General features: G+C 57.8%; 119 protein-coding genes, 1 tRNA gene and 9 pseudogenes (2 of these 129 cut by a window edge). 76 read left to right on the top strand and 53 right to left on the bottom strand.

From position 1 onward, the window contains the following. The 6 genes from PSH76_RS09280 to PSH76_RS09255 all read right to left on the bottom strand — a co-directional run. Positions 1-1,881: the 5' portion of a DEAD/DEAH box helicase gene (locus PSH76_RS09280; protein ID WP_305493940.1), read on the bottom strand. Its footprint begins 1,527 nt before the window's first position; 1,881 of the gene's 3,408 nt are visible here — the first part of the coding sequence; its start codon is at positions 1,879-1,881; its stop codon lies beyond the left edge, outside the window. Between the two features lie 6 nt (positions 1,882-1,887). After that, positions 1,888-3,282 carry a protein kinase gene (locus tag PSH76_RS09275; protein ID WP_038848920.1) on the bottom strand — a complete coding sequence of 465 codons (1,395 nt, stop codon included), beginning with the start codon at positions 3,280-3,282 and terminating at the stop codon, positions 1,888-1,890. Beyond that, positions 3,279-3,980 carry a PP2C family serine/threonine-protein phosphatase gene (locus tag PSH76_RS09270; RefSeq protein WP_305493939.1) on the bottom strand — a complete coding sequence of 234 codons (702 nt, stop codon included), beginning with the start codon at positions 3,978-3,980 and terminating at the stop codon, positions 3,279-3,281. Before PSH76_RS09270 ends, PSH76_RS09275 begins: the two co-directional genes overlap by 4 nt. Then, the gene (locus tag PSH76_RS09265; RefSeq protein ID WP_108574128.1) at positions 3,980-4,651 is read right to left on the bottom strand and encodes a VWA domain-containing protein; all 672 of its coding nucleotides are present in this window, start codon (positions 4,649-4,651) and stop codon (positions 3,980-3,982) included. Before PSH76_RS09265 ends, PSH76_RS09270 begins: the two co-directional genes overlap by 1 nt. 165 nt (positions 4,652-4,816) lie before the next feature. After that, positions 4,817-6,301 (bottom strand): sigma-54-dependent Fis family transcriptional regulator, encoded by a 1,485-nt coding sequence (locus tag PSH76_RS09260; RefSeq protein ID WP_305493938.1) that lies wholly within the window; start codon positions 6,299-6,301, stop codon positions 4,817-4,819. A gap of 287 nt (positions 6,302-6,588) precedes the next feature. Beyond that, the gene (locus PSH76_RS09255) at positions 6,589-6,753 is read right to left on the bottom strand and encodes a hypothetical protein (RefSeq protein ID WP_305493937.1); all 165 of its coding nucleotides are present in this window, start codon (positions 6,751-6,753) and stop codon (positions 6,589-6,591) included. A 534-nt stretch (positions 6,754-7,287) separates the two neighbouring features. On the opposite strand from PSH76_RS09255, the gene PSH76_RS09250 reads away from it, so the two are divergent. Next, complete coding sequence (locus PSH76_RS09250) at positions 7,288-8,742, top strand: site-specific integrase (protein WP_032902046.1); 1,455 nt, start codon at positions 7,288-7,290, stop codon at positions 8,740-8,742. Between the two features lie 8 nt (positions 8,743-8,750). Here PSH76_RS09250 and PSH76_RS09245 read toward each other — a convergent pair whose 3' ends face one another. Continuing rightward, entirely contained in the window at positions 8,751-9,146 is a 396-nt protein-coding gene (locus PSH76_RS09245) for a cupin domain-containing protein (RefSeq protein WP_050587208.1), read from the bottom strand. A 129-nt stretch (positions 9,147-9,275) separates the two neighbouring features. On the opposite strand from PSH76_RS09245, the gene PSH76_RS09240 reads away from it, so the two are divergent. After that, positions 9,276-9,863 (top strand): TetR/AcrR family transcriptional regulator, encoded by a 588-nt coding sequence (locus tag PSH76_RS09240; RefSeq protein ID WP_077748055.1) that lies wholly within the window; start codon positions 9,276-9,278, stop codon positions 9,861-9,863. Here PSH76_RS09240 and PSH76_RS09235 read toward each other — a convergent pair. Further along, positions 9,860-10,435 (bottom strand): TetR/AcrR family transcriptional regulator, encoded by a 576-nt coding sequence (locus PSH76_RS09235; RefSeq protein ID WP_032902049.1) that lies wholly within the window; start codon positions 10,433-10,435, stop codon positions 9,860-9,862. The genes PSH76_RS09240 and PSH76_RS09235 overlap by 4 nt on opposite strands. Positions 10,436-10,603: 168 nt before the next feature. On the opposite strand from PSH76_RS09235, the gene PSH76_RS09230 reads away from it, so the two are divergent. Genes PSH76_RS09230 through PSH76_RS09200 form a run of 7 tightly spaced genes read left to right on the top strand, consistent with a single transcriptional unit; the run spans position 10,604 to position 17,872 of the window. Further along, positions 10,604-11,401, top strand: coding sequence for a crotonase/enoyl-CoA hydratase family protein (locus tag PSH76_RS09230; protein WP_032902051.1), 798 nt, complete (start codon positions 10,604-10,606; stop codon positions 11,399-11,401). Between the two features lie 21 nt (positions 11,402-11,422). Further along, entirely contained in the window at positions 11,423-13,198 is a 1,776-nt protein-coding gene (locus PSH76_RS09225) for an acyl-CoA dehydrogenase family protein (RefSeq protein ID WP_050587209.1), read from the top strand. 12 nt (positions 13,199-13,210) lie between these two features. After that, positions 13,211-14,902, top strand: coding sequence for an AMP-binding protein (locus PSH76_RS09220; protein WP_032902052.1), 1,692 nt, complete (start codon positions 13,211-13,213; stop codon positions 14,900-14,902). Further along, positions 14,899-15,819 (top strand): alpha/beta fold hydrolase, encoded by a 921-nt coding sequence (locus tag PSH76_RS09215; protein WP_032902053.1) that lies wholly within the window; start codon positions 14,899-14,901, stop codon positions 15,817-15,819. Before PSH76_RS09220 ends, PSH76_RS09215 begins: the two co-directional genes overlap by 4 nt. Next, positions 15,819-16,553, top strand: a complete 735-nt coding sequence (locus PSH76_RS09210; protein ID WP_032902085.1) for a nitroreductase family protein — start codon at positions 15,819-15,821, stop codon at positions 16,551-16,553. Before PSH76_RS09215 ends, PSH76_RS09210 begins: the two co-directional genes overlap by 1 nt. A gap of 37 nt (positions 16,554-16,590) precedes the next feature. Then, a complete protein-coding gene (locus PSH76_RS09205; protein ID WP_032902055.1) occupies positions 16,591-17,424 on the top strand; it encodes an enoyl-CoA hydratase/isomerase family protein in 834 nt (277 codons plus the stop codon). A 10-nt stretch (positions 17,425-17,434) separates the two neighbouring features. Beyond that, positions 17,435-17,872 (top strand): hypothetical protein, encoded by a 438-nt coding sequence (locus tag PSH76_RS09200; protein WP_032902057.1) that lies wholly within the window; start codon positions 17,435-17,437, stop codon positions 17,870-17,872. 347 nt (positions 17,873-18,219) lie between these two features. Here the strand turns inward: PSH76_RS09200 and PSH76_RS09195 are convergent. From PSH76_RS09195 to PSH76_RS09170, 6 genes and pseudogenes are all read right to left on the bottom strand, one after another. Then, positions 18,220-18,384, bottom strand: a pseudogene (locus tag PSH76_RS09195) (PfkB family carbohydrate kinase); the annotation flags it as partial. Positions 18,385-18,492: 108 nt separating this feature from the next. Further along, positions 18,493-19,461 (bottom strand): LLM class oxidoreductase, encoded by a 969-nt coding sequence (locus PSH76_RS09190; RefSeq protein ID WP_044275553.1) that lies wholly within the window; start codon positions 19,459-19,461, stop codon positions 18,493-18,495. Between the two features lie 64 nt (positions 19,462-19,525). After that, the gene (locus PSH76_RS09185) at positions 19,526-19,831 is read right to left on the bottom strand and encodes a helix-turn-helix transcriptional regulator (protein WP_017735055.1); all 306 of its coding nucleotides are present in this window, start codon (positions 19,829-19,831) and stop codon (positions 19,526-19,528) included. A 106-nt stretch (positions 19,832-19,937) separates the two neighbouring features. After that, entirely contained in the window at positions 19,938-21,062 is a 1,125-nt protein-coding gene (locus PSH76_RS09180; protein ID WP_032902060.1) for an alkene reductase, read from the bottom strand. A gap of 166 nt (positions 21,063-21,228) precedes the next feature. Further along, on the bottom strand, positions 21,229-21,531 hold the full coding sequence (locus PSH76_RS09175) for a putative quinol monooxygenase (protein WP_032902063.1): 303 nt from the start codon (positions 21,529-21,531) through the stop codon (positions 21,229-21,231). Positions 21,532-21,712: 181 nt separating this feature from the next. Further along, a complete protein-coding gene (locus tag PSH76_RS09170; RefSeq protein ID WP_032902064.1) occupies positions 21,713-22,708 on the bottom strand; it encodes a zinc-dependent alcohol dehydrogenase family protein in 996 nt (331 codons plus the stop codon). A 289-nt stretch (positions 22,709-22,997) separates the two neighbouring features. On the opposite strand from PSH76_RS09170, the pseudogene PSH76_RS09165 reads away from it, so the two are divergent. From PSH76_RS09165 to PSH76_RS09155, 3 pseudogenes are all read left to right on the top strand, one after another. Further along, positions 22,998-23,126 (top strand): annotated as a pseudogene (locus PSH76_RS09165) (Na+/H+ antiporter NhaA); the annotation flags it as partial. A gap of 97 nt (positions 23,127-23,223) precedes the next feature. Beyond that, positions 23,224-23,439: pseudogene (locus tag PSH76_RS09160) on the top strand (chromate transporter); the annotation flags it as partial. Then, a pseudogene (locus tag PSH76_RS09155) lies at positions 23,433-23,651 on the top strand (site-specific integrase); the annotation flags it as partial. The pseudogenes PSH76_RS09160 and PSH76_RS09155, both read left to right, overlap by 7 nt. Positions 23,652-23,697: 46 nt before the next feature. Here the strand turns inward: PSH76_RS09155 and PSH76_RS09150 are convergent. The 5 genes and pseudogenes from PSH76_RS09150 to PSH76_RS09130 all read right to left on the bottom strand — a co-directional run. Further along, a pseudogene (locus PSH76_RS09150) lies at positions 23,698-23,935 on the bottom strand (transposase); the annotation flags it as partial. A 355-nt stretch (positions 23,936-24,290) separates the two neighbouring features. Further along, positions 24,291-24,782: pseudogene (locus PSH76_RS09145) on the bottom strand (OprD family outer membrane porin); the annotation flags it as partial. A gap of 158 nt (positions 24,783-24,940) precedes the next feature. Beyond that, positions 24,941-25,411, bottom strand: a pseudogene (locus PSH76_RS09140) (IS5 family transposase); the annotation flags it as partial. Positions 25,412-25,470: 59 nt separating this feature from the next. Beyond that, positions 25,471-26,739 (bottom strand): group II intron reverse transcriptase/maturase, encoded by a 1,269-nt coding sequence (gene ltrA / locus PSH76_RS09135; RefSeq protein ID WP_010466266.1) that lies wholly within the window; start codon positions 26,737-26,739, stop codon positions 25,471-25,473. A gap of 519 nt (positions 26,740-27,258) precedes the next feature. Next, positions 27,259-27,771, bottom strand: a pseudogene (locus tag PSH76_RS09130) (IS5-like element ISPre1 family transposase); the annotation flags it as partial. Positions 27,772-28,232: 461 nt separating this feature from the next. Here PSH76_RS09130 and phnC point away from each other — a divergent pair. The 28 genes and pseudogenes from phnC to PSH76_RS08990 all read left to right on the top strand — a co-directional run bounded on the left by phnC (position 28,233) and on the right by PSH76_RS08990 (position 53,033). After that, positions 28,233-29,060: a phosphonate ABC transporter ATP-binding protein gene (phnC, locus tag PSH76_RS09125; protein ID WP_003118432.1), complete on the top strand. Its 828-nt coding sequence runs from the start codon at positions 28,233-28,235 to the stop codon at positions 29,058-29,060. Beyond that, the gene (phnD, locus tag PSH76_RS09120) at positions 29,057-29,920 is read left to right on the top strand and encodes a phosphate/phosphite/phosphonate ABC transporter substrate-binding protein (RefSeq protein WP_010466255.1); all 864 of its coding nucleotides are present in this window, start codon (positions 29,057-29,059) and stop codon (positions 29,918-29,920) included. The genes phnC and phnD overlap by 4 nt, the downstream gene beginning before the upstream one ends. Positions 29,921-29,928: 8 nt before the next feature. Further along, complete coding sequence (gene phnE / locus PSH76_RS09115) at positions 29,929-30,756, top strand: phosphonate ABC transporter, permease protein PhnE (RefSeq protein WP_010466252.1); 828 nt, start codon at positions 29,929-29,931, stop codon at positions 30,754-30,756. Positions 30,757-30,764: 8 nt separating this feature from the next. Next, a complete protein-coding gene (gene ptxD, locus PSH76_RS09110) occupies positions 30,765-31,775 on the top strand; it encodes a phosphonate dehydrogenase PtxD (protein WP_003118429.1) in 1,011 nt (336 codons plus the stop codon). Next, positions 31,769-32,638 carry a LysR family transcriptional regulator gene (locus tag PSH76_RS09105; protein WP_010466239.1) on the top strand — a complete coding sequence of 290 codons (870 nt, stop codon included), beginning with the start codon at positions 31,769-31,771 and terminating at the stop codon, positions 32,636-32,638. The genes ptxD and PSH76_RS09105 overlap by 7 nt, the downstream gene beginning before the upstream one ends. A 107-nt stretch (positions 32,639-32,745) precedes the next feature. After that, positions 32,746-33,726: an IS5-like element IS1384 family transposase gene (locus tag PSH76_RS09100; RefSeq protein ID WP_010466230.1), complete on the top strand. Its 981-nt coding sequence runs from the start codon at positions 32,746-32,748 to the stop codon at positions 33,724-33,726. Positions 33,727-34,029: 303 nt separating this feature from the next. Next, positions 34,030-34,782, top strand: coding sequence for a hypothetical protein (locus tag PSH76_RS09095; protein WP_032903637.1), 753 nt, complete (start codon positions 34,030-34,032; stop codon positions 34,780-34,782). Positions 34,783-34,897: 115 nt separating this feature from the next. Continuing rightward, positions 34,898-35,128: an AlpA family transcriptional regulator gene (locus PSH76_RS09090; RefSeq protein WP_020300882.1), complete on the top strand. Its 231-nt coding sequence runs from the start codon at positions 34,898-34,900 to the stop codon at positions 35,126-35,128. A 4-nt stretch (positions 35,129-35,132) separates the two neighbouring features. Next, complete coding sequence (locus tag PSH76_RS09085; protein WP_020300883.1) at positions 35,133-35,975, top strand: ParA family protein; 843 nt, start codon at positions 35,133-35,135, stop codon at positions 35,973-35,975. 85 nt (positions 35,976-36,060) lie between these two features. Further along, complete coding sequence (locus PSH76_RS09080) at positions 36,061-36,270, top strand: hypothetical protein (protein WP_076964377.1); 210 nt, start codon at positions 36,061-36,063, stop codon at positions 36,268-36,270. Between the two features lie 14 nt (positions 36,271-36,284). After that, positions 36,285-37,871, top strand: a complete 1,587-nt coding sequence (locus PSH76_RS09075) for a ParB family protein (RefSeq protein WP_020300884.1) — start codon at positions 36,285-36,287, stop codon at positions 37,869-37,871. After that, on the top strand, positions 37,868-38,416 hold the full coding sequence (locus tag PSH76_RS09070; RefSeq protein ID WP_032903632.1) for a DUF2857 domain-containing protein: 549 nt from the start codon (positions 37,868-37,870) through the stop codon (positions 38,414-38,416). The genes PSH76_RS09075 and PSH76_RS09070 overlap by 4 nt, the downstream gene beginning before the upstream one ends. Further along, complete coding sequence (locus PSH76_RS09065) at positions 38,413-39,603, top strand: STY4528 family pathogenicity island replication protein (protein WP_305493936.1); 1,191 nt, start codon at positions 38,413-38,415, stop codon at positions 39,601-39,603. Before PSH76_RS09070 ends, PSH76_RS09065 begins: the two co-directional genes overlap by 4 nt. Positions 39,604-39,867: 264 nt before the next feature. Next, complete coding sequence (locus PSH76_RS09060) at positions 39,868-40,623, top strand: PFL_4669 family integrating conjugative element protein (protein ID WP_020300887.1); 756 nt, start codon at positions 39,868-39,870, stop codon at positions 40,621-40,623. Then, positions 40,620-41,138 carry a DUF3158 family protein gene (locus tag PSH76_RS09055; RefSeq protein WP_032903630.1) on the top strand — a complete coding sequence of 173 codons (519 nt, stop codon included), beginning with the start codon at positions 40,620-40,622 and terminating at the stop codon, positions 41,136-41,138. Before PSH76_RS09060 ends, PSH76_RS09055 begins: the two co-directional genes overlap by 4 nt. After that, complete coding sequence (locus tag PSH76_RS09050; RefSeq protein ID WP_020300889.1) at positions 41,135-41,605, top strand: single-stranded DNA-binding protein; 471 nt, start codon at positions 41,135-41,137, stop codon at positions 41,603-41,605. The genes PSH76_RS09055 and PSH76_RS09050 overlap by 4 nt, the downstream gene beginning before the upstream one ends. Positions 41,606-41,830: 225 nt before the next feature. Next, on the top strand, positions 41,831-43,798 hold the full coding sequence (locus PSH76_RS09045) for a DNA topoisomerase III (RefSeq protein ID WP_020300890.1): 1,968 nt from the start codon (positions 41,831-41,833) through the stop codon (positions 43,796-43,798). A gap of 897 nt (positions 43,799-44,695) precedes the next feature. After that, positions 44,696-45,277 (top strand): STY4534 family ICE replication protein, encoded by a 582-nt coding sequence (locus PSH76_RS09040; RefSeq protein WP_020300891.1) that lies wholly within the window; start codon positions 44,696-44,698, stop codon positions 45,275-45,277. Positions 45,278-45,347: 70 nt separating this feature from the next. Further along, positions 45,348-45,605 carry a hypothetical protein gene (locus PSH76_RS09035; protein WP_032903653.1) on the top strand — a complete coding sequence of 86 codons (258 nt, stop codon included), beginning with the start codon at positions 45,348-45,350 and terminating at the stop codon, positions 45,603-45,605. Positions 45,606-45,820: 215 nt separating this feature from the next. Continuing rightward, positions 45,821-46,201 (top strand): annotated as a pseudogene (gene radC / locus PSH76_RS09030) (DNA repair protein RadC); the annotation flags it as partial. Positions 46,202-46,253: 52 nt separating this feature from the next. After that, entirely contained in the window at positions 46,254-47,009 is a 756-nt protein-coding gene (locus tag PSH76_RS09025; protein ID WP_020300893.1) for a hypothetical protein, read from the top strand. Between the two features lie 106 nt (positions 47,010-47,115). Next, the gene (locus PSH76_RS09020; RefSeq protein WP_020300894.1) at positions 47,116-47,658 is read left to right on the top strand and encodes a PilL N-terminal domain-containing protein; all 543 of its coding nucleotides are present in this window, start codon (positions 47,116-47,118) and stop codon (positions 47,656-47,658) included. Then, a complete protein-coding gene (locus tag PSH76_RS09015; RefSeq protein WP_020300895.1) occupies positions 47,655-48,326 on the top strand; it encodes a hypothetical protein in 672 nt (223 codons plus the stop codon). The genes PSH76_RS09020 and PSH76_RS09015 overlap by 4 nt, the downstream gene beginning before the upstream one ends. 9 nt (positions 48,327-48,335) lie before the next feature. Next, positions 48,336-49,055 carry a TIGR03759 family integrating conjugative element protein gene (locus PSH76_RS09010; RefSeq protein ID WP_032903628.1) on the top strand — a complete coding sequence of 240 codons (720 nt, stop codon included), beginning with the start codon at positions 48,336-48,338 and terminating at the stop codon, positions 49,053-49,055. Further along, positions 49,037-49,585 (top strand): hypothetical protein, encoded by a 549-nt coding sequence (locus PSH76_RS09005; protein WP_020300897.1) that lies wholly within the window; start codon positions 49,037-49,039, stop codon positions 49,583-49,585. The genes PSH76_RS09010 and PSH76_RS09005 overlap by 19 nt, the downstream gene beginning before the upstream one ends. Beyond that, positions 49,582-50,097: an integrating conjugative element protein gene (locus tag PSH76_RS09000; protein WP_020300898.1), complete on the top strand. Its 516-nt coding sequence runs from the start codon at positions 49,582-49,584 to the stop codon at positions 50,095-50,097. The genes PSH76_RS09005 and PSH76_RS09000 overlap by 4 nt, the downstream gene beginning before the upstream one ends. A gap of 8 nt (positions 50,098-50,105) precedes the next feature. Next, positions 50,106-52,211: a type IV conjugative transfer system coupling protein TraD gene (gene traD, locus PSH76_RS08995; RefSeq protein ID WP_020300899.1), complete on the top strand. Its 2,106-nt coding sequence runs from the start codon at positions 50,106-50,108 to the stop codon at positions 52,209-52,211. A gap of 90 nt (positions 52,212-52,301) precedes the next feature. After that, positions 52,302-53,033 (top strand): TIGR03747 family integrating conjugative element membrane protein, encoded by a 732-nt coding sequence (locus tag PSH76_RS08990; protein ID WP_032903626.1) that lies wholly within the window; start codon positions 52,302-52,304, stop codon positions 53,031-53,033. A gap of 20 nt (positions 53,034-53,053) precedes the next feature. Here PSH76_RS08990 and PSH76_RS08985 read toward each other — a convergent pair whose 3' ends face one another. Further along, positions 53,054-53,635: a hypothetical protein gene (locus tag PSH76_RS08985; RefSeq protein WP_020300901.1), complete on the bottom strand. Its 582-nt coding sequence runs from the start codon at positions 53,633-53,635 to the stop codon at positions 53,054-53,056. 299 nt (positions 53,636-53,934) lie between these two features. Between PSH76_RS08985 and PSH76_RS08980 the strand changes: the two genes are divergently transcribed. Genes PSH76_RS08980 through PSH76_RS08940 form a run of 9 tightly spaced genes read left to right on the top strand, consistent with a single transcriptional unit; the run spans position 53,935 to position 61,405 of the window. Continuing rightward, positions 53,935-54,270: an RAQPRD family integrative conjugative element protein gene (locus PSH76_RS08980; RefSeq protein ID WP_020300902.1), complete on the top strand. Its 336-nt coding sequence runs from the start codon at positions 53,935-53,937 to the stop codon at positions 54,268-54,270. Then, on the top strand, positions 54,267-54,506 hold the full coding sequence (locus tag PSH76_RS08975) for a TIGR03758 family integrating conjugative element protein (RefSeq protein ID WP_020300903.1): 240 nt from the start codon (positions 54,267-54,269) through the stop codon (positions 54,504-54,506). Before PSH76_RS08980 ends, PSH76_RS08975 begins: the two co-directional genes overlap by 4 nt. A 17-nt stretch (positions 54,507-54,523) precedes the next feature. Beyond that, positions 54,524-54,895 carry a TIGR03745 family integrating conjugative element membrane protein gene (locus PSH76_RS08970; protein WP_020300904.1) on the top strand — a complete coding sequence of 124 codons (372 nt, stop codon included), beginning with the start codon at positions 54,524-54,526 and terminating at the stop codon, positions 54,893-54,895. 7 nt (positions 54,896-54,902) lie between these two features. After that, entirely contained in the window at positions 54,903-55,316 is a 414-nt protein-coding gene (locus PSH76_RS08965) for a TIGR03750 family conjugal transfer protein (RefSeq protein WP_020300905.1), read from the top strand. Then, complete coding sequence (locus PSH76_RS08960) at positions 55,313-55,954, top strand: PFL_4703 family integrating conjugative element protein (RefSeq protein WP_020300906.1); 642 nt, start codon at positions 55,313-55,315, stop codon at positions 55,952-55,954. The genes PSH76_RS08965 and PSH76_RS08960 overlap by 4 nt, the downstream gene beginning before the upstream one ends. After that, complete coding sequence (locus PSH76_RS08955; RefSeq protein ID WP_020300907.1) at positions 55,951-56,763, top strand: TIGR03749 family integrating conjugative element protein; 813 nt, start codon at positions 55,951-55,953, stop codon at positions 56,761-56,763. The genes PSH76_RS08960 and PSH76_RS08955 overlap by 4 nt, the downstream gene beginning before the upstream one ends. Beyond that, the gene (locus tag PSH76_RS08950) at positions 56,753-58,273 is read left to right on the top strand and encodes a TIGR03752 family integrating conjugative element protein (RefSeq protein WP_020300908.1); all 1,521 of its coding nucleotides are present in this window, start codon (positions 56,753-56,755) and stop codon (positions 58,271-58,273) included. The genes PSH76_RS08955 and PSH76_RS08950 overlap by 11 nt, the downstream gene beginning before the upstream one ends. Continuing rightward, entirely contained in the window at positions 58,236-58,652 is a 417-nt protein-coding gene (locus PSH76_RS08945) for a TIGR03751 family conjugal transfer lipoprotein (protein WP_032903625.1), read from the top strand. Before PSH76_RS08950 ends, PSH76_RS08945 begins: the two co-directional genes overlap by 38 nt. Then, positions 58,652-61,405 (top strand): conjugative transfer ATPase, encoded by a 2,754-nt coding sequence (locus tag PSH76_RS08940; RefSeq protein ID WP_032903624.1) that lies wholly within the window; start codon positions 58,652-58,654, stop codon positions 61,403-61,405. Before PSH76_RS08945 ends, PSH76_RS08940 begins: the two co-directional genes overlap by 1 nt. A 37-nt stretch (positions 61,406-61,442) precedes the next feature. Here the strand turns inward: PSH76_RS08940 and PSH76_RS08935 are convergent, their stop codons facing one another. From PSH76_RS08935 to PSH76_RS08925, 3 genes are all read right to left on the bottom strand, one after another. Continuing rightward, positions 61,443-62,177 (bottom strand): zeta toxin family protein, encoded by a 735-nt coding sequence (locus PSH76_RS08935; RefSeq protein ID WP_020300911.1) that lies wholly within the window; start codon positions 62,175-62,177, stop codon positions 61,443-61,445. Further along, a complete protein-coding gene (locus PSH76_RS08930; RefSeq protein WP_020300912.1) occupies positions 62,174-62,422 on the bottom strand; it encodes a hypothetical protein in 249 nt (82 codons plus the stop codon). Before PSH76_RS08930 ends, PSH76_RS08935 begins: the two co-directional genes overlap by 4 nt. A gap of 365 nt (positions 62,423-62,787) precedes the next feature. After that, on the bottom strand, positions 62,788-63,045 hold the full coding sequence (locus PSH76_RS08925) for a LasR-specific antiactivator QslA (RefSeq protein ID WP_076964374.1): 258 nt from the start codon (positions 63,043-63,045) through the stop codon (positions 62,788-62,790). 169 nt (positions 63,046-63,214) lie between these two features. Between PSH76_RS08925 and PSH76_RS08920 the strand changes: the two genes are divergently transcribed. From PSH76_RS08920 to PSH76_RS08900, 5 genes are all read left to right on the top strand, one after another. Then, on the top strand, positions 63,215-63,469 hold the full coding sequence (locus PSH76_RS08920) for a helix-turn-helix domain-containing protein (RefSeq protein WP_020300913.1): 255 nt from the start codon (positions 63,215-63,217) through the stop codon (positions 63,467-63,469). Between the two features lie 105 nt (positions 63,470-63,574). After that, a complete protein-coding gene (locus PSH76_RS08915; RefSeq protein WP_032903622.1) occupies positions 63,575-64,531 on the top strand; it encodes a TIGR03756 family integrating conjugative element protein in 957 nt (318 codons plus the stop codon). After that, the gene (locus PSH76_RS08910) at positions 64,528-65,910 is read left to right on the top strand and encodes an integrating conjugative element protein (RefSeq protein WP_032903621.1); all 1,383 of its coding nucleotides are present in this window, start codon (positions 64,528-64,530) and stop codon (positions 65,908-65,910) included. The genes PSH76_RS08915 and PSH76_RS08910 overlap by 4 nt, the downstream gene beginning before the upstream one ends. Positions 65,911-65,913: 3 nt before the next feature. Further along, the gene (locus PSH76_RS08905) at positions 65,914-66,222 is read left to right on the top strand and encodes a hypothetical protein (RefSeq protein ID WP_020300917.1); all 309 of its coding nucleotides are present in this window, start codon (positions 65,914-65,916) and stop codon (positions 66,220-66,222) included. Between the two features lie 10 nt (positions 66,223-66,232). Further along, complete coding sequence (locus tag PSH76_RS08900; RefSeq protein WP_020300918.1) at positions 66,233-67,774, top strand: conjugal transfer protein TraG N-terminal domain-containing protein; 1,542 nt, start codon at positions 66,233-66,235, stop codon at positions 67,772-67,774. On the opposite strand, the gene PSH76_RS08895 is transcribed toward PSH76_RS08900, so the two are convergent. After that, positions 67,763-68,161 carry a DUF3742 family protein gene (locus PSH76_RS08895; protein WP_020300919.1) on the bottom strand — a complete coding sequence of 133 codons (399 nt, stop codon included), beginning with the start codon at positions 68,159-68,161 and terminating at the stop codon, positions 67,763-67,765. The genes PSH76_RS08900 and PSH76_RS08895 overlap by 12 nt on opposite strands. 456 nt (positions 68,162-68,617) lie before the next feature. On the opposite strand from PSH76_RS08895, the gene PSH76_RS08890 reads away from it, so the two are divergent. Next, a complete protein-coding gene (locus tag PSH76_RS08890) occupies positions 68,618-68,947 on the top strand; it encodes a hypothetical protein (protein WP_016978896.1) in 330 nt (109 codons plus the stop codon). Positions 68,948-69,078: 131 nt separating this feature from the next. Further along, entirely contained in the window at positions 69,079-70,038 is a 960-nt protein-coding gene (locus tag PSH76_RS08885; protein ID WP_032903620.1) for an ArdC family protein, read from the top strand. 130 nt (positions 70,039-70,168) lie between these two features. Here PSH76_RS08885 and PSH76_RS08880 read toward each other — a convergent pair whose 3' ends face one another. Continuing rightward, positions 70,169-70,363: a hypothetical protein gene (locus tag PSH76_RS08880; RefSeq protein ID WP_020300924.1), complete on the bottom strand. Its 195-nt coding sequence runs from the start codon at positions 70,361-70,363 to the stop codon at positions 70,169-70,171. Positions 70,364-70,585: 222 nt separating this feature from the next. Between PSH76_RS08880 and mobH the strand changes: the two genes are divergently transcribed. The 6 genes from mobH (at position 70,586) to PSH76_RS08850 (ending at position 77,076) form a co-directional block, all read left to right on the top strand. Further along, on the top strand, positions 70,586-72,316 hold the full coding sequence (mobH, locus tag PSH76_RS08875; RefSeq protein ID WP_020300925.1) for a MobH family relaxase: 1,731 nt from the start codon (positions 70,586-70,588) through the stop codon (positions 72,314-72,316). 398 nt (positions 72,317-72,714) lie between these two features. Beyond that, the gene (locus PSH76_RS08870) at positions 72,715-73,869 is read left to right on the top strand and encodes a carbohydrate kinase family protein (protein WP_020300926.1); all 1,155 of its coding nucleotides are present in this window, start codon (positions 72,715-72,717) and stop codon (positions 73,867-73,869) included. 73 nt (positions 73,870-73,942) lie between these two features. Beyond that, positions 73,943-75,325: a toll/interleukin-1 receptor domain-containing protein gene (locus PSH76_RS08865; protein WP_020300927.1), complete on the top strand. Its 1,383-nt coding sequence runs from the start codon at positions 73,943-73,945 to the stop codon at positions 75,323-75,325. After that, complete coding sequence (locus tag PSH76_RS08860) at positions 75,322-76,020, top strand: DNA lyase (RefSeq protein WP_032903619.1); 699 nt, start codon at positions 75,322-75,324, stop codon at positions 76,018-76,020. Before PSH76_RS08865 ends, PSH76_RS08860 begins: the two co-directional genes overlap by 4 nt. Then, entirely contained in the window at positions 76,017-76,619 is a 603-nt protein-coding gene (locus PSH76_RS08855) for a 7-cyano-7-deazaguanine synthase (protein ID WP_020300929.1), read from the top strand. The genes PSH76_RS08860 and PSH76_RS08855 overlap by 4 nt, the downstream gene beginning before the upstream one ends. Continuing rightward, entirely contained in the window at positions 76,609-77,076 is a 468-nt protein-coding gene (locus PSH76_RS08850; protein ID WP_032903651.1) for a TIR domain-containing protein, read from the top strand. The genes PSH76_RS08855 and PSH76_RS08850 overlap by 11 nt, the downstream gene beginning before the upstream one ends. Positions 77,077-77,153: 77 nt before the next feature. Here PSH76_RS08850 and PSH76_RS08845 read toward each other — a convergent pair whose 3' ends face one another. The 13 genes from PSH76_RS08845 to thrS all read right to left on the bottom strand — a co-directional run bounded on the left by PSH76_RS08845 (position 77,154) and on the right by thrS (position 90,366). Then, positions 77,154-78,017 carry a DUF4231 domain-containing protein gene (locus tag PSH76_RS08845; protein ID WP_020300931.1) on the bottom strand — a complete coding sequence of 288 codons (864 nt, stop codon included), beginning with the start codon at positions 78,015-78,017 and terminating at the stop codon, positions 77,154-77,156. Next, a complete protein-coding gene (locus tag PSH76_RS08840) occupies positions 78,017-78,448 on the bottom strand; it encodes a TIR domain-containing protein (RefSeq protein WP_229752427.1) in 432 nt (143 codons plus the stop codon). The genes PSH76_RS08845 and PSH76_RS08840 overlap by 1 nt, the downstream gene beginning before the upstream one ends. Before the next feature lie 103 nt (positions 78,449-78,551). Then, entirely contained in the window at positions 78,552-79,805 is a 1,254-nt protein-coding gene (locus tag PSH76_RS08835; RefSeq protein WP_020300933.1) for a tetratricopeptide repeat-containing protein, read from the bottom strand. A 259-nt stretch (positions 79,806-80,064) separates the two neighbouring features. Then, the gene (locus PSH76_RS08830) at positions 80,065-82,395 is read right to left on the bottom strand and encodes a P-loop ATPase, Sll1717 family (protein WP_020300934.1); all 2,331 of its coding nucleotides are present in this window, start codon (positions 82,393-82,395) and stop codon (positions 80,065-80,067) included. 516 nt (positions 82,396-82,911) lie between these two features. Further along, positions 82,912-82,988: transfer RNA gene (locus PSH76_RS08825), tRNA-Pro, on the bottom strand. A 90-nt stretch (positions 82,989-83,078) separates the two neighbouring features. Beyond that, entirely contained in the window at positions 83,079-83,435 is a 357-nt protein-coding gene (locus PSH76_RS08820; protein WP_003174972.1) for a MerR family transcriptional regulator, read from the bottom strand. Continuing rightward, positions 83,416-83,718, bottom strand: coding sequence for an integration host factor subunit alpha (ihfA, locus tag PSH76_RS08815; RefSeq protein ID WP_002553164.1), 303 nt, complete (start codon positions 83,716-83,718; stop codon positions 83,416-83,418). Before ihfA ends, PSH76_RS08820 begins: the two co-directional genes overlap by 20 nt. 3 nt (positions 83,719-83,721) lie before the next feature. Further along, complete coding sequence (pheT, locus tag PSH76_RS08810; RefSeq protein WP_305493935.1) at positions 83,722-86,100, bottom strand: phenylalanine--tRNA ligase subunit beta; 2,379 nt, start codon at positions 86,098-86,100, stop codon at positions 83,722-83,724. A gap of 26 nt (positions 86,101-86,126) precedes the next feature. Next, entirely contained in the window at positions 86,127-87,143 is a 1,017-nt protein-coding gene (gene pheS / locus PSH76_RS08805) for a phenylalanine--tRNA ligase subunit alpha (RefSeq protein ID WP_003192486.1), read from the bottom strand. A 109-nt stretch (positions 87,144-87,252) separates the two neighbouring features. Next, positions 87,253-87,609, bottom strand: a complete 357-nt coding sequence (gene rplT / locus PSH76_RS08800; protein ID WP_003192488.1) for a 50S ribosomal protein L20 — start codon at positions 87,607-87,609, stop codon at positions 87,253-87,255. A 29-nt stretch (positions 87,610-87,638) separates the two neighbouring features. Next, entirely contained in the window at positions 87,639-87,833 is a 195-nt protein-coding gene (rpmI, locus tag PSH76_RS08795) for a 50S ribosomal protein L35 (protein ID WP_002553160.1), read from the bottom strand. A gap of 59 nt (positions 87,834-87,892) precedes the next feature. Continuing rightward, the gene (infC, locus tag PSH76_RS08790) at positions 87,893-88,444 is read right to left on the bottom strand and encodes a translation initiation factor IF-3 (protein WP_015884933.1); all 552 of its coding nucleotides are present in this window, start codon (positions 88,442-88,444) and stop codon (positions 87,893-87,895) included. Then, positions 88,444-90,366, bottom strand: a complete 1,923-nt coding sequence (gene thrS, locus PSH76_RS08785) for a threonine--tRNA ligase (protein ID WP_020300935.1) — start codon at positions 90,364-90,366, stop codon at positions 88,444-88,446. Before thrS ends, infC begins: the two co-directional genes overlap by 1 nt. Before the next feature lie 364 nt (positions 90,367-90,730). Here thrS and PSH76_RS08780 point away from each other — a divergent pair, with 364 nt between their 5' ends. Then, entirely contained in the window at positions 90,731-91,045 is a 315-nt protein-coding gene (locus tag PSH76_RS08780) for a hypothetical protein (RefSeq protein ID WP_019820908.1), read from the top strand. A 289-nt stretch (positions 91,046-91,334) separates the two neighbouring features. Further along, positions 91,335-91,547 (top strand): cold-shock protein, encoded by a 213-nt coding sequence (locus PSH76_RS08775; RefSeq protein WP_003234260.1) that lies wholly within the window; start codon positions 91,335-91,337, stop codon positions 91,545-91,547. Positions 91,548-91,614: 67 nt separating this feature from the next. Here the strand turns inward: PSH76_RS08775 and PSH76_RS08770 are convergent, their stop codons facing one another. Both PSH76_RS08770 and PSH76_RS08765 read right to left on the bottom strand, forming a co-directional pair. After that, positions 91,615-91,935: an I78 family peptidase inhibitor gene (locus PSH76_RS08770; protein WP_003192494.1), complete on the bottom strand. Its 321-nt coding sequence runs from the start codon at positions 91,933-91,935 to the stop codon at positions 91,615-91,617. A 144-nt stretch (positions 91,936-92,079) separates the two neighbouring features. After that, a complete protein-coding gene (locus PSH76_RS08765; RefSeq protein WP_305493934.1) occupies positions 92,080-92,385 on the bottom strand; it encodes a hypothetical protein in 306 nt (101 codons plus the stop codon). Between the two features lie 156 nt (positions 92,386-92,541). Between PSH76_RS08765 and PSH76_RS08760 the strand changes: the two genes are divergently transcribed. Then, complete coding sequence (locus PSH76_RS08760; protein WP_032896210.1) at positions 92,542-92,748, top strand: hypothetical protein; 207 nt, start codon at positions 92,542-92,544, stop codon at positions 92,746-92,748. 34 nt (positions 92,749-92,782) lie between these two features. Here the strand turns inward: PSH76_RS08760 and PSH76_RS08755 are convergent, their stop codons facing one another. The 7 genes from PSH76_RS08755 to PSH76_RS08725 are packed head-to-tail and all read right to left on the bottom strand — an operon-like array spanning position 92,783 to position 99,751. Next, on the bottom strand, positions 92,783-93,811 hold the full coding sequence (locus PSH76_RS08755; RefSeq protein ID WP_044275163.1) for a nucleoside hydrolase: 1,029 nt from the start codon (positions 93,809-93,811) through the stop codon (positions 92,783-92,785). Between the two features lie 27 nt (positions 93,812-93,838). Then, complete coding sequence (rbsD, locus tag PSH76_RS08750; RefSeq protein ID WP_019820905.1) at positions 93,839-94,243, bottom strand: D-ribose pyranase; 405 nt, start codon at positions 94,241-94,243, stop codon at positions 93,839-93,841. Further along, on the bottom strand, positions 94,240-95,157 hold the full coding sequence (gene rbsK, locus PSH76_RS08745) for a ribokinase (protein ID WP_305493933.1): 918 nt from the start codon (positions 95,155-95,157) through the stop codon (positions 94,240-94,242). The genes rbsD and rbsK overlap by 4 nt, the downstream gene beginning before the upstream one ends. A gap of 23 nt (positions 95,158-95,180) precedes the next feature. Next, positions 95,181-96,203: a LacI family DNA-binding transcriptional regulator gene (locus PSH76_RS08740; protein WP_003192500.1), complete on the bottom strand. Its 1,023-nt coding sequence runs from the start codon at positions 96,201-96,203 to the stop codon at positions 95,181-95,183. 3 nt (positions 96,204-96,206) lie between these two features. Further along, positions 96,207-97,184: an ABC transporter permease gene (locus tag PSH76_RS08735; RefSeq protein WP_003192502.1), complete on the bottom strand. Its 978-nt coding sequence runs from the start codon at positions 97,182-97,184 to the stop codon at positions 96,207-96,209. Continuing rightward, complete coding sequence (locus PSH76_RS08730; RefSeq protein ID WP_032896204.1) at positions 97,181-98,734, bottom strand: sugar ABC transporter ATP-binding protein; 1,554 nt, start codon at positions 98,732-98,734, stop codon at positions 97,181-97,183. The genes PSH76_RS08735 and PSH76_RS08730 overlap by 4 nt, the downstream gene beginning before the upstream one ends. 57 nt (positions 98,735-98,791) lie before the next feature. Continuing rightward, the gene (locus PSH76_RS08725; RefSeq protein WP_032896202.1) at positions 98,792-99,751 is read right to left on the bottom strand and encodes a sugar ABC transporter substrate-binding protein; all 960 of its coding nucleotides are present in this window, start codon (positions 99,749-99,751) and stop codon (positions 98,792-98,794) included. 565 nt (positions 99,752-100,316) lie between these two features. On the opposite strand from PSH76_RS08725, the gene PSH76_RS08720 reads away from it, so the two are divergent. The 3 genes from PSH76_RS08720 to PSH76_RS08710 all read left to right on the top strand — a co-directional run bounded on the left by PSH76_RS08720 (position 100,317) and on the right by PSH76_RS08710 (position 102,594). Next, complete coding sequence (locus PSH76_RS08720) at positions 100,317-101,405, top strand: asparaginase (protein WP_032896200.1); 1,089 nt, start codon at positions 100,317-100,319, stop codon at positions 101,403-101,405. 243 nt (positions 101,406-101,648) lie between these two features. Continuing rightward, the gene (locus tag PSH76_RS08715; protein WP_032896197.1) at positions 101,649-101,900 is read left to right on the top strand and encodes a DUF1654 domain-containing protein; all 252 of its coding nucleotides are present in this window, start codon (positions 101,649-101,651) and stop codon (positions 101,898-101,900) included. Positions 101,901-101,904: 4 nt separating this feature from the next. Beyond that, the gene (locus PSH76_RS08710; RefSeq protein ID WP_138762903.1) at positions 101,905-102,594 is read left to right on the top strand and encodes an endonuclease; all 690 of its coding nucleotides are present in this window, start codon (positions 101,905-101,907) and stop codon (positions 102,592-102,594) included. Positions 102,595-102,626: 32 nt separating this feature from the next. Here the strand turns inward: PSH76_RS08710 and PSH76_RS08705 are convergent, their stop codons facing one another. Then, positions 102,627-102,992, bottom strand: a complete 366-nt coding sequence (locus PSH76_RS08705; RefSeq protein WP_305494446.1) for an SPOR domain-containing protein — start codon at positions 102,990-102,992, stop codon at positions 102,627-102,629. A gap of 263 nt (positions 102,993-103,255) precedes the next feature. Here PSH76_RS08705 and csrA point away from each other — a divergent pair, with 263 nt between their 5' ends. The 3 genes from csrA (at position 103,256) to PSH76_RS08690 (ending at position 104,311) form a co-directional block, all read left to right on the top strand. Continuing rightward, positions 103,256-103,450: a carbon storage regulator CsrA gene (gene csrA, locus PSH76_RS08700; RefSeq protein WP_003192511.1), complete on the top strand. Its 195-nt coding sequence runs from the start codon at positions 103,256-103,258 to the stop codon at positions 103,448-103,450. Between the two features lie 210 nt (positions 103,451-103,660). Further along, positions 103,661-103,921, top strand: a complete 261-nt coding sequence (locus PSH76_RS08695; RefSeq protein ID WP_032896192.1) for a hypothetical protein — start codon at positions 103,661-103,663, stop codon at positions 103,919-103,921. Between the two features lie 93 nt (positions 103,922-104,014). Then, a complete protein-coding gene (locus PSH76_RS08690) occupies positions 104,015-104,311 on the top strand; it encodes a hypothetical protein (RefSeq protein WP_032896190.1) in 297 nt (98 codons plus the stop codon). A 20-nt stretch (positions 104,312-104,331) separates the two neighbouring features. Here PSH76_RS08690 and PSH76_RS08685 read toward each other — a convergent pair whose 3' ends face one another. After that, positions 104,332-104,952, bottom strand: coding sequence for an HAD-IA family hydrolase (locus PSH76_RS08685; protein WP_178110432.1), 621 nt, complete (start codon positions 104,950-104,952; stop codon positions 104,332-104,334). Between the two features lie 241 nt (positions 104,953-105,193). Here PSH76_RS08685 and PSH76_RS08680 point away from each other — a divergent pair, with 241 nt between their 5' ends. From PSH76_RS08680 to PSH76_RS08670, 3 genes are read left to right on the top strand one after another with little or no spacing between them, the layout of a single operon-like run. Further along, positions 105,194-105,454 (top strand): DUF2790 domain-containing protein, encoded by a 261-nt coding sequence (locus tag PSH76_RS08680; protein WP_098950852.1) that lies wholly within the window; start codon positions 105,194-105,196, stop codon positions 105,452-105,454. A 42-nt stretch (positions 105,455-105,496) separates the two neighbouring features. Then, positions 105,497-106,168, top strand: a complete 672-nt coding sequence (locus PSH76_RS08675; protein ID WP_032896183.1) for a heavy metal response regulator transcription factor — start codon at positions 105,497-105,499, stop codon at positions 106,166-106,168. Then, the gene (locus PSH76_RS08670; protein ID WP_305493932.1) at positions 106,165-107,565 is read left to right on the top strand and encodes a heavy metal sensor histidine kinase; all 1,401 of its coding nucleotides are present in this window, start codon (positions 106,165-106,167) and stop codon (positions 107,563-107,565) included. Before PSH76_RS08675 ends, PSH76_RS08670 begins: the two co-directional genes overlap by 4 nt. A gap of 12 nt (positions 107,566-107,577) precedes the next feature. Here PSH76_RS08670 and PSH76_RS08665 read toward each other — a convergent pair whose 3' ends face one another. The 4 genes from PSH76_RS08665 to PSH76_RS08650 all read right to left on the bottom strand — a co-directional run bounded on the left by PSH76_RS08665 (position 107,578) and on the right by PSH76_RS08650 (position 110,478). Then, a complete protein-coding gene (locus tag PSH76_RS08665; RefSeq protein WP_305493931.1) occupies positions 107,578-108,114 on the bottom strand; it encodes an anti-virulence regulator CigR family protein in 537 nt (178 codons plus the stop codon). A gap of 63 nt (positions 108,115-108,177) precedes the next feature. Beyond that, the gene (gene pcp / locus PSH76_RS08660; protein ID WP_305493930.1) at positions 108,178-108,807 is read right to left on the bottom strand and encodes a pyroglutamyl-peptidase I; all 630 of its coding nucleotides are present in this window, start codon (positions 108,805-108,807) and stop codon (positions 108,178-108,180) included. A 7-nt stretch (positions 108,808-108,814) separates the two neighbouring features. Then, positions 108,815-109,765 carry a DUF979 domain-containing protein gene (locus PSH76_RS08655; protein WP_032896174.1) on the bottom strand — a complete coding sequence of 317 codons (951 nt, stop codon included), beginning with the start codon at positions 109,763-109,765 and terminating at the stop codon, positions 108,815-108,817. Next, the gene (locus PSH76_RS08650; protein WP_305493929.1) at positions 109,762-110,478 is read right to left on the bottom strand and encodes a DUF969 domain-containing protein; all 717 of its coding nucleotides are present in this window, start codon (positions 110,476-110,478) and stop codon (positions 109,762-109,764) included. The genes PSH76_RS08655 and PSH76_RS08650 overlap by 4 nt, the downstream gene beginning before the upstream one ends. 883 nt (positions 110,479-111,361) lie before the next feature. On the opposite strand from PSH76_RS08650, the gene PSH76_RS08645 reads away from it, so the two are divergent. Both PSH76_RS08645 and PSH76_RS08640 read left to right on the top strand, forming a co-directional pair. Further along, the gene (locus PSH76_RS08645) at positions 111,362-111,571 is read left to right on the top strand and encodes a hypothetical protein (protein ID WP_305493928.1); all 210 of its coding nucleotides are present in this window, start codon (positions 111,362-111,364) and stop codon (positions 111,569-111,571) included. Positions 111,572-111,663: 92 nt separating this feature from the next. Beyond that, positions 111,664-111,726, top strand: the 5' portion of a protein-coding gene (locus tag PSH76_RS08640) for a hypothetical protein (RefSeq protein WP_305493927.1). Its footprint extends 297 nt past the window's final position; the window shows 63 of its 360 coding nt (coding positions 1-63); it begins with the start codon at positions 111,664-111,666; its stop codon lies off the right edge, out of view.

Raw genomic sequence — 111,726 nt, 5'->3', positions numbered from 1 at the left:
GGCACCGTCATCACTGAAGGCGCCAGGCTTAACCCGCAGGGCGCGAATGCGGCGCAGGGTTGCGCTGTCGACTGCGTCGGCGCCGCGTCCGCGAGGCAGAGGGTTGATCTGATCGATATAGTCCTGCAACGCCTGTTCCAAGCGCGCCGGCAGGAGCAGGCCGTGTTGCACCAGTGAACGGGCCGTCGCCAACATGTCCTTGAATGCATCGGCCCGTTCTGCTGGTGAAAGGTTTGAGACACGGGTCATCAACAAGGCCTGTGACAGGCGGCTGACGGGCTCCAATTCCGGATAGCGTTCGTACTCCTGGGCAATTTTGCCCTGGACATGCTCGACTTGGCGTTCAAGCCAGGGATCGATGCGATTGTCTTCTTCAACATCTCGACGCTTGCCGCCGATGCGTGTGGCCGGCAACTTGAACACGTCGCTGCGCTCCAGGGCGTTATCCACGGCATCATGCTGAAAGCTGCTGATCAGAACCTGCCCGGCAATGTTCTGCTCGCGCGTTTCTTCCGCCAGCCTGCGCTGCAAGGCTGCGATCACCTGGGTCTTGCCGGTACCGGGAGGGCCGATGATGATCGCCAGTTCCGGCGTATTGAGTGCCTTGTCCAACGCATCGATCTGTTTGTCTGTGGGTTGGCCACCTTTAAACGACTCGTTAGCGTAGGCTGTCAGGCCCTTGAGCGTGCGGCGCCGCTCCGCCGGTATGGCCAAACCTTCGAGCAACCACCTGAGTGACGGCAAGCGCCTGCCGGAATCAATGGACTGCTTGGCGATAAGGCGTCGCTTGCCAACGGTGCGGTTACCGGCAACGGACAGGTACAGCCAGCCCTCGGGGCTCTTGGGTTTAACGTCGTTATGGGTCGACACCGGCGTGAACACCAGACACTGTGCTTCAAAGCGGATCCGCCCACGGGGTGTCGGGGCAAACGAGGCGGACGGCGCTTCATTGCTCAATTCTTCCGACCAGTCCGGCGGCGCGTCCCCCAGGTCGAACTGGGTATCGCGGGACAAGTCCAGGCCCTTGTGACGCTCGCAGAATAGTTGGTAAGCCTCTGGGGACTTGGGCCACAAGCGCCAGGCGTTTTCTCGCCCGTTCTGGAAACTTTCATAGCGCACAAACCGCAACGCCTTGAGGGTCTGGGCCTGTTGCAGCGCGCGTTGCCACTCCTTGTCGTTGTACAGGTTCCACAATTCCAGGTAGCCCGCATTGTCGCGCAGCATAGCGTTGAGCAACACTTGCTGGGCAGGGCTATTGAGCTGCGCCGCGACCGACGCGTCCCGAAAGGCAAAGTCACCCACCAGTAACGAAAACGAATCGCTGCGCCGCACATGGCGAGCCACGCGTTTTACCAGCAGCGCACCGTCGGCGGTGCGCTCGATATCGGCGCGCCACCCCATGCCCAACACCTGGAAGCTGCCCTTGGCTGCGGTGTTGTTGAAGCGCGAAAGGGCCAGCCAATCACCTTCGAGCGCACCTTTGACCACAAACTGCTCCTGCATCCACTGGCAGGCCTGTTCGACATCGTTCTGGCCGATTTCCTGATGGGTATACAGGCTGTCGGCAATCAGCCCGTCGACCCTGAACTCCAGGTTCATGGCCGATACATCGGCAGGTGCGCAGTACTGCACCTGCAATTGGTTTTTTTTGCACGCTGCCAGCATCCAGCGCACCTGGTCCCGTGACGCCAAAGGGCCGAACAGGGTGCTTTGCGACGGATTGCAGGTCACCACGATACGTTCGTCGCCCTGCACCACCAGCCAATCATCCTGGTAGCGCTGAACGGTGATCGCTTCGTTCACGCGCAAGGACTGGGTTTCCTCAGTCGTCGAGAGGCTCAACACATCCGCGCAAAACAATGGGAATTCTTGAAGGTTCATCGTTCATCACCACCGGAATTGCCAGACGACATGGGTTTCCCCGGGAGGGCCGATATGCAACTGGTACGGCTGGTCATACTGGCCACGACGTGCCGCCTTGAGCCCCTGGAATTCCCCGAGTTGCTTGGGATCGCCCTCGCCTTGCAGGTACAGCTCGCCGTCTGGCAACTGGTGGATCCCCAGGCCCTTGCCGGTGTATTCGAGGCGTACATGGTCGGTGGGCCAACGGTCATAACTGAACGAGGGTAACAACCGCTTGAGCTCTTGGTTTGCCCCCGGTTGCAGGTACACACGGCGACCGGTGGCGATGCGGTGGTCAGGCAGTTCGGCGTCCCTTTCTTCCGGCGCCAGGCAGATGAACTCCTCGAACACCACCAGGTTGGCGTCGACCGGTGCATCGCAAAAAAAGCAGGCCATGTGCGCAGGGTCAACGCCAGTGCCCGGCATCAACGAGGTGGAGGTGCATTCGGCGCACTCAACCATGCGTTCGTCGATCTCCACCAGGGCTTCCAACCATTCGGCGATACCCGGGCGGGCGATTGCATCTTGCTTGCCCTGCTCGAAGCAGCGACTGAACAGCGCGGGCAAGCGGCTGTGTTCGGCCAATTGCAACGGCAGGTTGGCAAAGCAGGCATTGTCGGGGTCATCCGAATCATTGATCCATGGATGCTCCCCTCGCAGTGCCGCGTCCTCTTCCTCCGGCTCACCCAGTTCGACCAGTTCGCCCTTAAAGGGATGGTTGTGGGTCAACACGCGATAGGCGATGACGGCAAAGCTCCAGCAGTCCGTCAGGCTCGACAGCATGGCCTCGCCGCGCACCACTTCCGGCGCGCCATAGTCGGGGGTGTGAAGGGTCAGGCCGCTGTGGGCCTGCAGGCTGATGTTGTCGCAGTCGATCAGCCAGGTTTCGGCAAACCCGGGATCATCCGACACAAAAATATTGGCCGGGGACAGGTCGCCGTAGAGCATGCCGCGCCCATGCAGCTGGTTCAAGGTCCTGGCCAACTGGCACAGAATACGCACCCGCCGACGCAGGCCGCCCTGGGCCAGGTAATCACTGGCGGCATCGTCCTCGGCGGCGACAAAACTGTCCAACAGGCTTTGCAATGGAACCAGCCCGTCCATCAGCTCCATGACATAGCCAAAGCGCGGCGGCTTGAGCAGTGCCAGCGGTCGCGCCAGTTTCAGGTCGCTGAGGTCCTGGCGGATCAACCATGCCATATGACGATGCCAGCGTTGCTTGGCATCGAGGTCAGTATGGATAAAGCCCTTGACCAGGACAGTGGGCAATTGTGTGCGATACACCACACCTTGCCCGCCACGGCTCATCTCGCTCAACAAGTCGTAGCGAGTGCCCTTTTCATCCAGGACATGCTTGGTACTGCGCTGGGTAGCGGTCATTGTTTGTGATCCGTTCGAAAGATACCGGCGATGCTCTTGTCATCACCGTGAAGTGGCGTGGACCAGGCGTGCATTTCTCGCTCCAGCCAGGTGCGCATGCGGCGTCTGTTGCTGCGGGCAAGGCGGCGGTAAATCACATCGAAAAAGGGTTCCAACTGCTCGGGGATCAGATCGTCACTGATGCCGTCCGTCATCAGCAGCACGCCATCGCCGGGCAGTACCAATTCGAATTCGCAGGTCTGCCACAGCCCCTCGCCTGCCTGGGCCAGGGTGTCGGTCTGGTTGCCGAACCCCTGGCGCGCCGCGCTGATCACCCGGAAGGCACCTCGGCTCTTGAGCAGCAGCAGCCCATCCCCTATCTGCCCGGCCTGCCCACGGCCGCGGGCATCGACCCGGGCCCACAGGCAGGTGGTTTCGTAATCGCGATAGCGGGTGCCGAAATGCTCAAGCCAGGACAAGCGAATGGCCTGGCCCAGTGTTTGTGCAGAAACGGCGAAGGCCTGCCTGGCATGTTGCTTGACCAGGTGTACCGCCTTGCTGGAGCCGATGTGGCTCAGGCGCCGGCTGCCCAGGCCGTCGCAGACCGCGATGCACCACCCCTGACGCACGCCATAGACCCCCATGGCATCCTGGTTGACCACGCCGTCCTGCAGGTGCCCCGGCCCGATGACCTTGGCACCAGACGCTGCCAGGCGCATCAGAATTCCCAGTCTTGATCATCGGCAGACGGCAGCTCCAACGGGAGCGTTTGATTGGGGGTCGACGACTGGCTACGGGCGCTGACGCTCATGGTCACGGCACGGAAGAAGCGATGAATATCCCGTGCCTCAGAGGCTTGAAACAGCGGCGCTTCCTGATCATTGGCGAAGTCGGCCAGCATGCTCACATCTGCATCGGCACCGATGCCCATGGCGAAGCGCGTGGCCTTGGAGGAGCGCTCACCATTTTGCAATTGCGCAAAAGGCGTCTCCCACTCGTCATTGGGGTAACCATCGGAGACCAACACAATCACCGGTTTGTAGGCGCGGGACGGCACGATGTCTTTGTCTTCGATCAGTTGGCTGGCCAGGCGCAATGCGCCGCCCAAGGGCGTGGCGCCATCCGCCGTGAGTTGGCTGAAACTTTGGATTTGATGGGCCGGGGTCAAGGGCAGGTTCAACTCTGCGCTGCTGCCGCCAAAGGTGATCACGCTCACCTGGATTTCAGCGCGCAGGCGGCTTTCATGGGCAAAGGTGGCGATCATGTCCTGGAGCGCGCTGTTCAACGCCTCGATCTTGCCGCCCTCCGACATGCTGCCACTGGTGTCCGCCAGCACAATCACAGGCAAAGGACGGGCAGCTTGGATCTGGAATTTCTTTAGCTCTGACATTTCAACGGTTCCTTGGTAATCAGTAAGTGACGTCCTGGTTATAGCGAGCTTCGTGCCAGAATAATTTATTTGTTTAAGAACAATAATTTACGAAATACAAGGATCAATAACGCCCGAAAAAAATAACATTTATTACTTCAAAGTAATTTTTCTTACGCTCGCTTGTTATTCGACACAGTGCTTTTCGATCCACTTGCTCAGGGTCTGCTGGCTCTTGAGCCCCAGGAGCAAGGCGGCTCGGGTTTTGTTCTGGCCCGTGGCGGCCAATGCGCCACGCACGTAGTGGCTCACGACTTTGGAAATGATGTGGTTGATGTCCACCCCTTGGGACACATCCATCGCCATCAGGTCGTTGTCCTGCGCCGGCAGTTTGAACAACGCCTGGTCAATATCGCCCCGGGTAATCAGCGAGTCCTGACACCAGAGCGCAGCGCGCAGCAAGGTGGCATGTAACTCCCTAACGTTGCCGCGCCACGGGTGCCGTTGGATGAGTTCCCTGGCCTCCAGCGAAACCTTTTTGTCCTTCAGGCTGGAATCTTGGCTGCCGATACCGTCCAGAAGCGCATCGGTCAAGAGCTGCAGGTCACCCTCGCGCTCGCGCAGCGCCGGCAGATGCAGGACACCTACAGCGATGCGATAAAACAGGTCCTCACGGAAACTGCCCTGTGCGACGTCTGCCATCAGATTGCGGTGAGTGGCGGTGATCAGGCGCACATTCACCTGCACTTCACGACTGGCACCGACCGGCGTGAAGGTGCCCTCTTGCAGTACACGCAATAGCCGCACCTGCACGGCCAAGGTCAGCTCACCGAACTCATCAAGAAATAGCGTCCCGCCATGAGCCTGTTCGAACACCCCAAGCCGATCTTCAATCGCGCCGGTAAACGCACCTTTTTTGTGGCCGAAGAGCACGGAATCAACAAGTTCAGAGGGAATTGCACCGCAGTTGACAGTGACGAACGGCCGGCTAGCGCGCGTTCCTGCGTTGTGGATGGCTCGGGCAAACAACTCTTTGCCGGTACCCGTCTCTCCATAGATAAGGACCGGCACGCCTTTCTCAGCAAGAACGTGGGCCTGTGCCTTGATGGCCAGCATGCGACCACTTTCCGCGACAATGCTGTCAAACGCGGCATCCACCGGCACTTGCTGCTCAGCCAGTTTGGTCAACTGGCTGCCGCTGATTGCGCTGGCCGCTGGAACATACTCGGCAGCGATTTCGAAGGGGATATCAACCTGCTGGACACCTTGTTCCAACGAAGATTGATAGAACACTGCGGGGTAACGGGTCTTGCCCAACAGGATCCACACCGCCTGCATCGCAGGTGTTCCGGGGCTCAGCAAGATGGAAAGATGTACCCCTTCTCCCACCAACCGCTGCAGATGCCGATTGGCCGCGTGATAAATCTCGCCGAAATGCACTGGGGAGGATAACGGCTCGACATAGGCAGTGACGGGAATATCGACTTGCTCGCGGAGCCAGCGAAGATAACGCTCAACCTGCTCCGCAGGGTACGCACACAAGAGTTCGACGCTATCGAAATCGACAGCAGCGAGGGCCGACCGGACAGGCCCCGCCTCCTCGCCGGTCACCGCTTTTAAATCGTTAGCGCCGATCCAACTGACCAAAACCTTATGCTTTACCGCAACCATCCCAGGGCTCCAACAAATCCTTTTGCTAACGAAGGCCCTCATCACGATCAAGGACTATCGCTACCAGATATCAAATCAAATGCCTTTATACTTAAAAAGTGGCCATTTAACATCTATCCGTTAGTAGGCACCCACGTGATCCTATTTACTTCGATTTAGCATCAGGCTGATGCGGTAGGCTACACGCACTCTCCACCACGATGGAGGCGGCTCCAATCAGTGCTTATGCAATCCGCCAGATTTTGAATCTTGAATGCCTTGGAAGCAGAGCTACGTGCAAGAGTCGATTAACGAAATGACCAATCTTCTCGTTCGAGATGCGAAATTCGCCTATCACAGGTATGACACTCTGGAAATTTACCAGCTGCAATTCGCCACCAAGGTGGCAAGGTTTTTACCTCTTTGGGCTGGGCTTCTTCTTGGAGCGTGAGGGATTGAGCGATGTCGTCCATGCGCGCCCATCCTTTGTCGTTATGCCCAATGGAGTGCCGGAATTGGTCAGCCAAGAGGACACTCTTGAGCTGATAGCAGGATGAAAGCTCTTCTAGTGAGAGCCGCAATGTCCCTTTATCGTTACTGATTTCTCGTCCCATCATCGAATGGCCGCTACCTAGACCGAAGCGAGCCGCCTGATAAAAGCTCCTAGAGCAAAATTCGATATTGGTAACACATGCGAAAAATCCACTCAGAGCTGACCGTTTTGTGGGGGTAAAAACGCGGAAAAATAAAAAGGGTCGCGAGATAAAATCTCGCAACCCTTTGAATTATATGGTCGGGACGGAGTGATTCGAACACTCGACCCCTAGCACCCCATTCAGTTATGCATTATGCATCCCTGGTTCGCGCTGCGCCCCTATAGAATCCTCAAACCCAGTAAAACAAGGCCTTTGAGCGCTTCACTCTTCCAACGACCTCTATCCTGATCTACCCTTAGCTGACGAATTAGTGGGAGTAAATGTGGGAGTAAACTTATCAGGAGGTTGATTATGGCCAAGCTCACTGCCAAGGAATTGGAAGCACTGACCGAGCAGGATGTCGGCATCATCATACGCGACGAAGGCAGCCTCGCGGGCAGGGTTTCACTCCGCAAAAAAGGTATCGCCATCCCCTTTTACTTCCAGTTTCGCTGGGAAAGGATTTACACCCGCTTCTCGTGTGGTACCTGGCCAAACAAGTCGTTGACCGAAATCCGCAAGGAGCGCAACGAAGCACGAGACCTTGTAGCAAAAGGGATCAATCCTAATGAGAACAAGCGCGCAGGGAAGGTCAGACTGAAAGCGGAGCTGGCTGCACAACTCGCAGAAGCCGATCAGCAAAAATCTATGGAGCTAACGCTGCTAGACCTAGCGGGAGAATGGCTTCGCGATGGTGTGGCACGAAAGGATGGTAATGCCGAGCTACGGAGAAAATTCGCGAAAGATCTTTACCCCGCCGTTGGCTCAAAAGTCATCAGTACAGTCAGTGAGCATGACCTGCGGGGTCTGGTGCGTTCCGTCATGGCTCGCGGCGCTACTCGCCAAGCCATTAGTCTTTTTTCGGATATCGTTCAGATGTTTGGATGGGCCCAGAAACGACAGCCATGGCGAACACTGCTGATCGACGGAAATCCAGCAGACTTGGTCGAAATCGATAAGCTTGTACCCAGTGACTACCAAGAGGAACGTACTCGGACCCTCTCCTCCACCGAACTTCAAGAATTACACCAACGCTTTCAGAAAATGACTACCGACTATGCAGCGCTACCTGCCGGCGAGAAGTACGGTGGAATTCGCCCCCTGAAACCAGAGTCCCAACTTGCGCTTTGGATCTGTTTGGGAACGTTATGCCGGATCGGTGAACTGCTTCAGGCCGAATGGAAGAATGTCGATCTGGAGAACCATACCTGGTTCATCCCGAGCGGGAACGTCAAAGGCAGCCGGCGCAAAAAACAAGACCATTATGTTTTCCTCTCACCCTTTGCCCTGCACTTCTTTCAGGAACTCAAGACCATGACGGGCGATACTCAATGGTGCTTTCCGAACAAGCAGGATGATGGGCATGTGGACGTGAAAGTGGTGAGTAAGCAGGTGGGTGACCGCCAGGCCCGATTCAAAAACCGCAAAGCCCTCTCCAGACGTCGCCATGACGATACACTGGTGCTTGCCGACGGCCAGAATGGCGACTGGACACCGCATGACCTACGCCGCACAGGCGCGACCATGATGCAGGCCTTGGGGGTCAGCCTGGACGTCATTGATCGATGTCAGAACCATGTGCTTGCCGGCTCCCGGGTGAGGCGACACTATCTGCATCACGATTATGCCGAAGAGAAGAAACGCGCCTGGAATCTGTTGGGTGATCGACTCGGTGCCGTGTTGTCCTCAACCTACGAACACCCACCGACCGAGTCGATGATGTCTTTTCCAGCGTACGCGGCTACAGAGACATGGTCACCTTCATAGGTCTACCGTTAATCAGCGATTCCACTGGTAACCACGGTGAATTTCCGGCTGAACTCGAAGACCTCGCAGACCCCCGTGTGCCCAGCCGGAATCGATACGGCATCCCCCGCAACCATTTCGAACCTCTCACCAGTGTCCATAGTGATTGCGATACGACCTTCGATCAGCACAAAAGCCTCATCGTTTTCGAAGCGCCAATGAAACTTCGCAGGACGAGAGGTGAAGAACGCCACGGACTTGTGCGGGGTTTTCACGCCAACGGTTCGCAAGAGCTTCATCCGAGTGTCCGGATTGCCCTCGATCACATCATTGCCCAGCGGGTACTCAAGCCATCCATCGGGAGTGTCCAACGATGCCAGAACTACAGAATCGATCGGATTGGGGAGCTTAGGACGAGCAGTCATCTTTTCGGTGCCTCGTAGCGGAATAGGTGGATGTACGACTATGACAAGTGGCATAGTCGAGCCTGAGGCTACACCATAATATGACAGATGGCATAATTTATTAAGATGACTACTTCCACTCGTGACCGAATGATCGTCGGCGCTGCGGATCTACTGCGCCGCAAGGGGATGACTGCAACCAGCATGCGCGAGGTCGTGCGCCACTCGAACACGCCACGCGGCTCCATCACCCACCACTTCCCTGGCGGTAAGCGCCAACTGCTCGAAGCAGCCGTGGAGCACGCCGGCCGGGAAGTCAGCGAGCCGCTGGCACAGCTGCTGAGCAAACATGGCCCTGTGAAAGGCATGGAGCTCTTCGTTGCCTTGTGGCGAAAAACGCTTGAAGAGACAGCCTTCCAAGCCGGCTGTGCAGTGCTGGCCGTGGCGGTTGAGCAGTACTCTTCCGACCAGCGCGGCGAGCCTGAACCGGAGCTCGAAGCTCAGATCCAGCTGCAGTTACTGGATCAAGCCAACGCTATCTTTGGTGAGTGGCAGGAGATTGTCGGCCGGTCGCTGCAGGAGGCCGGAGTGACCGACGTTCGCTCACGCAGCCTGGCGCTGCTGGCCATTGCCTCTATCGAGGGCTCTGTTGCCCTGTGCCGAGCCGCGCGCAGCGCGGCACCGCTCGACCTTATCTGGCAGGAAGTGAAACGGAGTTTTGCACGGGAACTGGCCTAGCCACCAGCACCCGCGGGCTCCAGCTGCCGCAGTCCACGCTCAGTGACCGCATCTATGTATCTCGGATCGCCATAGATACGAGCCAGCAGAATAGCCCCTTCGAAATCAGCCACCAGCTGTCGCGCCAGATTCTGCGCGTCCTCCTGGCTGTGCCCGACGCTGTAGAGCTTGAAGAATGCGGCGGCCCAGTCATCCATGAAGTGCCGAATCGGCTTCATGAGATCGACCTTCCCATAAGCGGCATCGACTGCCACAACACCCATCAAGCATCCAATCGAGTCGTCCTGGAAGAGTTTCTTTGCCTTGCGCCCCATGCTTGTGAGTCGCTCCTGAGGAGTCAGGCTTTCATCGAAAGCGATGGAGAACAGCGATTGCTTCAAGCGCCCATGGGTCCACTCCAGCACATCCCTCAGAAGCGACTCCTTGTTGGGATAGTGATGGTAGAAGGACGCCTTGGTCAGCCCGCAAGCAACCGACAAGGCATCCATGGTGGTGCCGTGGTAGCCGAGACGCTTAAAAGTGTTGGCGCAGCGCTGCAGCAGTTCATCGCGGGATACTTTCAATGGGCGCACGGGGTAAACCTGCTCTCGATAATCCTCGCTGATTCTACGTCATAAGCCTTGCTGCAACAATTTGACGGTTACCGAATGTTTGTTTAGTTTCAGCTAACCGAACATTCGGTAAGTATCTTCAGCTTGGAAAAAACCAGGCAGCCCCTCATAAAGTCAGGAGAAGCTCTCATGAGCGAAGCAAACAGCGGTCCGGGTCGCGTCACTCGAGAGCAGCGTGGTCATCTGTTCCTTATCGGCCTCGACCGGGCCGGCAAACGCAATGCTTTCGACAGCGCCATGCTCAATGACTTGGCCCTGGCCATGGGTGAATTCGAGCGCAACGATGAAATGCGCTGCGCCGTCGTGTTCGCCCACGGCGACCATTTCACGGCAGGCCTTGATCTAATGGAGCTGACGCCGAAGCTGGCTTCGGGCGGCTTCAAGTACCCGGACGAGGGTATCGACCCGTGGGGTGTCTCGAAGCCGCGCCGCACCAAACCAGTGGTCCTCGCCGTGCAAGGCACCTGCTGGACCGCGGGCATCGAGCTGGTGCTCAACGCCGACATCGCAATCGCCGCCAGCAACACCCGCTTCGCTCACCTGGAAGTACTGCGCGGCATTCCGCCATCTGGCGGTTCCACCGTGCGCTTTACCCAAGCTGCCGGCTGGACCGATGCCATGCGCTACATGCTGACCGGTGAAGAGTTCGGTGCTGACGATGCTCTGCGTATGCGTCTGCTGACAGAGGTCGTTGAGTCCGGCCAAGAGCTGGTGCGCGCCATCGAGTACGCCGAGCGCATCGCCAAAGCCGCACCGCTGGCCATCAAGGCCACCCTGCAGTCTGCCTTCCAGGCGCGCGACGAGGGTGACGATGCTGCGCTCTCCAAGCTCAACGAACTGCTGTTCACGCTGATCAAGAGCGAAGACGTGCGTGAAGGCGTCATGGCGATGATGCAGAAGCGCGAACCGGTGTTCAAAGGTCGTTAACCAATAAGGCAGGGGCAAGAGATGCTGCAGTACCAAGCACCACTGGAGGAGTTCAACTTCCTCGCTCACAAGGTTCTTCGACTTTCAGAGCTGTTGCCTCTGCTGCCAGAGCACCACCATATCGACGCCGACCTGTTCAGGGCCACTCTGGAGGTCGGTGCCGAGCTCACCCAAGAGCAACTGCTGCCCTTGAACGGCAGCGGCGATGCCGAGGGTTGCAGGCTTGAACAGGGTGGGGTCAAAACCCCACAGGGCTTCAAGTCAGCTTACCGCCTGTTTCAGGAGAACGGCTGGCCTGCTCTGACGGTCCCACTGTCCATTGGGGGGCAAGGTTTCCCAGGAACGGCAGGTGTCTTTTTTGACGAGATGCTCGCCTCCACCAACCTGTCTTTCAGCATTTTCGCCAACGTGCGCGAAGGTGTTCTCCGTTGTGTCGACCGATTCGGCGATGAGCGGGTTCGATCCCTGTTTTCCGACAAGCTAGCCAGTGGCGAATGGCTTGGCACCATGTGCCTTACCGAGCCTCAGGCTGGCAGCGATCTTGGTTTGATTCGCACGACTGCAGTCACACAGTCGGACGGCTCCTACCTCCTGAGTGGAACCAAGATATTCATCTCGAACGGCGATCACGACCTGACCGAGAACATCGTTCACCTGGTGCTCGCCAGAACGGAAGGGGCCCCGGCAGGTACTGGCGGCCTCAGCCTATTCGTCGTGCCGAAATACCAATTGGAGGTTCCTGCCTCAGCCAACGGGGTGTCGGTCATCGCGCTTGAGCACAAGCATGGCATTCGTGCCAACGCCACATGCGCCCTGGCATTCGAGAATGCCAGGGGCTACCGCGTCGGCGAATTGAACCGTGGCCTTGCCTGCATGTTCCTGCTGATGAACAGCGCACGGCTCGCCGTCGGTGTCCAAACCGTAGGTTTGACCGAGGTCGCTTACCAGAACGCGCTGCGCTACACCCAGGAGCGCTTGCAAGGCCGCGCGCTGAATGGTGCCACGCACCCCGATCAACCCGCTGACCCTCTGTTAAGTCATATTGGCGTCAAGTCGAGCCTTGTTCAGCAGCGGCTGTTTATTGAGCCAGCACGCTTGCTCTGCGCCTGGGTCGGCACCCTGCTTGATGAAGCGCGTTGCCACCCGGATGACGCGCGACGTAAGCAGGCCTCACAGCTGGCAGAGTTGTTGACCCCCATCGTCAAGGGCTACCTGTCTCAGCACGCGGGTACACATATCTCGTCCGCTCTCCAGCTGTTCGGTGGGCACGGTTACATCGTCGAAACCGGCATGGAGCAGCTGCTGCGCGATGCGGCCATCTGTCCGATCTATGAAGGCACAAACTACATCCAGTCTCTGGACTTGCTGGGGCGCAAGACCCTGAGCGATCAGGGACAGCGCTTGGGGATCTTCCTCAGCCACATCCCCGCGCTAGCCGAGCGTCTGCGCCAGCGTCCAGGACTGGAAGGGGTCGTCACGACCTTGGCGTCATGGGGGGCCGAGTTCGAACCATTGGTTCAGCAACTATCGGTCGATACGGTTTTCAACCGGGACGTTGTGGGTTTGGTTGCGCCGGACTTCCTTGAACTGCTGGGTACCGTTGTTTTTGGCTATTTGTGGGCATGGATCGCGGATGCCGCCGCGCCGTCAACTTCTGATGAAAAATTCCTCAGAAGCAAACCTGCCCTGGCCCGTCTGTATTTTTCCGAAGCCGAAGTACGTGTTCCTTCACTTATCGAAAAGCTGAAGCGCAATGCATCGCGTCTTGGGCTGCTCGAACAGATCCAACTCTGCTAGGGCGGACCACAGATGAATCGTTCAAATAAAAAAGATAATGAGAAACTGAAGTTAGTCAGTACCCGGCAGAGTGGCAGCGAGCTTGCTGACCTTGGGGTTTGCACCATAGAAGAGCTGCTGCAGCGTAGCGCTATGAAAACGCCTAAAGCCCCGGCCGTGTCGGCAATGGGTGCCAACATAAGCTACGAGCGATTACAGAATCTGAGTGCTGCGGTAGCGACCTGGTTGATCAACCAGGGGCTGCAACCGGGAGCTCGGGTTGCAGTCGCTTTGCCGAACATGCTCGCCCATCCGGTGGCGTGCCTGGGAATAATCCGGGCGGGTTTGATCGCCGTCTGTGTGAACCCTTTGTATACGCCGCAGGAGCTGGCGCAGGTTTTCAAGGACAGTGAAGTCAAAGCTGTATTTCTCTTCGAACCCATGGGCCAGGGTGTCCAGCAGGCCATGCTCAAGGCCGGTGTAAGTATTGCTGTGCAAGTCGCCCCAGGTGATCAACTAGGCTGGCGACGGACATTGGTTAATTGGGTAGCTCATCGACGCTTGGGTAGTAAGTTCACCCGCATAGAAGGAGCCGTCGACTGGCGCAAGGTCGTAGCGACTCGTGCGACCAAACTAAGTCAACGCGCGCCCATTACAGCCGAGCAGACGGCCTTCATAATCTATAGCGGTGGCACTACAGGGCAGCCCAAAGGAGTGCCCATCAGTCATCGGGCTTTGCTGTTCAACGTTGGCCAACAGCATTCGGCTCTGCGTCCGCATCTTTTAGGCAGGGCCGAGCCGGATTACGTGTTGCTGCTCGCGGTGCCGCTCTACCACATTCTCGGCCTGGGCAATCTGCTCTTCACCCTGACCAAAGGCGGTAAAGCGGTATTGGTGATGAATCCACGCGATACCACGGCGTTTGTCAAAGAGTGGTCCCGGCACCGCATAAGCAGTTTCCCCGGCGTCAACACCCTCTACAACTCGCTCCTGGAGAACGAAGAATTTCACTCGCAGGACTTCACGGACCTCGCTCTCTGCCTCGGTGCGGGCATGCCGGTCAGCGAGTCCACGGCCAAGTTCTGGCACCGGATCACTGGCTGCCATATCACCGAAGCCTACGGTATGACTGAAACCGGACTGATTTCCTGCAACCCGGCCGGACGCTCCCGCCCCGGCTCGGTAGGTTTGCCAGTAGCGGGAATTGAAATTTCCCTACGAAGCGAGAATGACGACGAGGTCACCGTCGGTGCCGGCGAGATATGTGTGCGCAGCCCCGCCATCATGGCCGGTTACTGGCGACGGCCCGAAGAAAACGCGTCTGCATTCACCAGCGATGGCTTCTTCCGCACGGGGGACATCGGTCTCTTCGACCCGGACGGCTATCTGCGCCTGGTCGACCGCAAAAAGGAAATGATCATTTCCTCGGGATTCAAAGTCTTCCCTTCGGAGATCGAGCGAGTTCTGAATGCTCACCCCGGGGTGATGGAGTCGGCGGTCGTGCCGGCTCCTGACGAGAAGGCCGGAGAAATACCCATCGCCTACGTCGTTCGTCGCCAACCCTATCTGGATGAGGCCCACGTGATCGCACACTGCGAAAAGTATCTAGTCAGCTACAAGCGTCCCCGCCGCATCATCTTCCGAGACGACTTGCCCAAGAGCAATGTGGGCAAGATTCTCCGAAAAGAACTGGTTGGCGCAGAACAGCAGGAGTGCTCTGAATGACTCTGCCTAATTCAGCCGCCACCTTCTCGGTGATTGATCAACTGACGCTAGTGGCCGACGACGGCTACCGCCTCGCCGCCACCCGCTATTCAGCACAGGGCAATCTGAAGGGCAACCTGATCATGGCCGGTGCGACCGGTGTGCAACAGCGTTTCTACCGCCGCTTCGCCGAGCATGCCAGTAAACAAGGCTTCAACGTCCTGACTGTCGATTACCGAGGTATCGGAGAGTCCAGGCCCACATCCCTGAAAGGTTTCGAGATGTCCTACCTGGACTGGGGCTTTCGCGATCTGGCAGCAGCCGTTGAGCACATGGACGATGGCAGGACTCCGCTGTTCTGGGTCGGCCACTCCTTTGGTGGGCATGCTCTGGGCTTGCTGCCCAATCATCACAAGATCACTTCTGCCTATTGCTTCGGTACTGGCGCCGGATGGGCCGGGTGGATGCCCAGGCTTGAAGCCTTCAAGGTTCGCCTGCTGTGGTCTTGTGTTCTGCCGCTGATCGTCGCGTACAAGGGCTACATGGCCTGGAGCATGCTGGGGATGGGCGATGACCTGCCGCTGGGTGTCTACAAAGACTGGCGGCGCTGGTGTGCCCACCCCCATTACTTCTTCGACGATCCCTCAATGGCTCCGGTCGCCAGCCTTTATGCAGAAGTCCGCATGCCCTGCGTCTTCGCCAATGCGGTGGATGACCCATGGGCGCCTCCTGCCTCGCGAGACGCCTTCCTCAAGGGTTATCGCAATGCTCCGTTGCTGACGCGTGATCTCCATCCCGAGACGAAAAAGCACCCCATCGGTCACATGGGGTATTTCCGGGCTTCAGCTACGGATGCCTGGGACGAGGTGCTCAACTGGTTTGCGGCGCAGAGCAACAGTACAACGACGCAAAGTCGCGCTGGCACGGGATGCCGCTGATGAGCACCACCGCGCCACGCACAGAGTTTTCTGCATCCGCCAAGGTATTCCGCTCACTGGTCGAAAGTCGGCGCGCAGTGCGACGTTTCACGGCCGAAGCGGTGCCCAAGGCGGTTATCCAGGAGTGCCTGGAGCTGGCAATGCTGGCACCTAGCTCATGCAATCTGCAGCCTTGGTCTTTTCATGTCGTACGCAATCCCGATCTCCTGCAACAACTGCAGCCTGTGTGTTTGGGCCAGAGCGCTGCGAAAGCACCGCTGATCATTGCCGTGTTCGCACATTCGAACACCTGGGAACAGGCATGTGCCGATGTACTCAGGCTTTGGCCAGAACCCGCTGTGCCCAAGGCGATTGAGCATTTCTACAAGAACAGCGCCCCATTCCAGTACAACCAGGGCTGGTTGGGTTGGCGCGGTTTGCTCAAACGACAGATGGTCAGGCTGATGGGCTTCAGGCGCCCCGTCATGCGCACGCCCAATAGCCTGGAACAGATGCGACTCTGGGCCGTGAAGTCGACAGCGCTGGCGGCGCAGAACCTGATGCTGGCGTTCCAGAGCCACGGCTACAGCACCTGCCCCATGGAGGGCTTCGATGAGAAGCGTCTGAAGCAGGTGCTGCCCGTTCCGAAAGGCGCAATCCCAGTCATGCTGCTGGCGGTCGGGATGCCGGGAGAACGCGCGGTCTACAACCCACGGTTGCGCTTCCCGCTCAATCAGCGCGTGGCGTGGCATTGATCATCCGCACAGAACAATAACAAGAGGGCTAGCTGCTATGGCTTTTACCCAAATCGACTATGAGACACACGGCCCTATCAGGGTCATCCGTTTCAATCGCCCAGACAAGCGCAACTGCATTGGGCCAACCACCCACTTGGAGCTGGTGGAGGCCTGGACACGTTTCCGGGATGACCAGAGTGCTCTGGTTGCGATCATCACTGGTGCCGGCGACAAAGCTTTCTGTACCGGTGGAGACCTTGAGGCAGGATTTGACCTGGTGCCTTCCACCGCGGACGAGATTGCTGCGCACGACCGCGGCGAGCGCCCGGGTATTCTCGGACCCAGCCGTTGGACGGACATCTACAAGCCCGTGATCGCTGCTGTGAATGGCGCTGCCTACGCCGGCGGCCTGGAATGGGCCTGCTTCGCAGACATGCGCATCGCCGAGGAGCACGCCTCCTTCGGTGTGACCTGTCGCCGCTGGAACATTGGCCTGGCCGATGGCGGCAGCCAACGCCTGCCGCGCATCGTGGGGTTGGGCAGGGCAATGGAGCTGATCCTGACAGGCAAGGTCATCTCGGCCTCTGAAGCCCTCTCCATTGGCTTGGCCAATGAAGTGGTCCCCAAAGGGCGCTCACTGGAGCGTGCGATGGAGCTGGCCAAATTCCTCTGTGCCCTCCCTCAACCCGCCATGTGCGCGGACAAGGAGGCCGCGATCCGCGGCTATGGTCAACCCCTGGCTGAGGGCTTGCGCATCGAGGCGGAGTGCTTCAACCGTTCCATCCATCAACCCGAGACCCGCGAGGGGCTGCGTCGCTTTCTTGAGCGCGATCATCCCGACAGACGCTCCGATGCACCAACTAAGACGCCAGGTTTGATCAGGGACTGAGGAGAACACCATGCGATTTAACCTTTTGCTTCAACTACATCTTTTCGCCGTGGCCTTCTGGCTGGGCGTCGTAGCGGTCGAGTACCTGCTTGAACGCACCCGAGCACAGAGTCGGAGTCAGGGCTTCACAGTCGCCAGGCTGCACAGCCAGATCGATCTGTTCTTCGAGATGCCCGCCTTCAGCGTGGTGCTGGTGACCGGATTGCTGCTCATCGAGCCTGCGCGCTTCGACGGCATTTATGCCCTAAAAGTTGTGGCAGGAGGCATCGCTGTTCTCGGCAATGCACTGTGCCTTGTGCCCGTACTGAAGCGACGTGCATCCGCAGAGACAGACGACCTCGCCGATGTCATTTATCAGTCCAAGCTGATCGACCGGATCTCCTTGCTGGCCATCCCGGCTGGGCTAATGGCACTCGCCTGCGGTGTCTATTTGATGGTACTTCGCTGACCCTTTGATAGGTCACGTGGGCTGCGGAGGGTTGGTCACCGACCTCTGATAGACGAGTGACATCTGCACCAGCAGAGCCATGATGGGCTATTCGCGCGTCGGTTCCCAATTGCTATTACGTACTTTACGCACCTGGTCATTCGAGGGTTTTGCCGACGCCGGTTCGACCGGTTTACTATTGTTCGGGTTGCTTCGCAATCGCGGTATGAGGGTGCTTCTTTCGGGATGAATGGGTCAGGCAGTTGCCCGATCCGGTTGATTATCAGTGCCGTTGCGTAGCATCGCCTACCAGCTTCACCGCGACGTTACCTGAGCCATTCCGGCCGGAGTCAAACGGCTACATGTTGTCAATCCGGCATCACCTCCCTTGCAATCAATGCCCCCGGATACTGAATCACCCGCCCGGCCAGCCTATGGCCTTCGGCAGCTGCATGTTGTGGAGTGCCGCCGTCCAGCCTGCTGGCGAGATAACCCGCGTTGAACGAATCGCCAGCGGCCGTGGTATCAACCAAGCTCAGTCACACGAGCAGAGAACCCCTGCTGGTCCTTGTTAAGCAATACTGCCTTGAAACTCATGAGCAATCCCCACGGATAATGATTTGATGCCTCACCACGCCGGCTTATGCTGACATGACGAAGTCAGGTAGAACGAACTGACCGAGTTCCTCAATGACCTCACCTGCGGGGCGTTGGCCGTATTTCAAATTGATGATCACATGGTTAACGCCGATCTCCTGCAAGCTGTGCAGCAGCGGGATCAGGTGATGTCGCCCCAGTTGATAGCCCAGGTGGATCGGCCGAGGTGGTGTCTGCGGGTTATCTGTCAGGTCGATGTATAGCGACTGGGTGAAGGGTTTGAACAGTTCACCACATTCGGCACGAACCGCCTTGCGCCAGTCCTCGACAATCAGCTGCTGAGTCTTCGGTGCACGCGGATAGCTGATCCAGCCATGACTGCAGCGGGCGATCCACTCCAGCGTCTGGCGGCTATGGCCGGTGACGAAGAAAGGAATTTCCGCCGTCGTCGGCTTGGGAATCAGATCGGCCCCCTCAAGCGTGCCGCCGGACCAGGTCAAAGGCACGAAACTGCTGCGCTGAACCTCGCGAAATACCTTGAGGTATTCGCGGAACAGGCTGTCGCGTTGCTCCGGGTCGACACCGAATGCCGGAAACTCTACTGGACGGTCACCGGAAGCCACGCCGAGTAACAGGCGGCCACCGCTGAGCTGATCGACACTAGTTGCGGCCTTGGCGGTGTGTAGGGGATTGCGGATTGGCAGGATGACCGACGCGGTGCCCAGCGCAATCGAGCGAGTGTGTGCCGCCATAAAACCCAGGTAGACCCAGGGATCGAAGACCTGGCCCGAATCACCGAAGCTGGGGTCGCGTAACGGCACGTCGCGAAACCAGAGGGCAGAGAAACCCAGCTTCTCGGCGCGTTGGGCCAGGTTCACTTGGTCGAGCATACTCGGCGTATCGCCGGTAAAGGCTTCGAGGGGGAAGAAAAGACCTAGGCTCAGGCGGCCTTGGCGGTAGGTGTGCTGAAAGCCAGGTTGTTGCTGATAGGGAATGGAATTCGGAGTTAACATCTTCTCTCCTACATATTTCAAAATATAGATTTTGAAGGGCTGAAAAAACGCCTGCGAGCAGGCATCAAATCAGCGCTTTCAAGGCCACCTGGAACGCCGCGATGTTCTGCTCATGGCGTTTGTAATAAGTCCAGGGACCGATGCGTTGTGAGGTCACCAGTTGCGCCCGCTGCAAGGCAGCGAGATACAGCGAGACGGTCGACTGCGACAGGCCTACCCGATCCTGGATGATGCTCACGCAGACACCGACCTGCTCAGGATCCACCTCCTGCTCGGGGAAATGATGACGCGGATCCTTCAGCCAACTGAGGATGTTCAGGCGTGTTGGGTTGTCTAGCGCCTTCAGCGCTTCGCTTACGTCGATACTCATAGGTCACGCACGATAACTATTTTTTGCTATATTACGATATGCCCGCTCAACCGACAATGCGCCGGCCCCCGAACCGTATCGCTCGGGGGCCGGCACCTCGAGCGGACTATCCGCCATAGGTCGGATAGTCGGTGTAGCCGACAGCGGTTCCGCCGTACATGCTGGCCGGATCGACCGGGTTCAGCGGCCAGCCATTGGCAATCCGCTTGGGCAGGTCCGGGTTGGCGATGAACGGACGGCCGAAGGCGACCAGATCGCCCCAGCCCGCCTCGAGCACACGCTTGCCTCGCTCGGCGGTGTATTTGCCGGCATAGAGGATGCGCCCGCTGAAGACCTCGCGCACCGCGCTGCGGAAGCTTTCCGGCAGCTCCGGTGCGTTTTCCCAATCCGCCTCGGCCAGCGACAGGTAAGCGATGCCGACTTCTTCCAGCACCTTGACCGCTTCGACATAGGTCTCGTGTGGGTTTTCTTCGACCAGGCCGAGATATACGCGGGCCTCGTCGGTGCTGGCGAACAACGGGGCGAAACGCACGCCGAGCCGGTCTTTACCGACCACCGCGGCCACCGCCTGGGTCACCTCACGGAGGAAGCGCAGGCGATTTTGCAACGAGCTGCCGTACTCGTCGTCGCGCTGATTGCTGTGCGCGGAAATGAACTGGTTGATCAGATAACCGTTGGCGGAGTGGATTTCCACGCCGTCGAAACCGGCGTCGAGGGCGTTGCGAGCGGCCTGTGCATAGAGCTGTACCAGCTCCTTGACCTCGGCGGTGGTCAGTGCACGTGGCATCGAAGGCGGCGCCAGGGCGCCGGTGCCGGGACCTGTCTCGATGAATACGCTGACGCCCTCGGCCGGGATCGCCGATGGCGCCACCGGGGCTTCGCCATTGGGTTGCAACGAGGTGTGCGAGACCCGGCCGACATGCCAGAGCTGAGCGAAGATGGTGCCGCCCTCGGCGTGTACCGCATCGGTCACTTTGCGCCAGCCGAGGATCTGTTCGGCACTGTGGATGCCCGGGGTCCAGGCGTAGCCCTGGCCGCGCGGCTCGATCTGGGTGCCCTCGGTGACCATGAAGCCGGCACCGGTACGCTGGCGGTAGTAGGTCGCCATCAGGTCATTGGGAATGTTGCCTGGCTGCGAGCTACGCGAACGGGTCAGCGGCGGCAGGACGATGCGGTTTTTCAGGCTGTAGGGGCCCAGCGTGGTGCTTTCGAAAAGAATGGAATCTTTCATGTGTAACTACCTATATATTTGCGTTTGTAGATAAATAGATGCTAGTGCCTGGACAGGCACCTCTCGAGCGCTCCGTTTAGAACAGGCCGGTGGACGTCCAAGCCCAGTCGCGTCCCTGCCGCCGCAAAGCGGCAGGGACGCGACTGGAGCGCCTTGTTGGGTTTGCTTAGCCGGGTAGCTTGGCCGCCAGGACGTCAACCTTCTCGATTGACGGCGGTTTGGCAAACAGCTCGGCAGCCTTTGCCATAAGCGCCGCTGCGACCTTGCCCGAAAGATGAGCCTGCCGACCTGCTTCATCCGGGAAGGCGTCAAAGATGCCAAAGGTGGACGGCCCCAAGCGGATTCCGAACCACGCCGTAGTGGCTGGCTCTTCCTCCACTATTGGAAGGCCATCCAAGAGAAAGTTCTCTACCTCTTTCTCTTTCCCAGGCTTTGCTTCCAGACGAACGAACAACGCTACTTTGACCATGACGTACCTCCTGTTGTTACGACGACATCACCATGCGTGACGTATTCCAGTAAGCCCAACGCGATATTCGCCGATTTGCCGCCCAGCTCCAGCGTGGCGGGGATGAAGGGGCAGCGTCGAGTCATTTCCGCAGTCGCGGGAAAGGCGACTCTGCCCTCTCCTGGTCTTTCACGAACTGCCTCTACCGAGATACCGTGACGACGATCTTGCCGAACTGCTGGTTCGATTCCATGTAACGGTGCGCTTCGACGATCTGCTCGAAGGGGAAGGTCTTGGCAATGATCGGCTTCAGCTGTCCGGCCTCGAGGCCGCGCGTGATAAAGGCTTGCGCAGGCGCCAAGCGTTGCGGATCACCGGTCAGTTCGAACAGCGTGTAGCCGCGCACGCTCAGGGCCTTGTTCATCGCTACCAAGGCCGGGAACGGCGTCTCCTGACCGCTGAGATTGCCATAGATGAAAAGCAGGCCCTGCTGACTCATCGCTTGCGCCAGTGTTTCGACTTGCGGCCCCGCGACCGGGTCGAAGGCGATGCGCGCGCCGCGGCCGTCGGTGATCCGCATTACCTCCGCGACCAGGTCCTGCTCCTCGGTGGCGATCACATGCGCCGCCCCCGCCTCGCGTAGCGCCGCCTCCTTCGCGCGCGTCCGGGTCGTCGCGATCGGAATGGCGCCGACGCTGTTGGCGATCTGGATCGCGGCCAAGCCGACGCTGCTCGAAGCCGCCGTGATGATCACCGCATCACCGCGCTTGAGTTGGGCAATCTCGATCAGTGCGCCATAGGCGGTCAGATACTGCATCCAGATCGCCGCCCCCTTCACCGCGCCGACGCCCGCCGGCCGCTTCAGAACCCCCGTGGCCGGCACGATCGCCTGCTCGGCATAGACGCCAAACTTGTTCATGGAAAAAGCCGGAATCACGCTGACCGCTTCGCCAACCTCGAAGCCGTGAACGCCGCTGCCCAGCGCCTCGACGATGCCGGAAGCTTCGTAGCCGAGCCGGGCCGGCAGATGCGTCGGCTCCAGGTACACACCCGAGCGGAACATGGCTTCCGCGCGATTCAGGCCGATCGCCTCGACGCGGATGCGCAGCTCGCCGGAGCCCGGAGCGCCAACTTCGAGCTCTTCGATCTGCAAGACTTCGGGGCCGCCGATCTGATGAAAACGGACAACACGGGTCATTTTGGGTCTCCTTCTATTGAGGGATGGGAGCAGCGAGCCAGCCCTTGGCTGGCGCAGGTTAGCCGCCCCGCGCGTTACAACGTCGCTTCGGTCTGTGTGTCCGGTGCGTGGCTACTTCACGGACATGCAAATGCTATTCGCCATATATAGATTTGTAAATATGTAATTTTAATAATTTTATGCCCGTCCCTGCTCCCCCTATCTACGCTGCCTATGAACTCTCCCTGTCGAAAAAAATGCTGCCATCCGCTAAGTGCGCCACGGCGTGGTTCGCTCTTCGCCGGTCATCTGGGTCGCCTATGTAATCATGCCGTTATTTGCGCTCGCCAATGCCGGCGTAAGCCTTGATGGCGTCAATCTGGCCAATGAAGGCTCTTTGACGGTCATGCTCGGTGTGTCGTTGGCACTGCTCCTGGGCGCAAGAGCGCCAGCTATTCAGCCCAGCAGGTTTGCCTCACTCGGACGGCCGGGTACCTGGCAAACCTTCGGCTACTTTCATGCACGAAGGCAAACGCATGACAAACACCCACACTGACCACCACAGCCCGTGGTCTGTCTTTCTCATCTTTCTGCGCCTTGGACTGAGCTCCTTCGGCGGCCCCATCGTGCACTTAGGCTATTTCCGTGACGAGTTCGTCACACGACGGCGCTGGTTGTCCGAACGCAGTTATGCAGACTTGTTGGCACTGTGCCAATTCCTGCCAGGGCCTGCAAGCAGTCAGATCTGGATGTTATCGATCGGTGCCAAAACCATGTACTGGCCGGATCTCGGGTGAGACGTCACTACCTGTATCATGATTACGCCGAAGAAAAGAAGCGCGCTTGGAACCTGCTGGGTGATCGACCCAGTGCAGTTTTGTCCTCCACTTACGATCATCAACCGACCGAATCAATGATGTCTTTTCCAGCGTACGCCGCCACTGGATCACTACCACTTTCATAAGCCGGCATCATTAGTGCTGAGTTCTCATAGATTCGTAGATTACGTCCATGCAGCGACCCAGCACTTCATTAAACAACCAGCGAAAGAGATCGCTGTCGCGAAAACGGCCGTGTGGATTTTTAAAACGTCGAATGATTGGGTATTTCATCTTCAAGGCTCAACCGGCAGAACCAGCGATACGCCATATTCAATGGGCCTTCGCACAATCGCGGCTCTGAGCGAATGCCGTAGCAATAGCCCACGTCCAGCATGCAGATCATCAGTTCAAGATCAATCGACGGACGGACGGCCTATCTAGCTATAGAAATCCGCGAGAAGCGGACATCTAGCGTGAAATCCACGACTGCCATTCTTGGGTCGTGTTTCCCCCGGAACTCGTACCAGAGCCAGTCAAAACTTTGTGGGATAACACATCCAGACAGTGCTCACAGTTTCCTTGGGTGTCCCAGGATCGCGCGTGGATATCGACTGTACTGACCGTGCTAACAAGCAAGGTCAAGCTCCTGCAAAACCTTCCCCCCACTAAGTAGTGGGGTGCAGCCGCGAGGGGGGGGGGCTGAGCAGAAGACCCACAGTGACCGCGCACGGGTCCTGGGGTTAAGCCTGATGTTGGCACGCAGGGCTGGGGCGAACGCAACGCTATAGGAGCTTCCAGGTATAACTGAGGACGACGCGATACTCGTCAATATCAGTTCTGTAATTAGACCGCGCTACCGCGTCGCGAAGCCTGATGCCGAATCCCTTGACAGGCCCGCTCTGGAAAACATAAGACATATCGATATCGCGTTCGCTGTCTTTACCTTCATAGCCGCGCCCTGTCTCAACGTTGTTCCCCACGACGTATCTAGTCGAAAACAGCAGGCCCGGTACCCCCACCGCCGCAAAGTCATAGTCGTAACGCACCTGATAAGACACCTCGTCTTGTGATGAAAAGTCATAAGTGGGCAGTTCATTGGCCAAGGGCGCAATATTGGCGAACACCCGGGGGAACGCGGTGTCACCGTACATTCTTTGGTACCCTACGGTCACAGCATGCCCGGACCTTGCCACCCCGAGTGTGCCATACAGAGCGCGGTTATCGACCTTCCCGATTAGGTGATCACCATCTTCAACAGCATCATACTGTGCCAACGTACCGCTTAGGGATGGTCTGAAGTAGTTGTGTATTTCTGGCTGACTTCAGCCCCTGCCGATTTTAAAAGCGGCAAATCGATCAAAAACGCTCAGATCACCCGCTTATTTCTGTGTTTTTAGCCGCCGCGAGCACCTCGCGGCAGCCATTTTCCACATTACAGGCGCACCTCTCCTGCATTCGCCAGTAAATGTCGGCGCGCCATCCACAGGTTCGACAGCGCGAACAGCGTCATCAGTTGCGCCGTGTTCTTCGCCAGACCACGGAAGCGCACCTTCACATAACCGAACTGGCGCTTGATCACCCGGAACGGATGCTCGACCTTGGCTCGTACCTGAGCCTTGGCCTTCTCAATCTTGCGCTTGGCTTTGTACAAAGCACTGCGCTTATCAAGCTTCTTGTAAGTACTACGGCGGGCGGCGATCTGCCAGATGACCCCCCGGCCTTCATGTTCAGGGCGTTTCTCGACGCCGGTGTAACCCGCGTCGGCACCGACCATGTTCTCATCGCCGTGCAGCAGCTTATCGACCTGGGTGACATCGGCCACGTTGGCCGCCGTGCCCACCACGCTGTGCACCAAGCCCGACTCATCATCGACACCGATGTGCGCCTTCATGCCGAAGTGGTGAGTCGGCCGCGGGAACTGCCCCCGCAGCCGCTCGCAGAACCGTACGTGACACTCTCGCGTCATACGGCTCCCGTTATCCAACCTTGCTGCCCGGTCACTCGCCAGTGATGAAACAGCCGGGGTACCACAGTCCGCATCTTGTCCAGCCATTGGCTAATGCGCCGCTTGCGCCTATGAAGAGCCTTGTATTTTCGTCGGGCCCAGCGTTCAAGCGCGCGGTCAATGTGCTGGAAGATGCCAAGCATGGCTGTCCGATAGAACGAGCCATAGTATTGCGACCACCCCTGTATCACTGGATTGTAGAGCCGAGCCACGTCGACCAGCGTCACGTGGGTTTGGCGATTGAGTCGCCACCTGCGTACCGCTTGCCGCATCCGCTTTAAGGCATCCGCACTCGCTCCCGGAAGGAAGCTCGTGAAGAGCTGGTCTTGTTTGCTGAGCGCCTTCCTCGGCCTAAAGGTGAAGCCGAGGAAGGTAAAGCTCACATGCGGATAACCTGCGCGACGGTTACTGTCCTTGCAGTACACGACCTTCGATTTCTCGGGGTGCATCGTCAAGCCACAGGCAGCCAGCCGTGAAGCAATGGAGCGCATCACGTACTCCGCTTGCTTTCGACTGCGGCAGTGCACCACCGCATCATCGGCGTAGCGGGCAAACGGGCAGTTGGGGCTGGTACGTTGCATCCAGGTGTCGAAGGCATAGTGCATGAACAGATTCATCAGGAGGGGACTGATCACTCCACCTTGCGGGGTGCCGCGTTCGCGTCGGACGCGCATACCGTGATCCGTTTCGAACGGCGCAACCAGCCACCGCTCGATGTACAGAAGTATCCAGTCCTCCTTGATGTGCAGGCGCACCGCCTTCATCAGCAACCCATGATTGATCTGATCGAAGGCTGCCTTGATATCAAACTCCACCACCCAGTCGTATCGCCAGCAGCGCTCACGCGTGATCGCCACCGCCTGCTTCGCTGATCGTCCCGGCCGGTACCCATAGGAGTCCGAGTGGAAGATCGAGTCCAGCTCCGGCTCGATGAGAAGCTTGACCACGGTTTGCGCGACACGATCACCAACCGTGGGCACTCCCAGCTTGCGCGTGCCTCCCGATGCCTTGGGAATTTCTACTTGCTTGACCGGAGGCGGGAAGTACGACCCCGACGACATCCGATTCCACAGCTTGTAGAGATTCTTAGACAGATCCCGCTCGAAATCGGCGATGGTTTCATCGTCGATGCCGGCAGCACCGCGGTTGGCCCTGACCTGCTGGTAGGCGTCCCATACCGTGCGTTTCGCTATGTCATAAGGTTTCGCCGAGCTCACGCCACTCATCCCCGGAGGTTGGCAACGCTCGTCGGCCGGATAACGCCGCCCCTTCGCTCCACCTCCATTACAGAGGCTTCATCGCTACTACGGGAGGCTCCGCCCCTCGTTCCAGCATCGGTATTCTTCCTCATGGTGTTGGCCATTTGTCATTTTCCTTCGCATCTGGAACAAGGTTCTCACGTTCCGTACCAAAGCCTGTATGAAGATCATGCCGCCTATACACCGGCTGCCATCGGGTCCGTAAGCAGGTAACGCCCCGACTTGTCCTGAAGCCAGTACTCCACCTCAGTTTCGGCAGCACCTTGGGCATAACGATGCGTCATCGGACGGTTTGCTTTCGCTCATCTTCTCCATACTCACCTGCCATCCTCAGGGATGACTTTTCCTCGGTCGCTCACCACCACACCTTTTGGATGCCGCAGCACCGGGTGGTTTGAAGTCCGCTCCTGCAAGCCGACTTCGGAAGGCCTACTTCCATCTTCGGCACAGCAGCACAGGTCATCTGACCTGTGTTCGTGACACACAGTACTGGTTACCCTTCTTGGTCTGATGCATTTCCGGGTCGCGCTTACCGTCCTTGTTCTTGGTCGAACTCGGCGCATTGATCAGCGTGGCATCGACGATCGTGCCTTGGCGCAGCGACAGCCCTCGGTCGCCCAGATAGCCATTGATGACAGCCAAGATGCCGGCGGCTAGTTCGTGCTTCTCCAGCAAACGACGGAAGTTGAGGATGGTGGTTTCATCGGGGATACGCTCCAAGCTCAGCCCCGCGAACTGGCGCAGGATGGTGGTCTCGTACAGCGCCTCTTCCATCGCTGGATCGCTGTAACCGAACCAGTTTTGCATCAGGTGCACGCGCAGCATCGCCATCAGCGGATAGGCCGGACGACCGCCTTCACCCTTGGGATAATGCGGCTCGATCAAGGCAATCAAACCCTTCCACGGCACCACCCGATCCATCTCGATCAGGAACAACTCTTTGCGGGTTTGTTTGCGCTTACCGGCGTACTCGGCGTCGGCGAAGGTCATCTGCTTCATCGGGAAACTCGGTGGGTGGAATCCGGGTATTTTGCCAAAATCTGGAAGTCTTCTTCAGAGTTTCCCTAGCATTAAGCTGGGCGCGACAACAGACGTCTAGTTGGGCGGCACCTGAAGGTTTCGACCAGCCACATAACGGCCTAGGTCAATCGACGGGCAAGAATAGAATGTCTCCTATAGTCCGCTAGTGTGCGCTCTCTTGCTTGGATGGCATTACGTTCTGGCCCAACGTTACTGTAGCGAATCCGCAGCAGTATCAATCAAAGCCTCCTGTATCCCGCGTGAAGAAAGACGCTACGTTGCGCCCGTTCTTCCACGGCTTCGCTTGCCGCCCCGCTACGGCAGATTCGAAGTATTCATCGAAATGTCATCCTTTAGAAGCAGTGCGGTAACAAGGAATTTCTACCCTTTGCATCGCGAACCGCAATTGTGCGGCCAGCAATATTGCGAAAGGTGATCAAATGACGCCCCATCCGATACAGGACGCCGTGCTGCGGGTCGACCGGTTGAGCGTCGTCTATCCAGGCGGCGTGACAGCCCTACGCGATACCTCGATTGCATTTCGGCGTGGTGAGTTCACCGTGCTGCTTGGTCTCTCGGGCGCAGGCAAGTCGACCTTGCTCCGTAGTCTCAATCGACTCGTCACGCCCACTGGCGGCAGTGTCACCAGCGAACTCGGTGAACTCGGCAGCGGCTCGGCCTTGCGTCAGCATCGTCGGCGTACCGCCATGATCTTTCAGCACCACCAGCTAATCGAACGTCAAAGCGCACTGGCTAATGTGCTTACCGGTCGGCTGGCCTTTCACAACACGCTCCGCTCGCTGTTTCCTCTGCCGCGTGCCGATCAGGAGATTGCGCTCAGTTGCCTCGCTCGGGTCGGTCTGGCAGACAAGGCGCTAAGCCGGGTGGACAAACTGTCCGGTGGCCAGCAGCAGCGGGTAGGCATCGCGCGTGCGCTAGCGCAACAGCCGGCGATCATTCTGGCCGATGAGCCGGTAGCCAGTCTCGACCCGGCCACTTCGGTCCGTGTTCTCGGATTGCTGCGCGACATCTGCAAGGAAGACGGCATCACCGCCATCGTTTCGCTGCATCAACTCGAATATGCCCGCCGCTTCGCCGATCGCGTCGTCGGGCTGGCCGATTCTCAGATTGTTTTCGATGCCGCGCCCTCGGAACTCACCGATGCGCAGCTTGAGCGCATCTATGCAGGCCGCTCTACGACTCAGCCAGCGAATGCTCCGGCTGAACCACCTGTCATGCTCGAACCTTCACTGGAGATGTCCCGATGAAACGCTTATCCGCGCTCTTATTGACTTGCTTGCTGTCCGCTGTTTCAAGTTTGTCCGCCCTAGCGGCCGATGCCGATCCGGATGTGCTAAAGGTTGCCCTGCTGCCGGACGAAAACGCCTCCGAGCTGATCAAGCGTAACCAGCCGCTGAAGGATTATCTGGAAGAGCATCTGGACAAGAAGGTGCAGCTGATCGTAACCACCGACTATTCCTCGATGATTGAGGCGATGCGCTTTGGCCGTATCGACCTGGCGTATTTCGGTCCGCTGTCCTACGTCATGGCCAAAAGCAAAAGCGACATCGAGCCCTTCGCTGCCATGGTCATCGACGGCAAGCCGACCTATCGCTCGGTGATTATCGCCAATGTGGCGTCAGGCGTGAATGAGTATGCCGACCTTAAGGGCAAGAAGATGGCCTATGGTGACCGGGCATCGACGTCCAGCCATTTGATTCCCAAAACCGTGCTTCTTGAGACGGCCGATTTGACGGGTGGGCAGGACTACGAACAACATTTTGTGGGCACGCATGACGCCGTTGCCGTCAACGTGGCGAACGGCAACGCCGATGCGGGTGGGCTGTCGGAGGTAATTTTCAATCACGTAGCCGAACGTGGCCTAATCGATCCGAGCAAGGTGAAAGTACTTGGTTACAGCGGCGAATACCCCCAGTACCCCTGGGCGATGCGCTCGAACCTGAGCCCCGAGCTGAAAACCAAGGTGCGGGATGTATTCGTCGGTATCGACGATCCCGAAGTGCTGCGCAACTTCAAGGCCGAGGCCTTCGCGCCAATCACCGACGCCGACTACGATGTGATCCGCAACATGGGATCGCTGCTCGGCCTCGACTTCGCCACGATGTGAGCACCGATATGTCTACTCATTACGACGTGCAGGCGCTGCCTGCAGAGCAACGCGAGCACATCCTTCGAGGCTTCGGCCTCGGTTGGTGGCGCCAGCTGGGGCAGGTGGCGATTGTATTCGGAGTGGTGCTGTTGGCCTGCTGGTACGTGGGGCTGCTCGATGCCACCACGCTGCTGAACGGGCTGCCCTCCATCGCGACCCTGGCAGGCGAGGCCATGCCGCCAGACTTTTCGGGCTATCGAAGCTGGATTCGCCCCTTGATCGACACCTTGGCGATGAGCATCGCCGGTACGGCCATCGCAGTGGTGTTCTCGCTGGTGGTGGCCTTCGTTGCAGCGCGCAATACGGCGCCGCACCCCCTTGTGTTCGGTGTTGCCCGGGTGCTGCTCAATGCCCTGCGGTCGGTGCCGGAGCTGATCATGGGCATCATCTTCGTTGCAGCCGTAGGGTTCGGCGCCTTGCCGGGCGTGCTTGCCCTGGGTCTGCATTCGGTCGGCATGGTCGGCAAGTTCTTCGCCGAGGCCATCGAGCACGTCGACGAAGCGCCGGTGGAAGCCGCTCGGGCGGCGGGGGCTACGCCGATGCAAGTGCTGCTGCACGCGGTTTTGCCACAGGTGACGCCGCAGTTCGCCGACGTGGCGATCTACCGCTGGGAATACAACTTTCGCGCCTCCACCGTGATGGGCATGGTTGGCGCCGGCGGTATCGGCTTCGAACTCATGGGCTCGCTGCGCATCATGCAGTACCAGGAGGTTGCAGCAATCCTGCTGGTCATCCTGGCCATGGTCACGCTAGTAGACGCCTTCAGTGGCGTGCTGCGCAAACGTTTCAAATAGGACAAACCATGCTGCCGAAACTCGTTATAACTCACCGAGTACACGATGAGATCCTGCAACTGCTGGCGCCACATTGCGAGCTGATGACCAACCAGACCGACAGCACGCTGACGCGCGAGGAAATTCTGCGCCGCTGCCGCGATGCTCAGGCGATGATGGCGTTCATGCCCGATCGGGTCGATGCAGACTTTCTTCAAGCCTGCCCTGAGCTGCGTGTAGTCGGCTGCGCGCTCAAGGGCTTCGACAATTTCGATGTGGACGCCTGTACTGCCCGCGGGGTCTGGCTGACCTTCGTGCCTGATCTGTTGACGGTCCCGACTGCCGAGCTGGCGATCGGACTGGCGGTGGGGCTGGGGCGGCATCTGCGGGCAGCAGATGCGTTCGTCCGCTCTGGCGAGTTCCAGGGCTGGCAACCACAGTTCTACGGCACGGGGCTGGATAACGCTACGGTCGGCATCCTTGGCATGGGCGCCATCGGACTGGCCATGGCTGATCGCTTGCAGGGATGGGGCGCGACCCTGCAGTACCACGAGGCGAAGGCTCTGGATACACAAACCGAGCAACGGCTCGGCCTGCGCCAGGTGGCGTGCAGCGAACTCTTCGCCAGCTCGGACTTCATCCTGCTGGCGCTTCCCTTGAATGCCGATACCCAGCATCTGGTCAACGCCGAGCTGCTTGCCCTCGTACGGCCGGGCGCTCTGCTTGTAAACCCCTGTCGTGGTTCGGTAGTGGATGAAGCCGCCGTGCTCGCGGCGCTTGAGCGAGGCCAGCTCGGCGGGTATGCGGCGGATGTATTCGAAATGGAAGACTGGGCTCGCGCGGACCGGCCGCGGCTGATCGATCCTGCGCTGCTCGCGCATCCGAATACGCTGTTCACTCCGCACATAGGGTCGGCAGTGCGCGCGGTGCGCCTGGAGATTGAACGTTGTGCAGCGCAGAACATCATCCAGGTATTGGCAGGTGCGCGCCCAATCAACGCTGCGAACCGTCTGCCCAAGGCCGAGCCTGCCGCATGTTGAATCCGGTCTGGCTGAAGAGCCTGGTAGCGATCGTTCAAACAGGCAGTTTTCAGAGCGCGGCGAGGGCGTTGGGGCTGGCCCAGCCGACGGTGTCGCAGCACTTGCAGAAGCTTGAAGAGCAGGTCGGCGTAACGCTGGTGCAGCGCAGTCGTAGCGGCTGCCAGCCTACCACACGGGCGCTGGCCTTCATGCCGCATGCGACCGCCTTGCTCGACATGCACGCCCGGGCGCTAGAAGCCCTGCATGGCAATCGTGAGCGCGTCGGGGCCAGCTCCAACATCGGCACCTACCTTCTCCAGCCATTCGTGCGCAACTATCTGACGACCGCAAATGAGAGGGGCGAGGTGGATCTGCGCATCGCCGCCAACCCGGATGTGGCCGACCAGCTACTGGCGGGCCAGCTCGACGCCGCGATCATGGAATGGTGGCTACCTCACCCCGACTTCGAACACCGCCTCTGGCGGGTCGAGCCGCTGGTGCTTATCGTCAGCCCCGACCATGCGCTGGCTGAAGCAGGGTGCATAGAACGTGATCGTCTGGTGGACCTGCCGATGCTGGGAGGTGAACCGGGTAGCGGTACCGGACGGCTTCTGACCGAATACTTTGGCGAACTGGGCGTGCCTCGCAGCGGTATGCAGCTAGGCAGCACCGAGGCAGTCAAACAAGCAGTGAGGGCGGGACTCGGCGTGTCGTTGGTGATGGCTTCCGCAGTACAAGACGAAGTTCGCAGTGGCGCGCTGGTAGCTCTTCCCATCCCGGGGCTTGAAAAGCGTCTCCAACTGATCTGGCGCAAACCTCCCGGAAATCTGCACCCGCCGGGATTTGTGCGGCACTTATTGGAGGAGGCAGATCTAGCTGGATAAGGTGATGGATGGTTGCGATCCAGCGCTTGGCTTGTCAGCCTAGGGAAACTCTGAAAAAGACTTTCTGATTTGGCAAAATACCGCGACCCCACCCACCGAGTTTCCCGATGAAGCAGATGACCTTCGCCGACGCCGAGTACGCTGGCAAGCGCAAGCAAACCCGCAAGGAGTTGTTCCTGATCGAGATGGATCGGGTGGTGCCGTGGAAGGGCTTGATTGCTTTGATCGAGCCACATTATCCGAAAGGTGAAGGTGGCCGTCCGGCCTACCCGTTGATGGCGATGCTGCGTGTGCATCTGCTGCAGAACTGGTTCGGCTACAGCGATCCAGCGATGGAGGAAGCGCTGTACGAAACCACGATCCTGCGCCAGTTTGCCGGGCTGAACCTGGAGCGCATCCCCGACGAAACCACCATTCTCAACTTCCGCCGCTTGCTGGAGAAACACGAGCTGGCGGCCGGCATCCTCGCTGTCATCAATGGCTATCTGGGCGACCGCGGCCTGTCGCTGCGCCAGGGCACCATCGTCGATGCAACGCTGATCAATGCGCCCAGTTCGACCAAGAACAAGGACGGCAAGCGCGACCCGGAAATGCACCAGACCAAGAAGGGAAACCAGTATTATTTTGGCATGAAGGCCCACATCGGCGCCGATGACGAATCGGGTCTGGTGCACAGCGTAGTGGGCACGGCGGCCAATGTGGCGGATGTCACCCAGGTGGACAAATTGCTGCATGGCGACGAAAACGTGGTCTGCGCCGATGCAGGCTACACCGGTGTCGAAAAGCGGCCCGAGCATGAAGGACGTGAAGTTATCTGGCAGGTGGCGGCACGCCGCAGCACCTACAAAAAACTCGATAAGCGCAGCGTGCTGTACAAAGCCAAGCGCAAGATTGAAAAGGCCAAGGCTCAGGTGCGCGCCAAGGTCGAGCATCCGTTCCGGGTAATCAAGCGCCAGTTCGGTTACACCAAGGTGCGCTTTCGCGGCTTGGCCAAAAACACGGCGCAACTGGTGACACTGTTCGCTCTGTCGAACCTGTGGATGGCGCGCCGACATTTACTGACGAATGCAGGAGAGGTGCGCCTGTAATGCGGGAAATGGCCACCGGAGTGGGGTCCGGGTGGCGAAAACGTAAGAAATACTCGTCGAATTGATTGTTTTTTGATCATTTGGCGAGTTTAAAAGTTGCGCTAGGTGGTATGCCGGGGAAATACATGGCTACTTCAGACCATCCCTAGGTGCTTAATGCTCGGATCTCTCACGAAAAAAAGGATATCGATTTACCAACAAATAAAACCGAATCAAGGGACAGTTGCCGCACGGAAGCCCAGCTAGTAAAGGCCATAAAAACGTAGTTAGCGGATCTGCTCCCTCGAATATGAGGCTGCTCCTATGTATGAACCCGACAGCTACAACGTTTTTGCAAAAATTTTTTATCGGCCCATTGACGCAGCTATACGCTGGTGCAATCTCATGGCTCATGAAACCCAAATACTAGAATCGGCTTGGGACTGTCCTGCGCTCCTGTCAAAATACTTCCCCCAATGGCCGTGCCTACAGGCAAATACCGAAAAAATTATAGATGCCATTCGCCATGGCGACCTGGCCTATGGCTGCTTCGGCGTGTCGGTCACGATTGGCACGCCCATCGATTGCAGTCAGATAACTATCCGCCATACTGACCTCAGAGTTTGGATGGCGCGCTACTACCCTGACCAAAGACCAAGCTTTCTTTTCGAACAGTCCTTCAACCAACAAGGAGCTATCAGCCCTGGCACCTATCTGGCCTTACAAGCCGACCGAGATGCAATGCAATTGCGGATAAAAAATATAGAAGCGTCTTATCAACAACTACTCGATGAGCTTGAGGCAATGGGGTTGGAAAGAGAAAATATCCATCAGTTACTAAAGTCCAACAGTAAACTCAGTGACCGCAGTGAAATCGGCTACCTGAAAGTCATAGGGGCGTTGCTTGAACTAATCTTAGGACACTCGCCATCAGGTAAACCGCACTCAGTATTTGATAGTCAATCCTCCATCGTCAATTCCATCTCAGCTCATCGCAAAGACGATCCTGGCCTGAGCAAACGCACGCTGGATGCAAAGTTCGCCGCAGCCAATCGCATACTCAAAAAAGGTATCTGAGTGGAGCAATTGCACTGCAATACCTCTGATTGCAGTGCAATGACTCTCCCCCACTTCTGCTATTCAATTCAGGTCACTTCCCACCACGCGCCAATCGGCGCCAGGAGTGACCAGCATGTCCAGCCAATCCTTACCCATCGTTGAAGCACCTCAACTGCAGGTAGAACGCCACATCATGCGACGTGACGAGGTGGAGCGAAAAACCGGCTTCAAACGCGCGCACATCTACAACCTGATGAAGGAAGGTAAATTCCCTCAGGCTAAACGCATTGGATTGCGGGCAGTCGGTTGGGACTCGCTAGAAATCGAGCAGTGGGTCGTTGAACGCTTAGGCAAACAGGCCTGATGCCATGCGTGTGGTATCGGTGGTTTCCACCAAAGGCGGGGTGGGCAAAACCACAGTAGCCGCCAATCTCGGCGGCCTACTGGCTGACGCAGGCCTACGCGTCCTGCTACTGGATCTGGATAGCCAACCCACCCTCTCCAGCTATTACGCCTTGAGCCAGAAGGCTGATGTCGGTGCGTACGAGTTCATCGCACTCAACCTAGCTATGCCTGCCCAGATTATTTCCAGGACAGTGATTGCAGGGCTCGATCTGATCGTCTCCAACGACGATCAAGGTCGACTGAGTACCTTGCTGCTGCACGCCCCTGACGGGCGATTACGCCTACGCAATCTGCTCGACAACTTCCGCGCCCGTTACGACCTGCTTTTGATCGACACCCAAGGTGCGCGTAGCGTGCTGCTGGAGATGGCCATCCTGGCCTCCGACCTTGCCCTCTCTCCCATCACCCCGGAAATGCTCGCCGCCCGCGAACTGCAGCGTGGCACCTTGAAGCTACTCAGCGAACTCGAACCTTTCCGCCACCTGGGCATTCCACCCCCACCCTTACGACTGCTCCTGAACCAGGTGAATGCCATTCGAGTGGACACCCGGATGATCATCCGTGGCCTGCGCGAGACCTTCGCAGGGGCTAACAACATCTCGGTTCTAGACACCGCAATTCCGGAGCGAGTGGCGTACCTCAACGCCGCCTCCCTTGGCCTACCGGTCCACCGAGTCGAGACACGCCAGTCACGGGAACGACGCTCGCCATCCGCGATGGAAACCATGCAAGCGCTGGCCATCGAGTTGTTTCCGGAATGGCGCGAAGCGATTTCTAGGGTGGGCAGGTGCACGGAGGTTAAATGACACCATTCACCATGCCGGCACTTCTCGCCCAATCATTGTGTTTGCTCGACCTTATAGCCAACAGCGTTTGGCAAGGAGTCTTCTGATGTTGGATCAACTTCCCATCATCGCTCCACCATTCACTCGACCACACCACCCATCTGGCGATGAATACTGCACTGTCGTCTTTCGCCTGCAGGGTGGACGCTCGGCCATGGGTTGGCTCCTCGCAGAGCTTTCCAGACATTTCGAAGGTTCGGGGACTGCCAAGATCGTCAAGTTCGAGGTCGGTGACCATTTGCGTAACCGGCGTTAACTGAGGTTGTTCCGATGAAGAAGCTCAGTCAGGCGCAGATCACCGACAAGCTGCACCAGGACCACTTCCCTCGAGGTCCAGAACTGGAGCGGCTATCCGATCCACTTACTGACACGCCTATGCTGGTCACTCTGGAGCAGTTGCGGCCCTACGAACACAACCCTCGATTCATTCGTAATCCGCTGTATGACGATATCAAGGCTTCGATCCGTGAACGCGGGCTGGATCAACCACCGCCGATTACCCGTCGCCCGGGAGAAACCTATTTCATCATCCGCAACGGCGGTAATACGCGCTTGGCGATTCTCGGCGAGCTGTGGCAGGAAACTCGCGACGAGCGTTTCTTTCGGATTCACTGCCTGTTCCGACCTTGGAGCAATGAAACCAACGCCCTACTCGGCCATTTGGCGGAAAGCGATCTGCACGGCCAACTCACGTTCATCGAACGGGCTCTGGCGGTAGCCAAACTCAAAACCATGCTTGAATCGGATGGCCCACAGCTCTCACAACGGGAGCTGGCTCGACGTCTTGCCGCTGGGGGCTATCCGATTTCACAGTCGCACATCAGCCGGATGCTGGACACCCTCGAACACTTATTACCCGCCATTCCACAAACTCTGTATGCCGGGTTGGGTAAGCCTCAGATAGAGCGTCTGATCGGTCTACGTAGTCAGGCTGAGCGAATCTGGAACCGTTATCCAACTGCCACAGTTGCATTTGCAGAGTTCTGGCTGGAATCCATGGGTTACTTCGATTGCGATCCTGAATCCTTTGATCTTGAGAAGATCCAGGATGAATTACTCGAACGCATGAGCCGCTTGCTCGGACAGTCCTACCGTATGCTGGCCCTGGAGCTGAGCGATACCCAACGGGTCGTATCCACGCCTGGGGCTGTCACTACCAGGCCCTCAGAGAACATCTATTCGCCAAGCGAACATGAAGCCGCGGCAGAACCGCCCTCCTCCGACACTGAATCACAATCAACCCAGGTCGAGAGCAGGATAGAGTCAGTTTCAGAAGAACTGCTCGCAGAACCCGAAACAAATGTTTCACCAGCGGTCAATCCTCGATCACGCGTTCAACAGATTCGTGAGCAAATCGATCGCGAGATAGCCACCAAAGCGACGTCTCCAGTCGAAACCTGCCCAATCGACGACCTCTGGACGATCACACCAACGCTGGATACACCCGAACAACTGCGTTTAGCCATTGCCGGACTGGCGCGAGAAATGGCGGCCTATGCCGGATACCCCGAGAGCATCATCGGTCAGCCGCTTGGCTTGGGCTTCGCCCTGAACATCGAGCGAGTTGATCTTGCAGCGCCTCACGCAACCGGCGTTCACCTACTGCTCATGGCCCTGCTGCGCGCTCAAGACGACGTCAACTGGGAAGATCGTAAGCAACTGCCGTCAGCGCTGTTCGGCCAATTGTTGCTGGGGATCTATCAACTCCCGCTCACAAATCGTCCCGCCGTGGACGTGGGACTGGAGCGGCTGCCCGACAGGCTGTTAATCAAACTGTATCGCCTGATCCGCCTGGCCCGGCGTCTGATCGACTTAACGATTCCCCCTGAAGATAGCTCACCGAAGGAGCTGCCATGAACCTGTCCTTCAATGTGCTCAACCAGGCCATGCTGACCCAGATACTGCATGAGCTGCGCCAGGGTAACCTGCAGCGCTGCAAGGCACTCGGACTGGGTGAGGACGACATCTACCTGTTGCAATCCTTACCGCCCACTACGTTGTCGCGCCTGGCCCATGCAACCATCCCCTGGGTTGAGATCAAGATTGACTCGCCGGTGCTGCATCGGTTGATCGAGCAAGCCGAACGTGACGAGCAGAACGAGCGCTTGATCAACCGCGCGCTCAAGCTCGGCGCCAGCAGCACCATCATGTACCAATGCTTTGGCTTGGCGCATTCGGAAACCGCCCTGCGTCGACGTCTGCTCAAGATAGAAACCCGAAAAGGTCGCCCTCAGAATTTGAGCGAGGCGCAGGAGCATGCGCTCTGGCAGCGTTGGTGCCAACTACGCGCTCAGGACAGTACCGAGGACCAGCTCGACGCCATGATGATGCTGGCGGAGGAGCAACAAGTCAGCTTGACCATCGTCTGGCAACAAATCGACCAGTACAGCAACGGCACATGAACACAGCCCCTTCCAGTCGTTGGCAGCGTGTCCTGCAGCAATGCACCCAGCATCTGAGTGAACGCTGGCCCGTACGCCCTACCACTGAACAACCCTCCAACCAGGCCCTGCAAGCTGGCTTTCTATTCAGTGGCCAATCTCACGAAGTCGTGCCACGTCGGCTGCTGTTGGATAGTCGGTTGACGCCGTTGGAACGCAATGCCTGGCAGGTGTTTCGACTCATGCTGCAAGGCCAGGGCGTGGTCACGCCGCGCTATGAGGATTTGCAGCCTTACCTGTCGAGCGTGCCCTACGGTGCGTCAGCCTCCCGTGAAACCATTGCTCGGGTGTTGACGATGCTCAGGTTGACGCGCTGGCTCAGTTTGGTGAGTCGCGGACGCGATCAGCTCAGCGGACGTCTTCAAGGTTTTCTGTATGTTCTGCACGATGAGCCGTTAACCCCCGCCGAAACCATGGAACTGGATCAGGATTACCTGGCGCTGGTCGGGCATGCCCTCGGTCATGCGACGAAGGCGGTGCGTATTGTCGCTCAGCACGTTGTGGAGGAAGTCCGCCAGGACACGAATATCGATCGTGATCGGTTACCGACGCGGCTCGACAGCTGGGGCGAACACTGGACGCAGCAAGGATTGGATCAGCCAGCCGTTGATGCCTTCCACGATTCCGAACGGGAGGAAGATCACCGCGTTCGGAATCGTGCAGGCCCTCGTTCGGATTCCGAACCGGGCCTGAACGTCAATGTTTCAGACACCGTTCGGAATCCGAACGCCGCCTGTACTGTATTAAAAGAAAGTATTTGTACAGTACCGCGCGCGACCGCAGCGGTGGATAACCTGCACTGGCCCGCTGCGCTGCACCTGAGCCCAAGCGAGCGTCAGGCCGTCGCCGTGGCGCTGAACAAACTCAAACCAGCGGATCGGCAGGCGGTGCTCAACGAAGCGGGAGCACGTTGTGCGGCCGGTGGAATCCGCAAGCCAGCGGCGTATCTGATGGGCCTGATCCAGCGCGCACTGAAAGGTGACTTTCGTCCTTGGGCAGGTCAGGCCGAACCTTCACCCATTGCAGAATCACCTCCACCCGCTCCCTCGCGGCCATCTCGACAACAGGGCGAACCCGCGTCTGCCCTCGCACAAGCGTGCCTGAATGAGCTGCGCCAACTGCGTGGCAAACGCGGTGGACCTCAGTAGATTTGATGCCAGTGGCATCAAATCCATGGTGTTCCACTCTACGAACACATCGGATCAAACTATGAAACTCTTAGGGAAAAGCCGGGACATCTCTTTCGATGAACGTAGACGTCAGTAGATTTGATGCCGGTGGCATCAAATCTACTGACGTCTCCATAATTAGCCCTCTTAAACCAAACCGAACAGACCGCATTCAGTTTTTTGGCTGTCCTTGACCCTCATCTGCCGCAACGTTTCCGTCCAAGCGAATGCGAGGACAACGCCGTGGCCGATCATTACCAACTCAACCTGGGTTCATTGCGCAGCAGCATCACCCTGACCCTGCACACTCACCACGCCGCCCGTATCTGGCAAGGGCGGACCGCACGCGAAGGCGTTCACTCGATCATGGGCATGGCCGGCTACATCAGTGTCACCAACCTGATCAAACAAACCGCGGCTCAGGACGATCCCTATGCCGACTGGGCCATCGTACAACTCGAAGAAAAACTGATGCAGGCCAAGGCTGGGATGCTGGAACTGACCCAACAGCTGGATCGGATCAGACAGGACCTGCCGACACAGATCGACATGGGCGACAACCTCAACATCCACCCCGTCACCTTGCCGTTGTACATCGGCAGCCAGCTGGGTTTTCTGGCGGTCTACCTGCTGACCGACTACGACACCCTGGTGCGTCGTACCCTATTGGCCCATCACACAGCCTTGATCGGCCGCGTCGACATGGAAGCCTGGATCGATGACGGCGCCCATCTGCTGCGCAGCCTGTTCGGCCAGGCGCAGCGCTATCGGCATTCTGGCGTCACCCGTGATGACATGGCAGCGAACAATGCCCGTGCTCTGGCGGCCATCGAGAAGATGGGTTTGCCCCCCATGGACATTCTTGAGGGTCATCGCCGCTCCCAGTTCGCGCCACCGATCATTCGTCGTGGTGCTGTGGCAGTGGATGACGCGGACGCATTGGCAGAGGAAGCGAGAGAGCCATCTGCGACGGTGGATGAGCCGGAGGACGAAGCATGAATCTCATGATCCCGGCTCAACCAATGCCCTTCGAAGCGTTAACACCGGATGCCTATCGACAGCTCGAACACGCTGCCTCCCTAAAAGGCCTTTTAAAACCTTTTAAGGGTAAGGGGGAGTTGGACCACCTGGCGCAGGTGGCGAGGGAAATCGAGGCGCAGTTATGTCACCTGATGGAAGCTGTTGTGCAGCAAGCCGGACAGCCCCCGTACTCACTGCTGGATATTCGATTGGTGCTGCAGAACACCAGCGCGGGCAGCACCTTTTTGCGTTGGCGAACCCGTGACTTCGCCCGCATGGGGGTTGCGGTCTGGGAACGCCAGGTCCGCAACAAGACCCAACCGCAGGCCGTACGCGAGGGGTTGCACCGTTTCGAATGCAACCGTATTGCACTGAACCTGCAGATGAGCGTGGTGCATTCGCTTTACCGCCAGGCCTCGACCTGCGCGATCAAAATGGCCAGTGCCGAACGGCTGCTGCGCCAGTTCACAACCGCAGCGGAGATATCACGATGAGTACTTTTTTCGTCGGCGAAGGCAACATCGGCAGTGCGCCAGAGTTCCAGGAATTCGCCTCAGGCAATGACGAGCCACGGCGTTTGCTACGGCTGAATGTGTACTTCGACAACCCCGTGCCACGCGAGGGCGGCTACGAAGATCGAGGCGGCTATTGGGCGCCGGTTGAGCTCTGGCACCGCGAGGCTGAACACTGGAGCACGCTGTACCAGAAAGGTATGCGTGTGCTGGTCGAGGGCCGCACGATACGAGATGAGTGGGAGGACAGCGAAGACAACGCGCGGGTGACCTTCAAGATCGAGGCCCGTCGAGTCGGCATCCTGCCTCATCGAGTGCACAGCGTGGTCATGCGGGAGCGATCCAATGAACCGGCAGCATCTGCGAAACACGTCGGGCAAAATACAGAGCAAGCCAGCTCACCTGCGTCGAAGCCAAAAAAGCGCACAGGGCCGCCACCTCCGGAATGACGAGCATTAGGCATAAAAATTGCGCCTTTGCGCGAAGTTGCTGGCGTATTACTACTCGCTGCTCGTGAAGACCCACACTGTCGTCCACGCTAAAACGGGGTAACAGCATCGGATCGTCAAGGCAGTCCTCACCGACTAATATGAGGTACCTGCGAGTCAGGTTTCTCATATCTCGTAGCTGCTGTTTCCAACAACTCTGCTCCGGACCCCATCCGGAGCAGTCTTATGCGCCTCTTCCTCTGCGAGAAACCTTCCCAAGGTCGTGACATCGCCAAAGTTCTCGGAGCCAGCCGGCGCAGCGATGGCTGCCTAATCGCACCCGAGACAACCGTCACCTGGTGTATCGGTCACCTGCTGGAGACAGCACCGCCTGAAGCTTATGGTGAACACTTCAAGAGTTGGTCGTTAGATCATCTACCGATCATTCCCGCGCAGTGGCAGGTCGAGGTCAAACCCAAGACTGCGGCACAGTTCAAAGTCATCAAGCGCCTGCTCAGTAAAGCCACCACCGTCGTCATCGCGACCGACGCCGACCGCGAAGGTGAAATGATTGCCCGCGAGTTACTGGAACTCTGCAAGTATCGAGGCCCCGTTCAGCGCCTCTGGTTGTCGGCACTCAACGAGGCGTCGATTCGCAAAGCATTGTCCTCGCTGAAGTCTGGTCAGGAGACCTTCCCGCTCTATCACTCAGCCCTCGCCCGCAGCCGTGCTGACTGGCTGATCGGCATGAACCTCAGTCGTTTGTTTACCCTCCTCGGTCGGCGGGCAGGCTACGACGGCGTGCTGTCGGTTGGACGCGTACAGACACCCACTTTACGCCTAGTGGTCGATCGGGATCGTGCGATTGCCAGTTTCGTTCCGGTGCCCTACTGGAACGTTGAAGTGCACTTATCGTCGAGGGGTCAGCGATTCATCGCATCGTGGTTACCGCCAAGCTCAGGACAGGACGAAGCGGGTCGTTGCCTGCAACAGGCGCTTGCCAGTCAAACGGTCCAAGCGATCTCTTGCAGCAAGACCGCCACAGTACTCTCGCTGCAGACTGAGCATTTCCGCGAAGCGGCGCCCCTGCCCTTCGACTTGAGCACGCTGCAAGAAGTCTGCTCGCGCAAGTTGGGACTCGGCGTTCAGGAAGTCCTGAATATCGCCCAGGCTCTGTATGAAACCTACAAAGCCACCACCTACCCGCGCAGTGATTGCCGCTATTTGCCAGAGAGTATGTTCGACGAGGTATCTGGGGTATTCGATGCCCTGCTCAAAACCGATCCCACCCTGCGGCCCGCATTCGGAAGACTCGATCGATCACTGCACTCCCGCGTGTGGAACGATGCCAAGGTCACCGCGCACCACGGCATCATTCCCACCACCGAGCCGGCGAACCTTGCGCGGATGTCCGAACAAGAACGCCAAGTCTACGAACTGATTCGTAGCCACTACCTCGCGCAATTTCTTCCGTCTCATGAGTTTGATCGAACCCAGGTCGAACTGGAATGTGGCGAAAAACGATTGACCGCTGTTGGCAAACAGATCCTGGTCCAGGGCTGGAAAGGCTTGCTCTCCGAAAACACCGAGGAGGACGAACCCAGTCACAAGTCCCAAGTCTTACCCGTCTTGCAACAGGGCACGCAGTGCGCAGTGGACGACGTCGAACTCAAGTCCATGCGCACCGCCGCCCCCAAACCACTCACCGAGGGCGATCTGATCAAGGCGATGAAAAACGTCGCCAAGCTGGTCAACGACCCACGCCTGAAACAGAAACTTCGGGACACTACCGGTATCGGTACCGAAGCCACGCGAGCCGGCATCATCAAGGGGTTGATTGATCGCGGTTACTTGCTGAAGAAAAAACGCGCCTTAATGGCCTCCGCAGCGGCCCATACCCTGATTGAGGCGGTACCCGCCGCAATCGCAGATCCGGGCATGACCGCGATATGGGAACAGGCCCTGGACGAAATCGAAACGGGACGCCTGACCCTTGATGCGTTCGTCGCCAAGCAGGCGAACTGGATTGCACAATTGGTCGAACACTGTGGCGCACTCACCTTGGCGGTACCTGTCGAAGCCGGCCCGGCCTGCCCCATTTGCAATGCCTCGATGCGTAGACGTAAAGGAAAATCAGGGCAGTTCTGGTCATGCTCCCACTACCCAGATTGCAAGGGCACTGTGTCGATCAGTAAAGATACGCGTCGCTCATGATGTTCCATGGGACGATCATTATGAGAACGGTGCGTTCTCTGCCTTGACGTCGTCCCACCCTCTCTGCTGTAGTGCCTCAGGATCATCGCCAATGGCGACCCAAGACCGATTTGCTCCGGGTAGCTCGGTCGAACTCGTCGAGTTCGGAGCCTTCTCTTCTGCGGGATTTCATTCCCGTTTTGTGCTTGACCTGATCGTGGTGGCGGATGACCACTGTTGCCTCTACCCGGCAACAGCGGTCATCCGCTTCGGCGATCGTATTCAGTCCCGGAGCCCGCCGGGGAAACACTGGGCACCTTTTGTGCGCGGATGCGTGCCAGCATGTTCCGACCCAGGCCACGACAAGGGTCGGTTGGCGAATCATGGCGCAGTTCAACCAAGTGTTGCGAGGCGCTGGTCGACTGCGTAAGACCGTCAAAGGTGGTTTTTTTCTTCCTCGCCTGGCATCCCGTCAGGCCCACTCTTCACTTTCTTCAGTCCAGTGACTGCCACTGTATTCCGGCTATAAAAAATCGGGTTGCAGCGTCTTGACGCTCCCCTGTGACAGGCTTATACAAAGGGCGTGGTTTGCTGTCGTTGACAGCCCAGCCCAGGTAGCTTGAACCTTCAAGGCTACGCCACGTTCGTGGTGGTTTACCCAAGTGCGATCAGCGTTCGGAAGCTCGCACGGTTACCGCCTCAGCGGTGATGAATGCCCACTACCCCATGTCTGCTAACCACTACCGCAGACGTTCCTCAGCTGCACCGTTATTCCGCCAGACGCATCGTTCTGATCGTCATCGGCTTGCCGGTGGTGAGTCGTTCATCGCTCTTCTTCACCTTACCCACCCTGACGGGGGCTCACTTCCCCATCAGGGACTGTGCGTCGCCGTTTCCCCTTGAAACAGGAGAACCACCATGGCCCACGCCAACCAATCCAAAGAAGCGACCACTTACTTCAACCTGCACACCGTCGGTATCGGCTACCTCAACCGTGTTCGTGAAGTCCAAGTCCGCCGCGGCCAACCATTCATTGCCTGCGATATCGCAGCCCTGCACGGTGCCACCGATGCGGTGGAGTACACCCGCTTCGACTGCAAAGTCGCTGGGGGTGAAGCTGAACGCTTGATTCGTCTCTATATGGACGCCGTCAACGCCGAGAAAAAGGTCTTGCTGTCGTTCCGTATCGGCGACCTGTGGATCGATCCGTTTCTCTATGAGAAAGGCGAGAAACAAGGCCAACCGGGCGCCAGCCTGAAAGGTCGTTTGCTGTTCATCGACTGGATCAAGATCAACGGCACGTTCGAATACAAAGCACCCGCCAGGCAGGAAGCAACAGCACCTGCTGAGCAAGCGCCAAACAGTGAACCATCCCCACCGTCGGCTGATGCCGAAGTTGAGGATACCGAAAACCCAATAGAGGCTCGGGTGGAACCTGAATCTCCACCCGCTCCGCGCACGGCCCGCCGTGATGCCACCCGTACCGTTCAGTCCGCCTGAACAGTCCACGATGTTCCTCATCAAGGCGCTCCGTCGAGCGCCTTTTCTTCAATCAGCACAGGGGACCATTATGGAATCCTTCTGGCTTTGCGACGACTGCCTGTTCGCTACAGCTTACGAGGACTACAGCACCTTATCGCTGTATTACTCGCAGGATGAGGTCGAACAACGCATCGCCGCGATACATCGTGAGCTAGTTCGGTTGATGCCCATCAGTGCCGACTTCGATCCCGAAGCCGGCTGGGGAATAAGAACCTTTTCTCCATCGCCTTGCGACGGCTGTGGTTCACATCTACACGGTCAACGCCACCGATTCACTCGGCTGTAAACAGCGCGCCATCTGCTAACGCCCAAGACTCCACACCCACCTTGGGGGATACCACTCCCCTCGGGCGTGTACCCCTGATTGTTCCCTTCGGAGGTACCGCCATGAGCACCCAACTTACACTGATTGAGACCTCGGATTTCGAGGCTGATCGCATTGTCCAAGAAAACCAGCTGATCGACGAAGCGCAGCATATTCTGGATCGTCGGCTGTTCGCCCGCGGCCCTATCCTGACGTCGCCTGACACTGTTGCCTCCTACCTAAAACTGCAGCTTGCGCAACAAGAGCATGAAGTCTTCGGTGTGATCTTTCTCGATGCCAGGCACCGGGTGCTGGCATTCGAAGTCCTCTTTCACGGCAGCATTGATGGCGCCAGCGTTTACCCCCGCCAAGTCGTTAAGCGTTCCCTAGCGCATAACGCTGCGGCCGCCATTTTGGTTCACAACCATCCCTCGGGTTGTACAGAACCCAGCCAGGCGGATCGCGTCTTGACCGCACGGCTGAAGGAGGCCTTGGCCTTGATCGAAGTGCGTGTATTGGATCACTTCATCGTGGGTGAAGGTCGTCCTCTCTCCCTTGCCGAATACGGCTGGCTTTAACCCTCACAGGCGCCTTCGGGCGCCTTGTTCATTTTCATTCTGGAGAACCCTCATGAACCCCGCACACCAAGCCCCAGCTCTGCTGATGGCCTCAACCCCATTTGCTCGCGGCTACGACAACCTTCATATCGAACGGCTGCTACTGATCACCTACGAAAACGACTGCCCTCCCTGCGTTCGACCAGTGCACGACTCACAAGCACATCTGCCCGACAATGAGCTGCAACTGTTCACCTGCCTGTTCAATGACGATTTCGCCTTGATCAGCGAAGGCCAATCCATTCCGGATGAATTGGATGAATTAGATGAACGCTGCCAGTCCACCGGGTTGGTGCGCCAAGTGATCTACGCCGTGATGGGCGACATGCTCAACGAGCGGCATCACCTCGGCGATCTGTACTCCCTGGAAGAAGCCCAAGCCATGGTCCATCGCTTGAGCTTCGAAACGGGGCACTACAGTCGAGCCTGGGAGATCAGTACCGCACACCTTCCTGAAGAAGCGATGTTCTATCTGGAAGGATGGGCAAGTAACTCCGCTCCGAGGCAAACCGGCCTTTTGTTCGAGCTTTTCGAGTTGCCGGATTGCTGCGGCATCAGTTGCAAGCTGATTGGCACGCCATGGACGGACGAAAACTTGCTGAACATTGAGGGCAAACGTTATTCAAGCTTGAGACAAGAGCAACTCGACGCAGGCACACCGGAAGTCCTAGTCAACGTACTGTACCTGGCGGCATTGGCGGATGCGAGATTGTTGATCTTCGACCCCGACGCTGCCGTCTTGAATGGGCTCGCTATTTTTGATGAATAGCAACGCGTTCAGCGTTAACACGACCCGCCTTGAATCAACTTTCTCACTGAGTTGCTCCTTCACCTCATGTCAGGTTTTGCACTGAATCTGTCATGAGGTTTTTTCCATGGAGCGTTTTTTCACGCCTGTCTGCCTGCTGGGTTTGTTGAGCGCCTGCACCGCGCAAATCCCCAATACATTGCCAACCCATCCAGAGATCGACAGTGGCTCCAATCGGGCCCAGCTTTCGAGGGACACAGCGGAAGGAAACCATCCGACAGAACTCCGCTATGGCCGCTATACGCTGGTCAGCACCGAGCCCACCACGGAACAACGCTATCTTCTCGCTCAAATCATTGAAGTGAACATCCCGTCCAGCCTAAACCCCTCAGTGCAGGATGCGTTGCAGTACGTATTGCAGCGCTCGGGCTATTCGCTCTGCCCCGTTACTGCGTCGGTGAAGTTGCTGTTTACCCGGCCTCTGCCTGCAGCCCATTACCGGCTTGGTCCAATCCCTTTGCGCCGCGCGCTACAAGTGCTGGCTGGCCCCGCCTGGCAACTCACGACCGATGAAGTCAGCCGTTCGGTCTGCTTCGAACAGCAGAAAACGGATGCCGGTGTCGCGCTGATTACACCCGTCTTGCCCCATCAATCGGAGGCGCGGTCATGAAAGCCTCAACGTTTCAAACCCTCATCATCGGGCTCCTTTGCCTGGCGGTCGCCGGGCTGAGCGGTGGTTTGTATAACCAGTATCAACGCATGGCAAAACTGCAGAGCACGGACACGCAATACCGACAAACTTTGGACACCCTGCAACATGATTCAAGCGCCCTCAAGGATGCACAAGAGAAGCTGCAGTACGCGCTGAAAGACCTGAAGCAGATGGTCGATACTAGTGAGCAACAGGCCAATACCCTCGATCCGATGCTGGATCAGTGGGCGCAAGAAATACAGGAGCTGCGCGATGGTCTGGCAGCCCGCGCCACCGTGGCAGAACTGACAGCGCTGCGCGCACACCTTGAACAGGTCGAGCAGCAGTTCCAGGAGCACAAGACCCAGCCATCACCCCCACCGCCGTCGCCTTCCGCGACTAAACCGAAAAAGACCGCTCGCCCCAAGCCCGTCCCGCTCTCGCCACCGTTCTCGGTGTTGGGGGTCGAATCCCGTGGTGGTGAGCGCTTCTTGGCAGTCGCACCTCATGACAGTCGCTCTCTCATAGATGTTCGGCTGCTGCATAGCGGCGAGCAGCTCGGAGCCTGGTACCTGAAAGTGCTGGAGCCGAACTCAGCCATCTTCGCGGTGGCCGCTCAGCCAGACCAGACCGTGCACCTCCCTTGAGAAGCGATCATGAACAGAGCGCTACTGCCCACCGTCGTCTGTCTCGCTTCGCTACTGGCCATGGACGCTGCGATGGGCAACCCCGTCACGACACAGTCACAGACCCAGGACACGCAGTCTGCTCCGCTGGGGCGCTCTGACTCTGAACAGGCAGCGAGCTGGGGCCTGACGGGGCAGGAGTGGACGCGCTTCGAACAGATCCAATCCGGCCCACGCGGTTTCTGGAGCCCGAACCTCGATCCGTTGACCGCGCTCGGGGTTGAGGCCCAGACCGACCAAGAGCGCCAGCGCTATGCCGAATTACAGGTAGCGCTGGAAGCCAAACGCGCCGAGCGCGAGTTGGCCTACCAAAACGCTTACGCCGCGGCCTGGACCAAGCTGTTTCCCGGGCTGCTACCGATCCAGGGCATGGCATCCCCGCCCCCTATCAGCTCAGCGGCCGCGCCGCGCCAGGCTCTATTTGTGGAGGACCACTGCTCAGCGTGTACCGCCGAAGCCCAGCGTCTGCAAAGCAGCGACACGGCGTTCGATATCTACCTGGTGGGCAGCCAAGGCGAGGATGAACGCGTCCGTAGCTGGGCTCGGCAAGCGGGCATCGATCCCGTCAAGGTTCAACGCCGGCAGATCACCCTGAACCATGACCGTGGTCGCTGGTTCAGCCTGGGTGCCCCGGGGCCAATGCCTGCCACATTTCAACAGGTGAATGGACAATGGCAACGCCTCGACTGAGTGGTCTTGCGCTGGTGCTGACGGTGCTCGCCGTCCAGGCCGACCAACTTCCGCCTCCGGCCTATCAATTGGCGGCGCATGACGCCGACATCCCTTCTATGGTGCTATTCGCAATTGCCCTGCAGGAGAGTGGTATCCACGTCCGTGGTCGATTGCTGCCCTGGCCCTGGACCCTGAACATCGCCGGAATACCCTACCGCTTCGCCACTCGCCAGGCCGCCTGTCACGCCTTACTTCAGGCGCTCGCGCGACATGACGCCAAGCGGGTCGATGTCGGTCTTGGACAAACCAACCTGGGTTACCACGGGCAACGTTATTCCAGCCCCTGCGAAGCCCTTGACCCTTACCGAAATCTCGCCGTGACCGCCGCGCTGTTGCAGGAGCATCACGCCACCACCGGTGATTGGGTATCAGCTGCCGGCCGATATCACCGCCCGGCAGGAGGAACGCCGGCCGCGCGTTACCGCGCCGGCTTTTCCCGGCAACTCGAACGGTTGCTGGTTTCTTTCAAACAGGGCACACCACCATGAAGCGAATCCCCATCGCCTGTTATTTCATCCTGCTTTTGGTATCTTTCGCCCAGCCGGAACTGACCGTAGCCGGGGATCAGCCTAGCGACTTCACCCGACACCATTTTCAAGTTGCCAGGCCGCTAATAAACAACAAGATCCAGCCTGATCGGGCCATGCATGCGGACCTGTCCACGTTTGCCGATGAAGCCTGGATACTGCCCATCCGTAGCCCCCACTTGAGCCCCGGCCAGATCACGTATCGCGCCCTGAACATGCCGGGCTTGCGGCCATTTTTTCTGGTCGGTGACGATCCCCTGTCGCTGACTTGGCTGCGTCAGCGCGCTGCTGAACTGCAGGAAATGGGCGCGGCTGGCCTCGCCGTCGAAGTAGCCGACACTGAAGCCCTGGCCCGAATTCGCGCAGCCGCTCCAGACATCACCATCCTGCCGGTCAACGGCAACGACATCGCCACCCGCCTGCAGATTTTGCACTACCCCGTCTTGATCACCGCCACCTCATTGGGACAGTGAGTCAGGTCATGGCCGAGCATGCGATGGAGTCCAAGCTCCGGCCAGCGGTCGAGTTGTACACCGTAACAATCTGCATCGCCGCCGCGGTGTTGTGCGTGTACTCGCCCTGGGCCGTGGCCCTGTCACCCGAGATCGGGCAGGTTGCGGCGCTGGCCTATACCCTGTTCGGCCTGATCCGCCTGCGACAAGCCTGGGAGGTGTTGCGCTATCGGCGCAATATCCGCCGGCTGCCCCGCTACGAGCTGACCAGCCGGCAGATTCCGGTCAGTCGTAAGCGTTTGTTCATGGGTCGCGGCTTTCGCTGGACCCGCCTGCACACCCAGCGCTTGGTCGAGGCCCAGGATCCGGCGGTCGCCCATTATGTCGACCAACCGACCCACTACCGGCTGGCCCGTGAACTCGAACGGCGCCTGGAGCATGCACCGTTTCCGCTCTCGATACTGGCCCGTGTCACCGCCTGGGACAGTGCCTTCAATCCGTTGCGCCCTTTACCCCCAGTCGGTGGCTCGCCTCTGTTGCATGGGGTCGAGCCCAACGAAACGGAAGTCAGTCTGCCGCTGGGCGAACGGGTCGGACACACCCTGGTGCTGGGCACTACCCGTGTCGGCAAGACGCGACTCGCCGAGGTGTACATCACCCAGGACATTCACCGCGTCGAACATGAGGTGGTCATCGTCTTCGATCCGAAGGGCGATGCCGACCTGCTCAAACGCATGTACGTCGAAGCCAAACGGGCCGGTCGGGAAAAGGAATTCTATGTTTTCCATCTAGGCTGGCCAGAGATCTCCGCGCGTTACAACGCGGTGGGACGTTTCGGGCGCATCTCGGAGGTAGCATCGCGCATCGCTGGGCAACTCAGTGGCGAAGGCAACTCCGCAGCCTTTCGCGAGTTCGCCTGGCGCTTTGTCAACATCATTGCCCGGGCTTTGATCGAGTTGGGCCGGCGCCCAGACTACCTGCAGATCCAGCGACATGTGGTCAATATAGACGCGCTGTTCATCGAATACGCTCAGCAGTTTTTCGCCAAGACCGATCCGAAAGCCTGGGAAGTGATCGTCCAACTGGAAGGCAAACTCACTGAGAAGAACATTCCCCGGCATATGGTGGGACGCGAAAAGCGTGTGGTGGCCATCGAACAGTACCTGGCGGTGAAACGGGTATTCGATCCGGTGCTGGATGGACTGCGCTCGGCAGTACGTTACGACCGCACCTACTTCGACAAAATCGTTGCTTCGCTGCTGCCGCTGCTGGAGAAACTCACCACCGGCAAGACCGCCCAACTGCTGGCCCCCAACTACACCGACCTAGATGACCCGCGACCAATCTTCGACTGGATGCAGATCATTCGCAAACGCGGCATCGTTTACGTCGGCCTGGATGCGCTGACCGACGCCGAAGTCGCAGCCGCTGTGGGCAACTCCATGTTCGCTGATTTGGTCTCGGTCGCGGGCCACATCTACAAACATGGCATTGACCACGGCCTGCCCCCATCAGGCAGCAGCAGTGACAAGCTGCCGATAAACCTGCACGCTGATGAGTTCAACGAATTGATGGGCGATGAGTTCATCCCCCTGATCAACAAGGGTGGCGGCGCCGGTATCCAGGTAACCGCCTACACCCAGACCCTCAGCGATATCGAAGCACGTATCGGCAACCGCGCCAAAGCTGGCCAGGTGATTGGCAACTTCAACACCCTGCAGATGCTCCGCGTGCGCGAAACCGCCACCGCTGAACTGCTCACCCAGCAGTTACCCAAGGTTAACGTGCTGACCAAGACCCTGATGTCGGGTGCGACGGACACATCCGATCCGGACGCCAACACGGACTTCACCTCGTCCTCCCAGGACCGTGTCAGCAGCACCAGTGTGCCGCTGATCGAGCCTGCTCATATCGTCAGTTTGCCCAAGGGGCAAATGTTCTCCTTCCAGGCCGGTGGGCAGCTCTGGAAAGTCCGCATGCCGTTGCCAAAACCCTCCAACGTCGACGCCATGCCCAAGGACCTACAGGAACTCACTCAACGGATGCGGGCGGCCTATAACGCGCAGGCGGGGCAATGGTGGAGCGCAAGCGGTGGCGGCCCAACTACCAACTTCGATCTGGATCAGGTGGGGTAGCCCTACCCCACAACAGGTTTCGATTCAGCAGAAAACGATCCAGGAGACGTATTGCCCACATCAACTCTGCAGCGCGCAATGGGGTGAACTATGGCGACTTCCACCCAGAACACGCCGCCACAACCGATCCAGCGTCCGGGATTGATCATCTCGACGATCAGCCTAGTCCTGCGCATCATCGGTTTGCTGATTGCCTCGTTGCTGTTCTCGATCCTCATCGAGTTCGCCGGGCTGCTACTGTTCTGGGGTGATCAGGGCTGGCGGCATAGTCAGGCTATGCTAACCAGTGAGTTGGGCTGGCTCAGCGAGCACTTCAAAGCTTCACTTCTCATCCAACAGCCTGGGAAAACAATTGTCCAGTGGCTGGAGCTCCTCAATCAGTGGCTGCTGGTCAAGACTGGCTTTGAGGATTTTGCCCGGCAGGCGCGGGTTTCGGGCCAGGGCAATGGCTTCTGGAGCTGGGCGAATCAGCTCTACGTGAGCATTGAGGATTTCGTACTGGCGGCGGTGTATGTGACCTTTACCTTCGTAGTGCGCCTAACCATCTTGGCTCTGGCCACACCGCTATTTTTGTTGGCCTCGTTCACCGGTTTTGTCGATGGTTTGATGCGCCGCGACCTGCGCAAGTTTGGAGCCGGGCGAGAAAGCAGTTTTGTCTATCACCGAGCTAAACGAGCAGTGATACCCCTGCTGCTCGTACCCTGGATCATGTATCTGTCCCTGCCCTTTTCGCTCAATCCTATGGCCGTCTTTTTGCCTTGCGCGATGATGCTCGGAATAACGACAGCCATCACCGCGGCGACGTTTAAAAAATACATTTAATAAAATGTAACGCTGACGTGTTAAACCATTCCGGTGAATTTAGCCAAAATCGCGACGACATAACCGCCAATAATAGACAAACCAACAATACCCAACGGCCGCTGCCACCAATCACCGCTAGGGGACGGCGGCATAGACTGCTGATAAAAATTGATCTGCCCGATCTGATTTGCGTTGACTTGGGTGGCTGCTCCATTTTGCATCGAGTTGCGCCACTGAGCTTCCTCAAGACGTTCGAATTGAACCTGAACACGCCTCTTGAGTTGGCTAGCGGAAAGGAGAATTTGCTTTCCAATAATCATCACACCCAGCAAACCGAAAAACAGCAAATTTCCATAGCTGAGCGGGTTTTCCTGGCTGAGGGTAGGCGCGTGCTCCCATACAAAACCGATGTAGGGTGATGTGACCTGGTAAACATCGGCTACTAAATTTTGCACAACCCCTCCCAAATGCCCAAAAAATTTTGTGCTCGCGAGAGTCTCTGCTTGATGGTGCAGAAAAATCAACGATGAAACCAAATAAAATAGCCCCCCGAAGACCATCAAGGAGAAGCCCACGGCCTGTCGAATACGGTACCGCCGAATTGCTTGTTGGATGTTCACTCTCTGCTATCACTCTTCGTTAACTGATTTCGTCCGCGCTTATCTGCGCCCCGCTAACAATGCTGTTAGCGGAATCAAAAGTTAACGGCTACTAATCGTTTTTCATGAGTAACCAATGCTGTACTTGCGGTCCAATCGTGTCATTTTTCCGCGTTTCGTAGCTCTCGATACGGTGTTCGAACTCGCTCCACGATCAGAGACTGTATCGAAATAAAATGACGCAGCGTGTTTCGTGTTTCTTACTGCTGAGTCCTGGACGTTAGTTGAATGCTGGCCCCATCTCCAAATGGGCTATCCACATGCCGACTACATTTTTCCGAATCTGCCTACTGCTCATATTGATGACGTTCCATAGCGGCGGCTATGCCGCATCTGCTCATGAGCGCGAGCAGCTCAGCCTAGTTCAGCAGCAGGTCGACACTATTGAGCGCCTTGCGGCGCAAGCTAAGGTAGCCAGGACCTCCGAACCAAACGAACGCTATCGCTTCGACTATCCCCGCCTGTCTCAGGACATCCAACGCATTCGCCAAGGAATGCAGAACTATCTGTCGCCCTCCCGTGCTCAACCTCACGACGCTGGTGAGCTGGTCGGCGATTACCGCCTCGACATCCCGTCCGTGGAACCGTCGCCATGAGCATGACCGACGCTCAGACCGCAGCGTTCCAAAACGCCTCCGGTTTCTCGGCACAGAGCAGTTCGACACTCTGGTTGTCCCTGGTTCTCGTCCTGGCTTTGCTCTGGTGCACCTGGGTGATGTGGACGGCTTACCGGGGCTGGGCCACCGGCAGTGTGCGCTTCGGCGCGTTTGGCGGCAGCGCCGCACGTGTTTTGCTCGCCCTACTAGTCCTGATGTTCTTCACGCTGTCCTAATCCAGGAGATCACTGCCATGCTCAAGTGCTTTACCCCTCTAAAAAACAACCTGCGTGATCGTGCCAGCCAGCGCTTGATCGGCCTGCTGTTGGTGCTCGGCCCAAGCCTGGCTTTTGCCGAGCTTCCCACCATGGAGGCTCCTTCGCGTGGTGAAGGTTCCGGGTTGATCGAGACGATCAAAAACTACGCCTATGACGGCGGCATCCTGCTCGGTTTGTTGATCGCCCTGCTCGCTTTTCTCGGGGTGGCTTGGCATTCCCTAACTGTCTATGCCGACGTGCAGAACCAGCGCAAGACCTGGAAGGACCTCGGCGCGGTGGTCGGCATCGGCGCCCTGTTGGTGGTGATCATCATCTGGTTCCTGACCAAGGCCGCCGCGATTCTGTGAGGTCGACATGAACGACACTATCGAACGCCTTGCCGACGGCACCTTGGTCTTTCTGCCGGAGCGACTCAACCGCGATCCTGCCGTACTGCGCGGTTTGACCAATGATGAGATGTGGGTAGCTCTCGGCACTGGCGCCGCCATTGGCCTGCTGCTGGGCGTTCCTCTAGGGATCGTCACCTCGTCTATTGCCGTTGCGCCGACCAGCATGATCGCAAGCATGGCGCTGGTGTTATTTGCCGGTGGTACGCTTTTGCGTCGGGCCAAACGGGCTCGCCCCGAGACCTGGTTGTACCGCAAGCTCGAATGGATACTCGCCAGCCGTTGGCGCCTGGGGCGCGGAAGTTTGATTCTCCACTCCGGCGCCTGGACGATTCGCCGTTCGCGTCGACTGCGCCCTGCCCTGTTCCGGTGGCAACCATGAATCGTTTTCGGAACAAGGTGGATGCCCAACACGCCCACATCTTCAGCCTGCGTCTGGCGGTAGTGATTCTGGCCCTGGTCTGTGCCGGACTTTGGTATGGCTGGCGCTCGGCACCGACCGATCTGACGGTGCATGTCCCCCCGGATCTGCGCTCGGGCAGCACTCGCAAGTGGTGGGATGTCCCCCCAGAGAATGTCTATGCCTTTGCCCTGTACATCTTTGGCCAACTCAACCGCTGGCCTTCGGATGGCGAGCAGGATTATCGCCGCGCCATCTATGGCTTGCAGTCCTACCTGACACCCGCCTGCAAGGCCTTCCTCGACGGTGATTATGAGTACCGCAAGGCCGCCGGCGAGCTGCGCCAGCGGGTGCGTGGCGTCTACGAAATTCTGGGCCGAGGCTACAGCGAAGATCCGGAACTCAGGGTCAAGCAACTCGACCGCGACAGCTGGCTGGTCAAGCTCGATCTCAATGCCGATGAATATTACGCCGCCGAACCGGTGAAACGGGTGGTGGTGCGGTATCCATTGCGCGTGGTGCGTTTTGATCTGGACCCCGAACGCAATAAGTGGGGGCTGGCACTGGATTGTTATCAGGGCACTCCGCAAAAAATCTCCCTGCCTGGAGGTGAGCCATGAAGCGGATTTCTACCCTGGGACTCACCGTTGCACTGATGCTATGGGGAGCTGTAGCGCAGGCCGTCGAGCTGATGCACTGGGAACGCCTCCCCCTCGCGGTCCCGCTGGTGATCAATCAGGAACGAGTGGTCTTTATCGATGAGGCTGTTCGCGTCGGTGTGCCCTCAACCCTGACCGGCAAGCTGCGTGTGCAATCAACCGGCGGCACGCTGTACCTGCGAGCGTCGGAAGCCATTGCACCGACCCGACTGCAGCTGCAATCGGTCACGACGGGCGAGATCATCCTCCTGGATATCGCGGCCACTCCCGGCGATCAACCGCTGGAGCCCGTACGTATTCTCAAGAATGCTCAGGGGCAAGCTACCGAGGCTGAATCTAGCACCGTCCCTGTTCCAGAACGCACACCGATCCCGGTCGCTTTGACGCGCTACGCCGCGCAAAGCCTGTACGCGCCGCTGCGCACCGTGGAGTCCCTGCCCGGTGTACGCCGCGTCCCGCTCAAGCTGCGTACCGAACTGCCGACCCTGCTGCCGACCGAAAACGTGTCCAGCACACCCATCGCCGTCTGGCGACTCGGTGATTACTGGGTGACGGCGGTGAAATTGCGCAATCGTGGTTCAGAGACGGTGCAACTCGATCCACGTCGACTTCAGGCCAAGCTGTTCGCCGCGGCCTTCCAGCATGCTTTCCTCGGGCCTGTCGGCAGCGCTGAAGACACCACGATCGCCTACCTTGTCACCCGCGGTGCCGGCCTCGAGCAAGCCGTGCTGCTACCGCCCGTTGCGCGAGGTGCTGACGATGAAAGCTAACGCCTTGCTCAAATGGCTGGTACCGGCTGCGCTGCTGGGCGTGGTACTGATCATCCTGAAAACCTGGGTCCCGGGTGGCAGCACACCTTCTCCAGAGCACCCAGTTGATCAGGGCAATATTCAATTATCCGCCGAGCAAGCCAAGTCGCTCGGCATTGCGGGCGATACCCCACGCGACACGGTCGCCACCCTGGTCGGCCAGGTGAAGGCCATGCGCAGCGACATGCTCGGTTTGAAGAAACACAATGACTCACTGCAGACGGAAAACAACCGCCTACGCGAGCGGGAAAACAGTGTCGATTCGCGTATCCAGACCGCGCTTGGCAGTGTGACCCAGCAGGTCGACGAAGGCCGCCGCCAAGCCAACGAGGCCCGACTCAAAGCGGAACAAGACAGTCGTCAGGCTCGCGGCCTGCTCACGCAATTGCAGGATCAGTTGTCGGGGCTGACCGGCAAAGGCAAGGATATGCCAATCGGATTGGGGCTCGAGCCTGGCGACGGTGCTCAGTTTGACGGACAGCATCCTGCCAATGATGCGCTGCAGTGGATTGAACCCTCGGATGCTTCGGGCACCGACACCCGAGGCAAAACCAAGACCTCCTCCCTCGCATTGAGTCTGCCTACCGCCTTCAACTCACTGGAAGGCTTGAAAGACAATCCTATTGATCGCAGCCAGAAACAGCTACGTGCAGTCACCAAGGGTGAGCGTGACCTGACGCGATCCGTTGACCGAACCGAAGGGGCGAAGCCGGTCTACACCATCCCCGAAAACGCGACATTGATGGGCTCAGTCGCCATGACCGCGCTGATCGGCCGCGTCCCGGTGGACGGCACTGTGAATGATCCCTATCCCTTCAAAGTGCTGGTCGGCCCTGAGAACCTGACCGCCAACGGCATCGACCTGCCAGACGTCGCGGGTGCCGTAATGAGCGGCACCGCGTCCGGTGACTGGACCCTGTCTTGCGTACGTGGACAGGTCGAGTCAATCACCTTTGTGTTTACCGATGGCACCATCCGCACGGTACCTCAGCCGAAAGCAGTAGCCAGCCGCACTGCCTCCACCACCCAGAGCTCAAACACCGACAAGATCCGCGGCGGACTCGGTTACCTGTCCGATCCGTATGGCATTCCTTGCATCGCTGGCGAGCGCCGCTCGAACGCTCAGCAATACCTCGGCAGCCAGAGCCTGATCACTGCCGCCGGCGCCGGTGTCGCCGCCCTGCTCGGGGATGAGCGGAACAACAGCAGCGTAATCAGTTCAGGCGGCAGTACCCTCGGGGTCACCAGTAGCAGTGGCAACAGCGCGCTGAATTCAATTCTCAGCGGCGGGGTCAGCGACATCCGCGAGTGGGTCAACAAGCTGTATGGCGAAGCCTTTGCTGCCGTGTACGTGCCACCGGCAGCACAAGTCGCGCTGCACCTCGACCATGAGATCACCATCGACTACGAGCCCAAGGGCCGGAGCGTTCGCCATGAAAAAGACCATGCCTCCCTGCCTGACCTGGATTAGCGTGTTCTGCTGGGTCCTGGCGGGGTGCTCCACCGACAAGGAGACGCTTCTGCCCCATGGAGAGCAAACCATGCTGGACATCTGGAACGGCGCCGGTTCGCAAGGCACTCAGCAGCAACTGCTGGATGCTCGGCAGCAGTTACGCCGCCCGTTGGCTCAAGCAGATTTCTCCTTTTCTCTCCAGGAACCGTACACTCGCACAGCGGCGAACGAGATCCGCAACCTGTTCCCTCGCTTGCCCAATCCCGATCTGGTGCTATACGTGTATCCGCATCTGAGTGGTACCGAGCAGGCACCGATCCCAGGTTACTCGACCGTCTTTCCGTTCTACCAACGTGTGCAGTACGCATTACCTGGTGAACGTCAGGAAGACCTGTAGTGCGTAGCGGCGATTCGGGCAATCGCACTCCCACGTGGAAAGGCTGGCGCAATCCATTGCGCCCTCGCGCGACCTTGGCCGATGAGGCCGCACTCTATGCGCACAACCCCAGCTTCACCGATTACCTGCCTTGGGTCGAATACCTCGACACTCAGCAGTGTTTTCTACTGGATGACAATCGCTCGGTGGGTGCGGTGTTCGAGTTGCTGCCCATCGGCACCGAAGGGCGCGAACCCGATTGGCTGATGGCGGTCCGCGACGCCCTCGAAGACGCCCTGCAAGATAGCTTTGACGAGCTGGATCAAGCGCCTTGGGTGGCGCAGTTTTTCTGTCAAGACGACAACGACTTCACACCCTACCTGACCCAGCTCACCGATTATATTCAGAACAGCGCGCGAGGTACGGTCTTCACCGAGGCGTATTTGCAGCTCAGCCGCCGTCATCTGAAGGCCATCGCCAAGCCCGGTGGTCTGTTTGAGGATCAGGTGGTGACGCGCCTGCCCTGGCGCGGCAATAACCGACGGGTGCGTCTGGTGGTCTATCGCTGGCTTGAATCTGACGCTGAGGAGACGGGACTCACCCCGGTGCAATCCCTGCAACAGGCTTGCGAACGTATCCGTGCTTCGTTGCAGGCGTGCGGGGTGCACTCAACGCGAGTCGATGGCCGAGGTCTGTATGCCTGGTTATTGCCCTGGTTCAATCCGGCCCCCAGGCTCACTGATGAAGCGCCCGAAAATTTCTACCGCCGCGTGGCCTATCCGGAGTCGGGTGACGGTGAGTCGCTGGATCTGCCCTTCGATCATGACTTTGCCGAGCGGCTGTTCTTCAACGAACCGCGTTCGGATGTGCAGCACGGACTCTGGTTTTTCGACGATCAACCCCACCGGGTGATAGTGGTGGACAAACTGCGGCGGGCACCATCGATTGGTCAACTCACCGGCGAAACCCGCAAGGGTGACGCGGTGAATGCGCTGTTCGACCAGTTACCCGAAGGTACGGTGACGAGTCTGACCTTAATGGTCAAACCACAGGATGTACTCGAGGATCAGTTGAACCGCCTAGCTCGCAAAGCCATCGGTGAAAACCTGGCCTCGACCCAGACTCGTCAGGATGTCGAAGAGGCTCGCGCGATCATCGGCCGCCAGCACAAGCTGTACCGAGGAACCCTGGCGTTCTACGTACGCGGTCACGATGAACAGCAATTGCACCAGCGCTCGGTCAGCCTGGCCAACGCGCTGTTGGGCGCGGGGCTGCAACCGGTAAGTGAAGGCGATGAGGTCGCCGCCTGCAACAGCTACCTGCGTTGGTTACCGATGGCTTACAACCCGGCCCGCGACACGCGTAACTGGTACACCCGCCTGATGTTCGCCCAGCACCTAGCGAACCTGGTTCCGGTCTGGGGCCGCAGCACCGGCACCGGCCACCCGGGCATCACCCTGTTCAACCGCGGCGGCTCGCCATTGAGCTTCGACCCATTGTCACGCCTGGATCGGGCCATGAACGGTCATCTGCTGTTGTTCGGCCCCACCGGTGCCGGGAAGTCGGCGACCTTGGTCACCCTACTGATGCAGGTCATGGCCGTGTACCGCCCTCGCCTGTTTATCGTAGAGGCCGGCAACTCATTCGGCTTGCAGGGAGACTACTTCGCGACACAGGGCCTGTCGGTCAACAAGGTCCAATTGAAACCTGGCGCCTCGGTCTGTCTCGCCCCGTTCGCCGATGCTTGGCGCCTGGTCGAGCAGCCGGATCAGGTGGCGAGTCTGTCGATCGATGAGCTGGACGATGAGGTGGTAACCAGTCACGAAGACCAGCGCGATGTTCTCGGCGAACTGGAAATCACTGCCCGCCTGATGATCACCGGCGGCGAGGCCAAAGAAGAGGCGCGCATGAGTCGAGCCGATCGCAGCTTGATCCGCGAGTGCATTCTCGATGCGGCGCAGACCTGCGTCGCGGCGGGTCGCCAGGTACTGACCCGCGACGTACGCGACGCCTTGCTGGGCATCGCCGCCGACCCGCACTTGCCGGAGAAACGTCGCGAGCGTGCCCAGGAAATGGGCGAGTCCATCGACCTATTTTGCCAGGGTTTCGAGGGTGAACTGTTCGATCGCGAAGGCACGCCTTGGCCCGAGAGCGATGTGACCATTGTCGACCTTGCCACTTACGCGCGCGAAGGCTACGAGGCACAGATGTCCATCAGCTACATCAGCTTGATGAACACCGTGAACAACCTCGCCGAGCGCGACCAGTACCTGGGCCGACCGATCATCATGGTCACCGACGAGGGTCATATCATCACCAAGAACCCGTTGCTGGCGCCGTTCGTGGTCAAGGGGACGAAGATGTGGCGCAAGCTCGGCGCTTGGTTCTGGCTGGCGACGCAGAACCTTGCTGATTTTCCCACGGCTGCGCAGACCATGCTCAACATGATCGAATGGTGGATTTGTTTGAATATGCCGCCCGCGGAAATCGAAGAAATCGCACGGTTCAAGAAGCTTTCACCTGCGCAGAAAGCCCTGTTGCTCTCCGCCAGCAAAGAGCCGGGGAAATACACCGAGGGAGTGGTGCTGTCGAAAAAGCTCGAGACGCTGTTTCGAGCCGTGCCACCCAGTCTTTACCTCGCTTTGGCCATGACAGAGCCCGAGGAAAAAGCCGAACGCTGGACACTGATGCAGGAGAATGGCTGTTCGGAGTTGGAAGCGGCTTACCGGGTAGCTGAACGGATCGATAGCGCACGAGGAATAGAGCCCATATAAGGGAGGTGTGGCGCTCCCAGCTTGGCCAATCCGGCAGCTAGCCGTTGGACACCTTTTCAACGTAGGCATCCATGAACCAGTCAGGGACCTCATCAACCTTGAACTCAAGGTCCGTCCCATCCGTAACTTCGGCCAGCAGCACCAGATCGGCACCGGAGTTATCGAAGATGTAGGCCCGGTCCGAAGCAGCAATAGCCACAGGCAGCAGGCTCAGGCAACGGCCGTAGCGCTGTACAATTTTTTCTGTGGGAACTGGGTGCCCACCTGCCGCGACACGGTTCCTGACCCTGTTGATATTGATGTCAGGGTCTTCAGTTGCCACAAAGTACAGGTAGGTTCGGTATCCAGACTCTCTTGCCTTGAGCATAAAAGCGATTTTGTCGTCGCTAGACATCACCGTTTCGAAGGTGAAAGACAGCTGGTCTTCGAGGAGCTTGTTCCGGATGAAGTCAGAGAGCACGGAGGCAAAATAGGAGTTCATCGCGACCGTCTGGAAATTCAGGCCGTTGCTGCTAAAGCCTATGTTGGTCGCCTCCTCATCGAGCCGGGCAGACCTGACCAGCCGATGCTCCCTAATGAAACCGAGGACCTCATCACCCTCAACTTCCAGTTGAAAATCACTGAACTCCAGACGACCGCTGTCTTTGGCAGCCTTCTCGATTTCATCCGGGTTAATGTAGATACCGATCAGGTGGGAAGGGATGGCACTCTTCATCGTGCTCTTGCCGGAGCCGTTGGGTCCAGCAAAGACCCTCAACCGAGGGACAGTCATGAGCAACGGCGCACCTTAATGACGCCACCCAGAGTCACTTTGTGCTTGGGCTTGGCCACCCGAATGACTTTGTGCTTACCGTCAGCAGTCGTTTCAACAAGCATGCCGTTCATGACTTCCATCACACTGCGGCCGGCAGCCAGGGCGTTGATATAGGCGGTATTGATGGCGCCTTCAGCCATGACCGGGATCTTATCCTCCAGTCGGCTCACCAGATCGTCACTCAACACTCGTTTGGCTTTCATATCGCGCTCCACGTTCTCAGAGCGTGCAGAATCTGCACTTAATCAGAATCTTAGCTACGTAAACCTGTTTGTAACAGGGCGAAAGCTACTTCTGTCAGCCTTCATTCTAGAGGAATGGCGTCTGGAACCATACCTTTCAAGAGATTTTCACGTTCGATGCATGACCGGTGGCATTTGAAGCAAGTGCCGCCCTTGGTGCAGCGCCCAAATAAGGGAAGCACAATCCCCCACCGAGTTGTTCAGCCGGTGGAAAAAACGCGCCAGCGAAGCGGCAATCGTTCTTAAACTGCATGGTCTGTGTCGATGCAGCCAGGTTGAGTGCAAACGGGCGATCAAGACGATGCAATCGCCCATAAGCAACAGGGTTACTGTGACACGCTCCGAAGCCGTTGCTGAATTCTCAACAGAAAACCGGCTTCGAAGGCATCTTGGCAGTCACCGACAGGAAAGGTCTTGCGCGTTTGCGCCAGTTCCCACCACAAAGGAATATCGGTCGTTGCCTCAAGCCAAGCCTGGGCACATTGCACACCACGCTCGATCATCGGCGAAAATTCGCTGCCCCAAGGTGTCAGAAGACTTGGGCAACCATCCGCCGCAGGAATTGAAATGTAGTTTTGGTCCATACACACCCTAAATTTCTGATTTATTGTTAGATGCTGGGCGCAGCTTCGAAAAGCGTAACGACACCAAATGAACGCTCGATACCAGGCATGAACACCAAATGGCCTAGTTGAATGCCAATGTAGACTATATCCCGTGGATTGAGAGTCCCTCAAGGCGCAATTTGCGCGCATGACTCAAGACTACGAACAACTTCGTCTGCAACTGGCGGAGAACATCCGCTGGATGCGGCGCGTAAAGAACCTTACCCAGGAGCAGCTGGCGCTCATGGCCGAGGTGGATCGCACCTACGTCAGCCAAATCGAACGATGCGCGGGCAACCCCTCGCTGTTGGTCCTGTGCAAACTCGCCAATATTTTCGAAATCACCACAGATCAACTACTTGTAGACGCCGATACCCTGCGCAGCTCCCTTCACGTCAAATAATAGACCCACGCCTCACAAATCCGATAGATCCGCCTTCATAATTCCCACTGACAGTCTTCAGTCCCTAACCGAACCTGCCCAGGCCATACACCGAGAGCCTGGATAATGCCTGTTGCCTGCTCGTCACTTCCGCCCACAAAACTAAGGCCCTTGGCGCTAAGCATTCTGCTGGCGTGCGGCCCAAGCATGGCGCTGGACACCGTCAGCATCACCTCCTCCGTGCTTTCGCCAAACTGTCTCGAATACAGGGTCGTCGGCATTTGTTTCTGGCTACTCTGCACGCCCTTCGGCTGCACAGTCAAAACCTCGACCAAGGTTCGTCATTTCATTCCTGAACTGGTCGTCTCGAGCTACGCCACCACCGGCAATAACCCCTGGACCGAGATGACCACCCTCTCCGCTCCCATCAGCGGTGCAGAAGGTGGCGGCAACCTGATCACGCCGAACGCCCGCCGCGACAACCTGCCTCGATTCAAGAACGTTGATGGCATCGGCCACCCCGGTGGCTGGGTCGCAACGCAATTGGCTTCGCAATCCGGCTATGCCTGCGCCAGCGGTGCAACTGCATTAATGCCTTACTACCTGAGTACCCTGGACTCACTGGCCTGGCGCCATGGCATCCCAGAAAGTTTCTACCCCGAATCGCTCATGCCGGGGATCCGTGAAATTGGTCGTCAGGTCTCGGGAAACATGTGGGGCAACGTTTATCCCCGGCAGGGCTTTCTGGTACAGCCCGACGATTTCAAGGCGGCCGCAGTCATGGCGCAACGCGCCGGCGATGTGATTACCCACAACTGGCAGCCGCATGTGTACTTACCACTCACGCCCGCCAAACGCGACGGCTACTGGCCGCCTGGCCCGATCGTTGAAAACGACGCTTCGACCCACAAATGGCAATTGCTCTACCCCCAGGTGCAGCCCACGTGCGCCATCTTCCCCAGCGATCCGGTACAGAGCGCGGATGGCGGCTACGCCTGGTCGCTGTGGCGTCCCTATAGCTGCTGCAAACGTGAGGGACAGACCTTCCTGTTCAGCATCGACTTCGAAGGAGGTGCTTCATGAGTCGGCTTCTCGCGCGGCCCTGGTTGGGCACGATGAGTCTGTTGCTCTGTGGACTGCTCGCCATTGCCACACATGCCTACGCCGCCGAGGGCGATTACCGTCTGGGTACTCAAGGTGAAGTACTCGACGACCGAGTGATGTACACCATTGGTGGCGGCTCGGCAGTCGGCTCACCGAGCTCGCTCTACCGACCCAGTGGTCTCGGTGTCGGCGGGTCATGGCGGGCGAACATGATGTGCGGAAACATGAGCCTCACCAACACCCTGCAAAACCAGCTGAACGGCGTCACCGAAGGTTTCCAGCAGATCATGGGCAGCATCGTGCAGAACGCGACCCAAGCCGTGATGTCGCTGCCGGCGTTGATCATCCAACGCGCCAACCCCGGCCTCTATGAGTTGTTGAGCAACGGGGTGATGCAGGGGCGTATCGACTTCGACCGCTCGAAGCTGACCTGCCAGGCCATGGCCGAGAAGATGGCGGACAAGGTCGGTCAAGCCGGCTGGGGCGCGCTGGCCAAGAACCAGGAGATGCAGGGCAATCTGGAGCAAACCGGCGGTGATGCGGTGGCCGCGGTGAAAAACACCGAGGCCCATAACGGCAACAAGGGGGTGTCCTGGGTCGGCGGCTCGAAGGCTGGCGGTGATGGGCAGACGCCCATTCGGGTGACCGCCGACGTAGTGCGCGCGGGCTACAACCTGCTGCATAACCGGTCGATGGATGACAATGCCTCGATTAGTAATAGCGATTGCCTGGGTGGGGCCATTTGCCAGACCTGGGCTTCGCCCCAGGAGGAATCCGAATGGGCCGTTCGCGTGCTGGGCGAAACTGAAGTCACGACCTGCGATACCTGCGAAACCCTGCGTGCGACCGCTGGCAGCGGACTGACGCCGCTGATCCAGGAGGCCTACAGCGAACGCCTCAAGGCCCTGCAAGGGCTGCTGTCTGGCTCACTGCCGCCTACCCCTGACAATCTGGCTAAAGCCTCCAGCCCAATGCTGCCGGTAACCCGTGGCGTGGTCGAAGCCCTGCGCGACGATCCCGACCAGGATCTGTTGGCACGGCGCCTGGCCAGTGAGACGGCCTTGTCCAGTGTGCTCGACAAAGCGTTGCTGCTACTGCGCACCCTGTTGGCGGGCAGTCACGAACCGAACATCGCCTCCGCCGAGCCGGCCCAAACCGCCTTGACGAAAAACATCGACGCTCTGGAGCGCGAAATCCGCCTGCTGCAGACCGAACTGCAGGTCCGGCAGATGCTGGCCACCAATACCGCCAGCCTAGTGCTCGATCGGCATGCCGGCGGTGCTGATGCTTCGCGCACCGTCGAGCAAGGCGACCCTGAGCCGGGCCGACTCAATGACGCTGACGCCAGGCGCAAGTGAGCCATGAAACGCTCACCGCTATTCACTTTGCTTTCGAGTCTGGGGATTGCCGCAGTGATGATCCTGACCGCCGCACTGGTCGCATGGATCGGCCACGCTGCGCTGGGCAGCTTCGAGGTCTGGCAGCAGGCATTCGAATCCGTAAGGCCCTATCTGCAGTGGTGGCGTGCCCTGCTCTACGGCGCCCTCTTCGCGCTGTGGGTGGATCTGCTTCGGCGCTACCGACATCGACCACAGGATCGACTGCGCGTGAAACGCATCGGGGCATTAGGGCTCGTGCTCTTTACCTTCGTCGAACTCACCCGACTGTGAGGTCACCACCATGCTCATGAGCACCAACAGCTACTTGGAGTTTTACCTCTCCCTGCTGGCCTGGATCATCAACAACGGACTCTGGAGCGTCCTGTCCGACACCGGACTGTTCGCCGCGCCCTTTGGCGCGATCATCCTCCAGGAATGGCTGTCAGCCCGTCAGCAAGGCGCGGATGAGGGAAACAAGGGATTGCTCTCGGTGCCACGGATCGAGAACCGGTTGTGGCTGGCCTACATCGTCGTATTGTTCGGCTGCGCGCCGGTCTTTCCGTTGAGCCTCTCGTCAATGACGTTCGATGATGCGGCAAGTCAGCGCTGCGGCGTAAATGTGGCCAAGCCAGCGGAAACCGCCTGGGGGACAACCTTCAATACCATCGGCGAACGCTCCGCCAACGTACCGATCTGGTGGTTTCTAGTGCATGCCTTGAGCAAAGGAGTAACCGCCGCAGCCACCGCCTCCATTCCCTGCGCACCGGATATTCGGCAGATGCGCATGGAGATCGACAGCTCGCGTATCAACAGCCAGGTACTGCTGCAGGAAGTCGCCGACTTCACCCGCGACTGTTATGGCTATTCCCGTTCTCGGTTGTTTACCAATCGCCCGCAACTGGACAAGGCACAAAGTCACGACGCGTCCTGGATCGGCTCAAGCTATCTTCTCGACACGCCCGGCTACTACGACACGGATCGTTCACGCACACCGCGAATCAGTTGGCCGTATGACGAAAGCCGCGATGTTTCCTTGCCGCGGCTGGAGAGTGCCGCGGGCTACCCCACTTGCAAGCAGTGGTGGAGCGACAGCGGTGTTGGCTTGCGCGAGCAGTTGATCCAGCAGGTTGATCCCTCTCTGCTGACTCAGCTGAAAAATTGGCTGACTGGCCGCTCGAGCAACGACATCGAGGATGCCACCCTGCGCGAACTGGTCAGTCCGCGCCAGCAATCGATGTCCATGTCGCCCGGACAGGTGTACCAGGACTATGGTTCCAGCGCTCGTGGCGGCTCGATCAATCAGGGGCTCAATAACCTAGCCACCAATACCGGGCTGGCCCTCGGTTCCTTCAGCAACTTCCCGGCAATGAATGCACTACGCGCCGCCTTGCCGATGGTGCAGGCGTTCCTGATCATGGGCGTCATCATCAGCTTGCCGCTGATCCTGCTGGTCAGTACCTACCAGTTGAAAACTGTCATGACCGTGACGTTCGCGCTGTTCACCTTACACATGCTGAGCTTCTGGTGGGAACTCGCTCGCTGGATCGACTCCAGCATGCTCGATACGCTGTACAACCAGGTTTCGGCTTCCAATCAAGTGCTGTTATCGCTGCCCACATCCGGCTTCATGGATGGAACCGTCACGGCACAGGTGATCGAGTATGTGATGGGGGCGATGTTCATCGTGCTACCAATGCTGTTTCTAGGGGCCATGAGCTGGGCAGGATATTCAGTCGGCAACGGGATTCAAGGCATGTTGGCGAACGGTAGCAAAGCCGCAAGTGATTCAGCGAGCAAAGGTACGGATCAAATATTGGGTGCTGCAAAACGTTCAATTAGATGACTTGCTGTCGCCTATATAATGCCCATTGTCATCGAAGTCACCGATGTAGAGATCAGCACCTAGGTAGTCTGGCCCTGGACTTTCCTCTTGATGATCGGAACCAACAAAAGCCCTGAACCATAGCAAAGTGATGACAGCCAGCATCATCACAAAAAAAGTAACCAGCCAAACACTGACAAAGAGCAATCCTCCGATCAATGCCAGTTTGGCAATCAGAAAGCTCCCGCGAACAAGTAATTTACCTGCGGGCATACCTGCCGTCACCGCACGCTCAGCCAGGCGGGACTCAAACGCTTGCAATTTGCGATAACCACGCTTTACCGACGTGCCACATGCGTACGCCCAGCTGTGGCCACGTGAATTCTGAACAGGTTGCTGAGTCGGCATGCTCTCGCACTCTTCTGAGCGTTTTCATGGTTGAGACAGGAGTAACAGCCTACTACTGAAAACTGTCCGTGCCTGACCGTTTATCAGTTTGCCCAGCCGAAAAAATCTTCACTGGAAGACAGAAGACAAGCCCCGTGAAAAAGCCTATCTACAGTGATTGACCCAGATAAATCGTCCAGCTAAATACAAGGTACGGATCGCTGTTATCGACAGCACTTTCCCAGGTAGCCAGAACCTTCAAGGCTCCGTCACTTCGATGATGGTTCTCCCCAAGTGCGATTAGCGTTCGGTGGCTCGCACGGTGACCGTTGCTACGATGATGAACGCCTACTGCTCTCCTGAGCGCCTTTCGAGCGCTGCTCGTGAGATAAGCCCTCTTGATTTTCTTCAACCCACTGCGGGGAAATCTTTCCCCGCACAGGGCAGGTTTCTTCGCGTATTCAACGGAGACATACCATGCCCGACTCACTTACACCGCAAACACTGAACACCCTTCGGTTGCCCATCGTGTTCACCCCTGGCGCGTGGCAACGCGCAGTACTGCTCGAGCAATCCGATCACGCTGAGAAGCTGCAGGTCGATCGGTTGAGCCACGTATTGCGCGCAGCCTTCGAAGCCCACCTGGCCTATCCACACAAGCCCTACGTGCTGTTCGAGGTAATCCACATTGAACCAACCGATCACTTACACCACGACCCGTTGCTGCAATTGAGTCTGAGCCTACTCCAAGAACCGGGTCAGCCTGCCGCCTTGCTGATAGCGCTTGCAGGAGAACACCAGCGCTAAGCGCAATGGGCGGCGCCCACCTCCACATTCGGGCGGCATGCAAGACCTGCATCAATCCAACCCATCACCCAACCGGGGAACCCTCCCCCGACGGGCAAGGCGTTCCTCCGTTTTCTCTCGAGGAAATTGCCATGCGCGATATCTACCAAGACGTAACTGACAAGATCGTTACCGCGTTAGACCAAGGCGTTGCTCCCTGGATCAAACCCTGGTCCTCAAGTGGCTCCGCTTACATCGGTCATCAACCCTACCCCGTCAACGCCATCACACGACGTCCGTATTCGGGCATCAATTTACCGCTGCTCTGGGCCGAGGCCAGGTTGCAGGGGTTCACTCAAGATCGTTGGCTGACCTTCAACCAAGCCAAAAAGACCGGTGGGCACATTCGTAAGGGTGAGCACAGCACTCTGGCGGTGCTCTACAAGCCGATGGAGCGCGAGGAACAGACCGAGTCAGGCCAACCCGTACTCGATGAAAACGGTCAACCCAAGGTCGCTCACTTCGGCATTCTCAGGACACATTTTCTGTTCAACATCGAGCAAACGGAGGGGCTCGAAATGCTCAATGAAACCCTGCTCGAGACGGAACAGAGTGATCCCTTCCAGCCCAACAGCGCCGCGGAAAATCTGCTATTAAGTTCAGGTGCACGCATCGTTCATCGGCCTGCCGACGAAGCCTTTTACCACCCGATCAGGGATCTCATCCAACTGCCGACAAAAGCACAATTTCACGATGAAGGCGGGTACTACGCCACGGCACTTCATGAGCTGACGCACTGGACCGGGCATCACTCTCGGTTGCAGCGCGAAGGCATGACGTCAGCCTGTCCGTTCGGCTCGCCAGGCTACGCGTTTGAGGAGTTGATCGCCGAGATGGGCGCTGCGTTTTTATGTGCCTACACCGGTATACAGGGAGAACTTAGGCACGAGGGCTACATTGACTCCTGGCTCGGCCTGCTCAAGGCTGACAAACGCGCGATCTTCCGCGCCAGTGGCCAGGCCCGAAGCGCCTCGGAGTATGTACTCAACCTGGAGCAGCAACTGAAGCAAGCGGTCTTGGATGACTCACTATGCATGAACGATGGAGCTTGATCGTTACCTCACCGCTGCAAACGCTTCACAGGGCCCAACGCGAGTTGAGCCCTTTTTTCTGTTTCCAGAAAACAGACGGCGGGCCCCTCACGCAAAGAAAAAGAGAGGGGCGCACACCCGCAGCATGCCGTTATGTATCCAGGTTCTGCGCCAGAAAATCCACCAGCTCGAGCGGACTCCGGCTGTCGATCACCTTGTAGATCAGATCGCGTTTACTGCGCGGTAACTTCTTGACCACGCTCTTCGCCGAGGCCCTGACGGCTTCGTCGGTCCCATGGATACGTGCCGCGAGCAGCAGCACGAGCGTGGCGTCAGTAAGGTTCATGGCAAGACCCAAAAAATAGGCACCGCAGTGTACCGACTCTTTTCTTTTCCGTACTAGCCCCCAAAAAAATGATGCCTAGCAGTATCCATATTCCGATTGCCTCACAAAGGGACACGAGCCAAAAGGACGGGTAAGGGTTGGAAGGGAATGGGCACTCAAGGGTAAGAGCGCTATCCGAAAAGGCTAAAAGGCCAATGACCCAGCCACTTCCCGGAGATCACGATGCTCAGCCTGTTTCGCCGCAAAAGGCAGAAGCCCCCTCCGCCACCGACCGTCAACGTCGCCGAAGGTTACCTGCCCATCGAGTCGGCTCACAGTTTGTTAGCCGCGGAACACCGCCGCCAGTTGCTCGACCGCATCTGGCAGTACACCGCCCTCTCCCACGCGCAGTTCACCCAGCTCTATATAAATCCGATCCATCGCTACGCCGAACAGGTCCAGCAACTGCCTGCCAGCGAGACGCACCACCATGCTTACCTTGGCGGCATGCTCGACCATGGACTGGAACTGGTCGCTTGCAGTTTGAAACTGCGTCAGTCGTATCTGCTGCCAACCGGCGCTGCGCCCGAAGACCAAGCCGCCCAGACCGATGCCTGGTCGGCGGGTATTGCTTATGGTGCCCTTCTGCATGACATCGGCAAGATCGCCGTGGACCTGCTAGTCGAACGCCAGGATGGCCGTGTTTGGCATCCTTGGCAGGGTCCCCTGGATCAGCCCTACCGCTTTCGCTACCTCAAAGGTCGCGATTATCACCTGCACGGCGCCGCCGCAGGCTTGCTCTACACCCAGATTCTCAACCGACCGATCCTCGATTGGCTGAGTGGCTTTCCGCCGCTGTGGGCGAGTCTGCTGTATGTCCTAGCCGGCCAGTATGAACGCGCCGGCGTGCTGGGCGAGTTGGTGATTCAAGCCGACCGGGTCTCCACCGCACAGAACATCGGTGGCAACCCAAGCAAGGCGTTGCAAGCGCCGATTCATACGCTGCAACATCACTTGATCAGCGGACTGCGTCATCTCGTTCAGCACGAGCTGAAACTCAACCAGCCAGGGGCCGCGGGATGGCTGACCCAGGACTCCCTGTGGTTGGTTAGTAAGGCAGTCACGGACAAACTCCGAGCTTATTTGCTTTCACAAGCGATAGAAGGCATTCCGTCGTCCAACATTGCTGTGTTCGACGAACTGCAATCGCATGGATTGGTTGAGTCCACGCCGGAAGGCAAAGCCATCTGGACTGCGCTTGTCACGCAGGGAAACTGGCAGCAGAGCTTTACCTTTCTGCGCCTTCAACCGGCGTTGATTTGGGCGAACGAAGACCGACCTGAAGCTTTCAGCGGAACGGTAAGCTTCGCAGTCGATGACCACTCAACTGACGCTCCGGCATCGCCACTAGCACCCAAGGTTGTCAGTAGAGGATCAGATCAAAGCCCATCACAGCCAGATCCCGTAGCCACGGAAGATGCCGACTACTTAGGAGCGTTGCTGGATATGTTCGAAATGGCAGAACCCGAGGCACGTGATGCACCGTCAGCAAACGCTCTCGAAATCTCAAATCCTCCTTCGAATAACCCTGGCCAGGCATTCTTGAATTGGGTCAAGGAAAGCATCCTGAGCCACAAACTGGTCATCAATGACAGCAAGGCCAAAATCCACACGGTGAGTGGCAGCGTATTTCTGGTCACGCCTGGTCTCTTCCAACGCTATGCGCAGGAGTTCCCTGGTATCTCTCAGGGTGCCAATCAAGAGACTGAAGAATGGCGTTGGGTGCAGAAGCAATTCGAAAAATTGAAGGTCCACAGGAAGCGTGACGACGGTCTAAATATCTGGGCTTGTCAGGTCGAAGGTCCCCGTAAGAAGGCAAAACTCAAAGGCTATTTGCTAGAAGAACCAGCACTATTGTTCAAAGCTGCGGCCGTACCTACCGATAATCCCTTTCTTAAGCTCGAAAAAGCTTAAATCTCCGTAGCATCCCATTGGGTGCTCGACATGCACAATCAACTCGGGGCAGCGCTCATTACTGAACCGTTCCGTTGCCGCTCTCCAGGAGCTCATAGAGTTCGATGGTTGATTGGCTTAGTCTCAAAGTTTTTTGGGGCGCCCTGCTTGACGATAATATCATCATGACACCTATACTCGTGCAGCATCATCGGGCCTCGAGGACGTGAGCTTGATCGACCGAAGTGTCAATCGACGATCGTTGTCGTTCGCCGCGCAGCGACTATGTGGCTGCTGGTTTTCAGGCTTTTTTTGTAGGGCATGATGCGATATGCGTTAAAGAGCAAATCATCTGAACTTCAGTCTCTGAAGCGATGCATTGGCTGCCGATCCGACGTAAGACTGACCGAGGGCACGGAATGCACATCGTTGGTGGTCTATATCGCGAGTTATGTGATGTACCGTTCTGGGACTCTACGCTGGGCTCTGGAGGTCGCGCTGCCTTGGCCGCCAACGCACTGGCTTCGGGTGTCGAGTTTTCCACTTATGCCTCCCCCGCTGATCGCTCCGCATTGGTTTCGCTGGAGTCGCAGGGAATCATCACGCATGCCGCTACCAGGCCATCGCCAATAGTCTTTGCGTATTTCCACCCCCTTTCTTCGCCCCATATTGAGCCACCCCGCGCGTCCATCAACCGCGAAAACTCGATATCGGTGACTGGGAACGCCGTTTTGCGCTTCGGCTTTCTTGAGGGAGATGCGGTGGTCACGGCGAATCGGGCCGTATACGACCCGCAAACCTGGCATAACCCGCCATCGTTTGGAGCCAATGGGTCGACGGCCAGAGAATTGGCCCTAGTAATGAATGAACTGGAAGTGCGCCAGATAACTGGAATCGATGAGTTGCACTTAGCGGCGCAACACCTGCTGAAAAAACAACGCGCACAGGTTGTCGTGATCAAACAAGGTGCACGTGGCGCCTCAGTTTACGAGGGTGTAGGCAAGATTTCACACATACCGGCTTATCGTTCCAGCAGTGTTTTTAAAATCGGAACAGGTGACATATTTACTGCCGTATTTGCGGTTCATTGGGCGCAAGGCGAACTGCCGCCTCACCAAGCTGCAGATCTGGCGTCACGGTCGGTATCTGTCTATTGCGATACCCGTGCGTTCGAGTTTGATGAATCCATCCTCAAGCAACGTCAGCCTATCTCATCTTGGAGAGGTGGCAGGGTTCGTCTTGAAGGTGGTGTTGATTCACTAGGACAGCGATACACGATGGAAGAAGCCCGGTTTGCATTGCGCGAACTGGGTGTTGATGTGACATGTCCACAGATTGAAGTGGCAAACGCTGGCTGGAATACGGATGCGACCTTGGTAATAAATGATGAGTTGTCGGTGGAGTCCCTGGCACGAATTGCAGAAGACCGAGCCCGATCAATTCCGATCATCACACTCCACGAGCGCACTACTGCCGCGAGTGTATTAACCGTTGCAACAGAGACAACGGATGACTTCACGACAGCAATGTACCTCGCAGTCTGGGCTGCTGGCGAAGCCGCTGCCACTCACTGAAAGATAAAACAATAATCGGCATCGCCCGCAGGGTCATGCAACGGAATGTAACCAGCTGAGGCCAGATCGATCCATGGCGGACGTCTATATCATATATGCCAAAGAAAATAGCAAGACAGCGCTGAAGGTTCGCGATCTCCTCTCCGCGTCCTGGAGCGTGTGGCTAGACGATTTGATAGTTGGCGACTTCAGTGTCGCGATTACAGAAAATCTCAAAGAAGCGAAATGCGTCGTTGCTCTATATTCCTCATTTGCTCACAAGCACACCATCACTGGCGAGTTGAGCTTGGCAGAAAAATATCAAAAGAAGGTCGTCCCTCTCATTTTGGATGACAGTGATCCGCCGTACCCATATGGTCACTTCAGCAGTGTTGATTTCCGGTCATGGCAGGGCGAAGCAGATCACTCATGCTTTCAGTTGCTGCAGAAGAAAATCGGGCTCGTTGTACCTCCTCAGGGTAAGCCCGTCCGGTTAGCCACGATAGCTGACGGTGCGCTTGCCCTTCCTAATGTCTTCATGTCTGTTTCGTCACACGAGACACAGTTCGATCCCGTAGAAGCGTTGGAAGCATTAACGGTGTATCCGACGCGCTCGATTCTTGTTTCTGCCTATGACCTGGTTAATTCTGAATCGCGACACAAGATGATTGCTGAAATAACGACCTATCGAGACCTAGGCGGTTTTGTTCTCATCGACTCGGGCAATTATGAGGCTTACCGCCTGAATGACAAACAGTGGAAGCCATCGAACCTGAAGCGCGCGCTAACCGATACGCCACACGATTGGGCGTTCTGTTTTGACAACATGACCCCCAGTGACAAATTCGAAGTGGCGGTCAGGCAGGTCATAAAAGCAGTGGAGCGCGACGCCAAGCACACCTCTGCTCCGGTGCTACCCATCATTCACGTCAAGCAGACCCCTAAGGGGCTCGAAAGACTTCCTCGGATCGTCAGGGCGATATCCGAGCACCTGCAACCGCCTATCATCGCCATTCCGGAAAGGGAACTGGGTGCGGGCCTTGCGCAGCGTGCATTGACTGTCAGACATATCAGGGATGAACTGGACAAGCTGCCCTATTATCAACCCATTCATCTACTGGGCACTGGAAACCCGTGGAGCATTGCACTACTGGCGGCCGCTGGCGCGGACACGTTCGACGGTCTTGAGTGGTGTCGGTTTGCGGTAGATCCTGAGCTTGAGCGGCTTCACCACTTCCAACACTTCGACTTTTTCAAAACGAAAAGGATCCGAAGTGAATTTATGGATAGGGTGATGGCAAACAACAACATAGGCTACGCAGGCAAGGTTGCGTTCCACAATCTAGAGTATTATGCGGAGTTTGGCCGAATCATGCGTGACATGTATTCGAAAGGCCGCGAAGAACCGTTCGCCATGGGAGTTACCGGCATGAAAAGCGCCGAGCTTCGATCGCTATTCCCAGGAATTTTTCTATGACCACTTATAGCGCTGAAGCGCTCTGCAGAGCTGTCGCTGCGGTCTGTCCAGATATTCGCACACGCATCGAAGCCGGCGCAGTGTCTGACGAGCGTCATCTATGGTGGGAGCTTTCTTGCTGCATTCTCAGTAGCCAGGTCCCCTACCCGCTCGCTATGGCAGCCGCCGATGCCATCGATGAACGTGGCTATCTTTATCACAACAAACAACACAGCGAGCACCTTGCCGAGAAATTGTTTGAAGTGCTCAGAACCCCTCTCGTTGTCGACGGCAAAATGCGCACTTACAGGTTTCCCAGGGCAAAAGCCGGTCACTTAGCGTCCACGTGGGCGGCCGTAGCAAGCATTGGCGGCTCACTCAAGGCGCTGATCAGTGGTGACGTCAGTGATGTACGCGCGTGGCTAGTGGCCCATGCATCCGGTATGGGGCCCAAGCAAGCCAGTATGTTTTTGCGCAATTGCGGGGTTACTTATGACTTGGCAATCCTTGATCGGCACGTGCTCAATTACATGTCTGCTCAGGGGATATATTCAGGCACTCAGGTATCCATATCCGGATTGAATCAGTATGGCAGGCATGAAGACAGGCTTCGTGACCATGCCCGGGAAATGGATTGCCCGGTTGGTCTTTTGGATTGGGCCATATGGATCGTTATGCGCGTTGCAAATCGCAAGCAGGAGGCTGTTTTAGTATGAGTATCGTGACACTGGTTTCCGGAGGCCTAGACTCTACGCTCGTCGCCAAGTTGGCACAGGAGCAAGGCCTGCAGATATTTCCACTCTTTGTAGATTATGGTCAACGCGCCCGCGACCGAGAGCTCGCAGCCTGCAAGCTGGCCATGCAGAAGCTTGGACTTCCTGAGCCCGAAATTGCCGGTCTGTCGGGATTTGGCAGGTTGATTCGCTCGGGACTCACCGACCCGACCTTGCACATCATTGACGACGCCTTCACTCCCGGCCGGAACATGCTTTTTCTGTTGACCGCCGCCGCTTACGCCCATCAGAAAAACGCCGATGCGATCTCCATCGGATTGCTTCACGAAAGCACCAGCCTTTTTCCTGATCAGACCTCCGGATTCCTCGAGGAGGCTGAGCGCATGATAACTCTATGCATGGGCCGGAATATCAAGGTGCTTGCACCGCTCTCATCGTTCACCAAACCTGACGTCGTGACGCTGGCAGCCGAGAAAGGCATCTCTCAGACCTACTCGTGCCACCTGGGTGAAGAACAGCCGTGCGGCAACTGTATCGCCTGCAACGAATTCAAATTTGAGGGTGCCAATGATGGGCGGTAGCAGCACAGGTGGATGGAGCCGACTCGGTGATGTCAGGTCACTGGAGCAAAAAGCCAAGGCTGCTCTAAATGAGGGCAAGCGCAACGTGTTCATCAGTTTTGCCACTGAGGACATGGCTGAGGTCAATCTGCTCAGGGGACAGGCAAAAAACGATAACAATGACATCGAGTTCAATGATCATTCAGTCCGCGAACCCTACGACAGTGAGCAGGCGGAGTACATCAAGCGCAAGATCGCCGAGCGCATCAACCGCTCATCTATCACTGTGGTCTTCATTTCCAAGGACACTGCCCAGAGCAAGTGGGTGAAATGGGAGGTAGAAAAGAGCCTAGAGCTTGGCAAGAAGGTTGTAGCTGTGCATTCCGGTAAGCAGTTCGGCGCAGCTGAGCCTAAATGGGTATCGGAACACAAGATCAAAACCGTACCCTGGTCGAAGCTCTCCGACGAGCTTAAATAAGCTGCCGGCAGGAAGGTGTTTAGCTTCTGAAACTAGCGCCCTACTCCTGCCAGTAGTCGTTCGCACGCGAGGCGCTGTCAGTTGTCCTTCCTTGCCTCCCACTGAGTGTGCTCACGAGAAAATGCGTTCTCAGCGTCACCTACAAATGTCGACAAATGCTCATCTTTTTTCAGCTCATCGGCCTGTTCACGTATAAGCGTAATCTCATGCGCAGTCAGTGCGTAAGACGCCGATAGCTCAGTGAAGCGTTTTGCCTGCATCCACGTCAGAATACTTGCTGCAACAGCGATCAGCACGTCAGTCGGAAAGTATTGGTATTCCACGTTGGCGATCTTGATCAGCGCACATCCAAAAGCGATGGCGTTAACGGCGATCAATGTAATGAAGAAATACTTGGCGGCCTGGGCGTTGAAGTTAGCTTTACGTGAATACCATCCCAGTTGGTCGTTGATCCGGGATTCGATGTACGTATCGCGCCGGGTTTCGAAATCACCGGCCCTCATCAGCTTCATCTTGTACGTAATTTGCTGGGCCGGCAGATGCGTGAGCAGCTTGTTCGACACGCCTGGGTTTTGCTCAACCACTTGCGTAAGCTTTGCCAGCAAATGCTTCTTGGCCGCCTCGTCGCTTTCATGAAAAGGCTCTGCGCGGGACACGTAGCGCCACACCATGGTTTTGATTGATTCGGCGACGGCACGCCCCGAATACCAAAGCCGCTCAGGCCGCTGTGTCGCCAAATACACAGAGCTGGCTAATGCGCCGGCTAAAAGAGCCGCCTGCAGGGCCGCTGCACCCCAGTGAGGATAATTGATAACCGAGACGACTGCGGCCACCACCAACAGCGCCAGGTTAGTGAGCAGCGCGGCAAGAAAATGCTTCTGAGCGGAACCCGACAGCTCATCGGCGGCCTGATAGAGACCAGGGAAATCAGAAATCTGCATCAAGGAACCTCATAGCCGAGTTTTTGATACACGGCTGGCGGATAGAAATAGTTGCCACGCTCACTTGCCGTGGGGTTCGCCAGGGCATGAGCAATAATGGCAGGGGAATACGGGACGAACACTGCCCCAACGTCCTGCAGGATGGGAGGGCAAAGATCAGCATTCACCTGGCGGGCTCCGTCCAGGTTGATGCCGATGAGCTTGCACCCCTTCTCTATCGCTACCTGTATCTCCCAACGCACGTATTTGTGTTTCGAACGCGTGTCCCTGCCAATCAGCAGTGCGAAGGTGCCGGCCATATCAATCCTTTCCCGGCATTTGCGCTTGATGTAATCCTCGTCTTCCGAGTTCAACGCCATGTTCAACTGGCAGTCGGCGAAATCAAAATCGATCCGAGTGTTTTTCTTCCACGCCCCCATCAGTTCATACATGTGTCGGTCTGTGCTGCTGAAGCCGACGAATGTTCTGGGCAACCCCATTTCGCTGTTCCTTTCTTGAAGTCGTTGGTTGAGCATTGTCGATAACCTCAAACGGTCAGTGCTGAGACGGGGCCACCGCTGCGAGCCGTTTCTCTCGGGTTGCTAACACGTGACTTTTGCCCGCCTGATAAGTATCAACCTCCCATTGAGCAATGAAGGCTCCCATAAAATGATTCTCGAACGTCTCGGCTTGCGTGGCGTCTCCGACCGCAAAATAGCAGTTGGCCAAAGTCGCATACACCCAGCGTCTGTCGCTGCGTTCAATGAAATCGGGAGACTCCAGCACAGGCAACAGAATCCTCAAAATCGCTTCACGGATTTTCTGCGCGCACATGAAGTCGAACATTCTCTCCGCGTCTTCTGTTTGTATTTGCGCTCGAAACTCGAAGCACAGCGCAAGGTTTTCGCCGTTGTAATAGTCACGCTTGACCTCAAAGCCTCGGCGATAAAAAGCAATGGCGGAGTCAAGTGAAGCTCTATCACCCTCAAGCAGCCAGATTCGCTTGACGATCGCTCCCGCAATGCCAACAGTCTCGGGGTCATTCGAGCTTTCAGGATTGAGGGGGCTAAGCACTTCCATGGCAGCTCGCAGCGCGGCGAGCTCATTAGGAATCTTTGACTTATAGGTGCTCAGTGCAAGCTTTTGCAAAATATCAGGCTCACCAGGCTTCATATCCCTTGCAGCAGCAAACTCTACGCTGGCAGCATGATGTTGACTCTGCCGCATCAACTTTTCACCTTCGCGCATGTGATGAAAAAGTCGTTGTTGAGCGGCTTCTGCTTCATCGACCAACTCTTCAAACTCTTCATCCGACATACTCGGCGAGCGCAACCTGGGCAGGAACGTATAAACTGGACTGTCGATAGCCTGGGCGGCCATCACGGCCTCAATCAGGTTACCCAGGGCCTCCGTGGCGCGCCGCGCCTCACGTGCAAGAATGTCCTCACCAAAATGCGAATACTGGAAAGTGCTGATGTGATTGAGGTCAAAGTACAGCTTGCCCTTGTCCTCGCTCATGACGATGGTCGAATTCGGTCTCAGCGCGTGACGTACTCCCAGTTCGTAGACGGCGTTTACGTTTCCCGTGGAAATATCGGCGATGACCAGATCAGCCCTGAGCAGCAGGTCGTACATTTTTACGTCGATAAGTCCCGACTGCATGATCTCGTCAGCCCGAACGCAGCGTAAGCCGCGGCTGGTGACAGCGGGCTCGATAATCGTTTCGTACGTTGCATTCAGGTCGAGCGTGCGACCAGACTCATACTCGGTTTTCTTGCCATACCCCATCACGACAAAGCATAACTTCATCACAGCGATCTCTTACTCGCAAAAATGTTTGATCAAAATCGCGGCTGTCTATCGATCCTGTTCGAGCACAAGCTAAGCCCATGCAAGGCTCATTGATGAGCCCTCGAAAGATATGAAGCAACCACGAATTCGATCTCCGGCAAAAGGGCAAATCTGAATCGTGCGACGCACATAGAGCATTGTTTTGAGGTCTGTCAGGCCAACGGCGGCTAAGGCAGACAACGGGGCTATCCCTACCATCTGGCGGATGATTTTTAGATTATTGGTTGATCATCAATGCTGGCCAAAACGCCTGGTTAATTACAAGACTGACCGCTTGGTTCGAGTTCTTCTTAACCCCGTCCATGAGCGCTTTGTTGTAGCTAAAATCATAAATAAACTTAGGATCGTCCGAGTTGATTCGAATGCCCAGGAATCCATACCAAAGCAGCAGATCTACCGCGCGACTCGCCTTCTGCTGATCAAGCCCAGACTTAAGGAGAGTATCCATCACCTGCTGCTCAGAAAGGTCGGCGGATGATGCGACGAAAGCGTAGAGAAGGCCTTCAGTCTCATCGGACACGTCCTGAAGCTCGTAGCCAATATCGCGCAGCAGATCCGCTGAATAGGCCGCGATGCCTTTCTCAATGTCGCTGCCTTCGATAATCTCGTGGTTGAGGTTGATGGCAAAGCTCTTGCAATGATTGATCAGATTCAAGAGAAAGCGTGGTCTCATCAAGGAACGCTCTATCAGAAACTGAGACGTTTCCTCGCCCTTGTAATGGCTTACAAAAAGCCGCAGCCAGGCCGACTTGAAGTCCAGGTCTTCTTCAAGACCGTTGGACACGATTCGCAAACGAACGAGCTCGCGTAACAAGTCAGAATCCGTCCAATCCAGCACCACACTGGCTTCCTTGCCGCGGTCAGACGTCTCCTTGACCAGCAGCTCGTAGACGTCGTTGCGTAGGAACACTACCGAGCGCACCTTGATGTTGTCGCTGCTGAACTGACGTTCAATTTTTCGCGTAGCGTCGATCAAAGCTCTGACCATAAGCAGGTCTTCATGCTTCAGTCCGGACGTTGGCCAGCCATTATCAATATTGTCGAAGAGAAGCCATAGCACCTGCTTGTTCTCAAGGTAACGTCCCAGCTTTTGTTTGAGTTGCTTTACGTCATGCTTGTACAGGAGTTCGGTCACTTCGAATGAGCTCAGATTGACGCTTTTGGTTGAACCGTACTTGGATTGGTATTCGGAGTAGATTTTCTCCATGAGCATCGACATGCGCTCAGAAAAATCGCCTTCTGAATCGTAATCTTCTCCCCGATACAGCTCGGCGAGCTCGCGATAGCCTTCATACAGCCTATGATCATGGATGTGACGCTGTTTGTCTTTTTCCAAAATCTTGTAGCAAATTTCCAGCAGTAGCACGTACTCCCAAAACGCCGTGATTGTGTGCTGGTAGGTGCCTTCGGAAAGAAACTGAAGGATGCGTTCTTTGAATTTGATGAGTTTGTAGCCGTCTGGCTTCAAATCCAAAACGATATTCTTGTTACGGTTTTTGTCGCGCTCGGCATCCCTGATTTGAAGAAAGATGGCTGATTTTCCAGAACCCTTACGACCGACGACCAAATGCGCCTCGCCACGCAACGATTTCAGAAACTGATCGGTCTCCAGATAATAACGTTCGAGATCCCGCATTTCGTTCTCGGCAGATGTCGCGCCGAGGTTGAGTTTTTTGATAAATGACCGCTCGGGTTTCGCGCCAGAAGCCTCAAGCTGCTGAAACGCTTGGGTCACATCGGACGCAAACACCTCAATGGCGCGGTTAACATCATTCGGATGGTAGGTAACCTGGACAAAGTCTCGATAATCCACTGGGACCGGCTCATCGCCTGACTGAAGAATGCACATCGCCTTGCCCATGCCATCGGCCAAACCAGCAATGAAGGCGGCTCGCATGTTGTGGATGGCCGCTCCTGTCGCCCCAGTAGATAGCAACGGAACCACAACTCCATAGGATTGTGCGACCTGATTGATCGCGTCATAGGCCGAAAGCCTGGGAGTTTCGTTTGGATCAAAGTTACGGAAGATGAAGCCGCCCTTTTTGATTCTCGAGATGATGCGGGTCGACCAGTCGGTTTTGTGCGGTGTATCCAACAAATAAACCGGTGCCTTGAGATTGAGCGCAGCAGACACGTCAATCGATTTCCAGGCTGACGCGTTGTTCAAGAAACCGCTCAGCTCAGGCGAGTTCTGGTATTCCTGAAACCCAAGGGTGTCAAAAATACCGACATCGGAAATTTTCAACCCCTGCGACTGGAGGCTTTTGTTTTTGACAAGCAGAACGCGCTTTGATTTACCAAGGGCGTAGCCAATTTCATACGTGACGTTGAAATTTAGCTCACTGATGTCAGCAACCAGGAAATCGGCTGCATCAATACTTGCCAGCACTTCGTCAGAGATGAAGTGACCGACGATGTCCAAGGCCCTCCAGGTAGACACAACCGTTTTCGTATTGGTTCTTGAGCTGGTAGCAACAGCACTCTCAATGGTTTGCCCTATCTCGGCAGGCGTTGACGCGTAAGCAAAAAAGCCAATGACGTCCTTCATATCCTTTCCCTGAAATAACAACCGGTTGTTCTCGTGTCTTCAGGATAACGACCACCATGCCGATGGTAAATGGCTATCAGTATGCCCATCACATGCTAGAGCTAGGATCAAGACCACTAGTTGGTGTCGAAGGCCCCCGGATCGTACACGTAGCCTGGCTTCCAGGCAGTCATAGGTTCAGCGACCACCTCTCTTGGGCTATAGATCTCGGCCGCTTGCTTTGCGTCTCCACGACAGAGATGAATCACATCTTTCGCCTGCTGCTTGGCTTTGCATTACGGCGGGATCTTCTCCCACAAGATTGCGCCCATGCTGGGCGCACCGAAAAAGGACCCGAAGTTCCTGATTTCAACTAACGCCCACGTTGCTGCTTATGCCAAAGCTGTCGCTAGCTCACAGCCCTTGAGATACCAAAGCTACCTAGATCTAGAATATCCGTGGGAGTAAATGTGGGAGTATTTTTTCAGACATGAAAAAGCCCAACCTGTGAAGATTGGGCTAAGTCATTGAAAAATATGGTCGGGACGGAGTGATTCGAACACTCGACCCCTAGCACCCCATGCTAGTGCGCTACCGGACTGCGCTACGCCCCGACTAGGCGTGTTACTGGGTTTGCTTCTTAACGAAGCGAACCGGAATATACCGCAAGCTTTTGAAATGTGGAAGTATTTTTAAAGCTTGAATCATTTTTTCAGCACCACCAGTACATCTTCCAATTCGGAGATCATCTGGCGGATCAGTTGCTTGTATTGGGTGGTGTCGTCTTTGGCTTCATCACCGGACATACGCTGGCGTGCGCCGCTGATGGTGAACCCCTGGTCGTACAGCAACGCGCGGATCTGTCGGATCATCAGCACGTCCTGGCGCTGATAATACCGACGGTTCCCGGTGCGTTTGACGGGGTTGAGTTGAGGAAACTCCTGCTCCCAATAGCGCAGCACGTGCGGTTTTACCGCACACAGCTCGCTGACTTCACCAATGGTGAAGTAGCGTTTGCCTGGGATGACGGGTAGCTCGTCGTTATGACTTGGTTCCAGCATAAGCCTCAACTCGGGCCTTCAACTTCTGCCCTGGACGAAAGGTGACCACACGGCGAGCCGTGATCGGGATTTCTTCTCCCGTTTTGGGATTGCGGCCAGGCCGCTGGCGTTTGTCTCGCAGGTCAAAATTGCCGAAACCGGACAATTTGACCTGTTCGTTGTCTTCCAGAGCGTGTCTGATCTCTTCAAAAAACAGCTCGACCAATTCCTTGGCCTCGCGCTTGTTCAGACCCAACTCTTCGTACAGACGTTCCGCCATCTCAGCTTTCGTCAAAGCCCCCATACGTCACTTCCTTAACGTGGCGTTCAACCTTTGTTCGAGCGAGGTGAGGATATTTTGCGTCGTGGTATTCACCTCATCGTCATTAAGAGTGCGCGATGGATGCTGCCAGGTCAAGCCAACTGCAAGGCTTTTTCTATGCGGATCAATGCCTTTACCCTGATAGACGTCAAATAGCCTGAGGTCTGTCAGCCATTCCCCTGCATTTTCACGGATTACATCCAGAACTGCAGTGGCGGCGACTTCACGGTCGGCAATCAGGGCCAGGTCGCGACGCACTTCAGGGAAGCGCGACAACTCGCTGAATTTAGGCATTTTGCCCGACGCAACTTCAGCCAAGACTAGCTCAAACACGAAGACTGGACGGTCCAGACCCAAGGTTTTCGACAGTTCTGGGTGAATGGCGCCGACGAAGCCCACCAGGCGACCTTCGCGCTCGATACGTGCAGTCTGGCCTGGATGCAAGGCTGGGTGGCTGCCCGGTACGAACGTAAAGGCGTCCAGCGCACCGGCAAAGCCCAGCACCGCTTCCACGTCAGCCTTGACGTCGAAGAAGTCCACGACCTCACGGCCTTGCGCCCAGCCTTCCGGCAGACGGCTGCCGCAGACAACACCCGCCAGCATTGGCTCTTGCTTCAAGCCATCGAGCTGGCCGACGAAACGCAAGCCGCTTTCGAACAGGCGCACGCGGTCTTGCTGGCGGTTCAGATTGTGGGAAAGTGCCTTCACCAGGCCCGGCCACAACGACGAACGCATGGCGGCCATGTCGTTGGAGATCGGGTTGGCCAGCAGCAACGGCTCAACGCCAGGGTTGAACAGTTCGAACTGTTTTGGATCGATGAAGCTATACGTCACGGCTTCCTGGTAACCACGGGCAACCAGCAAGCGACGCAGTTCAGGCAGGTGCGCACGCGCTTCGGCCTTGGGTTGCGGTGCCAGGCGTGCTTGCGGATAGCGAACCGGCAGGCGGTTGTAGCCGTACAGGCGCGCCAGCTCTTCGATCAGGTCGACTTCCAGGCTGATGTCGAAGCGATGGCTAGGTACTGCAACCTGCCACTGCCCTTCCCCGCCCGCAGAAATACCCAGGCCGAGCGCGGACAGCAGTTGCTCGATTTCAGCCGGCTCAATGACCAGGCCGAGCATCTGCTCAACGCTTTTGGCACGCAAGGTGATCGGCGCAATCGACGGCAGGTACTGTTCGTTGACGGTCTCGGTGATCGGGCCGGCTTCGCCACCGGTGATTTCCAGCAGCAGGCCGGTGGCGCGCTCCATGGCTTCACGGGCGAGTTTCCAGTCCACGCCACGCTCGTAGCGGTGCGACGCATCGGTGTGCAGGCCGTAGGAACGGGCCTTGCCTGCGATCGCGATCTGGTCGAAGAACGCGCTTTCAAGGAACACGTCACGGGTGGTCGCGGATACACCGCTGTGCTCGCCCCCCATCACGCCGGCGATTGCCAGGGCGCGAGCGTGGTCGGCGATGACCAGAGTATCGGCACGCAGGCTGACTTCCTGGCCATCGAGCAACACCAGCTTTTCGCCCTCTTCGGCCATACGCACGCGGATGCCGCCGTTGATTTCGGCGAGATCAAACGCGTGCAACGGCTGGCCGAGCTCCAGCATCACGTAGTTGGTGATGTCGACGGCGGCGTCGATGCTGCGCACGTCGGCACGACGCAGGCGCTCGACCATCCACAGCGGGGTTGGCTTGGACAGGTCGACGTTACGGATCACACGCCCCAGGTAACGCGGGCAAGCGTTGGGGGCCAATACTTCAATCGAGCGGACTTCGTCGTGTACCGCCGGCACGGCAGCCACCACTGGACGAGTGACAGGCGCGTTGTACAGCGCACCCACTTCACGGGCCAGGCCAGCCAGGGACAGGCAGTCACCGCGGTTGGGGGTCAGGTCGACCTCGATGCTGGCGTCTTCCAGCTCCAGGTAAGCACGAATGTCCTGGCCCACTGGCGCGTCGGCCGGCAGCTCCATCAGGCCATCATTGCCCTCACCTACTTGCAGCTCGGCCTGGGAGCACAGCATGCCGTTGGATTCAACGCCACGTAGCTTGGCCTTCTTGATCTTGAAGTCGCCCGGCAACTGGGCGCCGATCATGGCGAACGGGATTTTCAGGCCCGGGCGCACGTTAGGCGCTCCGCACACGACCTGAAAGGTTTCCGAGCCGTTGCTGACCTGGCACACACGCAATTTGTCGGCATCCGGGTGCTGCTCGGTGCTCAACACCTCGCCCACCACCACGCCACTGAAAACACCGGCGGCCGGCGTAACGCTATCGACCTCAAGACCGGCCATCGACAGACGAGCAACCAGCTCGTCGCGATCTACCTGCGGGCTTACCCAGCCACGCAGCCATTGTTCACTGAATTTCATCCTGCTCTCCTAAAGATTCGTTACGACTAGCGAAATTGCGCGAGGAACCGCAAGTCGTTGTCGAAGAACAGACGCAAGTCGTTCACGCCGTAACGCAGCATGGCCAGACGCTCAACGCCCATGCCGAAGGCAAAGCCCGAGAACTCTTCCGGGTCGATCCCGGACATGCGCAGCACGTTGGGGTGAACCATGCCGCAGCCCATCACTTCCAGCCAGCCGGTCTGCTTGCACACGCGGCAGCCTTTACCGCTGCACATCACGCATTCCATGTCGACTTCTGCCGATGGCTCGGTGAACGGGAAGAACGAAGGACGGAAACGTACCGCCAACTCTTTTTCGAAGAACACCCGCAGGAACTCTTCGATGGTGCCTTTGAGGTCGGCGAAATTGATATCGCGATCAACCAGCAGGCCTTCGACCTGGTGGAACATCGGCGAATGGGTGATATCCGAGTCGCTACGGTACACACGGCCTGGGCAGACAATGCGGATCGGCGGCTTGTTCGCTTCCATGGTGCGGACCTGTACCGGCGAGGTATGGGTGCGCAGCAGCATGTTGGCGTTGAAATAGAAGGTGTCGTGCATCGACCGGGCCGGGTGATGGCCTGGGATGTTGAGCGCCTCGAAGTTGTGGTAGTCGTCTTCGACCTCAGGGCCTTCGGCAATGCCGTAGCCGATGTGGGTAAAGAACTGTTCGATACGTTCCAGAGTCCGGGTGATCGGATGCAGACCGCCCGAGGCCTGGCCACGACCAGGCAAGGTCACGTCAATGGACTCGGCGGCGAGCTTGGCCGCAAGATCGGCCTCCTCGAGCGACGCCTTGCGCGCATTGAGAACCTCTGTGACACGCTCCTTGGCGACGTTGATCAGCGCACCGACTTGCGGACGCTCTTCAGCGGGCAGATTTCCCAGGGTCTTCATCACCTGAGTCAATTCACCTTTCTTGCCAAGGTAGTGAACCCGGATTTGCTCCAGGGCATTTACATCTTCAGCGCTTTGCACAGCCTCAAGGGCTTGGGCGACGAGCGCGTCCAGGTTTTCCATGTACAGACTCCAGATACAAAATAGGGGAAGAGCTTGAAGGCTCTTCCCCTATTTATGACGTTTACCACCTTGGGCCACAGGAGTAGCCCAGGGTGACTGTCGGGGGTACTTAAGCCAAGGAGGCTTTAGCTTTCTCGACAATCGCAGCAAACACCGCTTTTTCGTTCACGGCCAGTTCAGCCAGAACCTTACGGTCGATTTCGATGGACGCTTTTTTCAGGCCAGCGATGAAACGGCTGTAGGACAGACCGTTAACACGTGCACCAGCGTTGATACGAGCGATCCACAGAGCGCGGAACTGACGTTTTTTCTGACGACGGTCGCGGTAGGCGTATTGGCCTGCCTTGATTACCGCTTGCTTGGCAACACGGAATACGCGTGAACGCGCGCCGTAGTAGCCTTTAGCAAGTTTCAGAATTTTTTTGTGACGCTTACGGGCCATGACGCCACGCTTTACACGAGCCATGAGTTACTTCCTCTATTCTTGAACCAAAATTAACGAAGGCGCAGCATGCGCTCGACTTTTGCCACGTCAGACGGATGCAGCAAGCTGCTACCGCGCAGTTGACGCTTACGCTTGGTCGACATTTTGGTCAGGATGTGGCTCTTGAAAGCGTGCTTGTGCTTGATGCCGTTAGCAGTTTTCAGAAACCGCTTAGCAGCACCACTTTTAGTTTTCATCTTTGGCATGTTCGGTACTCCGCATTCAGTTGATAAACATAATCAGAAGGCCTGCCGTGCCCTGTTGATTACTTCTTCTTTTTCGGGGCGATGACCATAATAAGCTGGCGTCCTTCCATCTTAGGATGCTGTTCGACCGAACCGTACTCGAGCAGGTCAGCTTCAACCCGCTTGAGGAGTTCCATCCCCAGCTCCTGGTGGGCCATCTCACGGCCGCGGAATCGCAAGGATACCTTGGCCCTGTCCCCATCACTCAGGAAACGTACCAGGTTGCGCAGTTTTACCTGGTAATCCCCTTCCTCCGTCCCTGGACGAAACTTGATTTCTTTTACTTGAATCTGCTTCTGGTTCTTCTTCGCTGCGGCAACCTGCTTCTTCTTTTCGAAGATCGATTTGCCGTAGTCCATCACCCGACAAACAGGTGGGATTGCATCGGCGGAGATTTCCACCAGGTCCAGCTTGGACTCTTCTGCAATACGAAGCGCTTCATCAATCGAGACGATGCCAATCTGCTCGCCATCAGCGCCAATTAACCGAACCTCGCGTGCCGAGATATTCTCGTTGATCGGGGCTTTCGGTGCAGCTCGTTTATCTTGTCTCATTTCACGCTTAATAATAATTACTCCGAATCTGGGCGACCACGCCGGGAAACCGCTTGCGCGAGGAACTCAGCGAACTGGGCGACGGGCATCGAGCCCAGGTCAGCACCTTCACGAGTACGCACAGCGACAGTCTGCATCTCGACTTCCCGATCTCCGATAACCAAGAGATAGGGAACCTTGAGCAAGGTATGCTCGCGGATTTTAAAGCCGATCTTTTCATTTCTCAAGTCGGACTTGGCACGAAACCCGCTTTCGTTGAGAGTTTTTTCAACTTCAGCGGCAAAATCTGCCTGTTTATCAGTGATATTCATGATCACTGCCTGGGTCGGAGCCAGCCACGCAGGGAACGCGCCCTCGTAGTGCTCGATCAGGATACCGACGAACCGTTCGAACGAGCCGAGGATCGCCCGGTGCAGCATAACCGGGTGTTTACGGCTGTTGTCTTCGGAGACGTATTCGGCTCCCAGACGGATCGGCAGGTTAAAATCGAGCTGCAGGGTACCACACTGCCAGACACGGCCAAGGCAATCTTTGAGCGAGAACTCGATCTTGGGACCGTAGAAGGCGCCCTCACCCGGCTGCAGATCGTATGCAAGGCCCGCACTGTCGAGTGCTGCCGCCAGTGCCGCTTCGGCGCGGTCCCACAGTTCGTCGGAACCAACGCGTTTTTCCGGACGAGTGGACAGCTTCATTTCGACTTCGGTAAAGCCGAAATCGCGATAAACATCCATGGTCAGCTTGATGAACGCTGCGGACTCGGCCTGCATCTGCTCTTCGGTGCAAAAGATGTGGGCGTCGTCCTGGGTGAAGCCACGCACGCGCATGATGCCGTGCAGCGCACCGGATGGCTCGTTACGGTGGCAGGCACCGAACTCGGCCAGGCGCATCGGCAACTCGCGGTAGCTCTTCAGGCCCTGGTTGAAGACCTGCACGTGGCACGGGCAGTTCATCGGCTTGATGGCGTAGTCGCGGTTTTCCGACTGGGTGGTGAACATGTTGTCGGCATAGTTGGCCCAGTGCCCGGATTTCTCCCACAGGCTGCGATCAACCACCTGTGGAGTCTTGATCTCCAGGTAGCCGTTTTCGCGCTGAACCTTGCGCATGTACTGCTCAAGCACCTGGTACAGGGTCCAGCCATTCGGGTGCCAGAACACCATGCCCGGCGCTTCTTCCTGAAGGTGGAACAGGTTCAGGCGCTTGCCGATCTTGCGGTGGTCGCGTTTTTCGGCTTCTTCGATGCGCTGGATATAGGCGGCCAGCTGCTTCTTGTCAGCCCAGGCCGTGCCGTAGATCCGTTGCAGTTGTTCGTTCTTCGCATCACCGCGCCAGTAGGCACCGGACAGCTTGGTCAGCTTGAACGACTTGAGAAAGCGCGTGTTCGGCACGTGCGGGCCACGGCACATGTCGACGTATTCTTCGTGGTAGTACAGGCCCATGGCCTGCTCGTCCGGCATGTCTTCCACCAGGCGCAGCTTGTAGTCTTCGCCACGCGCGGTAAACACATCGATCACTTCGGCACGCGGGGTGACTTTCTTGATGACGTCGTAATCTTTTTCGATCAGCGCGTGCATACGCTGCTCGATGGCCGCCAGGTCGTCCGGAGTAAAAGGACGCTCATAGGCGATGTCGTAATAGAAGCCTTCTTCAATGACCGGGCCGATCACCATCTTGGCGGTTGGGTACAGTTGCTTGACCGCATGGCCAATCAAGTGCGCGCAAGAGTGGCGAATGATCTCCAGCCCCTCTTGATCCTTGGGCGTGATGATTTGCAGGCTGACGTCGCTGGTGATCAGGTCGCTGGCGTCAACCAGCTTGCCGTCGACCTTGCCGGCCACGGTGGCCTTGGCCAGGCCTGCACCAATGGATGCGGCGACCTCGGCTACGGAAACCGGATGATCGAATGAACGTTGACTGCCGTCGGGAAGAGTAATAGTTGGCATGGCGCCTCCTCTCCTAGTGGTGACCCCTACCAAAGGTCACGTGGGTTGGGATGAGCCAGTACAAGATCCAACACCAGGCCGTTCAATGATGAACGCCTGCCTTACAGCGGCAGGAGCCTTTCGGCCAACCGATAATCGAACCAGAGTGACTGGAGTGAACAAAAAGAACCTGGCAAGGCGGCAAATGGCGCGCCGGGAAATAGCCAGGCGAGGATGCTAGCACAGATGAACGGTCATCGCGTCGGCCAAGCGTTGGGTAAAGAGCAATTCATGGCTTTATAGCTGCGAAAGTGAACTTGAGCTGTACGTGAGGCCTCAAAGCCACTGAGAATCGCCGTTCGTCCTCGACCCAAAGGAGCATCCCATGATGCGTTTTACCTCTACCCTCGCTGTCGCCGCTACCCTGAGCCTCCTTTCCCTCGGCGCGCAGGCTGCAGCCCCTTCCAACTGGCCAGCCGGCGCCCGTGACGCCTTCGTCAACGACTGCAGTGCCGCCGCCAGCCAGAACGTGGACGTCAAAACTGCCAAAGCCCACTGTGAATGTGGCGCTGACAAGATCAATGCCGAATTGAGCACTGCCGAGATCAAGGAATTGATGACCAACCAGAACGCCAGCCCGGAGCTTAAAAACAAAGCGGTCGCGGCTATTTCGTCCTGCAAAGTGGTGAAGAAAAAGTAAGATTGGCTGACGATTCGACGGCCATTTCGCTGAAAAAACAGCCTGAAAACTGCCATTTCGCACAAATTATGCAGGTTTTACGGCTTTTTTTAACAGCTGATATTTCGTCGCAAAGCCCCGTAAATCGGGGCTTTCAGCCTGAAGACCGATCAAACGCAAAGCGATTGATTAGCAAACAGTGCCTTGGGGGGGCTCCCAAGCCGAACATTTCGACTATGATAGCCCTGTGTGCCCAGTTGGCCTGAGCAGCACAGCACTACTGAAAATATATGTTTCTTGGAGATACACCATGTCTAATCGCCAAACCGGCACCGTTAAATGGTTCAACGATGAAAAAGGCTTCGGCTTCATCACTCCTCAAGGTGGCGGTGACGACCTGTTCGTACACTTCAAAGCTATCGAAAGCGACGGTTTCAAAAGCCTGAAAGAAGGCCAAACCGTTTCCTTCGTGGCTGAGAAAGGCCAAAAGGGTATGCAAGCTGCACAGGTTCGCGGCGAGTAATTCTCCGCTGAGCTAAAAAAACCCCGTCCATGTGACGGGGTTTTTTATGGGTGATGCAAAAGCCGCATCAGCCGCAGTTGACCCGGTTGATCACCAGATTGTTGTCGGTGTTCAGGTTCAAGCGGTCGGAGCGATACTCCAGCGTGATCATGTCGTTAGGCTTGAGAATGCGCGCATTCTGCGCGCCGGCACGCGTGCGGGCTTGCTCCAGCAATTGAGGCGAGGCTTTCTGGCCGATGGCGAACTCTGCAGCCTTCGACTCACAGCGGCTATGACCGGCATCGGTCGCAGTGGCAGCTTTGCCTGGCTCAGAGGCACCCGGGGTACTGCAACCCGCCAACGCGAGCGCAGCCAACAAAGTACCGAATGATGCGAGCTTCCAAGGCATGAAGCCTCCTATGATAAAAAGTGGACAGAGATCGTGCGACAGCAGTCAAAGCGATTGGTTTCAAGACGTTAACCGCCTGTAGGCAAGTCTGCCTGAGTCCCGGCCTGCAATCGCTCGGTGAATCGTGACTAGATATGAACGTATTCAGTAGATGTCGATGTAGTCCGACGAAGGCGTAGGCCAATTCTGCTTCAGTGCGTTGAAAATCTGCATAACCCAGACTTCATCGCTGGCTGCCACCCTGCCGACATAGCCGGAACCTTTGGCCCAGGTCTCCAGGCGAAACAGCAGGCCATCGATATCGGCACCCCCGACTACGCCGGAAGAAATGTAGGCGACGCCTTTTTTGGTCACCCGCAGTTGGGTATGTTCGTCGTCACTGGCGCTGCCAAGCAGTTGGCGCACGGCGTCCAGCGTCAGGTTTTCGGGCTTGCTCAAATCGATTTGCACGCGGTGTTTCCCGGCCATTTAACAGGCCGACAGTGTCGCACAGCCGCTACGTCATGCCTAAGTAGCAGTGCCAAATGCCGTACAAAATGCTTAACTGCGCCCCTCTGGAACAGCGTTCCAGTGCACTGCCCCGCATTTTCAGCCCGTGAGATTTCCATGACCACCGTAACGCTTCAAGCCGACATCAAAGCCAAGTGGCCCCAAGGGCAAAGTTCCTACAGCCCCGGAAGCCCGGAAGAACTGGCGATCATTGGTATCGACCTGCTGGTCAAGGAGCTGGGCACCCAGGCGGCGCAAGCGTTCATCGGCCAGATATTCGAGAAATACCCGGCCGACTACGGGGGCGCCCAAGGGCGCGAATAAGAACCGGACGACGAGCGCCGCCCGGCAAAACACCTTACTTCAGACGCGCCAGGCGCTCGGTCAGCAGATCGAAGAAGCCCTGGGCGTCGCCATTCTCAACCCAGAACACATTTTTGGGCTGCTTGAGGCCGTCGTACCAATCGACGATGGTCTGGCCGAAGGTCGGGCCTTCGCGGCTGTCGACCACCACATTGGCCTCACGGCCGCTGAACAGCGAAGGCTTGAGCAGGTACGCCACCACGGTAGCGTCGTGGACCGGGCCACCGGGAATGCCGTAGTGCTCCATATCGCCTTTGACGTACTCATTCAGAATACTGCTGACCACCTTGCTCGCGTTGTTGTTCAGGTCGGCAATCTTCTTCAGGCGGGCGTCGCTGGTGAGGACTTTATGGGTCACGTCCAACGGCAGGTAAGTCAATTTCACACCGCTTTTGAGCACGATCTCCGCCGCCACCGGATCGGCGAACAGGTTGAACTCAGCCACAGGGGTGATATTGCCACCATTGAAGTGCGCGCCGCCCATCACGACCACTTCCTTGATGCCCTGGGTGATTTCGGGCGCTTGGGTCAGGGCCAGTGCCAGGTTGGTCTGCGGGCCGAGCATGGCGATGGTGATGCTGTGCGGCTTGGCGCTGCTCAGGGTCTTGATCAGGTAGTCGACCGCATTGCCTTCGGCCAGGCCTTTTTTCGGCTCATGCACCGTGACGCCCGAGATGCCTTCCTTGCCATGGATATTCTCGGCGTAGATCGGTTTGCGCAGCAGCGGCGCTGGCGCACCGGCGTACACCGGGATGTCCTCGCGCCCTGCCCACTCACGTGCCAGGCGCGCGTTGCGCGAGGTCTTGTCCAGGCGCACATTGCCAGCGACGGTGGTCAGCGCACGAATGCTCAACTCCTGCGGCGAAGCCATGGCGAACAGCAAGGCCACCACATCGTCGGCACCCGGGTCGGTGTCGATGATCAGGTCGATTTTTTCCGCCGCTTGGGCGCTTGCAGCAGTGAGCGCGGACAAAAGCAGAACACTCCGGAACAGGTTTTTCAGGGTAGGTAGACCACGTTGCATAAAGCACTCCTTGTCATAGGGGGGACGCTAGAACGTTACGCCGGACACCAGCGCGATATTGCAGTACGGCTGGCACTCGCCAGTGCGCACCACGGCGCGGGCATTGCGGCTCAATTGCTTGAATTGGTCATGGCTGAGCAGGCGGCGCTCACCCAGTGCAGCCTGCTCTGTGAGCGCATTTAGCGCGGTCAGCGCGGGCGGTTGCTTCAGCAGGATCTCTTCTGCCAGCACATGGCTTTCCACCTGCATTTCGCTAAGCACGATGCGCAAGGTGCTGATGAAGTCCGGGATGCCCTGGGTCAGTGCCAGGTCGATCAATTCGACGCCAGGAGGTACCGGCAGGCCGGCATCGCCGATGACCAGGATGTCACCGTGGCCCAGGGACGCGATCACGCGCGACAGGGCGATGTTGAGCAAAGGTGTCTTTTTCATGCGGGCACAAAACCTTGTACGTCGTGCAGCGTAGGAATGGAAGGCTGAGCGCCGGCGCGGGTCACTGACAACGCCGCCGCCACCTGGCCAAAACGGATCGCCTCAGCTTCGCTCTGGCCCGCGGCCAGCGCGGCGGCAAAGCCACCGACAAAGGTATCGCCAGCAGCGGTGGTATCCACAGCTTTGACCTTCGGCGCCACCAGGTGCTCAAAGCCCTTGCCGTCGGCAAACAGCGCGCCCTGGGCGCCCAGGGTGATGATGACCTTACCAGCGCCTGCCCGGATCAGCGCGGTCGCGGCGACCTTGGCGCTGTCGAGGCAGTCGACCGTCACGCCGCTCAGGGCGCTGGCCTCGCTTTCATTGGGGATCAGATAATCGATCGAGGCATACCAGTCAGCGGGCAACGGTCCGCTTGCCGGGGCCGGATTGAGGATGACGGTCTTGCCCAGCTCGCGCGCCCGCTTGAGCGCATACCCAACGGTCTCCATTGGCACCTCAAGCTGGCAGATGATCACGTCTGCCGTCTGCAGCACAGCGTCGCACGTTCGCAGCGACGCAGGCGTCAACTCACCGTTGCTGCCGGCCACAATGACAATGGCGTTCTGGCTGCTGTCATCGACCACGATCAACGCCACACCGCTGGAGCCCTCCACCGTGCTGACTGCCTGGCAATCGATGCCTTCGACCAGCAGCGCATCGCGCAATTGGCTGCCGTAGGCGTCGGTACCGATGCACCCCACCATTGCGACACTGGCGCCCAGGCGTGCCGAGGCGACGGCCTGGTTGGCGCCCTTACCACCGGGCACAGTGGAGAACGTCTGGCCGATCAGGGTTTCACCGGCACGCGGCAGGCGACTGGCGCGGGTGACCAGGTCCATGTTCAAGCTGCCTATTACCACTACTTTTGCTGGCATACATCAGTACTCATCAATTCGGTTCAGCGGTATTGGGCGAACACATCAGCCAATGGCGCGGTCGACTCACGCAAAACAATACTGGGCGTCACGATACGTTGATCGATCGGCAGTTGGGGTGTTGCTATTCGTTGCAGTAATAATTCGGCGGCCGTCTCACCCAATTGCAGGATCGACTGGCCGACCGTTGTCAGCGCCGGGTAGACGTAGCGCCCCATCTGAATGTCATCGAAACCGATGACCGACAGCTCGCCCGGCACCCGCACATTGCGCTCGGCGGCGGCGCGCAGCACGCCAAACCCAATCATATCGTTGCTGGCGAAAATCGCGCTGGGTGGGTGTTGCGATAATAACTGTACGGCTGCGGCATACCCGCCCGTGCTGGTGAAATCGCTTTCCAGGGTACGACTGGCCAACACCTCGATACCCGCCTCGCGCAATGCACGCTGGTAACCCGCCAGGCGCATCTGCGCCACGCGGGTATGCCCCGGGCCGCCGATACAGGCGATGTCCCGGTGGCCCAATTCCAACAAGTGCCGGGTCGCCAGGTAAGCGCCCTCCTCGTGATCGATGCGCACCAGGTCCACATCAATCCCATCCAGCGCCCGGTCGACAATCACCATGGGCGTGCGCACGGCACTCAAGCCTGCGGCAAGGCCACTGTCATCGCCGCCCACGGAGGTCACGATCAAGCCGTCGACGCGCTTTTCCAACAACACGCGCAAGTAACTGCGCTGTTTCTCTGCGTCGTCATCCGAGTTGCAAAGGATCACGCAATAGCCATTACGCTCGCAGTAATCCTCGATACCCCGGGCCAGTTCGGCAAAATACGGGTTGAGGCTGTTGGGCACCAGCAGGCCGATGGTCGCCGTGGTCTTGGCCTTGAGCGAGCGTGCGACGGCACTGGGCACGTAGTCCAACTGCTTGATCGCCGCCTCGACCTTGATGCGTACCGGCTCGCTCACTGGGCGCGTCTTGTTCACCACATGGGACACGGTGGTGTAGGAAATACCTGCAAGCGCTGCCACATCCTTGATCGTTGCCATGGTTCAGCCCCGCCGACTGGCGCGCTGGCTGCGGTAAGTGTCGAGGACCACGGCAATCACGATCACAGCACCGGTAATGATGCGTTTAGTCGGCTCCGTCGCACCGATCTGCGCCAGCCCGGCCGCCAAGACCGAAATGATCAACACGCCGAAGAACGTGCTGATGACCGAGCCACGCCCGCCCATCAGGCTGGTGCCACCGATCACCACGGCAGCGATCACTTGCAGCTCCAGGCCCGAACCGGCATTCGGGTCCGCCGCTTCCAGGCGCGAAATCTGAAACAGCGCCGCCACACCGGCCAACAGCCCCATCAGGCTGAACACCAGGATCTTGTAAGGCTTGGGATTGATGCCCGCCAGGCGCACCGCTTCTTCGTTGGTGCCGATGCCGATCAGATAACGGCCGAAGACCGTACGGGTCAGTACCAATTGGGCCGCGATGATCACCAGCAGCGCGATGATAAACGACGGGGAAATACCGAAGGCAATCGGGTTGGACAGCCAGGCAAACGAGTCACCGATATAAGCGGTGCGCGAGCCCGTCATCTGGTAGGCCACGCCACGGGCCATCTCCAGCACGCCGAGGGATACGATAAATGACGGAATGCGCCAGGCCACCGTGATGGAGCCGGTGATAGTGCCGGCCAACGCCGCGCAACCCATGCCCAGCAGAGCAGCGGGCAACACGCTCCAGCCCCAGCCCAGGATCGCTACGCTGACTGCCGAGGCCGCCAATGCCAGTACCGAGCCCACGGAGAGGTCGATGCCGCCAATGATCAGGATGAAGGTCATGCCCACCGCCAGCACCATCAGGTCTGGAATCTGGTTGGCCAGGGTGCTGAAGGTGTCATAGGACAGGAAGTGATCGCTGAGCACCGAGAACAGCGCAATCATCGCCAGCAACGCACCCGCCAGCCCCAGGTAGGTACCCAGGCCATAGAAGTTGCCGCCAGTTTTACCGGGGGAAATGCTTGTTTTCATGGGGTATTCCTAGGCGCTGCTTCGTTGAGCAGCGCATCACGTTTCTGATAGCCGGCAAAGGCGGCGGCGAGCAATTCGTCCTGGGTCCAGCTGTCACGCTCAAAGGTCTCGATCAGGCGCCCGGCAGACAACACACCAATGCGGTCACAGATCAGCATCAGCTCACGCAGGTCACTGGACACCACCACCAGCGCTTTGCCCTGGCGGGTCAGTTCACCGAGCAAGGCATAGATGTCGAACTTGGCACCGACGTCGATGCCGCGGGTGGGCTCATCGAACAGCATCACCGCGCAATCGCGCTCCAGCCAGCGGCCAATCACCACCTTTTGCTGGTTACCGCCCGACAGCTCGGACACCAGTTGCGTGGGGCTGGAACTGCGGATACGCATGGCGTCGATCTGGCGCTTGGCCAGAGCGGTTTCGTTGCGGCTGTTGACGACGCCACCGCCGGAAATTTCCGGCATGTTGCCCAGGGCGATGTTGGCGCTGATGGACTGGGTCAGCAGCAGGCCCTCGCCCTTGCGGTCTTCGGTGATCAGGGCAATACCATGACCGACCGCGTCCACCGGCGAGCGAATGCTCACCACCTTGGCCGGCGAACCCAGGGCCACGGTACCGCTGTCGGCCGGGTCGGCGCCGAAGATCAGGCGCAGCAATTCGGTGCGGCCGGCGCCGATCAGGCCGGAAATGCCATAGATTTCACCGGCGCGCACTTCAAAGGACACATCGCGAACCTTGTCCGAACGGGTCAGGCCCGTCACCGTCAAGGCCGGGCCACCGATGGTGCGCGGGCCCAGGTCAATGTGTTCGCCCAGTTCGCGACCGACCATCAAGGTCACCAACTGCTCACTGTTGTAATTGGCCATTGGCTCGACGCAGACCAGCTTGCCATCGCGCAATACCGCAATGCGCTGGGCGACACGGGCCAGCTCTTCGAGCCGGTGCGAAATATAAATGATCGCCACGCCTCGGGCCTGCAAGCGCGTGATTTGCTCAAACAGCATCTCGACTTCACGGGCGGTGAGCATCGCCGTGGGCTCATCGAGGATCAGTACATGGCAGTCGCCGATCAGGTTACGGGCGATCTCGACCATCTGCTGGTGACCAATGCCCAGGCTGCCCACCAGCGTGTCCGGGTCGATCGCGTCCAGGCCGACTTGGGCCATGGCTTCGATTGCGGCCTTGCGCAGTTGTTTGCGGCTGATCCAGCCACAGCGGCTTGGCAGGTTATCCAGGAACAGGTTTTCAGCCACAGTCAGCGTCGGCAGCAGGTTGAGTTCCTGCATGACCATGCGCACGCCCAAGGCTTCGGCCTGGGTGCGGCTGGCGGGGGCGTAATCCTGACCGTTGAATTGCATGTGCCCGGTGGTGGGCGTGACCAGGCCGCCGATGATCTTCGACAAGGTACTTTTGCCTGCGCCGTTTTCACCGGTCAGCGCCAGCACTTCCCCGCGATTGAGCGTCAGGGTGATGTCGGACAGAACCGGTTGGGCATAGGTCTTACCGATACCGCTGACCGAGAGGACAGCGTTCGGGGCGGAAGATGACATAGGAAAATCTCCAGGCGCCCGCCCAGGACGAGCGGGCGCTGTTGGGTACTGCCAGGATTACTGCTTGATGACGAGTTCGACCGGGGTTTCGATCACGCCATCTTTGGCATCGACTTTCTCACCCTTGACCAGCTTCAGCGCATTCTGGATACCGAACACGGCTTGCTGGGCAGCGGCCTGGTCAGCGGTGGCCAACACGCGGCCGTCCTTGAGCATTGGTTTGATCGCATCAATGTTGTCGTAACCCACCACCAACACCTTGCCGGCCTTGCCTGCCGCACGCACGGCGGAGACAGCGCCCAGGGCCATGTTGTCGTTACCGGCCAACAGCGCCTTGATATCTGGCGTTTCGCTCAGCATCGCTGCGGCGATCTTGTTGCCTTGGTCGATCTCCCAGTTACCGGATTGGGTGGAAACAATCTTCATGCCCGCCGCGTCCATCGCATCCTTGAAGCCTGCGGTGCGCTGCTGGGCGTTGGTGGTAGTGGGTACGCCCTCGATGATGCCGACCTTGTCACCGGCGGCCAGTTGCTTGGCCAGGTAGTCGCCCACCAGCTTGGAGCCTTTGCGGTTATCCGGGCCTACGAACGGGATATCGAGTTTTTTGCTTTTGAGGACATCCGGGTCCAGGCGGTTGTCGATGTTGACGACTTTGATACCGGCATCGGAGGCCTTCTTCAACACCGTGACCAGGGCCTTGGAGTCGGCGGGCGCAATGACAATGGCATTGACCTTGGACAGAATCATCTGATTGACGATATCGATCTGCGCAGCGGTATCGGTTTCGTTCTTGATACCGTTGGTGATCATGTCAAAGTCGGCGGCGTGGTCTTTCTGGTACTGTTTGGCGCCGTCCTGCATGGTCACGAAGAACTCATTGGCGAGCGACTTCATCACCAGGCCAACCTTGGGTTTGGCAGCGGCGTCATCAGCAAATGCAGAGGAGAGAGGCAAAGCGGCGGATGCGGCAGCAAGCACAGCAACAGCAAGAAGACGTCCAGCAAATGGCAGCTTCATGGGTTCACTCCGATCTTATGATTATTGTGAGCAACGCTTGCACCGAAGAGCCCTTCGGCAGCCCTCCCACTTGGGCGGCTGATACGAGTTGTGACGATGTGCCAAGGGCGCAGTGAAACATCTCGCAAACGTTTGCGTTGAGCAAACTATGAGAACCTTGTCGAGATTTGTCAACGGTAGCAGCAAGCCTTTCATGGGCGCCCTCCAAGCTCACCCTTTAGCTACTGACCGCTGATACGTTTAAGCAAATTCGCCCTGCCTGACCGTTCTCTGAAACGACAGGCTGTGCGGCGAATGATCACACAGGGTGCCCGGACAAATCGTGAAGGCTTTCGGACAACCGAACACCACAGCCCTTCTCGTTCGGAAAGCCGGACAGCGCCCAGGCCCACCAAACCGAAACCTCACTTTAAGTTGTTTTAAATCAATAAGTTAATTTAAAAAAATCAACATGCTCAGCCTGGTACAAATCCTGCTCTTTCTCAGCACCTCGCGGCGTTCAGAACCGCCCGGGTGTTCTAGATGAACCTGCTACAGCACTCATCAAAAACCAGAGAGAAAAATAATGAAATCTGCATTGAAGAACGTTATTCCGGGCGCCCTGGCCCTTCTGCTGCTGTTCCCCGTTGCCGCCCAGGCAAAGGAAGTTGAAAGCAAGACCAAACTGTCCAACGTAGTCATCCTCGCCACCGGCGGTACCATCGCTGGCGCTGGCGCCAGTGCGGCCAACAGTGCCACTTACCAGGCGGCCAAAGTCGGCATCGAACAACTGATCGCCGGCGTTCCTGAGCTTAGCCAGATCGCCAATGTTCGCGGCGAACAAGTGATGCAAATTGCGTCGGAAAGCATCAACAACGAAAACCTGCTGCAACTGGGTCGCCGTGTCGCCGAACTGGCCGACAACAAGGACGTGGATGGCATCGTGATCACCCACGGTACCGATACCCTTGAAGAAACCGCCTACTTCCTGAACCTGGTAGAAAAAACCGACAAGCCTATCGTGGTGGTCGGCTCCATGCGCCCAGGCACCGCGATGTCGGCAGACGGCATGCTCAACCTGTACAACGCGGTTGCAGTCGCAGGTAGCAAGGAAGCCCGCGGCAAAGGCGTGCTGGTGACCATGAACGACGAGATCCAATCGGGTCGCGACGTCAGCAAGATGATCAACATCAAAACCGAAGCCTTCAAGAGCCCATGGGGCCCAATGGGCATGGTCGTTGAAGGAAAATCCTACTGGTTCCGCCTGCCGGCCAAGCGTCACACCATGGATTCTGAGTTCGACATCAAAACCATCAAAAGCCTGCCTGACGTTGAAATTGCCTACGGCTACGGCAACGTGAGCGACACCGCCTACAAGGCACTGGCCCAAGCGGGCGCCAAAGCGATCATTCACGCCGGCACTGGCAACGGGTCGGTATCGTCCAAGGTGGTTCCAGCGTTGGTGGAACTGCGTAAACAAGGCGTGCAGATCATTCGCTCTTCCCACGTCAACGCCGGTGGCATGGTTCTGCGTAACGCCGAACAGCCAGACGACAAATACGACTGGGTCGCCGCCCTTGACCTGAACCCGCAGAAAGCCCGCATCCTGGCGATGGTCGCCCTGACCAAGACCCAGGACAGCAAGGAACTGCAACGGATCTTCTGGGAGTACTGATCCCTGCTGATCTACCTGTAGGAGCGAGCTTGCTCGCGAAAAACTTGATAGCGCCGCGTTAAGTCAGGCTTTACGCGTTATCGTTAACGTTCTTCGCGAGCAAGCTCGCTCCTACAATTGCTGCCCGCCCTTCTCAACAAACTTCCTGATTCGCTGTCAGACGAACTTCTTGAAATTTAAGCAGTTGCGAAATTGCCTACAGTTAAATACTGTATGTGCGTACAGCCAATTAAGGAATGCTCTGTGGCAAAGCCCTCTTCCGCAGCACCTGCAGCGCCTGACGCCTATCAGCGTCTGGCCATTCGCGTGCAAAAAATCATCAATTCGACCAACGCGCAGAAAGCCAAGGCAGCGCTGATCTTCCGTTTACCTGATGAGCCGGAGAACGATTGGCAACGTTTACTGGAAGAGATTGCGGAAAACGACAACGTCACCCTCGCCTATCGAGATGACGGTGGCGTGCAGATTTTCTGGGTTGTGCCGAAGGAAGATTGACTCAATGAGTGCCCGTTTTATTGCTGTGTGCTGTCTGTTTTTTACCGTCACCGCCAACGCCCAGGCCCCTCGAACCTTCAGCGAAGCCAAGAAAGTCGCCTGGAAGCTCTACGCGCCGCAATCCACGGAATTCTATTGCGGCTGCAAATACACCGGTAACCGCGTGAATTTGAAAGCCTGCGGTTACATCCCGCGCAAAAACGCCAACCGCGCCGCGCGCATCGAGTGGGAACACATCGTGCCGGCCTGGCAAATCGGGCATCTGCGTCAATGCTGGCAAAATGGGGGGCGAAAAAACTGCACGCGCCATGATGAGGTGTTCAAGCGCGCCGAGGCCGACCTGCACAACCTGGTGCCGAGCATCGGTGAAGTGAATGGCGACCGTAACAACTTCAGCTTTGGCTGGCTGCCGGTGCAAAGCGGGCAGTACGGCTCATGCCTGACCCAGGTGGACTTCAAGGCGAAGAAGGTCATGCCGCGCCCGTCCATTCGCGGAATGATCGCGCGCACGTATTTTTATATGAGCAAGCAATACGGCCTGCGCCTGTCGAAGCAGGACCGGCAATTGTATGAAGCCTGGAACAAGACCTACCCGGTGCAAACCTGGGAACGCCAGCGCAACCAGACCGTGGCTTGCGTGATGGGGCGTGGTAATGAGTTCGTCGGCCCGGTCAACCTCAAGGCCTGCGGCTGAACGTGGGCGGGGGTGCCCGCCCACCTGACCTGCTACTGCGCAGCCTTGTGTTCGATAATCTCCGACACGGTGTCGTTTTTCTTGGCCCGCGCCATTTTTTCGTTTAGCAGCGCCTGCTTGGCCTCGGCCTCGGCTTTGGTCGCGAACGGCCCCAACAGCACCTCATCCTTGCCGTCGACTTTCACGATATAGAAATTGAAGCCATGCTCCAGCAACCAGGCGGTCAGGTCGGTGATCGCCTGCAGCTTATGGTCCGGCGGGCCGACCCGTATATCCCATTCCTGAGCGGCAATCGCACCGGCTTGCGGCAGGCTTTCGGTCACGGCAGGCTTGGCCTTGGGGGCATCGACCGATTGACCTTCACCGCATCCGGCCAACGCCAACACCACAATTGCCATCGCTACTTTACGCACTGCCCTGCTCCTTTGAGGATCAAAGAGGCAACTTTACCATTCACTGTCTATTCTGGCCGTCATAAACGTTGGCTTAAACAATGCGAATCATGTATCGCGACCTGTATGATACCGCCATGGGAATTAATGTCGCCTCTACGCGTCCTAAAAGAGGCAGTCACAGGGAAGCGCTTCGCAGTAAGCTACACACATCCGACACCTGCCCTGTCTGAAACATGTGTCCTTAAAAGTAATTCAAGGAGAAGTCCATGCTTATACTCACCCGCAAAGTCGGTGAAAGCATAAACATCGGTGATGACATTACGATCACCATCCTGGGCGTTAGCGGCCAGCAAGTACGAATCGGCATCAACGCCCCTAAGGATGTTGCCGTGCATCGCGAAGAGATTTACCAACGTATCCAGGCCGGCCTGACTGCACCCGACAAAAACCAGACGCCTTGAAACGCCTCCAGTAGCCAGCCTTTTCGTTCACTGTAACGGCTGGCGAAAACCCCATTGGCCTGTTCGCGTCCCCCCGCGTGACCAGCGCGCCTTGAACCTTCCCTTCGTTGCAAGATGAAACTGTCAGGGCATCCGGAACTTGTCGCGCTATTGGCAGCCCAATTTCTGACACTTTATCCTGCCATCCGAGTGCATTTCAGGAACACGTCGATGAGGCCAGCCGCGTCGCAACCCCTTGTTTCAAGATCCTGGATGATTGCCCTGCTGATAGGGCTGGTCTTTGTGGCACTCGGGTGTGGGTTGAGAATGGAAGTTGAAGGGGCCGATCCCGACACTCATTCCTGGGTGGATCTGGCGCTTCTGCTCTGCGGCTACCTGCTTGTGTTCTGCCTCAAGCCCATCCAGAAGGTGATCTTGCGCAAGTTGCGCCAGCGCGCCGCCCATCGCGCCCGCGGGAACGCCGCACGCTGAGCGCTGCTGCCTGTTATCGGATCACCGGTATTTACAGCGCCGCCACACCACCTATCATTGGGCTTGCGCAGTCAGTCAAAGGGGCAGAGACAGATGGACACCCTCAGCAAAACCCAAATCGAATCGGCACTGGCAGCGCGCCTGCCCAGCTATACCGTTGAGTGCACACTGCATGCCGACGGTACGCTATCAGCCGTTCTCAGCGGCCCAGGGACCGATCACTTCGCGATTACCGGCATCGTGCGTGCGCACTATCACGGTACAGAAGCCATCAACCGGCTCGCCACCGAGATCCTCAGGGAAATGGTGTTGTCGCGTCAGGGTATGAAAAACAGCCGGCTGCAGGCGTTGTCCGATCCCATCGACTGCCTGGAAGGCCGAGACCGATAACAGGCTCGGCCTTCCACGTGTCACGGCGCTAACCGACTCAGGGACAGCAAGCCATCAGCCCCACGCAGGGCTTTCAACGCACCGTATTCCTCGATACAAGCATGGGCCGTCACCATCGGCGCCAAGTGTGTCGAGGTCACCACCAGGATATCCGCCCCCGCCGCTTCCCCAGCCTGAATGCCCACTGTGGCGTCCTCGAACACCAGGCAGTCTTGCACCGGCACGCCCAGGCGCTTGGCACCCAGCACGTAACAGGCCGGATCGGGCTTACCCGTCTTCACATCTTCGGCTGTCACCAGTACCGCCGGCACGGGGATACCCGCCGCTTGCAGCCGGCGCACGGCCAACGCTTTTGGCGCAGAAGTGACCAACGCCCATTGATCGGCGGGCAGGCTGGCCAAAAACGCCACCGCGCCGGGAATCGCCACGATGCCTTCGACATCGCGCAGTTCAGCCTCGGTGATCCATTGGGCTTCTATCTGTGGATCGACACCCGGCAATGCCTGGCGGGTGATCGTATCAATCGCGCGGGCACCATGAATGGTGTGCAGAAACGCTTCCATATCCAAGCCATGCCGAGCAGCCCAGATACCCCAGACACGCTCCGCAGCGGCAATGGAGTTGAGCAGAGTCCCGTCCATATCAAACAGGAAGGCGCGGTAACGGCGGCTAAATACACTTGGATTTGGACTGGACACTGCGCGGCTTCCTCATGGGCTGGGCCCCTGCAATCTACGGATCACCTCGCCGCTTGTAAACGCCGAGACCTGGCCCGTCAGCGCCAAGGCAAAAATGACGAACTTGTCATCATCCTGTTGGTTGGCTGTTGGGGTCGCCTGGTTACCGTGAACTCACTACCAACCCGGAACGTGAGACACCACCATGAAACTGTTCGCCTTAGGCTTCGCCGCTTTGCTCGTCACTGGCTCGGTATTCGCTGCCGACGCCGCCCCTGCTGCCAACGTGATCCATGACAAAACCGGCTTCTTCGTCCATCTGGATGTCGCCAAGGTGCTCTCGAGCACCGACACCTACGGCCAATGCGGGGTTGTGCCGGCGCAACTGCGCTACCTGGACCACCAAGACCGCGAACATGTGCTGGATTACCAAGTCCAGGGCACCGGTTGCGCCAATGACAATTGATCGGGCTACACTGGCGCAACTTATTGAAGCAGAGCACTTCCCATGAACATCCTTGTAGTCGAAGACGAACCCAAGGCCGGCAATTATCTGCTCAATGGCCTGCAGGAACTGGGGCATTGCGTGAGCCTGGCCCGCGATGGCGTGGATGGTTTGCACCAGGCCCTGGAGACGCCGTTCGACGTGATCGTACTGGACGTGATGATGCCGAAAATGGATGGCTGGGAAGTGCTGCGCCGCCTGCGCAAAGAAGCCGATACTCCGGTGTTGTTCCTCACCGCCCGCGATGACATCGCCGACCGCATCAAAGGCCTTGAGCTGGGGGCTGACGACTACCTGATCAAGCCCTTTTCGTTCGCCGAGCTGGTTGCGCGCCTGCGCACCCTCAACCGTCGCGGCCCGAGCCGGGATGAAGAACAACTGCAAATCGCCGACCTGCACATTGACGTACTCAAACGCCGAGTGACCCGCGCCGGCACGCGCATCACCCTGACCAACAAAGAATTCGCCCTGCTGCATTTGTTTGCGACGCACCAGGACCAGGTGCTGTCCCGTTCACTGATTGCTTCGCGGGTGTGGGACATGAACTTCGACAGCGACACCAACGTGGTGGATGTCGCCGTACGCCGCCTGCGCCTGAAAATCGACGACCCGTTCCAGCTCAAGCTGATTCACAGCGTGCGCGGCATTGGCTACCGCTTCGATACCCAACCATGAACCGTCAGCCCCCTTACTCCCTGACCCTGCGCTTGGCGTTGATCTTCGCCCTGCTCGCCTTCGCCCTATTGGCAACCTTGGGCGTGGCGCTGTACCGGGAACTGGAGCGCGAACTGATCCGCCGCGATGACGCCGCGCTGATATCCCGAGTGGATCAGCTACGCAACTTGCTCAACGACAGCAATACGCTGGACCTGATCAAGACCAAGCCAGAGCTGTTCCAGAACATGTTGGGCAACCGCGAATCGGTGCTGAGCATCGCCGCACCCGGCCAGCAGCCGCTGCTGCTGGTGAACCCGGGGAACATTGCGCTGCCGTCGATCCAGCCGCTGCCCAAGGATCACAAGCTCATGTTGAACGACGTACAACATTTACCCGGCCTGAACGGTATTCCCTTCTCGATGGTGGCCGTGGCTATCGACTCCGGCGACCTGGGCAGCCTGCAAATCACCAGCGGCCGCCTGATGACCGAGCGCACCGCGGTGCTCGCCAGTTACCGACTCAGCGTATACATCCTGGCGAGTATCGCCGCGATCATCCTGGCGCTGGTCGGTTACCTACTGGTCCATCGCGGCTTGCTGCCCTTGCGCCGCCTGGCCCGGCATGCCCATGGGATCGGCGTCAGCAATCTGGCCGAACGGCTCGACAGCCACGGCGCACCGAAAGAATTGCTGCCCATGATCGACTCGTTCAACACCATGCTTGAACGCCTGGCCAAAGGCTTTGTACAACTGGGCCAAGTGTCCACCGACATGGCCCATGAACTGCGCACCCCGATCAACAACCTGCTCGGCGAAACCCAGGTGGCCCTGCAACAGCAGCGCAGCATCGAGAGCTACCAGCAACTGCTGGCCTCCAATGTCGAAGAGCTGGAACGCCTGGCGCGGATGCTCGACAACATGCTGTTCCTGGCCCGCACCGACCCCGCCAGCGCACTGCGCCAACGCCAGGCGCTGGACGCGGCGGATGAAGTGGAACGCATCGCGGATTACTTCGAAGGGCTGGCCGGTGATGTGGACATGCACATCACCGCCCTGGGTGAAGGGGTGATCTGGGCTGAACCGATGCTGCTGCGCCGCGCCTTGGCCAACCTGTGTGCCAATGCCATCAAGTATGGGGCGCCGGGCTCGGAGCTGAGTATCCAGGCAGTGCCGGATGGCGCGGGTATCAACCTGAGGGTCAGTAACCACGGCCAGACGATCCCGGCCGAGCACCTGCCACGGCTATTCGAACGGTTTTACCGGGTGGATGAGTCCCGCGAGCGGTCGTCCCAGTCCAACGGCCTGGGGCTCTCGATCGTGGCGACCATCATGCAGCTGCATAACGGGCGGTACCGCGTCAGCAGTGAAGATGGCGTGACCTGTTTTGAGTTGTTTTTCCCTGGGCGTGAAGCCTGAGGATGCTGCAACTCAATCAAACGCGCCGTTAAGGACTTCGTAGATGATGCCGGTCGCAATGGTCACCAATATCAAATCGGTTCCCGCTTGCTGCCACTCGTAACCGTCGTAGCGAGGCAACTGCCCCAGCAAGCGGCTGTCGAGTTTCTTGGCAATACCCGGCGGCAGTGGCTTGCCGCGTGCCAGGTTTTTCTGAATGCCAGGCGGCAAGGCCGGGCCAGGGCGCCAATAATCGCGGTGACCGCCCAGCACGTTCAGTACAAGACCGCGATCAACGCTGAAGTCATTCCTGGAGGGCCCGCCATTGTCCTTGCCCTTACCTTGCCCACCCTGGGCATTGCCCTTGTTATTACCCTGGCCTTTACCCTTGTCCTGCCCACCATAGGCATCACCCTTGTTATTGCCTTGGCCTTTGCCCTGCCCTCCGTAGACATCACCTTTATTGTTACCCTGGCCTTTGCCATTGCCTGGATCGGCAAGGGCAAGGCCACTGGTCACGGACAGTGCAAGCGACAACGCAACCGACACGAACTTCGTACGCTTTAACATGGCGACTTTCCAAGGCAAGGGTGTACTTGAACTGTAGTTGAAATCGCAACACCGCGTACAGCCTCAGCTGATCTGGCCACCGGCAAGGACGACATCCGCCTGGGTTTGCCAGGCGGCCAACGCCGCAACCCGCAACCCCTCCACGGTCGTCGATAACGCCATCGAAGGCTCGCCCGACTCAGGCAAGCCAGGCACATGAATAAACCCACTGCGCACCCCAGTCCCCGCCAACGCATGCTGCAAGCGGTAAAACACCTGATTACACACAAACGTCCCCGCCGTCTGCGACACAGCGGCCGCAATACCGGCCTCACGCACCGCCTTGACCATGCCCTTGATCGGCAACGTCGAGAAGTACGCCGCCGGGCCGCCCTCCACCACCGCGGTATCAATCGGCTGCGCGCCCAGGTTGTCGGGAATACGCGCATCGTTAACGTTGATCGCAACGCGCTCGATGGAAATATCACTGCGCCCAGGCCCCAGGCCCGTGGCGATGACCATTGCTGGCTGCAGTTCGTTGATCAACTGCAGCAAGGTCTCGGCAGCGGTGGCAAATGCGCAGGGCAAGCAATGCGCAACCATCGTCACGCCCTCGCTCAACGACACACCGTCCAACTGGCGCACGGCCTCCCAAGAGGGGTTTACCGCCGCCTTATCAAAGGGCTCGAAGCCCGTCAGCAATACGTTTTGCACAATGACCTCACATCAACAGGTAAAGCAGCACGATATTGACCACCAGCATCATCAGCGCCGTGGGTATCTGGGCCTTGATCACCGCGTTTTTGTCCGGCAGTTCCAGCAGCGCCGCCGGTACGATATTGAAGTTGGCCGCCATCGGCGTCATCAACGTACCGCAATAGCCCGAGAACATACCAATGGCCGCCATCACCGCAGGGTTGCCACCGTAAATTCCCACCAGCACCGGCACGCCGACGCCACCGGTCATCACTGGAAAGGCCGCAAAACCATTGCCCATGATCACGGTAAACAAGGCCATGCCCAGCACATAAACCATCACCGCCACCAACTTGTAGTCCAGGTTGATGTAAGTGGTGGTGACATGAGCGACCGCCGTACCCACCCCGGCCTCATTAAACAACAGCCCGAGCATCGCCAGCATTTGCGGGAGCACCATGGCCCACCCCAGGGCTTCGGTCAGGCGCCGGGATTCGCGCAACGCTTGCACCGGCGTATCACGGGTCAGCCAGCAGGCCAGGCCAAGGGCGATCAGGCAACCGATGCCGAGGGAGACAAAGGTGGTGTTCTTCGGGTCCAGCAGCGGTACACCGCCGATTTCGGTGTGTTTGAGCAACACCGAACCAATCACCGTGGTCAGCGGAATCGCCAACGCCGGGATGAACAATTTGTGGCCCAGGCGCCCGGCACTGGCGCGGGACGCCTTGTCGTGCAACTCGGCGTGCTGGCCACGACCTACGCCGCCCAAGCCCGCAATCAATGCCATCACCACCACACCCACCCCGATGACCACCGAAGGCAGGCGCTCACCTATAAGGAACGGCACCGCAAACAACAACCAGAACAGCGCACTAGACCAACGCTTGGGGTGGGTACGGTCGAGCAGGATCATGCCGGCGGTGATCAGCAACAGCACGCCCGCCAGCCAGTACAGGTATTGAATGGAAATAATCATTGAGCGACCTCCACCGGGGTGGTGGCCGAACTCATTTCGCGGGTCAGGCGCCGGTCGAAACGATGCAACCGGATAGCGTGAATGATAAAAGCACAGATCGCCGTCGGGATGCCCCACACCGCAATGTGCAGCGGTTCCACATCAATCCCCGAGCCGAGCAGGAAGGTGTGCATCAACGCAATCGCACCAAAGGCCACGAAGATGTCCTCACCAAAAAACAACCCGACATTGTCGGTAGCAGCGCACATGGCCAGTACCTTGTGACGCAGCTTGTCCGGCAGCTTGCCATAGCGTTTTTCCGCTGCACCCTCGGCCATCGGCGCCAGCAGCGGCCGCACCATCTGCGGATGCCCACCCAGGCTGGTCAACCCCATGGCCGCTGTGGACTCACGCACAAACAAATAGATGATCAACAAGCGCCCGACCGTGGCGCGTTCGAAGCGGGCGATCCAGTTCTGCGCATGCAGGCGCAGGCCATGGCGCTCCAACAGGCCAATCACCGCCAGCGGCAATAACAGAATCAGTTGCAGGGCACGGGTCTGAAGGAAGCCATCACCCATGGTGGCGAGAATTTTTTCCAGCGGGAACTGGGCGGCAAGCCCGGTGGCTATGGCGGCCGCGGTGACCACCAACAGCGGATTGAAGCGCAATACAAAGCCGACCACGATGACAAGTACGCCGATCAACGGCCATAAGTTCACAACAGTTTGCATGGCGGGGAGGTCCTTTAGTGCGCGCTGCGGCGCCATTACAGCAGGATGTGGGCAAAGGGCTCACAGCGTGAAAGTGGCGTGCAGTCGGCTCGGTTTTTTATTGTTGACCTGGAAGGTCGAGCGTCAGTGGCGGCAACTTTGCTGCCTGGGGCCTTGGGGTGTCCAACAAGAAAAATTGTTGCTGCAAACCAATAATTTTTGTGGGGGGATGACACTGTGCGGTACGGTGCCTGGAAGGAATTGAGCCCAGTTTTTTTTGGACAAATCGCGTGGGTGAGCTCGCTATGGCGTCGGAAGTGAAAATTCCTGATCAGCACCTATACTCCACGATGCAGCTGTGTGTACTTGCAGTTCATTCACGGCGTCATGCCGACAATGAGGGGTTCCCGCTATGTATGCCGGACAAATGAGCAATATGGCGACCACGCTTGGCGAAATACGCTGCCAACTGTTCGCCCAGGTAATTTGCCTGCTGGCGGTGGCGACGCTGTTCGCCTGATTGGACTTTGTAGCCCTGTAAGGACGCCGCCAGGCGTCTTGGCTTTGCTGTGCCCAAATTTCAGGCAACAAAAAAGGGCCCACCTTTCGGTGAGCCCTTCTAGACCGCCCAGCAGAGCGGATTTTGTTTGGTAGGCGCGATTGGACTCGAACCAACGACCCCCACCATGTCAAGGTGACCCCGGAACACTCGTAACCTATTGATGTATAAAGCAAACACACCAATTTAAGGAGGTGCTAAAACCAGCGTTTCACCCTATAAGAATCAATAACTTAGCGTTGTATATTCCTACAGTAGTCACCCTCCCCGGCGTCCTGCCAAACGAACACAACTACCCAAAAAAAACATCCGCTACTACTCTGTTCGCTCTCCGGAGGAACAACGATGCCGAATTCAGATCTACTCCCTTCCCTGCTTTCTAAGCTCTACGAAAACCAGCTCGCCCTCGAAGCGTCCATCCTGGAATTGTCCAACTGGGTGGAGCAGCGTGGCTCAGCCAAGGTAGCAGAAAATGTTCGCGGCGCTCTACAAGCCATCGACGATAACGAGGAGTTCGTCAAGCTGACCTTGGCCGTCCTAAGCGCTCCCGACTGATCGTCGGGTGAGCCTGCATTTCGTCGGTCTTCAGTCCTAGCATCGTTTCATTCAGATTACTGTGCGCACATACAGTATTTGAGATTCACGCTATGAACGTAGACATGGACACTGATGACTGGCTCGGCTGCCCTACCCCACTTGAGATGTACCAG

It is taken from the genome of Pseudomonas sp. FP215 (assembly GCF_030687795.1).
Classification (GTDB): Bacteria; Pseudomonadota; Gammaproteobacteria; order Pseudomonadales; family Pseudomonadaceae; genus Aquipseudomonas; species Aquipseudomonas salmasensis.
This window is presented reverse-complemented; position numbering and strand designations above follow the sequence as displayed.

Coding starts and splice junctions, on each gene's coding strand:
- PSH76_RS09275 (WP_038848920.1), bottom strand. CDS start 3,282: ATGACCGCTACCCAGCGCAGTACCAAGCATGTCCTGGATGAAAAGGGC.
- PSH76_RS09270 (WP_305493939.1), bottom strand. CDS start 3,980: ATGCGCCTGGCAGCGTCTGGTGCCAAGGTCATCGGGCCGGGGCACCTG.
- PSH76_RS09265 (WP_108574128.1), bottom strand. CDS start 4,651: ATGTCAGAGCTAAAGAAATTCCAGATCCAAGCTGCCCGTCCTTTGCCT.
- PSH76_RS09260 (WP_305493938.1), bottom strand. CDS start 6,301: ATGGTTGCGGTAAAGCATAAGGTTTTGGTCAGTTGGATCGGCGCTAAC.
- PSH76_RS09255 (WP_305493937.1), bottom strand. CDS start 6,753: ATGGACGACATCGCTCAATCCCTCACGCTCCAAGAAGAAGCCCAGCCC.
- PSH76_RS09250 (WP_032902046.1), top strand. CDS start 7,288: ATGGCCAAGCTCACTGCCAAGGAATTGGAAGCACTGACCGAGCAGGAT.
- PSH76_RS09245 (WP_050587208.1), bottom strand. CDS start 9,146: ATGACTGCTCGTCCTAAGCTCCCCAATCCGATCGATTCTGTAGTTCTG.
- PSH76_RS09240 (WP_077748055.1), top strand. CDS start 9,276: ATGATCGTCGGCGCTGCGGATCTACTGCGCCGCAAGGGGATGACTGCA.
- PSH76_RS09230 (WP_032902051.1), top strand. CDS start 10,604: ATGAGCGAAGCAAACAGCGGTCCGGGTCGCGTCACTCGAGAGCAGCGT.
- PSH76_RS09225 (WP_050587209.1), top strand. CDS start 11,423: ATGCTGCAGTACCAAGCACCACTGGAGGAGTTCAACTTCCTCGCTCAC.
- PSH76_RS09220 (WP_032902052.1), top strand. CDS start 13,211: ATGAATCGTTCAAATAAAAAAGATAATGAGAAACTGAAGTTAGTCAGT.
- PSH76_RS09215 (WP_032902053.1), top strand. CDS start 14,899: ATGACTCTGCCTAATTCAGCCGCCACCTTCTCGGTGATTGATCAACTG.
- PSH76_RS09210 (WP_032902085.1), top strand. CDS start 15,819: ATGAGCACCACCGCGCCACGCACAGAGTTTTCTGCATCCGCCAAGGTA.
- PSH76_RS09205 (WP_032902055.1), top strand. CDS start 16,591: ATGGCTTTTACCCAAATCGACTATGAGACACACGGCCCTATCAGGGTC.
- PSH76_RS09200 (WP_032902057.1), top strand. CDS start 17,435: ATGCGATTTAACCTTTTGCTTCAACTACATCTTTTCGCCGTGGCCTTC.
- PSH76_RS09190 (WP_044275553.1), bottom strand. CDS start 19,461: ATGTTAACTCCGAATTCCATTCCCTATCAGCAACAACCTGGCTTTCAG.
- PSH76_RS09185 (WP_017735055.1), bottom strand. CDS start 19,831: ATGAGTATCGACGTAAGCGAAGCGCTGAAGGCGCTAGACAACCCAACA.
- PSH76_RS09180 (WP_032902060.1), bottom strand. CDS start 21,062: ATGAAAGATTCCATTCTTTTCGAAAGCACCACGCTGGGCCCCTACAGC.
- PSH76_RS09175 (WP_032902063.1), bottom strand. CDS start 21,531: ATGGTCAAAGTAGCGTTGTTCGTTCGTCTGGAAGCAAAGCCTGGGAAA.
- PSH76_RS09170 (WP_032902064.1), bottom strand. CDS start 22,708: ATGACCCGTGTTGTCCGTTTTCATCAGATCGGCGGCCCCGAAGTCTTG.
- ltrA (WP_010466266.1), bottom strand. CDS start 26,739: ATGAGTGGCGTGAGCTCGGCGAAACCTTATGACATAGCGAAACGCACG.
- phnC (WP_003118432.1), top strand. CDS start 28,233: ATGACGCCCCATCCGATACAGGACGCCGTGCTGCGGGTCGACCGGTTG.
- phnD (WP_010466255.1), top strand. CDS start 29,057: ATGAAACGCTTATCCGCGCTCTTATTGACTTGCTTGCTGTCCGCTGTT.
- phnE (WP_010466252.1), top strand. CDS start 29,929: ATGTCTACTCATTACGACGTGCAGGCGCTGCCTGCAGAGCAACGCGAG.
- ptxD (WP_003118429.1), top strand. CDS start 30,765: ATGCTGCCGAAACTCGTTATAACTCACCGAGTACACGATGAGATCCTG.
- PSH76_RS09105 (WP_010466239.1), top strand. CDS start 31,769: ATGTTGAATCCGGTCTGGCTGAAGAGCCTGGTAGCGATCGTTCAAACA.
- PSH76_RS09100 (WP_010466230.1), top strand. CDS start 32,746: ATGAAGCAGATGACCTTCGCCGACGCCGAGTACGCTGGCAAGCGCAAG.
- PSH76_RS09095 (WP_032903637.1), top strand. CDS start 34,030: ATGTATGAACCCGACAGCTACAACGTTTTTGCAAAAATTTTTTATCGG.
- PSH76_RS09090 (WP_020300882.1), top strand. CDS start 34,898: ATGTCCAGCCAATCCTTACCCATCGTTGAAGCACCTCAACTGCAGGTA.
- PSH76_RS09085 (WP_020300883.1), top strand. CDS start 35,133: ATGCGTGTGGTATCGGTGGTTTCCACCAAAGGCGGGGTGGGCAAAACC.
- PSH76_RS09080 (WP_076964377.1), top strand. CDS start 36,061: ATGTTGGATCAACTTCCCATCATCGCTCCACCATTCACTCGACCACAC.
- PSH76_RS09075 (WP_020300884.1), top strand. CDS start 36,285: ATGAAGAAGCTCAGTCAGGCGCAGATCACCGACAAGCTGCACCAGGAC.
- PSH76_RS09070 (WP_032903632.1), top strand. CDS start 37,868: ATGAACCTGTCCTTCAATGTGCTCAACCAGGCCATGCTGACCCAGATA.
- PSH76_RS09065 (WP_305493936.1), top strand. CDS start 38,413: ATGAACACAGCCCCTTCCAGTCGTTGGCAGCGTGTCCTGCAGCAATGC.
- PSH76_RS09055 (WP_032903630.1), top strand. CDS start 40,620: ATGAATCTCATGATCCCGGCTCAACCAATGCCCTTCGAAGCGTTAACA.
- PSH76_RS09050 (WP_020300889.1), top strand. CDS start 41,135: ATGAGTACTTTTTTCGTCGGCGAAGGCAACATCGGCAGTGCGCCAGAG.
- PSH76_RS09045 (WP_020300890.1), top strand. CDS start 41,831: ATGCGCCTCTTCCTCTGCGAGAAACCTTCCCAAGGTCGTGACATCGCC.
- PSH76_RS09040 (WP_020300891.1), top strand. CDS start 44,696: ATGGCCCACGCCAACCAATCCAAAGAAGCGACCACTTACTTCAACCTG.
- PSH76_RS09035 (WP_032903653.1), top strand. CDS start 45,348: ATGGAATCCTTCTGGCTTTGCGACGACTGCCTGTTCGCTACAGCTTAC.
- PSH76_RS09025 (WP_020300893.1), top strand. CDS start 46,254: ATGAACCCCGCACACCAAGCCCCAGCTCTGCTGATGGCCTCAACCCCA.
- PSH76_RS09020 (WP_020300894.1), top strand. CDS start 47,116: ATGGAGCGTTTTTTCACGCCTGTCTGCCTGCTGGGTTTGTTGAGCGCC.
- PSH76_RS09015 (WP_020300895.1), top strand. CDS start 47,655: ATGAAAGCCTCAACGTTTCAAACCCTCATCATCGGGCTCCTTTGCCTG.
- PSH76_RS09010 (WP_032903628.1), top strand. CDS start 48,336: ATGAACAGAGCGCTACTGCCCACCGTCGTCTGTCTCGCTTCGCTACTG.
- PSH76_RS09005 (WP_020300897.1), top strand. CDS start 49,037: ATGGCAACGCCTCGACTGAGTGGTCTTGCGCTGGTGCTGACGGTGCTC.
- PSH76_RS09000 (WP_020300898.1), top strand. CDS start 49,582: ATGAAGCGAATCCCCATCGCCTGTTATTTCATCCTGCTTTTGGTATCT.
- traD (WP_020300899.1), top strand. CDS start 50,106: ATGGCCGAGCATGCGATGGAGTCCAAGCTCCGGCCAGCGGTCGAGTTG.
- PSH76_RS08990 (WP_032903626.1), top strand. CDS start 52,302: ATGGCGACTTCCACCCAGAACACGCCGCCACAACCGATCCAGCGTCCG.
- PSH76_RS08980 (WP_020300902.1), top strand. CDS start 53,935: ATGCCGACTACATTTTTCCGAATCTGCCTACTGCTCATATTGATGACG.
- PSH76_RS08975 (WP_020300903.1), top strand. CDS start 54,267: ATGAGCATGACCGACGCTCAGACCGCAGCGTTCCAAAACGCCTCCGGT.
- PSH76_RS08970 (WP_020300904.1), top strand. CDS start 54,524: ATGCTCAAGTGCTTTACCCCTCTAAAAAACAACCTGCGTGATCGTGCC.
- PSH76_RS08965 (WP_020300905.1), top strand. CDS start 54,903: ATGAACGACACTATCGAACGCCTTGCCGACGGCACCTTGGTCTTTCTG.
- PSH76_RS08960 (WP_020300906.1), top strand. CDS start 55,313: ATGAATCGTTTTCGGAACAAGGTGGATGCCCAACACGCCCACATCTTC.
- PSH76_RS08955 (WP_020300907.1), top strand. CDS start 55,951: ATGAAGCGGATTTCTACCCTGGGACTCACCGTTGCACTGATGCTATGG.
- PSH76_RS08950 (WP_020300908.1), top strand. CDS start 56,753: ATGAAAGCTAACGCCTTGCTCAAATGGCTGGTACCGGCTGCGCTGCTG.
- PSH76_RS08945 (WP_032903625.1), top strand. CDS start 58,236: ATGAAAAAGACCATGCCTCCCTGCCTGACCTGGATTAGCGTGTTCTGC.
- PSH76_RS08935 (WP_020300911.1), bottom strand. CDS start 62,177: ATGACTGTCCCTCGGTTGAGGGTCTTTGCTGGACCCAACGGCTCCGGC.
- PSH76_RS08930 (WP_020300912.1), bottom strand. CDS start 62,422: ATGAAAGCCAAACGAGTGTTGAGTGACGATCTGGTGAGCCGACTGGAG.
- PSH76_RS08925 (WP_076964374.1), bottom strand. CDS start 63,045: ATGGACCAAAACTACATTTCAATTCCTGCGGCGGATGGTTGCCCAAGT.
- PSH76_RS08920 (WP_020300913.1), top strand. CDS start 63,215: ATGACTCAAGACTACGAACAACTTCGTCTGCAACTGGCGGAGAACATC.
- PSH76_RS08915 (WP_032903622.1), top strand. CDS start 63,575: ATGCCTGTTGCCTGCTCGTCACTTCCGCCCACAAAACTAAGGCCCTTG.
- PSH76_RS08910 (WP_032903621.1), top strand. CDS start 64,528: ATGAGTCGGCTTCTCGCGCGGCCCTGGTTGGGCACGATGAGTCTGTTG.
- PSH76_RS08905 (WP_020300917.1), top strand. CDS start 65,914: ATGAAACGCTCACCGCTATTCACTTTGCTTTCGAGTCTGGGGATTGCC.
- PSH76_RS08900 (WP_020300918.1), top strand. CDS start 66,233: ATGCTCATGAGCACCAACAGCTACTTGGAGTTTTACCTCTCCCTGCTG.
- PSH76_RS08895 (WP_020300919.1), bottom strand. CDS start 68,161: ATGCCGACTCAGCAACCTGTTCAGAATTCACGTGGCCACAGCTGGGCG.
- PSH76_RS08890 (WP_016978896.1), top strand. CDS start 68,618: ATGCCCGACTCACTTACACCGCAAACACTGAACACCCTTCGGTTGCCC.
- PSH76_RS08885 (WP_032903620.1), top strand. CDS start 69,079: ATGCGCGATATCTACCAAGACGTAACTGACAAGATCGTTACCGCGTTA.
- PSH76_RS08880 (WP_020300924.1), bottom strand. CDS start 70,363: ATGAACCTTACTGACGCCACGCTCGTGCTGCTGCTCGCGGCACGTATC.
- mobH (WP_020300925.1), top strand. CDS start 70,586: ATGCTCAGCCTGTTTCGCCGCAAAAGGCAGAAGCCCCCTCCGCCACCG.
- PSH76_RS08870 (WP_020300926.1), top strand. CDS start 72,715: ATGCACATCGTTGGTGGTCTATATCGCGAGTTATGTGATGTACCGTTC.
- PSH76_RS08865 (WP_020300927.1), top strand. CDS start 73,943: ATGGCGGACGTCTATATCATATATGCCAAAGAAAATAGCAAGACAGCG.
- PSH76_RS08860 (WP_032903619.1), top strand. CDS start 75,322: ATGACCACTTATAGCGCTGAAGCGCTCTGCAGAGCTGTCGCTGCGGTC.
- PSH76_RS08855 (WP_020300929.1), top strand. CDS start 76,017: ATGAGTATCGTGACACTGGTTTCCGGAGGCCTAGACTCTACGCTCGTC.
- PSH76_RS08850 (WP_032903651.1), top strand. CDS start 76,609: ATGGGCGGTAGCAGCACAGGTGGATGGAGCCGACTCGGTGATGTCAGG.
- PSH76_RS08845 (WP_020300931.1), bottom strand. CDS start 78,017: ATGCAGATTTCTGATTTCCCTGGTCTCTATCAGGCCGCCGATGAGCTG.
- PSH76_RS08840 (WP_229752427.1), bottom strand. CDS start 78,448: ATGTATGAACTGATGGGGGCGTGGAAGAAAAACACTCGGATCGATTTT.
- PSH76_RS08835 (WP_020300933.1), bottom strand. CDS start 79,805: ATGAAGTTATGCTTTGTCGTGATGGGGTATGGCAAGAAAACCGAGTAT.
- PSH76_RS08830 (WP_020300934.1), bottom strand. CDS start 82,395: ATGAAGGACGTCATTGGCTTTTTTGCTTACGCGTCAACGCCTGCCGAG.
- PSH76_RS08820 (WP_003174972.1), bottom strand. CDS start 83,435: ATGCTGGAACCAAGTCATAACGACGAGCTACCCGTCATCCCAGGCAAA.
- ihfA (WP_002553164.1), bottom strand. CDS start 83,718: ATGGGGGCTTTGACGAAAGCTGAGATGGCGGAACGTCTGTACGAAGAG.
- pheT (WP_305493935.1), bottom strand. CDS start 86,100: ATGAAATTCAGTGAACAATGGCTGCGTGGCTGGGTAAGCCCGCAGGTA.
- pheS (WP_003192486.1), bottom strand. CDS start 87,143: ATGGAAAACCTGGACGCGCTCGTCGCCCAAGCCCTTGAGGCTGTGCAA.
- rplT (WP_003192488.1), bottom strand. CDS start 87,609: ATGGCTCGTGTAAAGCGTGGCGTCATGGCCCGTAAGCGTCACAAAAAA.
- rpmI (WP_002553160.1), bottom strand. CDS start 87,833: ATGCCAAAGATGAAAACTAAAAGTGGTGCTGCTAAGCGGTTTCTGAAA.
- thrS (WP_020300935.1), bottom strand. CDS start 90,366: ATGCCAACTATTACTCTTCCCGACGGCAGTCAACGTTCATTCGATCAT.
- PSH76_RS08780 (WP_019820908.1), top strand. CDS start 90,731: ATGATGCGTTTTACCTCTACCCTCGCTGTCGCCGCTACCCTGAGCCTC.
- PSH76_RS08775 (WP_003234260.1), top strand. CDS start 91,335: ATGTCTAATCGCCAAACCGGCACCGTTAAATGGTTCAACGATGAAAAA.
- PSH76_RS08770 (WP_003192494.1), bottom strand. CDS start 91,935: ATGCCTTGGAAGCTCGCATCATTCGGTACTTTGTTGGCTGCGCTCGCG.
- PSH76_RS08760 (WP_032896210.1), top strand. CDS start 92,542: ATGACCACCGTAACGCTTCAAGCCGACATCAAAGCCAAGTGGCCCCAA.
- PSH76_RS08755 (WP_044275163.1), bottom strand. CDS start 93,811: ATGCAACGTGGTCTACCTACCCTGAAAAACCTGTTCCGGAGTGTTCTG.
- rbsD (WP_019820905.1), bottom strand. CDS start 94,243: ATGAAAAAGACACCTTTGCTCAACATCGCCCTGTCGCGCGTGATCGCG.
- rbsK (WP_305493933.1), bottom strand. CDS start 95,157: ATGCCAGCAAAAGTAGTGGTAATAGGCAGCTTGAACATGGACCTGGTC.
- PSH76_RS08740 (WP_003192500.1), bottom strand. CDS start 96,203: ATGGCAACGATCAAGGATGTGGCAGCGCTTGCAGGTATTTCCTACACC.
- PSH76_RS08735 (WP_003192502.1), bottom strand. CDS start 97,184: ATGAAAACAAGCATTTCCCCCGGTAAAACTGGCGGCAACTTCTATGGC.
- PSH76_RS08730 (WP_032896204.1), bottom strand. CDS start 98,734: ATGTCATCTTCCGCCCCGAACGCTGTCCTCTCGGTCAGCGGTATCGGT.
- PSH76_RS08725 (WP_032896202.1), bottom strand. CDS start 99,751: ATGAAGCTGCCATTTGCTGGACGTCTTCTTGCTGTTGCTGTGCTTGCT.
- PSH76_RS08720 (WP_032896200.1), top strand. CDS start 100,317: ATGAAATCTGCATTGAAGAACGTTATTCCGGGCGCCCTGGCCCTTCTG.
- PSH76_RS08710 (WP_138762903.1), top strand. CDS start 101,905: ATGAGTGCCCGTTTTATTGCTGTGTGCTGTCTGTTTTTTACCGTCACC.
- PSH76_RS08705 (WP_305494446.1), bottom strand. CDS start 102,992: ATGGCAATTGTGGTGTTGGCGTTGGCCGGATGCGGTGAAGGTCAATCG.
- csrA (WP_003192511.1), top strand. CDS start 103,256: ATGCTTATACTCACCCGCAAAGTCGGTGAAAGCATAAACATCGGTGAT.
- PSH76_RS08695 (WP_032896192.1), top strand. CDS start 103,661: ATGAGGCCAGCCGCGTCGCAACCCCTTGTTTCAAGATCCTGGATGATT.
- PSH76_RS08690 (WP_032896190.1), top strand. CDS start 104,015: ATGGACACCCTCAGCAAAACCCAAATCGAATCGGCACTGGCAGCGCGC.
- PSH76_RS08685 (WP_178110432.1), bottom strand. CDS start 104,952: ATGGACGGGACTCTGCTCAACTCCATTGCCGCTGCGGAGCGTGTCTGG.
- PSH76_RS08680 (WP_098950852.1), top strand. CDS start 105,194: ATGAAACTGTTCGCCTTAGGCTTCGCCGCTTTGCTCGTCACTGGCTCG.
- PSH76_RS08675 (WP_032896183.1), top strand. CDS start 105,497: ATGAACATCCTTGTAGTCGAAGACGAACCCAAGGCCGGCAATTATCTG.
- PSH76_RS08670 (WP_305493932.1), top strand. CDS start 106,165: ATGAACCGTCAGCCCCCTTACTCCCTGACCCTGCGCTTGGCGTTGATC.
- PSH76_RS08665 (WP_305493931.1), bottom strand. CDS start 108,114: ATGTTAAAGCGTACGAAGTTCGTGTCGGTTGCGTTGTCGCTTGCACTG.
- PSH76_RS08655 (WP_032896174.1), bottom strand. CDS start 109,765: ATGATTATTTCCATTCAATACCTGTACTGGCTGGCGGGCGTGCTGTTG.
- PSH76_RS08650 (WP_305493929.1), bottom strand. CDS start 110,478: ATGCAAACTGTTGTGAACTTATGGCCGTTGATCGGCGTACTTGTCATC.
- PSH76_RS08645 (WP_305493928.1), top strand. CDS start 111,362: ATGCCGAATTCAGATCTACTCCCTTCCCTGCTTTCTAAGCTCTACGAA.